General features: G+C 63.1%; 102 protein-coding genes (1 of these 102 running past the window's edge). 58 read left to right on the forward strand and 44 right to left on the reverse strand.

From position 1 onward, the window contains the following. Both AAG821_RS03840 and AAG821_RS03845 read left to right on the forward strand, forming a co-directional pair. Positions 1-1,492: acyl-CoA carboxylase subunit beta (locus AAG821_RS03840; RefSeq protein WP_341916213.1), on the forward strand; the 1,492-nt coding region annotated here is incomplete at its 5' end. 11 nt (positions 1,493-1,503) lie between these two features. Continuing rightward, entirely contained in the window at positions 1,504-3,504 is a 2,001-nt protein-coding gene (locus AAG821_RS03845; protein ID WP_341915268.1) for an acetyl/propionyl/methylcrotonyl-CoA carboxylase subunit alpha, read from the forward strand. A gap of 73 nt (positions 3,505-3,577) precedes the next feature. Here AAG821_RS03845 and AAG821_RS03850 read toward each other — a convergent pair whose 3' ends face one another. From AAG821_RS03850 to AAG821_RS03860, 3 genes are read right to left on the reverse strand one after another with little or no spacing between them, the layout of a single operon-like run. Then, positions 3,578-6,034, reverse strand: coding sequence for a hypothetical protein (locus tag AAG821_RS03850; RefSeq protein ID WP_341915270.1), 2,457 nt, complete (start codon positions 6,032-6,034; stop codon positions 3,578-3,580). 18 nt (positions 6,035-6,052) lie between these two features. Then, positions 6,053-7,207 (reverse strand): cyclophane-forming radical SAM/SPASM peptide maturase GrrM/OscB, encoded by a 1,155-nt coding sequence (gene grrM / locus AAG821_RS03855; protein WP_341915271.1) that lies wholly within the window; start codon positions 7,205-7,207, stop codon positions 6,053-6,055. Between the two features lie 10 nt (positions 7,208-7,217). Beyond that, positions 7,218-7,469 (reverse strand): hypothetical protein, encoded by a 252-nt coding sequence (locus tag AAG821_RS03860; protein ID WP_341915273.1) that lies wholly within the window; start codon positions 7,467-7,469, stop codon positions 7,218-7,220. Positions 7,470-7,886: 417 nt separating this feature from the next. On the opposite strand from AAG821_RS03860, the gene AAG821_RS03865 reads away from it, so the two are divergent. Further along, positions 7,887-10,124: a methyl-accepting chemotaxis protein gene (locus AAG821_RS03865; protein ID WP_341915274.1), complete on the forward strand. Its 2,238-nt coding sequence runs from the start codon at positions 7,887-7,889 to the stop codon at positions 10,122-10,124. 195 nt (positions 10,125-10,319) lie between these two features. Here the strand turns inward: AAG821_RS03865 and recG are convergent, their stop codons facing one another. Further along, the gene (gene recG / locus AAG821_RS03870) at positions 10,320-12,431 is read right to left on the reverse strand and encodes an ATP-dependent DNA helicase RecG (protein WP_341915276.1); all 2,112 of its coding nucleotides are present in this window, start codon (positions 12,429-12,431) and stop codon (positions 10,320-10,322) included. A 93-nt stretch (positions 12,432-12,524) separates the two neighbouring features. Here recG and AAG821_RS03875 point away from each other — a divergent pair, with 93 nt between their 5' ends. Further along, positions 12,525-12,791 (forward strand): succinate dehydrogenase assembly factor 2, encoded by a 267-nt coding sequence (locus AAG821_RS03875; RefSeq protein WP_341894628.1) that lies wholly within the window; start codon positions 12,525-12,527, stop codon positions 12,789-12,791. Positions 12,792-12,795: 4 nt separating this feature from the next. Next, positions 12,796-16,332: a transcription-repair coupling factor gene (gene mfd, locus AAG821_RS03880; protein ID WP_341915277.1), complete on the forward strand. Its 3,537-nt coding sequence runs from the start codon at positions 12,796-12,798 to the stop codon at positions 16,330-16,332. Here the strand turns inward: mfd and AAG821_RS03885 are convergent. Both AAG821_RS03885 and AAG821_RS03890 read right to left on the reverse strand, forming a co-directional pair. Further along, positions 16,329-16,850, reverse strand: coding sequence for a PAS domain-containing protein (locus AAG821_RS03885; protein ID WP_341915278.1), 522 nt, complete (start codon positions 16,848-16,850; stop codon positions 16,329-16,331). The two genes, mfd and AAG821_RS03885, sit on opposite strands and share 4 nt — an antisense overlap. A 2-nt stretch (positions 16,851-16,852) precedes the next feature. Continuing rightward, entirely contained in the window at positions 16,853-17,500 is a 648-nt protein-coding gene (locus tag AAG821_RS03890) for a DsbA family oxidoreductase (protein ID WP_341915280.1), read from the reverse strand. Positions 17,501-17,609: 109 nt separating this feature from the next. On the opposite strand from AAG821_RS03890, the gene AAG821_RS03895 reads away from it, so the two are divergent. The 3 genes from AAG821_RS03895 to kefC are packed head-to-tail and all read left to right on the forward strand — an operon-like array spanning position 17,610 to position 20,811. Next, positions 17,610-18,371 (forward strand): SDR family oxidoreductase, encoded by a 762-nt coding sequence (locus AAG821_RS03895; protein WP_341915281.1) that lies wholly within the window; start codon positions 17,610-17,612, stop codon positions 18,369-18,371. Between the two features lie 21 nt (positions 18,372-18,392). Then, positions 18,393-19,004 carry an NAD(P)H-dependent oxidoreductase gene (locus AAG821_RS03900; protein WP_341915283.1) on the forward strand — a complete coding sequence of 204 codons (612 nt, stop codon included), beginning with the start codon at positions 18,393-18,395 and terminating at the stop codon, positions 19,002-19,004. 1 nt (position 19,005) lies between these two features. Beyond that, the gene (gene kefC / locus AAG821_RS03905; protein WP_341915284.1) at positions 19,006-20,811 is read left to right on the forward strand and encodes a glutathione-regulated potassium-efflux system protein KefC; all 1,806 of its coding nucleotides are present in this window, start codon (positions 19,006-19,008) and stop codon (positions 20,809-20,811) included. Positions 20,812-20,815: 4 nt separating this feature from the next. Here the strand turns inward: kefC and AAG821_RS03910 are convergent, their stop codons facing one another. The 12 genes from AAG821_RS03910 to AAG821_RS03965 all read right to left on the reverse strand — a co-directional run bounded on the left by AAG821_RS03910 (position 20,816) and on the right by AAG821_RS03965 (position 32,161). After that, the gene (locus AAG821_RS03910; protein ID WP_341915286.1) at positions 20,816-21,493 is read right to left on the reverse strand and encodes a hypothetical protein; all 678 of its coding nucleotides are present in this window, start codon (positions 21,491-21,493) and stop codon (positions 20,816-20,818) included. A 61-nt stretch (positions 21,494-21,554) separates the two neighbouring features. Continuing rightward, complete coding sequence (locus AAG821_RS03915) at positions 21,555-23,072, reverse strand: AMP-binding protein (protein ID WP_341915287.1); 1,518 nt, start codon at positions 23,070-23,072, stop codon at positions 21,555-21,557. Further along, positions 23,069-23,602: an ureidoglycolate lyase gene (locus AAG821_RS03920; RefSeq protein ID WP_341915288.1), complete on the reverse strand. Its 534-nt coding sequence runs from the start codon at positions 23,600-23,602 to the stop codon at positions 23,069-23,071. Before AAG821_RS03920 ends, AAG821_RS03915 begins: the two co-directional genes overlap by 4 nt. A 20-nt stretch (positions 23,603-23,622) precedes the next feature. Next, positions 23,623-24,852, reverse strand: a complete 1,230-nt coding sequence (locus AAG821_RS03925) for an MFS transporter (RefSeq protein WP_341915290.1) — start codon at positions 24,850-24,852, stop codon at positions 23,623-23,625. Between the two features lie 59 nt (positions 24,853-24,911). After that, positions 24,912-26,633 carry a RimK-like ATPgrasp N-terminal domain-containing protein gene (locus tag AAG821_RS03930; RefSeq protein ID WP_341915291.1) on the reverse strand — a complete coding sequence of 574 codons (1,722 nt, stop codon included), beginning with the start codon at positions 26,631-26,633 and terminating at the stop codon, positions 24,912-24,914. Positions 26,634-26,656: 23 nt separating this feature from the next. Then, positions 26,657-27,109, reverse strand: a complete 453-nt coding sequence (locus tag AAG821_RS03935) for an N-acetyltransferase (protein ID WP_341915293.1) — start codon at positions 27,107-27,109, stop codon at positions 26,657-26,659. Then, positions 27,109-27,984, reverse strand: coding sequence for an MBL fold metallo-hydrolase (locus AAG821_RS03940; protein WP_341915294.1), 876 nt, complete (start codon positions 27,982-27,984; stop codon positions 27,109-27,111). Before AAG821_RS03940 ends, AAG821_RS03935 begins: the two co-directional genes overlap by 1 nt. 5 nt (positions 27,985-27,989) lie before the next feature. After that, on the reverse strand, positions 27,990-29,198 hold the full coding sequence (gene glp / locus AAG821_RS03945; protein ID WP_341915296.1) for a gephyrin-like molybdotransferase Glp: 1,209 nt from the start codon (positions 29,196-29,198) through the stop codon (positions 27,990-27,992). Next, positions 29,195-29,677 (reverse strand): cyclic pyranopterin monophosphate synthase MoaC, encoded by a 483-nt coding sequence (gene moaC / locus AAG821_RS03950; protein ID WP_341915297.1) that lies wholly within the window; start codon positions 29,675-29,677, stop codon positions 29,195-29,197. The genes glp and moaC overlap by 4 nt, the downstream gene beginning before the upstream one ends. Further along, the gene (trpC, locus tag AAG821_RS03955; RefSeq protein ID WP_341915299.1) at positions 29,674-30,480 is read right to left on the reverse strand and encodes an indole-3-glycerol phosphate synthase TrpC; all 807 of its coding nucleotides are present in this window, start codon (positions 30,478-30,480) and stop codon (positions 29,674-29,676) included. Before trpC ends, moaC begins: the two co-directional genes overlap by 4 nt. Beyond that, positions 30,477-31,553, reverse strand: coding sequence for an anthranilate phosphoribosyltransferase (trpD, locus tag AAG821_RS03960; RefSeq protein WP_341915300.1), 1,077 nt, complete (start codon positions 31,551-31,553; stop codon positions 30,477-30,479). The genes trpC and trpD overlap by 4 nt, the downstream gene beginning before the upstream one ends. Further along, the gene (locus tag AAG821_RS03965; protein ID WP_341915302.1) at positions 31,550-32,161 is read right to left on the reverse strand and encodes an aminodeoxychorismate/anthranilate synthase component II; all 612 of its coding nucleotides are present in this window, start codon (positions 32,159-32,161) and stop codon (positions 31,550-31,552) included. Before AAG821_RS03965 ends, trpD begins: the two co-directional genes overlap by 4 nt. Before the next feature lie 176 nt (positions 32,162-32,337). Here AAG821_RS03965 and AAG821_RS03970 point away from each other — a divergent pair, with 176 nt between their 5' ends. From AAG821_RS03970 to AAG821_RS03985, 4 genes are all read left to right on the forward strand, one after another. Then, positions 32,338-34,692 carry a methyl-accepting chemotaxis protein gene (locus tag AAG821_RS03970; RefSeq protein WP_341915303.1) on the forward strand — a complete coding sequence of 785 codons (2,355 nt, stop codon included), beginning with the start codon at positions 32,338-32,340 and terminating at the stop codon, positions 34,690-34,692. 84 nt (positions 34,693-34,776) lie between these two features. After that, positions 34,777-35,823 carry an N-acetyl-gamma-glutamyl-phosphate reductase gene (argC, locus tag AAG821_RS03975; protein ID WP_341915304.1) on the forward strand — a complete coding sequence of 349 codons (1,047 nt, stop codon included), beginning with the start codon at positions 34,777-34,779 and terminating at the stop codon, positions 35,821-35,823. Then, positions 35,820-36,350 carry a gamma carbonic anhydrase family protein gene (locus tag AAG821_RS03980; protein ID WP_341915306.1) on the forward strand — a complete coding sequence of 177 codons (531 nt, stop codon included), beginning with the start codon at positions 35,820-35,822 and terminating at the stop codon, positions 36,348-36,350. Before argC ends, AAG821_RS03980 begins: the two co-directional genes overlap by 4 nt. A 77-nt stretch (positions 36,351-36,427) precedes the next feature. Next, on the forward strand, positions 36,428-37,408 hold the full coding sequence (locus tag AAG821_RS03985; RefSeq protein WP_341915307.1) for a pentapeptide repeat-containing protein: 981 nt from the start codon (positions 36,428-36,430) through the stop codon (positions 37,406-37,408). Positions 37,409-37,431: 23 nt separating this feature from the next. Here AAG821_RS03985 and AAG821_RS03990 read toward each other — a convergent pair whose 3' ends face one another. The 3 genes from AAG821_RS03990 to AAG821_RS04000 form a co-directional block, all read right to left on the reverse strand. Continuing rightward, entirely contained in the window at positions 37,432-37,650 is a 219-nt protein-coding gene (locus AAG821_RS03990; protein ID WP_341915308.1) for a hypothetical protein, read from the reverse strand. A 62-nt stretch (positions 37,651-37,712) separates the two neighbouring features. Beyond that, on the reverse strand, positions 37,713-38,219 hold the full coding sequence (locus AAG821_RS03995; RefSeq protein WP_341915310.1) for a hypothetical protein: 507 nt from the start codon (positions 38,217-38,219) through the stop codon (positions 37,713-37,715). A 136-nt stretch (positions 38,220-38,355) separates the two neighbouring features. Further along, the gene (locus tag AAG821_RS04000) at positions 38,356-40,374 is read right to left on the reverse strand and encodes a PhoX family phosphatase (protein ID WP_341916215.1); all 2,019 of its coding nucleotides are present in this window, start codon (positions 40,372-40,374) and stop codon (positions 38,356-38,358) included. Between the two features lie 365 nt (positions 40,375-40,739). Here AAG821_RS04000 and AAG821_RS04005 point away from each other — a divergent pair, with 365 nt between their 5' ends. Then, complete coding sequence (locus AAG821_RS04005; RefSeq protein ID WP_341915911.1) at positions 40,740-42,587, forward strand: methyl-accepting chemotaxis protein; 1,848 nt, start codon at positions 40,740-40,742, stop codon at positions 42,585-42,587. Positions 42,588-42,643: 56 nt separating this feature from the next. Here the strand turns inward: AAG821_RS04005 and pcaF are convergent, their stop codons facing one another. The 5 genes from pcaF to AAG821_RS04030 form a co-directional block, all read right to left on the reverse strand. Further along, positions 42,644-43,846 (reverse strand): 3-oxoadipyl-CoA thiolase, encoded by a 1,203-nt coding sequence (gene pcaF / locus AAG821_RS04010; RefSeq protein WP_341915910.1) that lies wholly within the window; start codon positions 43,844-43,846, stop codon positions 42,644-42,646. Between the two features lie 50 nt (positions 43,847-43,896). Then, a complete protein-coding gene (locus tag AAG821_RS04015; RefSeq protein ID WP_341915909.1) occupies positions 43,897-44,904 on the reverse strand; it encodes a threonine/serine dehydratase in 1,008 nt (335 codons plus the stop codon). Positions 44,905-44,992: 88 nt separating this feature from the next. After that, positions 44,993-45,859, reverse strand: coding sequence for an alpha/beta hydrolase (locus AAG821_RS04020; protein WP_341915907.1), 867 nt, complete (start codon positions 45,857-45,859; stop codon positions 44,993-44,995). Beyond that, on the reverse strand, positions 45,856-46,542 hold the full coding sequence (locus AAG821_RS04025; RefSeq protein WP_341915906.1) for a haloacid dehalogenase type II: 687 nt from the start codon (positions 46,540-46,542) through the stop codon (positions 45,856-45,858). Before AAG821_RS04025 ends, AAG821_RS04020 begins: the two co-directional genes overlap by 4 nt. A 3-nt stretch (positions 46,543-46,545) precedes the next feature. After that, entirely contained in the window at positions 46,546-48,657 is a 2,112-nt protein-coding gene (locus tag AAG821_RS04030; RefSeq protein ID WP_341915904.1) for a lytic transglycosylase domain-containing protein, read from the reverse strand. Between the two features lie 195 nt (positions 48,658-48,852). Here AAG821_RS04030 and dapA point away from each other — a divergent pair, with 195 nt between their 5' ends. The 4 genes from dapA to AAG821_RS04050 are packed head-to-tail and all read left to right on the forward strand — an operon-like array spanning position 48,853 to position 52,016. Continuing rightward, entirely contained in the window at positions 48,853-49,788 is a 936-nt protein-coding gene (gene dapA, locus AAG821_RS04035) for a 4-hydroxy-tetrahydrodipicolinate synthase (RefSeq protein WP_341915903.1), read from the forward strand. 7 nt (positions 49,789-49,795) lie between these two features. Beyond that, positions 49,796-50,257, forward strand: coding sequence for an SsrA-binding protein SmpB (gene smpB / locus AAG821_RS04040; RefSeq protein ID WP_341915902.1), 462 nt, complete (start codon positions 49,796-49,798; stop codon positions 50,255-50,257). A gap of 31 nt (positions 50,258-50,288) precedes the next feature. After that, positions 50,289-50,960 carry a sulfite oxidase-like oxidoreductase gene (locus AAG821_RS04045; protein WP_341915901.1) on the forward strand — a complete coding sequence of 224 codons (672 nt, stop codon included), beginning with the start codon at positions 50,289-50,291 and terminating at the stop codon, positions 50,958-50,960. A gap of 51 nt (positions 50,961-51,011) precedes the next feature. Next, entirely contained in the window at positions 51,012-52,016 is a 1,005-nt protein-coding gene (locus tag AAG821_RS04050) for a zinc transporter ZntB (protein ID WP_341916216.1), read from the forward strand. Here the strand turns inward: AAG821_RS04050 and AAG821_RS04055 are convergent, their stop codons facing one another. Both AAG821_RS04055 and AAG821_RS04060 read right to left on the reverse strand, forming a co-directional pair. Beyond that, positions 52,017-52,916 carry a hypothetical protein gene (locus AAG821_RS04055; protein WP_341910606.1) on the reverse strand — a complete coding sequence of 300 codons (900 nt, stop codon included), beginning with the start codon at positions 52,914-52,916 and terminating at the stop codon, positions 52,017-52,019. A 100-nt stretch (positions 52,917-53,016) separates the two neighbouring features. After that, positions 53,017-54,531 (reverse strand): M81 family metallopeptidase, encoded by a 1,515-nt coding sequence (locus AAG821_RS04060; RefSeq protein WP_341910604.1) that lies wholly within the window; start codon positions 54,529-54,531, stop codon positions 53,017-53,019. 90 nt (positions 54,532-54,621) lie between these two features. On the opposite strand from AAG821_RS04060, the gene AAG821_RS04065 reads away from it, so the two are divergent. Further along, positions 54,622-56,211, forward strand: a complete 1,590-nt coding sequence (locus tag AAG821_RS04065; protein ID WP_341910602.1) for an ABC transporter substrate-binding protein — start codon at positions 54,622-54,624, stop codon at positions 56,209-56,211. Positions 56,212-56,231: 20 nt separating this feature from the next. Here the strand turns inward: AAG821_RS04065 and AAG821_RS04070 are convergent, their stop codons facing one another. Beyond that, on the reverse strand, positions 56,232-56,879 hold the full coding sequence (locus AAG821_RS04070; protein ID WP_341910600.1) for a uracil-DNA glycosylase: 648 nt from the start codon (positions 56,877-56,879) through the stop codon (positions 56,232-56,234). Between the two features lie 21 nt (positions 56,880-56,900). After that, positions 56,901-57,584, reverse strand: a complete 684-nt coding sequence (locus tag AAG821_RS04075) for an NYN domain-containing protein (RefSeq protein ID WP_341895267.1) — start codon at positions 57,582-57,584, stop codon at positions 56,901-56,903. Between the two features lie 91 nt (positions 57,585-57,675). Here AAG821_RS04075 and folK point away from each other — a divergent pair, with 91 nt between their 5' ends. The 9 genes from folK to era all read left to right on the forward strand — a co-directional run bounded on the left by folK (position 57,676) and on the right by era (position 65,365). After that, complete coding sequence (gene folK / locus AAG821_RS04080; protein ID WP_341910617.1) at positions 57,676-58,206, forward strand: 2-amino-4-hydroxy-6-hydroxymethyldihydropteridine diphosphokinase; 531 nt, start codon at positions 57,676-57,678, stop codon at positions 58,204-58,206. Between the two features lie 117 nt (positions 58,207-58,323). Continuing rightward, a complete protein-coding gene (gene rpoZ, locus AAG821_RS04085; RefSeq protein WP_341910598.1) occupies positions 58,324-58,716 on the forward strand; it encodes a DNA-directed RNA polymerase subunit omega in 393 nt (130 codons plus the stop codon). Positions 58,717-58,845: 129 nt separating this feature from the next. Beyond that, positions 58,846-61,011 carry a bifunctional (p)ppGpp synthetase/guanosine-3',5'-bis(diphosphate) 3'-pyrophosphohydrolase gene (locus tag AAG821_RS04090; protein ID WP_341910596.1) on the forward strand — a complete coding sequence of 722 codons (2,166 nt, stop codon included), beginning with the start codon at positions 58,846-58,848 and terminating at the stop codon, positions 61,009-61,011. 46 nt (positions 61,012-61,057) lie between these two features. Continuing rightward, entirely contained in the window at positions 61,058-61,645 is a 588-nt protein-coding gene (gene pyrE / locus AAG821_RS04095) for an orotate phosphoribosyltransferase (RefSeq protein WP_341910616.1), read from the forward strand. Positions 61,646-61,655: 10 nt separating this feature from the next. Then, on the forward strand, positions 61,656-62,408 hold the full coding sequence (locus tag AAG821_RS04100; RefSeq protein ID WP_341910594.1) for a pyridoxine 5'-phosphate synthase: 753 nt from the start codon (positions 61,656-61,658) through the stop codon (positions 62,406-62,408). After that, complete coding sequence (gene acpS, locus AAG821_RS04105; RefSeq protein WP_341895262.1) at positions 62,405-62,827, forward strand: holo-ACP synthase; 423 nt, start codon at positions 62,405-62,407, stop codon at positions 62,825-62,827. The genes AAG821_RS04100 and acpS overlap by 4 nt, the downstream gene beginning before the upstream one ends. 81 nt (positions 62,828-62,908) lie before the next feature. After that, the gene (gene lepB / locus AAG821_RS04110; protein ID WP_341910592.1) at positions 62,909-63,685 is read left to right on the forward strand and encodes a signal peptidase I; all 777 of its coding nucleotides are present in this window, start codon (positions 62,909-62,911) and stop codon (positions 63,683-63,685) included. Positions 63,686-63,692: 7 nt separating this feature from the next. Continuing rightward, on the forward strand, positions 63,693-64,442 hold the full coding sequence (gene rnc / locus AAG821_RS04115; RefSeq protein WP_341910590.1) for a ribonuclease III: 750 nt from the start codon (positions 63,693-63,695) through the stop codon (positions 64,440-64,442). Continuing rightward, on the forward strand, positions 64,439-65,365 hold the full coding sequence (gene era / locus AAG821_RS04120; protein ID WP_341910588.1) for a GTPase Era: 927 nt from the start codon (positions 64,439-64,441) through the stop codon (positions 65,363-65,365). Before rnc ends, era begins: the two co-directional genes overlap by 4 nt. A 3-nt stretch (positions 65,366-65,368) precedes the next feature. Here era and AAG821_RS04125 read toward each other — a convergent pair whose 3' ends face one another. Further along, positions 65,369-66,289 (reverse strand): AEC family transporter, encoded by a 921-nt coding sequence (locus AAG821_RS04125; RefSeq protein WP_341910587.1) that lies wholly within the window; start codon positions 66,287-66,289, stop codon positions 65,369-65,371. Positions 66,290-66,343: 54 nt separating this feature from the next. Beyond that, positions 66,344-66,712, reverse strand: a complete 369-nt coding sequence (locus AAG821_RS04130) for a hypothetical protein (RefSeq protein ID WP_341910585.1) — start codon at positions 66,710-66,712, stop codon at positions 66,344-66,346. Between the two features lie 127 nt (positions 66,713-66,839). Here AAG821_RS04130 and AAG821_RS04135 point away from each other — a divergent pair, with 127 nt between their 5' ends. The 7 genes from AAG821_RS04135 to AAG821_RS04165 all read left to right on the forward strand — a co-directional run bounded on the left by AAG821_RS04135 (position 66,840) and on the right by AAG821_RS04165 (position 78,108). Then, the gene (locus tag AAG821_RS04135) at positions 66,840-68,882 is read left to right on the forward strand and encodes an AsmA family protein (protein WP_341910582.1); all 2,043 of its coding nucleotides are present in this window, start codon (positions 66,840-66,842) and stop codon (positions 68,880-68,882) included. Beyond that, complete coding sequence (locus AAG821_RS04140; protein WP_341910580.1) at positions 68,879-69,754, forward strand: YihY/virulence factor BrkB family protein; 876 nt, start codon at positions 68,879-68,881, stop codon at positions 69,752-69,754. The genes AAG821_RS04135 and AAG821_RS04140 overlap by 4 nt, the downstream gene beginning before the upstream one ends. 57 nt (positions 69,755-69,811) lie before the next feature. Next, positions 69,812-71,578 carry a dihydroxy-acid dehydratase gene (gene ilvD, locus AAG821_RS04145; protein ID WP_341910578.1) on the forward strand — a complete coding sequence of 589 codons (1,767 nt, stop codon included), beginning with the start codon at positions 69,812-69,814 and terminating at the stop codon, positions 71,576-71,578. A 60-nt stretch (positions 71,579-71,638) separates the two neighbouring features. After that, positions 71,639-71,869 (forward strand): hypothetical protein, encoded by a 231-nt coding sequence (locus tag AAG821_RS04150; RefSeq protein ID WP_341910576.1) that lies wholly within the window; start codon positions 71,639-71,641, stop codon positions 71,867-71,869. 33 nt (positions 71,870-71,902) lie between these two features. Continuing rightward, positions 71,903-73,429: a M81 family metallopeptidase gene (locus AAG821_RS04155; protein ID WP_341910574.1), complete on the forward strand. Its 1,527-nt coding sequence runs from the start codon at positions 71,903-71,905 to the stop codon at positions 73,427-73,429. 553 nt (positions 73,430-73,982) lie between these two features. Then, positions 73,983-74,963: a fatty acid desaturase family protein gene (locus AAG821_RS04160; protein ID WP_341910572.1), complete on the forward strand. Its 981-nt coding sequence runs from the start codon at positions 73,983-73,985 to the stop codon at positions 74,961-74,963. A 52-nt stretch (positions 74,964-75,015) separates the two neighbouring features. Then, positions 75,016-78,108 carry a 3'-5' exonuclease gene (locus AAG821_RS04165; RefSeq protein WP_341910570.1) on the forward strand — a complete coding sequence of 1,031 codons (3,093 nt, stop codon included), beginning with the start codon at positions 75,016-75,018 and terminating at the stop codon, positions 78,106-78,108. 63 nt (positions 78,109-78,171) lie between these two features. Here the strand turns inward: AAG821_RS04165 and katG are convergent, their stop codons facing one another. Then, positions 78,172-80,319: a catalase/peroxidase HPI gene (gene katG, locus AAG821_RS04170; protein ID WP_341910568.1), complete on the reverse strand. Its 2,148-nt coding sequence runs from the start codon at positions 80,317-80,319 to the stop codon at positions 78,172-78,174. 152 nt (positions 80,320-80,471) lie between these two features. Continuing rightward, the gene (locus AAG821_RS04175; RefSeq protein WP_341910565.1) at positions 80,472-82,313 is read right to left on the reverse strand and encodes a cache domain-containing protein; all 1,842 of its coding nucleotides are present in this window, start codon (positions 82,311-82,313) and stop codon (positions 80,472-80,474) included. Positions 82,314-82,514: 201 nt separating this feature from the next. On the opposite strand from AAG821_RS04175, the gene AAG821_RS04180 reads away from it, so the two are divergent. From AAG821_RS04180 to AAG821_RS04195, 4 genes are all read left to right on the forward strand, one after another. Next, a complete protein-coding gene (locus tag AAG821_RS04180; protein WP_341910563.1) occupies positions 82,515-83,192 on the forward strand; it encodes a glutathione S-transferase in 678 nt (225 codons plus the stop codon). Between the two features lie 75 nt (positions 83,193-83,267). After that, positions 83,268-83,675, forward strand: coding sequence for a DUF427 domain-containing protein (locus tag AAG821_RS04185; RefSeq protein WP_341910561.1), 408 nt, complete (start codon positions 83,268-83,270; stop codon positions 83,673-83,675). Between the two features lie 95 nt (positions 83,676-83,770). Continuing rightward, on the forward strand, positions 83,771-85,264 hold the full coding sequence (locus AAG821_RS04190) for a mechanosensitive ion channel family protein (protein WP_341910559.1): 1,494 nt from the start codon (positions 83,771-83,773) through the stop codon (positions 85,262-85,264). Between the two features lie 88 nt (positions 85,265-85,352). Then, complete coding sequence (locus tag AAG821_RS04195) at positions 85,353-85,982, forward strand: DsbA family protein (protein WP_341910558.1); 630 nt, start codon at positions 85,353-85,355, stop codon at positions 85,980-85,982. Here the strand turns inward: AAG821_RS04195 and AAG821_RS04200 are convergent. The 3 genes from AAG821_RS04200 to erpA form a co-directional block, all read right to left on the reverse strand. Beyond that, positions 85,979-86,383 carry a response regulator gene (locus AAG821_RS04200; RefSeq protein WP_341910556.1) on the reverse strand — a complete coding sequence of 135 codons (405 nt, stop codon included), beginning with the start codon at positions 86,381-86,383 and terminating at the stop codon, positions 85,979-85,981. The two genes, AAG821_RS04195 and AAG821_RS04200, sit on opposite strands and share 4 nt — an antisense overlap. Continuing rightward, positions 86,376-87,149 (reverse strand): exodeoxyribonuclease III, encoded by a 774-nt coding sequence (gene xth, locus AAG821_RS04205; RefSeq protein WP_341910554.1) that lies wholly within the window; start codon positions 87,147-87,149, stop codon positions 86,376-86,378. Before xth ends, AAG821_RS04200 begins: the two co-directional genes overlap by 8 nt. Before the next feature lie 61 nt (positions 87,150-87,210). Further along, a complete protein-coding gene (erpA, locus tag AAG821_RS04210) occupies positions 87,211-87,594 on the reverse strand; it encodes an iron-sulfur cluster insertion protein ErpA (RefSeq protein ID WP_341910552.1) in 384 nt (127 codons plus the stop codon). Positions 87,595-87,780: 186 nt separating this feature from the next. On the opposite strand from erpA, the gene argS reads away from it, so the two are divergent. From argS to AAG821_RS04280, 14 genes are all read left to right on the forward strand, one after another. Next, complete coding sequence (gene argS, locus AAG821_RS04215; RefSeq protein ID WP_341910550.1) at positions 87,781-89,520, forward strand: arginine--tRNA ligase; 1,740 nt, start codon at positions 87,781-87,783, stop codon at positions 89,518-89,520. Between the two features lie 4 nt (positions 89,521-89,524). Beyond that, a complete protein-coding gene (locus tag AAG821_RS04220) occupies positions 89,525-90,403 on the forward strand; it encodes an SPOR domain-containing protein (RefSeq protein WP_341910548.1) in 879 nt (292 codons plus the stop codon). Positions 90,404-90,407: 4 nt separating this feature from the next. Continuing rightward, positions 90,408-91,433, forward strand: coding sequence for a beta-N-acetylhexosaminidase (gene nagZ, locus AAG821_RS04225; RefSeq protein ID WP_341910545.1), 1,026 nt, complete (start codon positions 90,408-90,410; stop codon positions 91,431-91,433). Positions 91,434-91,456: 23 nt separating this feature from the next. Further along, positions 91,457-92,140: a site-2 protease family protein gene (locus tag AAG821_RS04230; RefSeq protein ID WP_341910543.1), complete on the forward strand. Its 684-nt coding sequence runs from the start codon at positions 91,457-91,459 to the stop codon at positions 92,138-92,140. A 61-nt stretch (positions 92,141-92,201) separates the two neighbouring features. Continuing rightward, on the forward strand, positions 92,202-93,083 hold the full coding sequence (locus tag AAG821_RS04235; protein WP_341910541.1) for a ScpA family protein: 882 nt from the start codon (positions 92,202-92,204) through the stop codon (positions 93,081-93,083). Between the two features lie 6 nt (positions 93,084-93,089). Further along, positions 93,090-94,196, forward strand: a complete 1,107-nt coding sequence (gene scpB, locus AAG821_RS04240) for an SMC-Scp complex subunit ScpB (RefSeq protein WP_341910540.1) — start codon at positions 93,090-93,092, stop codon at positions 94,194-94,196. Beyond that, positions 94,189-95,256, forward strand: coding sequence for an ABC transporter ATP-binding protein (locus tag AAG821_RS04245; protein ID WP_341910539.1), 1,068 nt, complete (start codon positions 94,189-94,191; stop codon positions 95,254-95,256). The genes scpB and AAG821_RS04245 overlap by 8 nt, the downstream gene beginning before the upstream one ends. 120 nt (positions 95,257-95,376) lie before the next feature. After that, a complete protein-coding gene (locus AAG821_RS04250; protein WP_341897472.1) occupies positions 95,377-95,625 on the forward strand; it encodes a twin-arginine translocase TatA/TatE family subunit in 249 nt (82 codons plus the stop codon). Between the two features lie 61 nt (positions 95,626-95,686). Further along, the gene (gene tatB, locus AAG821_RS04255) at positions 95,687-96,112 is read left to right on the forward strand and encodes a Sec-independent protein translocase protein TatB (protein ID WP_341910537.1); all 426 of its coding nucleotides are present in this window, start codon (positions 95,687-95,689) and stop codon (positions 96,110-96,112) included. After that, complete coding sequence (gene tatC, locus AAG821_RS04260; protein ID WP_341910535.1) at positions 96,109-96,996, forward strand: twin-arginine translocase subunit TatC; 888 nt, start codon at positions 96,109-96,111, stop codon at positions 96,994-96,996. Before tatB ends, tatC begins: the two co-directional genes overlap by 4 nt. A gap of 25 nt (positions 96,997-97,021) precedes the next feature. After that, positions 97,022-98,308: a serine--tRNA ligase gene (gene serS / locus AAG821_RS04265; protein WP_341910533.1), complete on the forward strand. Its 1,287-nt coding sequence runs from the start codon at positions 97,022-97,024 to the stop codon at positions 98,306-98,308. Further along, a complete protein-coding gene (gene surE, locus AAG821_RS04270; RefSeq protein WP_341910531.1) occupies positions 98,308-99,063 on the forward strand; it encodes a 5'/3'-nucleotidase SurE in 756 nt (251 codons plus the stop codon). Before serS ends, surE begins: the two co-directional genes overlap by 1 nt. Positions 99,064-99,067: 4 nt before the next feature. Continuing rightward, a complete protein-coding gene (locus AAG821_RS04275; protein ID WP_341910529.1) occupies positions 99,068-99,712 on the forward strand; it encodes a protein-L-isoaspartate(D-aspartate) O-methyltransferase in 645 nt (214 codons plus the stop codon). Between the two features lie 98 nt (positions 99,713-99,810). Beyond that, positions 99,811-101,052, forward strand: a complete 1,242-nt coding sequence (locus tag AAG821_RS04280; RefSeq protein ID WP_341910527.1) for a LysM peptidoglycan-binding domain-containing M23 family metallopeptidase — start codon at positions 99,811-99,813, stop codon at positions 101,050-101,052. Here AAG821_RS04280 and AAG821_RS04285 read toward each other — a convergent pair. Then, a complete protein-coding gene (locus AAG821_RS04285; RefSeq protein ID WP_341910525.1) occupies positions 101,049-101,993 on the reverse strand; it encodes an ATP-binding protein in 945 nt (314 codons plus the stop codon). The two genes, AAG821_RS04280 and AAG821_RS04285, sit on opposite strands and share 4 nt — an antisense overlap. A 142-nt stretch (positions 101,994-102,135) precedes the next feature. Between AAG821_RS04285 and AAG821_RS04290 the strand changes: the two genes are divergently transcribed. After that, entirely contained in the window at positions 102,136-103,569 is a 1,434-nt protein-coding gene (locus tag AAG821_RS04290) for an NAD-dependent succinate-semialdehyde dehydrogenase (protein WP_341910524.1), read from the forward strand. Between the two features lie 71 nt (positions 103,570-103,640). Further along, positions 103,641-104,807, forward strand: a complete 1,167-nt coding sequence (locus AAG821_RS04295; RefSeq protein ID WP_341910522.1) for a hypothetical protein — start codon at positions 103,641-103,643, stop codon at positions 104,805-104,807. Positions 104,808-104,816: 9 nt separating this feature from the next. Here AAG821_RS04295 and chrA read toward each other — a convergent pair whose 3' ends face one another. From chrA to AAG821_RS04325, 6 genes are all read right to left on the reverse strand, one after another. Then, entirely contained in the window at positions 104,817-106,139 is a 1,323-nt protein-coding gene (gene chrA, locus AAG821_RS04300) for a chromate efflux transporter (protein WP_341910520.1), read from the reverse strand. 18 nt (positions 106,140-106,157) lie between these two features. Further along, on the reverse strand, positions 106,158-106,958 hold the full coding sequence (locus AAG821_RS04305) for a chromate resistance protein ChrB domain-containing protein (RefSeq protein WP_341910518.1): 801 nt from the start codon (positions 106,956-106,958) through the stop codon (positions 106,158-106,160). Between the two features lie 139 nt (positions 106,959-107,097). Further along, positions 107,098-108,210: a DNA-processing protein DprA gene (gene dprA / locus AAG821_RS04310; protein WP_341910516.1), complete on the reverse strand. Its 1,113-nt coding sequence runs from the start codon at positions 108,208-108,210 to the stop codon at positions 107,098-107,100. Then, entirely contained in the window at positions 108,185-108,829 is a 645-nt protein-coding gene (gene plsY, locus AAG821_RS04315; protein ID WP_341910615.1) for a glycerol-3-phosphate 1-O-acyltransferase PlsY, read from the reverse strand. Before plsY ends, dprA begins: the two co-directional genes overlap by 26 nt. Before the next feature lie 8 nt (positions 108,830-108,837). Then, positions 108,838-110,157 carry a dihydroorotase gene (gene pyrC, locus AAG821_RS04320; RefSeq protein WP_341910514.1) on the reverse strand — a complete coding sequence of 440 codons (1,320 nt, stop codon included), beginning with the start codon at positions 110,155-110,157 and terminating at the stop codon, positions 108,838-108,840. Then, positions 110,154-111,161, reverse strand: coding sequence for an aspartate carbamoyltransferase catalytic subunit (locus tag AAG821_RS04325; protein ID WP_341910513.1), 1,008 nt, complete (start codon positions 111,159-111,161; stop codon positions 110,154-110,156). Before AAG821_RS04325 ends, pyrC begins: the two co-directional genes overlap by 4 nt. Before the next feature lie 92 nt (positions 111,162-111,253). Between AAG821_RS04325 and AAG821_RS04330 the strand changes: the two genes are divergently transcribed. From AAG821_RS04330 to AAG821_RS04345, 4 genes are all read left to right on the forward strand, one after another. Continuing rightward, positions 111,254-111,802 carry a hypothetical protein gene (locus AAG821_RS04330; protein ID WP_341910511.1) on the forward strand — a complete coding sequence of 183 codons (549 nt, stop codon included), beginning with the start codon at positions 111,254-111,256 and terminating at the stop codon, positions 111,800-111,802. Continuing rightward, entirely contained in the window at positions 111,799-113,619 is a 1,821-nt protein-coding gene (locus tag AAG821_RS04335) for a tetratricopeptide repeat protein (RefSeq protein WP_341910510.1), read from the forward strand. The genes AAG821_RS04330 and AAG821_RS04335 overlap by 4 nt, the downstream gene beginning before the upstream one ends. A 65-nt stretch (positions 113,620-113,684) precedes the next feature. Continuing rightward, positions 113,685-115,238: a methionine--tRNA ligase gene (gene metG / locus AAG821_RS04340; RefSeq protein ID WP_341910508.1), complete on the forward strand. Its 1,554-nt coding sequence runs from the start codon at positions 113,685-113,687 to the stop codon at positions 115,236-115,238. A 7-nt stretch (positions 115,239-115,245) separates the two neighbouring features. Further along, positions 115,246-115,343, forward strand: the 5' end (the start) of a protein-coding gene (locus tag AAG821_RS04345; protein WP_341910614.1) for a TatD family hydrolase. The gene runs 706 nt beyond the window's last position; only the first 98 of its 804 coding nucleotides appear in the window; it begins with the start codon at positions 115,246-115,248; the stop codon falls past the right edge of the window.

Consider the following 115,343-nt stretch of genomic DNA (forward strand, 5'->3'; position numbering starts at 1 on the left):
GGCCCGCGAAGGCGGCGGCAAGAAGCGTATCGAGGCCCAGCACGCCAAGGGCAAACTGACCGCACGCGAACGGCTTGAGCTGCTGCTCGATCCCGGCTCCTTCGAGGAGTGGGACATGTTCGTCGAACATGACTGCACGGATTTCGGTATGGCCGACCAGAAGGTGGCCGGCGATGGCGTCGTCACCGGCTACGGCACCATCCATGGTCGTCCCACCTTCGTCTTCAGCCAGGACTTCACCGTGTTCGGCGGTTCGCTCTCGGCCAGCCATGCCGGCAAGATCTGTAAGATCATGGATACGGCGATGAAGGCCGGCGCACCGGTGATCGGCCTCAACGATTCCGGCGGCGCGCGCATCCAGGAAGGCGTCGACAGCCTCGCCGGCTATGCCGAAGTGTTCCAGCGCAACGTGCTGGCATCCGGCGTGGTGCCGCAGATTTCCGTCATCATGGGGCCCTGTGCCGGCGGCGCGGTCTATTCGCCGGCGATGACCGACTTCATCTTCATGGTGAAGGACTCAAGCTACATGTTCGTCACCGGCCCCGACGTGGTGAAGACGGTGACGCAGGAAGTGGTGACGCAGGAACAGCTCGGCGGCGCCATCACGCATACGACGAAGTCTTCCGTCGCCGACAACGCCTTTGAAAATGACGTCGAAGCACTGGCCCAGACCCGCCGCCTGTTCGATTTCCTGCCGCTGAACAACCGCGAGAAGGCACCGCATCGCGAGACCTGGGATCCGATCAATCGCCAGGAAGCCTCGCTCGACACCCTGGTGCCGCCCAATCCGAACAAGCCCTACGACATGAAGGAGCTGATCGAGAAGGTGGTCGACGAGGGCGACTTCTTCGAGATCCAGCCGAACTACGCCAAGAACATCCTCACCGGTTTCGCCCGCATCGGCGGCCAGACCGTGGGCATCGTCGCCAACCAGCCGATGGTGCTGGCCGGCTGCCTGGATATCGATTCAAGCCGCAAGGGCGCGCGTTTCGTGCGCTTCTGCGACTGCTACGACATTCCGATCGTCACCTTCGTCGATGTGCCCGGCTTCCTGCCCGGCACGGCGCAGGAATACGGCGGCATCATCAAGCATGGCGCCAAGCTTTTGTTCGCCTATGCCGAGGCGACCACGCCGAAGGTCACCGTCATCACCCGCAAGGCCTATGGCGGCGCCTATGACGTGATGGCGTCCAAGCATCTGCGCGGCGACGTCAATTACGCCTGGCCCTCGGCCGAGATCGCGGTGATGGGCCCCAAGGGCGCGGTGGAGATCATCTTCCGCGGCGAGATCGGCGATGCCAACAAAATCGCGGCGCGGACGGAAGAATATCGTCAGAAGTTTGCCAATCCCTTCGTCGCCGGCCATCGCGGCTTCATCGACGATGTGATCATGCCGCACAATACGCGCTTCCGGATTGCCCGCTCGCTCGCCATGCTGCGCGACAAGAAGCTGGAAAATCCCTGGAAGAAGCACGACAACATTCCGTTGTGAGATCAGAGATCATGGCCAATAAACTGTTCGACAAGATCCTGATCGCCAACCGTGGCGAGATTGCCTGCCGCGTCATCAAGACCTGCCGCAAGCTCGGCATCAAGACCGTGGCGGTCTATTCCGATGCCGATGACGGCGCCCTGCACATGCGCATGGCCGACGAGGCCGTGCATATCGGCCCGGCGGCAGCGGCCGAAAGCTATCTGGTGATCGAGAAGATCGTCGCCGCCTGTAAGCAAACCGGCGCCCAGGCGGTGCATCCGGGCTACGGCTTCCTGTCGGAGAACCGCAAGTTTGCCGCCGCGCTGAAAGAGGCCGGCATCGCCTTCATCGGCCCCAATCCCGATGCGATCTACGCCATGGGCGACAAGATCGAGTCCAAGAAGCTGGCGCAGAAGGCCGGCGTCTCCACGGTGCCGGGCTATCTGGGTGCCATCGCCTCGACCGAAGAGGCTGTGAAGATTGCCACCGATATCGGTTTCCCGGTGATGATCAAGGCCTCGGCCGGCGGCGGCGGCAAGGGCATGCGCATCGCGCGTTCGGCCGACGAAGTGGCGCAGGGCTTTTCCTCGGCCACCAACGAGGCGAAGAATTCCTTCGGCGATGACCGCGTCTTCATCGAGAAATACATCGAGCAGCCGCGCCATATCGAAATCCAGGTGCTGGGCGACAAGCACGGCAACGTGATTTACCTGCATGAGCGCGAATGCTCGATCCAGCGTCGCCACCAGAAAGTGGTGGAAGAAGCCCCGAGCCCGTTCCTCGACGAAAAGACCCGCAAGGCGATGGGCGAACAGGCCGTCGCCCTGTCGAAGACCGTGAATTACGACAGCGCCGGCACGGTGGAATTCATCGTCGGTCCGGACCGCAGCTTCTACTTCCTGGAAATGAACACCCGCCTGCAGGTGGAGCATCCGGTCACCGAACTGATCACCGGGATTGATCTGGTCGAACAGATGATCCGCGTTGCCGCCGGCGAAAAGCTGAGCATCGCGCAATCCGATGTGAAGCTGGATGGCTGGGCCGTTGAAGTCCGCATCTATGCCGAAGACCCGCTGCGCGGCTTCCTGCCCAGCACCGGCCGCCTGGCGCGCTGGCGCACCGCCGATGAATCCGCCGTCATCCGCAACGACACCGGCGTCGTGGAAGGCAGCGAGATCAGCATGTTCTACGATCCGATGATTTCCAAGCTGTGCTCTTACGGCAAGGATCGCGCCGAGGCGATCTCCACGCTGTCAGCCGCGCTGGATGAAACCTGGATCGCCGGTATCGGCCATAACGTCAACTTCCTCTCCGCCGTGCTGGATCACCCGCGTTTCCGCGCGGGCAATATCTCGACCAATTTCATCGCCGAGGAATGGCCGAACGGCTATGGCGGCACCGTGCTGCCGGAAGAGCGCCAGAATGCGGCGCTTGCCGTGGCGACGCTGATTCATATCCGCAATGAACTGCGCGCCCGTCATCTCGGCGGCAAGCTCGGTCTGCCCGAATGGGAGCCCGATGCCGACTGGATCGCCACGCTGAACAAGACCGAATACAAGCTCAGCGTCAGCGATGCCGAGGGCGGCTGCGATGTGAAGATCGGCAAGGGCAAGGCGCTGAAGGTGCGCAGTGCCTGGAAGCCGGGGCAGCCCTTCTTCCGCGGCACCGTGAATGGCGCCACCGTGGTGGCGCGCGTGACGCCGCGCCCTGATGGGGCTCGCATCGTGCATGGCGGCGCCGAGCTGGATATCGCCGTGCGCACGCCGGCGGCGGCGGCGTTGGCGCGGCTGATGCCGGAAAAGCTGCCGCCCGACATGTCGAAGTATCTGCTTTGCCCGATGCCGGGCCTGGTGGTGTCGATTGCCGTGGCCGAAGGCGAGCCGGTCAAGGCCGGTCAGGCACTGGCTGTGGTGGAAGCCATGAAGATGGAAAACGTGCTGCGTGCCGAACGCGACGGCACGGTGAAGAAGGTCAACGCCAAGAAAGGCGACAGCCTCGCCGTCGATCAGGTGATCCTGGAATTCGCGTGATAGGGCGCTGTCGCGCCATATAGGAAAAGCCCGCCTTCAACGGCGGGCTTTTTTATGATCGACGATTGGCAATCTACTCCGCGGGCTGAGCTTTTGGGTTTTGGTCTAGATCGTCTGTTGATGGGGAAGTGGTGCCACTGCGAAGACGCAGAATAATGAGCGTTGCGAGCAGAAAGTACATAGTCACATATAACAGGGCGAGGATGCCGCTTCGGTCGTGCATCGCAGACTCATACGCTGCAGTGATTTTGTTGTTTGGCGGAGAGTTGCTTTGCTGATTTTTTGCTTTTTCAAGCGCCGCTTTAATATTCGTATGAATATCCAGCGGGCTGCTGTTTTCTTTTCGCCATTTTTTAATGTAGGCCTCAAGGTCCGTATTCACAATACTTGCAATTGGACCGGCTTCTTGAATGTGGATCGCATAGTTTTTGTCCCGCAGTGCATATCCAAATGACGATTGAGACTTCGCCCCTCTATTTGTTGAGGCGATCTCCGTTCCTAGACTGTCGCGAGCAACAGCGGCGCAGTATGAAATCTTTTGGACTTCGTCTGGCGTCGGTGCGTCTTGGCTTGTTTTCCGTAAAACATCCTCGAGTGCGTTTGTGGTACGTGAATATAGAATTTCTGGTTTTTGCAATGCTTGTGGAATGCTGAACGCGAGTAATCTATCTACAGAAATGTTGATGATGATGGCGCACACCATGCATATAACGGCAGAGAAAAGGGTTTTTACAAACAGGGCTCTGTATTTAGAAAAGAAGGATTTGATTTTAGAATCCGCAGCTTTGTTTTGAGAGTTTGAGTCTTTAGTTTGTTCCTTGGGCTTCGTGATGTGATCTGCAAGAATAATACAGCAGAGTGAAGTCAGTGCGGGTAGAAGCGAAAACAGCACGACAACAACAAGCAGCGTAAAGAATACGATGGTGACGGAAGCCGAGATGCCGGACAGCTTCAGGTCGGTGAGCAGGTCTGCGCATGTATTCTGAAAATCAACGCCTTGACTGATCACATCGCCAACGGAATTCAATATGCCTAGGTAGCTAAATGTTACGGCACAGGCGATGATGAAGAATGCCGATTTATACCCCGTGGCAAAGATATCGATATAGGCGCCAAAAGCAGGGCTCTTTGACCCGGGGGTCTTCTTATTTCCAGCGCCGTCTTCCGGTAGATGATAGCTGTTGATCGTCTTCATCTGCAGCCGTCGGCGCCAGCTGGCAAAAAATGCCACAGATACCGCCGAGGTCGCCGTTAGCGAGCCCAGGGCGGCGTGCCAATTGGTCGGGAATGGACGCTTTGCAATTGCCTCCTTAATATCATTTAAGTCTTCTTCAAGTTTATTTTCTGCTTCTTTTTTTGGAGGTTTGGTTTCTAACATTTTGCTCTGTATGAGAGGGATGTTGCTCGTTAAATTTCTGATCTCAGCGTCGGCAGGAAAGTATAAAAACCAGGTGAAGGTAACGATAATGATGCTGGCAATGCTCACAGGCTTTGCAAAGGCGGATATGTCGGTTTCTGTCCGCTGCATATAACGCAGCATCTGCGGCTCCTTCGCCTCAGCATCTGCCAGCTTTATTTTCTTCAGCGCGGTCCAGATATCCCGGGTTCCTCCGGTGGCAAGCGCTGCGGCCACCAGAGTCGCAAGATCCTCATGAAGAATCAGCAGGCGCTGTTCCAGACCTTCGCTCTCCAGTGCTTCGATCGTACCGCTTTGTGTATTCTCAGCACTTTTCTTCAGGGATTCATTCAGTTTTTGCTCTTGCTGCAGCAGCAGGCTCAATTCGCGGATTCGGTCAGCCGCCTTGGGCCATATGTTGAGGAAGACCTGGTAATCGACATAGCGGCGATAATCGTCTTGAACGCTGGCTATCCCGCGCACGACTTGATAAATCCGCTCAAGCGTAGCGGCGAGCAGGACCGTGTTCAGCGTCGCCTGATACAGACGCGGCGTGTTGGTTTTCAGCTCCGAGATTGCTGCGATATTGACATTCAGATTCTTTTCTATGTGTGGATTTATTGCCTGAATTACAGCGGCATCCCTGGCAGGGACCGATGATGCGGAGAGCACGACCTGGGTGAGGAAGGCGAGATCGGTGGGGATGCCTGAAATCCGGTGACAGAAGCGCCGGATGAACAGCTCGGGTTGCGCGAAAGCTTTCAAAAATGAATTGCTGGTGATGAGCAGGGCAATTGCCATCGGAAAGGTGGGGTTGTCTGTATCCAGTAGCTTGGCGATGGATGCTGATATCTGGCCTCCACCGGCTCCTTCATTGGCGGCAAAAACATCGACAATCGAAGCCAGCGCGGCGGGCCATACCGTAACAACCAGGTAGAATACGATAATGATGCCGATATAGAGGCTCTGGCCATTCTGATGCTTGTCTTGCCGTGTCATCAGTTGCGGCGTCAATGCCAGGCGATTGTAGCCGAGCGGAATGGTTCCGCTCGGATCTTCGAACCGCTGTACGGCATAAAAGTAGAGTGTGATGACACCGAAGGCGACGGCAATGAAATATGAAACCCCAATCATAAATCCCCCCTTGCAGTCTTAAGTCACCATGGCGCTCTGATCCGCACGCTGTTCGCGAGAAATCCGTGGTGTCTGAGTCAGACACAGCCGTGTCGGTGCCTGGATGGCGAGGCGACAAAATAGGGTTTCGTCACCATCGGCATGGCCAAGCTCAAAAATCTTGTTCCCGGGAGCGCCACCGCCACAGGCTTCAAAATAGCTGCATCGGGTTTTGCAGCGCGTGACACCACGCTGGATATCCGCATGCAGGCGAAGCAGGGAGGGGGATTTTAGCAAATCTTCCAGAATGTCGATGGAGTCCACATGTCCGAAAATGAAGTTGTCGTATTCAGCTGATGGGCTGCCAATGAGTTCGGGTGAAAATGTAGACAGATTGCCGTCACAGTCGCAGGTCAGGATTTTGATGGGCTCGCGTTGATCGTCCATGATGGCGCCACCAATCGCGATACGCCTGAAGCCATCCTCGATCTCGCGCAGTGGCATGGGACGTGCCAACATCTCAGTGGTTCTGGGTAGAGCGGAATAGAAGGCATCGAAGGCTGCATCGACTCCGCTGAAGTTTAAGGAGCTTGCAGCATTGGCGTCCTCGATTTCCTCGATATTGAATCCCACGCTGCGTGCCCCGACATCGGCAAAGAATGGGATCAGGTCATTGGCGTAGGCCAGGCTGTCTCGGGTCAGTACTGCGATGACATCGAAGGGAATGCCAGCTTCCTGCAATAGGCAGACTCCACGCATGGTCTGCGCGAATGTGCCCTTGCCGTTGCGACTGACGCGATGACGATCATGCAGCGCCTGTGGCCCGTCCAAGCTGATGCCGATGGCGATGTCGTGCCGGCGGAACAGCGCGATCCAGTCGTCGTCGATCAGGGTTGCATTGGTCTGAATATGCAGTTCAACCGGGATACGGGCGTGATTTTCTTCCTGCAGCGCGGTCAGCATGCAATCGTAAAATCGGATGCCCGCCGCCAGCGGTTCGCCGCCATGCCAAACGAGGCGGAAACCTGATTGGCCAAGCGGGCTGTCGAAGGCCAGTCGTAGCAGGCGACGGAAGGTCGCCTCCGGCAATTTCCGCGTGACACTGCGGTTGGGCAGGTAGCAGTAGCGGCAATCGATGTTACAGAATGGGGTGGGTTGAACCACCAAAAGCCGAAGCGGGCCGAGCGCAGTCATGACGACAGTGTCAGCAGTTGCGCCAATACCCCCGGAAGCAGTTGAAGAAGTTCGGCCACTGCGCGTGTTCGGTGCCCTGTCGGGCTTCAGGTGGCAGACGGCTCAGGCCGCTCTGTAACTCATCCCGCAGACGCGCGATATCTTCGGCAATGGATGCGGTCGGGTCGGCGCCGGACAGGGGCTGGTCTCCAGCCAAGAGGGCCGGCTGGGCCGCCATAAGCAATGTCATGAACCCAGGCGCCAGATTATAGAGCAGACGCATGGCAACCCCCATTTATTGTATTGTTTTTTATAATACAATTATAAGGATACTAAATTCTACCAAAAGATTCATTTATAATCAGTATACACTTATAAGTACGCTATTATGCAGGCAGCAGGCCTTCCTATCCGCCGCCAGGGCCGATGGCAGATTCTTCATCGCGAAATTACGCCTGAGCAGATTGAGCGATGTTGGCCACGCTTGTGGCCGGACCATCGTCGAGGAGAAGATCATCGATTATGCGCCGGAGCGCGACCTGGCATCGAAATGAGTCGATCCTCGTTCAACTGATTACAAAAAAACGCGCCGTGTGGCGCGCTTTTTCAGTATGTGCCTCGACAGATCTTGCAGATGTCACCGCGCTGTCACCGGGATGAACTAAGGCAAAGCCCTATGTGAATTACCCCGGTCCGGATAATGCGTATTTCCATTGGTCATCGTATTGGCGCGATTATTCTGGGCGCAATTCTCGCCATCGCGGTTGCTGTTGCAGCGACCTTCTACGAACGCCGGGCCGTTGCCGAGGTTGAGCAGCGCGTGCAGGCTGCAGCAACACTCCAGCTGGTGGCCGAGCGCCTGGACAAACGGTTCCTCGGATTGCAGCAGGTGGCCGAACGTCTTGTCTCTGGCCAGGACGCGGCCTTGGCCGCGGTGCTGGTGAAAGATGGCGATGCCATTGCGGCGGCCCTTGCCGAGGCCCGGGATGGCAGCAGGGGCGAGATCGCCACGCGCTTTGCAGAGCTGGAAAGCCTGGTGGCGTCGCTGCAGGGCATTAATCGGCGCCTGATCGAAACCCGGAAAACGGTTGGCTTCGATAATGAAAGCGGTGCGCGCGGCACATTGCTGCAGACGGGCCGCGCCTTTCAGGACAAGCTGGAGGATATCCGTGGCAAGGCCATGGGCATGACCTTCGATATCGCCAATCAGCTCACCATCACCATGCTGCAGATGCGCGGCTTTGAGGTTGCCTATGCTCTGAGCGGTGACAGGCAGGTTTTTGAGGCCGATCTGGAGCGTGCATCGGGTGATTTTCTGACCACGCTGAAATCCGCACCGTTCTTCGATACGGTCAAGCAGGAGGTGCGTGACCTGCAGGGTGCGTATCTCGCCGCGGCCAGGGATTATGCGGTCGCGAATGAGGCTCTGGTCCGCAGTGAGAGCGATGCCCGGCAGATCCGCGACGCCATGGCACCGCTGCTGGCGGCGCTGGTGCAGCAGGCGGCAGCCACGGAAATGGCAGAGCGCAGGCAGGCAGAGATCACCCACAGCCGTATTGCGCTGGTTTCGAGCGGTATCACCCTGACGATGGTGTTGCTCATCGTGATCGCCAGCGTGGTGGTTGCGCGGGGCATCCTGCGGCCGATCGGACGCATGACCGATGCCATGCGGGGGCTTGCCGAGGGCCAGCTCGATATCGCCAGTCCCGATGCCGTGCGCCAGGACGAGATCGGCGCCATGGCGCGGGCCTATGAAGTGTTTCGCAGCCACGAAGCCGAGCGCCGCGACATGGCCGCCGATGAGCAGCGTCGCGAACGCGCACATATGGCCGAGCAGCAGGCACAGCGCGCGCGTGAAGGCGCCATGGCGGCCGAGATCGCCGCGCTGTCACGGGCGGTTTCAGCCGGTGATCTGCACCGCCGTCTGGATCTGGATGGCAAGGATGGCGATTTCCGCGAGGTCAGCCTGAGCATCAACCAGCTGACCGATACGCTGGAAGCCGTGATCGGAGAATTGTCGGCCGTTTTGCATGCCCTCGCCGAAGGTGATGTCAGCCGCAGCATGCATGGGGCCTATCGCGGCATTTTTGCCGAGCTGAAACAGTCGGTGAATGGCCTGGCCCATCGCATGCAGGACTTTGCCGGCCGGCTGGGCACGGCAACCCATGCCGTGCGTGATGCCTCGGGCGAGATTTCATCCGGCGCCGAGGACCTGGCCCATCGCACCGAAGGCCAGGCAGCCGCGCTGGAGGAAACCGCAGCCGCTATGCATCAGGTGACGGCAACGGTGAAGCAGAATGCGGAGAATGCCCAAGACGCCGACCGGCTGGCCAATGCGGCACGCGTGAACGCCGAGCGCGGCGGCGAGGTGGTGGCCCAGGTGGTCGAGGCGATGGACCGCATCGAGCAGGGTGCGCGCAAGATTTCGGAGATCATGGCGCTGATCGACGAGATCGCCTTCCAGACCAATCTGCTGGCGCTGAATGCTGCGGTTGAAGCAGCCCGGGCGGGCGATGCCGGCAAAGGCTTTGCCGTGGTGGCACAGGAGGTGCGGGCGCTGGCCCAGCGTTCGGCCAATGCCTCGCGCGAGACCAAGGCACTCATCTCGCGCTCCAATGCCGAAGTGAAGAGCGGTGCCGATCTGGCCCATGAAGCCGGCGCCAGTCTGGGCGATATCGTGCAGTCGATCCGGCAGGTCTCCGTCATCGTGGCCGAAATCGCTGGTGCGAGCCGCGAACAGGCCAAAGGCCTCGACCAGATCAACGACGCCATCGCCAGCATGGATGATACAACCCAGCGCAATGCCGCACTGGTCGAGGAGACCCATGCCTCGGCCCGGGCTCTCAGCAGCCAGGCCCAGGAACTGGCCGCACTGGTCGGCTTCTTCCGCCTGTCCGCAGCCAGCAATGTGGTCCCGCTGCCGGTGGCGGCAGAGTAGGGTGCCGGCGGGCCTTGGTTTTCGCGCTCTGCTGCCTATCTGAACTGGCGTGGAGGGTCTGTGCCGCCGCACGGCTTTCCCGGATGGGATCGGATCGGATCGAACGGGATTCCATCGGACCGCATGGCATCCAATGGGATCGCATTGGCTCCGATTGGCCGGCAACAGGCTTCGCTTGGCCGTGAATGGGCGCGATCAGCCGGACTGCAGATACTGGATCGCCGCATCCCGTTCGAACAGATAAAGCAGCGTCAGCAAGGCTTTACCGCGCTCGCTCGCCAGTTTCGGGTCGCGTTCCAGGATCAGGCGGGCATCGTCGCGCGCCGCCACCAGCAGCTCGGCATGGGCGGCAAGATCGGCGACGCGGAATTCCGGCAGGCCGCTCTGCCGCGTGCCCAGCACCTCGCCGGCGCCGCGGAGGCGCAAATCTTCCTCGGCGATGCGGAAACCGTCATCGGTCTCGCGGATGATCTTCAGCCGCGCCTTGGCCGTCTCGCCCAGCGGCCCGGTATAGACCAGCAGGCAGGCGCCGGGCTTGCCGCCGCGTCCGACCCGGCCACGCAGCTGGTGCAGCTGCGCCAGGCCGAAGCGCTCAGCATGCTCGATCACGATCAGTGTCGCATTGGGCACGTCGACGCCGACTTCGATCACCGTGGTGGCGACCAGCAGCTTGGCGCGGCCGGCGCTGAAGGCCTCCATCGCAGCGTCTTTTTCCGATGGCGTCATCTTGCCATGCACCAGGCCGATGCTGCCGTCGCCCAGCTCGGGTTCCAGCGCCAGCTTCAGCGCCGAATGGCGCTCGGCTGCGGCGGCAAGGTCGAGCTGCTCGTTTTCCTCGACCAGCGGGCAGACCCAGTAGACCTGCTCGCCGGCCTTGATCTTGCGCGTCACCGCCGAAACCACGTCGAGATACCGGTCGGACGCAATCGTGCGGGTGTCGACCGGGCTGCGGCCCGGGGGCTTCTCGGTCAGCTTGGAAACATCCATATCACCATAGGCGGTGAGCGACAGCGTGCGCGGAATCGGCGTTGCCGTCATCACCAGGATATCGACGCCGCCCTTGTCGCGTTGTCCCTTGGCGGCCAATCCAAGCCGCTGGCTGACGCCGAAGCGATGCTGCTCGTCGATCACCGCCAGTGCGAGATCCCTGAACACCACATCATCCTGGAACAACGCATGTGTCCCGATCAGGATATCGACTTCGCCAGCGGCCAGCCGCTGCAGCAGGGCCGCACGCGCCTTGCCCTTGTCGCGACCGGTCAGCAGGGCCAGGCGCACGCCGAGCTGACTGCAATAGGGTTCCAGCGTCTCGGCATGCTGGCGGGCGAGGATTTCGGTCGGTGCCATCAGCGCCGCCTGCGCACCGCCCTCGACGCAGAGCAGGAGCGCATTCAGAGCCACCATGGTCTTGCCGCTGCCCACATCGCCCTGCAGCAGCCGCAGCATGCGGCGCTCGCTCGCCATGTCGCCGGCGATCTCGGCATTGGCCTGCTTCTGCGCATTGGTCAGCGGCCAGGGCAGCAGCTTTTCCAGCGCATCGCGCAGGCGGCCATCGCCGGTGATGGTGCGGCCGGTCTGGCGCTTCAGCCGGCGCCGCACCAGCAGCAGGGCCAGCTGGTTCGACAGCAGTTCGTCGAATGCCAGCCGCTGCCGCGCCGGTGTATCCTTTTCGATGTCGGCCATGCTTTCTGGCCGGTGCGCGGTCAGCAGCGCTTCGCGCCAGGCTGGCCAGCCCTCGCGTTTCTGGTAAGCGGGATCGAGCCATTCCGGCAGCTCCATCGCCTTGGCCAGCGCACCATCGATGATCTTGCCCAGGGTCCGCGGTGCCACGCCTGCGGTAAGCGGATAGACCGGCTCGACCGCGGCCATCTGCTCGATTTCTTCCGCCGTGCCGAAGCGGTCCGGGTGCGTCATCTGCACCTGGCCATCGAACAGCTCGACCGTGCCGCTGACCACGCGGGTCTCGCCTTCGGGCAGGCTGCGCTTCAGGAAGTCTTCGCGGCCGTTGAAAAACACCAGCGTCAGCCGCCCGCTGCCGTCATGGCAAAGGATCTTGTAGGGCAGGCGCGGCGTGCGTGGCGGGATATGGCGCTCGATAGTCACCTGCAGGGTTGCGATGCGGCCCGGTTCGGCATCGGCCACCGCGGGGCGGTAGCGCCGGTCGATCAGGCCGCTGGGCAGGTGCCACCACAGGTCCAGGACTCTGCCGCCGCCGACCAGCTTTTCCACCAGCGGCGCCAGCTTGGGCCCGCAGCCTTTCAGGCTGGTGATCGGGGCGAAGGCGGGAAACAGCGATTCCGGGCGCATGGGGTCGGGAAATTTCCGGGTAAACCTTGAGAATCCGAGGGTTGGCGTACTATATCCTGCCCTAGTTCCGGAAACACCCCCAGGGTACCCACGATGGCTGAGGATATCGAGATCCGCCGCAAGCGGCTGCTGCACCGCAGCCTGTATACCGGCATGAAGGAGGTCGACATCCTGCTGGGCAGCTTTGCCCGCCGGCATCTGCAGACCTTCACCGATGTCGAGCTCGACCAGTATGAGGCCCTGCTGGAGAATTACGACGATCCGCAGATATACGCCTGGGCCATCGGCCGCGATCCGGTGCCGCCGCATCTGGATACCGGGGTGATGAAGCTGCTGAAGGCGTACAAGTTACAGTTCTGAGATCATGACATTCGTGCTGCCGGATATCCTGACCCGGCCGGGCCGCTGGGCATTGGCCGGCAGTCCGGAAGGGCAGGATGCGCGCCTGCTGGTGGCGCTCGCAGCCCGACAGAAGGGCCGCGGCGTGCTGCATGTCTGCCGCGACGATGCCCGTATGGCGACGCTGGAAGCGGCGCTGAAATTCTTCGCGCCCGATCTGCCGGTGCTGACCCTGCCGGCTTGGGACTGCCAGCCCTACGACCGCGTCTCGCCCAATGCCGAGATCGCCGCCCGGCGCATGGACACGCTCAATCGTCTGGCGGGAGAGCGGCCGGATGTGCCCTGGCTGCTGCTCACCACGGTGAATGCCGCCCTGCAACGCCTGCCGCAACCGGACTGGTTCGCCGGCACCGGCTTTCGTGCCGCCAAAGGCGGTCGCATCAAGCCGGAAACCCTGATCGGGTATCTGAGCCGCAATGGCTACAGCCGCGTTTCCACGGTGAACGAGCCGGGTGAATATGCCGTGCGTGGCGGCCTAGTCGATCTGTTTCCGCCGGGCACAGATGCGCCCTATCGCCTCGATTTCTTCGGCGACGAGGTGGAAAACATCCGCCGCTTCGATCCGGCCACCCAGCGCACCATTGATGCCGTAACCGAACTTTCGCTCACGGCCATGAGCGAGGTGCCAATGGATGAGGAGTCCATTGCACGCTTCCGTGGCGGCTATCGTGAGCTGTTCGGCACCGTCACCAAGGAAGACCCGCTTTACGAGGCGGTGTCGGCCGGCCGACGCCAGATCGGCATGGAACACTGGCTGCCGCTGTTTTTCGACAGGCTGGCCACCGTGCTGGATTATGTGCCTCAGGCCACCGTAACGCTGGATCACCTGAGCGGCGATGCGACCGACGAACGCTTCAAGGCGATTGCGGATCATTATGATGCCCGCAAATCGGCTATGAAGCGCGGGCTGGAAGAGGGTGGTTCGCCCTATAAACCGCTGCCGCCCGACCGCCTGTATCTGACGGCTGGTGAATGGCATTCACGACTGGAGAAATTCCCCGTCGGCCAGCTTTATCCGTTTGACGCTGTCGGCGGCCCGGATGTGAAGGTGGTCGATATCGGTGGCCGGCCGGGCCGCGACTTCGCACCCGAACGGACCCAGGCGGCACAGGCGGCGGAAAAGAAAACCGCCGTGGTCAGCGTCTATGATGCGCTGGGCGGTCATCTGGCCAAGCAGGTGAGTCAGGGCCGGCGGGTATTGTTCGCCACATTCTCGGCCGGTGCGCGCGACCGTCTCGCGCTGGTGCTGAAGGATCACGGCCTGCCGGCGCCACAGCCGATCGAAGCAGCACGCGATATCGAGACGGTAGCGAAAGCTACGCCGGCAATAGCCGTGCTGCCGATCGAACATGGCTTCGAGGCTGCCGACCTGTATGTGGTGGCCGAGCAGGACATCCTCGGCGACCGTCTGGTGCGGCCACGCCAGAAGAAGCGCCGGGCGGAGAATTTCATCGCCGAGGCCAGCGCCCTGCAGCCGGGCGATTATGTCGTGCATATCGATCACGGCATCGGCCAGTACAAGGATCTGGTGACGCTGGATGTGGCCGGCGCGCCGCATGATTGCCTGCTGCTGCATTACGATGGTGGCGACCGGCTGTATCTGCCGGTCGAGAATATCGAGATGCTGTCGCGTTACGGCTCGCCCGAAGCCGAGGTGACCCTCGACAAGCTGGGGGGCGTCGGCTGGCAGAACCGCAAGGCGCGCATGAAGCAGCGCCTCAAGGACATGGCCGGCGAACTGATGAAGATCGCAGCCGAGCGCGAGTTGCGGCAGGGCGAACGGGTGATCCCGCAGGAAGGCCTGTACGAGGAATTCTGCGCCCGTTTCCCCTATGACGAGACCGATGACCAGGCCCGCGCCATTGAGGAAACGCTCGACGATTTGTCCAGCGGCAAGCCGATGGATCGCCTGATCTGCGGCGATGTCGGTTTCGGCAAAACCGAGGTGGCGCTGCGTGCTGCCTTTGCCGCGGCCATGTCCGGCCAGCAGGTGGTTTTGGTCTGTCCGACCACGCTGTTGTGTCGCCAGCACTACCGCACATTCTTTGAGCGCTTCCGCGGCCTGCCGCTGCGGATCGAACAGCTGTCGCGCATGGTCACGGCGAAATCGGCCACCGAGACCAAGAAGGGCCTGGCCGACGGCACGGTGGATATCGTCATCGGGACGCATGCGGTGCTGTCGAAAAGCATCGACTTCAAGCGGCTCGGCCTGCTGATTATTGACGAGGAGCAGCATTTCGGCGTCAAGCACAAGGAACGCCTGAAGCAGCTCAAGGCCGAAGTGCATGTGCTGACCATGTCAGCCACGCCGATCCCGCGCACGTTGCAGCTGGCGCTCTCTGGCGTGCGTGAACTCAGCCTGATCGCCACACCGCCGGTCGACCGTCTGGCCGTGCGCACCTTTGTCACGCCGTTTGATACGGTGGTGATCCGCGAAGCCCTGCTGCGCGAACACTTCCGTGGAGGACAGAGTTTCTTCGTCTGCCCGCGCATCGAATATCTGGACACCGCGATGGCCTTCATACGCGACCATGTGCCGGAACTGAAGGCCGTGGTGGCGCATGGCCAGATGACGCCGACGGACCTGGACGATGTGATGAACGCCTTCTACGACCGGCGCTACGATGTGCTGGTAGCGACCAATATCGTGGAAAGCGGCCTCGATATTCCGTCTGCCAACACGCTGGTGGTCTATCGCGCGGACCTCTTCGGTCTCGCGCAGATGTACCAGCTGCGCGGCCGTGTGGGCCGTTCCAAGCTGCGCGCCTATTCCTATTTCACCTACCAGGGTGGTCGGCTGCTGAACACTGCGGCCGAACAGCGCCTGCGCGTCTTGCAGAGCCTCGACACGCTGGGTGCCGGCTTTACCCTGGCCTCGCATGACCTTGATCTGCGCGGCGCTGGCAATCTTCTGGGCGAGGAGCAGTCGGGCCATATCCGCGAAGTTGGCTTTGAGCTGTATCAGGAGATGCTGCAGGAAGCGATTGTAGCGGCCCGGGCGTCGGCACGCGGGGACACCAGCGCACTGAGTGAGAAGTGGTCGCCGCAGATCCAGATCGGTACGGCCGTGCTGATCCCCGATACCTATGTTGCCGACCTCAACCTGCGCATGCAGCTCTATCGCCGTGTTGCCGATCTGGATGGCCGTGCTGATATCGATGCCTTTGCCGCCGAGATGATCGACCGCTTCGGGCCGCTGCCCGAGGAGGTACATCATCTGCTGGATATCGTGGCGATCAAGAAATTCTGCCTGGAGGCCAATATCCTCAAAATCGAGGCGGGCCCGAAGGGCGCGACACTCACCTTCCGCGACAACAAGTTTGCCGACCCGGCCGGGCTGGTGCTGTTCATCCAGTCGGAAAGGGGCGCCAAGCTGCGGCCCGATCACAAGGTGGTGCTGATGCGTGACTGGCCGGAACCGCAGGATCGTCTTAAGGGCGTGTTGCATGCCGCCTTGCGGCTGGCAGAGATCGCAGGCAAGGCGAAGAAGAAAGTCGCCTAGGCCCGCCCGGTCGCTTCGGTCTTGTAGGGCGGGAAGCTCTGACCGGCACCGATGTAGGCCACTTCGCCATCAGGACCGAACAGCGGTACGGCCACCACTTCCAGCAGCCAATCCATGCCCAGCGTGCGCGCCTGCACATGGCCATACACCGGCATCGCAGCATGATGCACCATCGTGGCACCTTTCAGCAGAAAAGGTCGCCAGGTCGGATCGGGATGTTCATCCAGCCAGTGTCCGGTCAGTTCATGTCCCAGGCGCTGGACAATGTCAGTGCCGACCAGGCGGTAGCGGAAGCGCAGCGGGTCGGCTTGCACTTCCAGCAGGGATAATGAACCGAGCAGAAAGCGCAGGCGCAGAGGATCAAGGAAGTCCTTGCCCGGCATCTGACCATTTGAACGGGCATCGAACCATAACTGCAGAAACTGTCGGACATTGGAGTCCTGAATTTCGCCGGCCTGTTTGATGAAGCCGAGGCTGGGTGCGCTCTGCGGAGTTATGGCTGGGCTGATGGCCTGCACAATCAGGCCTCGATTGCCTGTGCGGGTTCGGCTGAAATCTTGTCAATCACATCCAGCAGCACATCCGGCGTCTGCGCGCCGGAAACACCATACTTGCGTTCGAAGATGAAGAAGGGCACGCCGGTGATCCCGAGTTCACGCGCCATCCTGTCTTCGTCCTGGATCACATCGGCATCGCGGCCTTCGTCCAGCAGGGTCTTGACCAGGGCACCATCCATGCCTTCGGCGGCGGCGGCATCGGCCAGCACCTGGTGGTCGCCGATGTCACGGCCTTCAATGAAATAGAGATTGAACAGGCGTTCTTTCAGCTCGGATTGCACGCCGGCCGTCAGCGCCCAGCGCAGCACGCTATGTGCGGCCAGGGTATTGGGCGTGCGTTTGATGCCATCGAAATTGAAGGCGATGCCTTCCTTGGCCCCCTCGGCGGAGACCCGGGCATAAATCTCTTTCGCCCGCGCGGGGCCGCCGAACTTGGCTTCCAGATAGCTTTTGCGGTCGGCACCCTCGCGTGGCATGTCCGGATTGAGCTGGAACGGCCGCCAGCCGATCTCGAACTCCATGTCCGGCCGCTGGGCCAGAGCCTGTTCGAGGCGGCGTTTGCCAATGAAGCACCAGGGGCAGATGACGTCGGAAACGATTTCTATGCGCATGACCTAACGGTAGCGCAGGCCCGGCGATCAGGCCAGCCTCAGATGGGGGCCTTGACCGGACTGCGCCGGGCGACCAGCATTCAAGTTGCGAAAAACAAGGGAGGATTCGATGAGTGTGGGGATCAGCCTCAAGGGCAAGGTGGCGGTGGTGACCGGGGCCAGCAGTGGCCTGGGCGAGCGTTTTGCCGAACTTCTGAGCAGCGCCGGGGCGGCAGTGGCGCTGGCCGCGCGGCGCACCGACCGGCTCAAGGCCCTGGCTGACCGGATCACGGCCAGCGGCGGCACCGCCATTACGGTGAAACTGGATGTGAATGATTATGACAACATCCAGGGCGCCTTTGCCGAGGTTGCCGGCAAGCTTGGTGGGGTCGATATCCTGATCAACAATTCCGGGGTGAGCAAACAGGCCCGCATCACCGATGTGACTCCGGATGACTATGACTTCACCATGAACACCAACACCAAGGGTGCCTTCTTTGTCGCACAGGCGGCGGCGAAGGATATGATCGCCCGCAAGGCGGAAGGCCGTATCATCAACATCGCCTCGGTGGCGGGCCTCAGGGTGCTGAGCCAGCTGTCGGTCTACTGCATGTCGAAGGCGGCGGTGGTGCAGATGACCAAGGCCATGGCACTGGAATGGGCCCGTTATGGCATCAACACCAACGCCATCTGTCCCGGGTATATCGAAACAGAGATCAACCGGGATTACTGGGCCACGCCGGGCGGGCAGAAGCTGATCGAAATGCTGCCCCGCCGCCGGGTGGGCGACGCCAAGGATCTGGATGGCCTGATCATGCTGCTAGCCTCCAGCGAAGCGCGGTTCATCAACGGGGCGATCATTGCGGCCGATGACGGTCTGACGGTAACCTGAGGCGCAGAGCAAGAGGATCGCGTGACCGAAGTGACGGAGACGGAAAAGCCGAAAATACTGGTGCTGTTTGCGCATCCGTATCCGCATCTGTCGCGGGTCAACCGTGCCATGGCCGACGCAGTGCGCGATCTGCCACATGTGACGTTCCACGATCTCTACGAGACCTATCCGGACTTCTTCATCCATGTGAAGCATGAGCAGGCATTGCTGCTCGAGCATGATGTGGTGGTGATGCAGCATCCCTTTTACTGGTATTCCTGCCCGTCGCTGCTGAAGGAATGGATGGATGCCGTGCTGGAATACGGCTGGGCCTATGGCACCGGCGGCGAGGCATTGCAGGGCAAGGAACTGGCTCAGGCGGTTTCGACCGGCGGGCCGGACGAAGCCTATCGCCCCGAAGGCTATAACGGCATTACCATGCCGGAGCTGCTGCGGCCGTTCGAACGCTCGGCCGCGCTTTGCGGCATGACCTATCGCACGCCATTCCTGCTCCAGGGTGCCCGGCTGAAAAAACCGGATGAAGTTTCCGCCCATGCTGCAGCCTACCGGCAGTGGCTGATCGATTACCCGCATCCGAAAAACTGTGTCGGCTGCGATGCGCCGACCGTGCCGGCCAGCGACCGGGTCGGCTGATATGGATGGCCTGCTTCTCAATGGCGTGATCTATCTGGCCGCCGCGGTGATCGCGGTGCCGATTGCCAAGCGGCTCGGGCTGGGCTCGGTGCTGGGCTACCTGATTGCCGGCATCGTGATCGGCCCCTGGGGCCTGAAGCTGATCACCGATGTCGAGGCGATCCTGCATTTCTCCGAATTCGGCGTGGTGATGCTGTTGTTCGTCATCGGGCTGGAACTCAATCCGCGCCGGCTGTGGCAGATGCGCTGGCCGATCCTCGGTCTTGGTGGCGGGCAGGTGATCGGCACCACGCTTGTCCTCAGTATTGTGGGCATTCTGCTGGGCTGGCCTTGGCAGCTGGCGCTGGCGGCAGCCCTCGGCCTGTCGCTGTCGTCGACTGCCATCGCACTGCAGCCGCTGACCGAGCGCAACCTGCTCACCACGCCAGGCGGACGCTCCGCATTTTCGATCCTGCTGTTCCAGGATATCGCTGTCATCCCGATGCTGGCCCTGTTGCCGCTGCTGGCGGTTGCACCCGCCGTTACGGGCCAGAGCGAAGGCTGGATCGGTGCCGCCAAGGCGGTGGCTGCCATCGGCATTATCGTATTCGGTGGCCGTTTCCTGACCCGGCCGCTATTCCGTATCGTCGCCGATACCGGGCTGCGCGAAGTCTTCACGGCGGTTGCGCTGCTGCTGGTGCTGGGTATCGCCCTGCTGATGCAGCTGGCCGGCCTGTCGATGGCACTGGGCGCCTTCCTCGCCGGCGTGCTGCTGGCGGAATCGGAATACCGCCATGAACTGGAAACCGATATCGAGCCCTTCAAGGGATTGCTGCTCGGCCTGTTTTTTACGGCCGTTGGCATGTCGGTGGATATGGGGCTGCTGGTCAGCCAGCCGGTGAAGGTGCTGGCCATGGTCGTTGGCCTGATCCTTGTGAAAGGGCTGGTGCTGCTCAGCATTGCACGCGCCAGCCGTCTGCAGTGGAGCCAGACCGCGCTGTTCGCCTTCCTACTGGCACAGGGTGGCGAATTCGCTTTCGTGTTGTTCAGCTCCGCTGCCGATTTCGGCATCATGGATACTGAAACCGTCGCACTGCTCACCGTGGTGGTGGCGCTTTCCATGGCTTCAGCACCGCTGCTGGTGGTGCTGAACGACAAGCTGATTGAGCCGCGCTTCGTTCAGGTTGATGACCGGCCGCATGATGTGCCGGAAGACGAGGGCAACCCGGTGATCGTCGCCGGCTTTGGCCGTTTCGGTCAGATCGTCGTGCGCCTGCTCTATGCCAACCGCATCGGCGTTACGGTTCTGGACCATGATTCCGAAATCATCGACACGCTGCGTCGTTTTGACTTCAAGGTCTTCTATGGAGATGCCACCCGGCTCGACCTGCTGGAAGCTGCTGGTGCCGCCAAGGCCAAGGTGCTGGTGGTGGCGGTCGACAGTCAGGAGGCCTCGCTGCAGCTGGTCGACCTGGCGCAGAAGCATTTCCCGCAACTCAAGATCGTCGCGCGGGCCCGTGACCTGCCGCATGCGATGGAACTGCTGAATCGCAAGGTGCCGGTGATCGAACGCGAGACCTTCCGCTCAGCGTTGTGGCTGGGCGAGGAGACCCTGAAGGCACTGGGCCAACCCGCCTATGCGGCGCGGCAGAAGACCCTGACCTTCAAGCAGCATAACGAGGCCCTGCTGCAGCAGCTGCATGCCCATTGGGGCGAGGACATCGACAAGCGCATCACCCTGCAGCGGCAGGCGCGGGCGCGGCTGCAGCAGAATCTGGAAGCCGACGAGAAGGCGCAGGAGTCCGCGCGCGGCCTCGGCTGGGACTAAAACTTTACGACAGCCCCATGCGGCGCAGCATCTGCTGGCTTTCCGCCACCACGGTGCTGGGGCCGAAGGTGATGCGGCCGCTGAACATGCTGGTCATCTTGTTCATCAGCGTGCTGTAGCGGTTCCACAGCGCCGTGCGTTCGCCATCAGTCTTGGCGGCATTCCAGTCCTTCACATAGGCGGCACCAGCCTGCATCAGGGTCAGCTGGTCATTCTGCGCGGCGATGTTGCGATAGGCCTGGGCCAGCACCGGATCATCGGCAAAGATCTTGGCAATTTCGGCGGCCTTGGGGTGGCTGTTGTCGACGATGATGCGACCGTCGACGCCGGTGCTCAGTTCGACCGGCATGTTCGCGGCGACGCCGAAGGCCGTGAGGCGCTGCTTGAACTGCCCGGCAAATTCTGCCGTGCCTTTCTGAACCTCGGCGGCAAGTTTCTCTAGGCGGACGGTCTTGGTATCGGGGTCGTAAGCGGTGCCGAACAGGACCTTGGCGAGCTGGTCGGGGGTCGGGGAACGGCCGGGCGCGACGCTCGGAAGCTTGCCGGCGGACTGCTTTTCTTCAAGGTAATCCGCGAATTTTGCCGCAGCGACGGTCGCCGGCGTATTGCTGGCGACGGTCTGGTGGGCGTTCATCAGATCGCCGAAGACAGACGTGGACGCGGCAGTGGACATGGCACTCATGACAAACCCCATCGGTTGCTCTGACGGGGAAATTGCAAAGGTGGTGCCACATTATTTCAGGCTAGTTTGCCGCCAGTTTTTTGCGCTGCACCTTGCCATTGGCAGTGCGCGGCAACGCCGGGACGAAGCGCCATTCGCGCGGACATTTATAGGCAGCCAGCCGGGCTTCGACGAAGGCAGACAGCGCAGCGGGATCGGCGCTCATGCCTTCGCGCAGCACGATGAAGGCGGCGACTACAGAGACATCGGCCCGGACTTTCAGTTCGGTGACCGCGACTTCGGCCACGGCCGAATGTTCGGCCACGGCCATCTCGACCTCGACGGGCGAGACGCGGTAGCCCATGGCATTCATCACATCGTCGTTGCGGCCGTGGTGCCAGACATAGCCATCGGCATCGAAACTGGCGAGATCGCCACCGCAGAACCACTCGCCACGATAGACCAGGGCTTCTTCTTCGGGGCGATGCCAGTAACCGAGCATCATCGACGGGTCGCTGCGATGCACGGCCAGCAGGCCGATTTCGCCCTGCGGCAGCGGCGTGGTGCTGTCGGTATCGGGCGAGAGGATGGCGATGCGGCGGCCGGGCTGCGGCTTGCCGGGGCAGCCGGGCTTGATGGTCATGCCGGGGCCGGTGGAGATATAGGTGGAAATCTCCGACATGCCGAGGGCTTCATAGAGTGGCTTGCCGGTGCGGGTCTGCCATTCCTCCAGCAGTGCCGGCGCCAGTGCTTCGCCGGCAGTGGCACCATGGCGCAGGGCAGAGAGGTCATGCGCGTCAAGGTCGCAGTATTTCAGGATCTGGCGATACAGCGTGGGAACAGCGGCGAAGATGGTGGCGCGGTGGCGCGCCATCAGCTGCGGCCAGACCTGGATGTCGCGGTGGCCGTTATACAGCACGGTGGTGGCACCGACCGCCCAGGGATCGACCAGGCCGACACCCAGCGTATAGGTCCAGTTGAAGGCACCGGCATGCAGCATCACATCGCTGTCCTGCAGGCCGAGCCAGCCCTTGTGCATCGGGCGGCGCCCCCAGGCGGCGCGATGCGCATGCAGCACGCCCTTCGGCCGGCCAGTGGTGCCCGAGGTATAGACCAGATAGGCCGGGTCATCCGCGGCGGTATCGGCGTAATCGGCCAGTGGCGCGGCCTGTTTCAGGGTTTGCAGCGTTGCCGGGTCGAGCAATAGCACGCCGGCGGGCAGCGAGAGATCGGCGGCCAGCTCGGCGCTGGCGGCGACGGCTGAAGCACCGGAATTTTCCAGCAGATAGGCTGCCTCGGTTGTGGTGAGCTGCGCACTGGACGGCAGTGCCACATAACCGGCGGCCATGGTGGCGAAATAGGTCAGCGCGTAATCGGCATCGTTGGCCATGCGGATCATGATGCGGCTGCCGGGCGCCAGGCCCAGGCCACGCAGGCCGGCCGCGAGCCGCCGCACGGCAAGATCGGCCTCGGCGAAGGTCATGCGGAATTCGCCGGCTTCGCCGACCAGGATCATCGCAGTCTTGTCGGGCCGCAGGCGGGCATTCTCAGCCAGACAATAGCGCGCGATGTTGAAACGGGCAGGGAGGGTATCGGTCATCGGCTGAGGCGGATTTTGTCTATATCGAGCAGTCGGGTTTCGACGGCGGGGGCGCCACGGGCTAGGTGATCCACAAGGTCGACCGTCGTGGAACGGCGGGTGAGCATCAGGCAGGTCGCGTCTGCACCCGTAGTTCGCGTTGCGTGCCAGGTATTGGGCTGCATGCAAATCCCTATCCCGGGAGAAAGTGTGAAGGCTTTCACCGTTGCAAGGTCCGGATTGCCGGCCGCATCGCTGAGTGCGACAACCTGGATGATGCTGCCGATCAGGGGAACCACCGCCTGCTGGGTAAGGCGGTGCAGCTCAAGCCGATCCACCGTGGTATCGGAAACGTTATACGTCACCCACAGCACTTCGTGTTCGCCACCGATGCCGGGGTCGAAGATATGTTCATGCCAGAAGCCATTGTCGGCAGTGCCATAGGCAACGGCATGTTCTGCGACAGGAAACGGCTTGCCCAGCATCCAGCCGAAAGGCGCAAAAGCCTCTGGCGTGATGGCTTCGACACTGATCTGTTTCCCCAGCGACACGATAGTGGCTTCTCCTGGCATCAGGCGGTCTGGTGCGGTTTTGCATCCGGCGTGCGCAGATAATATATCAGCGCAGACAGCAGGATCACGAACTGCACCCCGAAGATGATGCGATAATCCAACTCGGTCGGCACGGTGCCTTTTGGTGCCATGTAGGTCATCAGCGAACCCGTGAGGAATTGCTGGAACGCACCGCCACCCATGGTGCCGATATTCAGTGTGGTGATGCCGCGACCGATCAGCTCCGCCGGGAACACCGAGCGGGCATGGGCGAAGATCATCACGATGCAGCCGTTCATCACGCCCATGAAGCAGAACAGCGCGGTGATGATGATGACACTGAGGCCGGGGACCAGCACGATCACCAGAAGGCAGACCAGTTGGCTGCCAAGCCCGACTGCCAGCAGCCATTTGCGGGTGTTGAACACGCGGTCCAGTGGGCCCCAGATGAAATACCCCGCCGCGGCACCCACGGCCATGAATATCAGGACATTGCCGCGCGCCGTCGCATCCAGGCCATGCACATCGTGCAGATAGGGTCCGCCCCAGAGGCCCAGAATGGTGATGAAGGTGGCATAGGCGGAGAAGATGATGGCGAAGAGATTGGGGAAGGCTGGATGACGGATCACGGCGCCCACGCCCCGCAGGGTTTCAGCCAGGGTTTCGTTGGCGCCGCTGCGTGCCTTGGCGGGGTCCGGGTGATCCTCGATCGCCCAGTAAGAAAGCGCAATCAGGCAGACGGTGATCACGGCCGTGACATAGAAGGCGCCGCGCCAGCCATAGGCTTCGGCAAACCAGGCCAGCGGTGCGGTCGATGCGATCACGCCGAGGTTGCCGACGGCGATCAGGATGCTGGACATGGTGGCAAAGCGATCCGGCGGGAACCAGCGCGAGAACAGCACCATCGGGCCGGTCAGCAGCGCCGCACAGCCGAAACCGAGCACGATCCGGGCCAGGCTGAGTTCAAACAGGTTGCGGCCAAGCGCAAAGGCCAGCGTGCCGATAAAGGCGATCACCAGGGTAACCAGGATGGTGCGCCGTGGTCCCCAGCGGTCGAGCGCGATACCCACCGGGAACTGGCTGACCGAGAAGGTCAGGAAGAATGCGCCCGTGAGGATGCCAAGGTCAGCCGGGGTCAGCGCCAGCTCCGTCATCAGGTCGGGCCCGATGACGGCATTGGCCGAACGGTAGAACTGGCTGATTGTGTAACTCAGGCAGGCGCAAAGCAGAATGCGCCAGGCGACGGGCATCTTGGCCTCTTTATCGGGATCTCGGGCGGGACGGTAAACGCAACAGAGACAGGATTACATCATTTCTGGGTGAAGGTCAGCGGCAGCGGCGGGGCATCTGCCGGATCTTCGGCGGGAACGGCATGGGGACGGGCATTGCCCAGCACGGCGGCAATCACCTGGCTGGACACTTCGGCAGCGATCTTGGCGGAAATCTCGCTGGCGACCTTTGCCGCCACCTGGGCCGCAATCTGGGCCGGCGAGGGTGGGCTGCCCCCGCCATTCATGGGCAGGCTGAACCCAGCCGCAACGGACGGAAGGCTAGCGGAGGTTTGGTCGCTGCTGCCGGGTCGCTCTTCCAGCCGGCGGATGAATTCCTGGATGATACGACGGTATAGCTCATCCTTGAGGACGGCATCTTCTTCGCCCTGGTTGATCGAAGGATTGTCGTTCACTTCGATCACCACAACGCCTTTCGGCGTCTGCTTGAGATCGACACCATAGAAGCCGTTGCCGATCAGGCCGGCCGCCTTGAGTGCGATATCGACCACCTCTGGCGGCGCGGCTTCGACCGGCAGGGTGCGGAAACCGCCTTCAGTGAAGCGCCCGCCATCGCCGTGCTTGACCACCTGCCAGTGACCGCGCGACATGAAATACTGGCAGGCGAAGATCGGTTGCCCACGCAGAATGCCGATACGCCAGTCGAAATCGGTGTAGAGATATTCCTGCGCCAGGATCACGTCGGACTCGCGCAGCAGCCGCGTGGCGGCCTCTTCCAGCTGCTCGCGGTTTTCAGCCTTGACGATCCCGCGCGAGAACGACCCATCCGGAATTTTCAGGATGATCGGGTAGGGGATCTCCTGGTCGATGGCTTCGATGCCGCGATTGTCGAGCACCACGGTCTTCGGCGTCGGGATCTTGTTCGCTTTCAGCAGTTCGGCCAGATACACCTTGTTGGTGCAGCGCAGGATCGAGGTGGGATCGTCGATCACCGCCATGCCCTCGTTTTCAGCCTTCTTGGCAAAGCGGTAGGTATGATGGTCCAGCGCTGTGGTCTCGCGGATGAACAGGGCGTCGTATTCCGCCAGTTCGGCATAATCCTTCTTTTCCACCAGCTCGACCTCGACGCCCATCTGTTCACCGATGCGGACGAACTTCTGCAATGTGCGGCGGTCGGACGGCGGCAGGGCTTCGGATGGATTGTGCAGGATTGCGAGGCTGTATTTAGCAGCGGGTTTGGCCTTGGGCGTACGCCAGCTGGACCGGGTGTAGGATTCCAGCGTGTGTTCGAAGAAGGATTCCTGCTCTGGCTTGAGATCGCTCAAGGCCATCGGCCGGATCGAGGCAATATGCCAGCCATCTTCCGGTGAGACACTGAGCTTGAGCATCGGGCAGCGGAATTCGTCGAACACCCGCCGGGCCAGATCAGGGAAGCGCAGGTCGTCGGTGCGGCCGAAAAAGACATGCATCGTGAAAGGCGCAGTCGGCAGCATCACCAGCTTCTTCACCTGTTGCCGCAGCAATTCATCGAGTTCGGGCAGGGCGTGGCTGTATATGCTGCGCTGGCGCAGATCCAGGATGGTCTTGACCGAAGGGATCACCTTCTGACTGCGCGCTTCGGCCAGCAGCGAGCAGTAATAGCCATAGCCGAGATAGGAATAGTCGTTGCTGAGGTTGATGACCTTGGCGCGCTTGTCCAGCACCAGTTCCGGCCGCGTGATGAATTCGCGGTTGTTCAGAACCTGGCAGCCCGGATTGCGGTAGCGGAAGTGGGTTTTGCGCTCAACGACGATGATATGCATGGCAGCGGGAAGCGGCTCCCGGCTCAGGACAGCGGCTTCTCCAGCCGCAAAGCATCCGAGCCATCTTCGTAATACCGGTTGATCCGTTCCCTGATTCCATAGCCGCTTTTGTGGTAGAGCGCGAGCGCAGATTTGTTGCGGACGTTCACTTCGAGGCGTAGTGCCGTCGCGCTGCGCTTTCGGGCCGCTTTTTCACAGGCTCGCAGCAGTGCGGCGCCGAGGCCGCGCCCGCGTGCCTCCGGGGCCACGGCAATCGTATACAAGCGGGCGGCATTGCTATTGCTGCGAAAAAACAGGGCCGCGGCAGCCAGCAGTGAATCACCTCTGCCGTTGACCAACAGGATTGCCCGCGGATTGTGCAACGCTGCGGCATAGCTTCGCCGCGACATCCGGTCGCCATGAAAGCAACGGTTTTCCAGATCGACCAGCGCATCGAGGTCAGCCGGCCGGGCGACTCGGATGGCGGGGGCTGGCATCAGCCAAGTGGCAGGGCGATGACGCCACCGGCATGGCTGACCGTGCGGGTGGCTGCGTTAAACGTCATCAGATCCTCGCCGACCAGCACCGGGCCCGCATAATCGGCCCGTACCTCGGCCAGCAGGGCGGCATGGTCGAAAACCACAGGTACGAAATGATTGAGGATCAGGCAGCGGGCATGGGCCTGGGTGGCAACCTTACCAACCTCGGTGGACAGGGTGTGGTAGCTGGCGACATTGGTCAGCGTTTCCGGCGACCGGCCGGGCAGGGCCAGCATTTCGCGATGGATGAAGCATTCATGCACGATCGCGTCGGCGTCCTTGGCCACCTGGATCAGTTCCGGGCAGAAGGCGGTGTCGCCGCTGAAAGCGACCTTGTGCCGGTCATCGGTGAAGACATAGCCAAAGGCGGCCTTGACCGGCTGGTGTCGCACGGCCACGGCAATCACGCTCAGGTCGCCATCCCGGATGATGGTGCCCGGCTCGACCTCGGTGATATCCAGCTCCAGCGCCGTGGTGGACGGCCGCTTCTCATGGGCAATGCGCTGATCCAGTTCCGGCTTCCACAGGGCCATCAGGCCCTTCAGATACTGCCTGGTGCCGGGCGGGCCGTAGATGCGTTGCGGCCGGTCCCGGCTCTGATGCCAGCTGGAGATGATCAGCTGGAACAGGTCGATAATATGGTCGGAATGCAGGTGGGTCAGCAGCACGGCGTCGATCTGTTTGCCGGCGGTACCGGCGCCCAGCAGCCGCTGGGTCACGCCCGAACCGCAGTCGATCAGGAACTGCCGCTCACCCCAGCGCAGCAGGCTGGCCGGGCCGTAACGGTCGGTCGAGACCTGGGGGCAGCCGGTGCCGAGCAGAGTGATGCGCATGGTGCTCAGCGCAGCCGCAGGATCGGCACGGGTGCGCCGGCCGGCTGGGCCTGGGCGTGCGGCGGGCGCACGATCAGGCAGTCGGCATCGCTCAGGCGGCGCAGCATCGAACTGTCCTGGCGCCCGAAAGCGGTGGCGACCAGGCGCCCATCATCCTCCCGGACCAGCGTGGCGCGCAGATAGTCCTCACGCTTGTCATTCTCGCTCAGCGCTGCGCCGCTCACCGCCATCTCGAAGCGGATCTCCCAGTCGAGACCCAGCATGCCATTCAGTGCGGGCACGACGAAGTTGTGGCCGCAGACCAGGGCGGAAACCGGGTTGCCGGGCAGGCCCAGCAGCGGAATAGAGACGCCGTTGCCGAGATCGGCCCTGCCGAACATCAACGGCTTGCCCGGGCGCATGGCGATATTCCAGAAGTCGATGCCGGCGCCGCCGCCACCGAGGATTTTGTGGATCAGGTCATGCTCGCCGACGCTGGCGCCGCCCAGGGTGAGCAGCAGGTCGCAGCCGGCGGCGGCGGCGGCCTTGGCGCGCAGGTCGGCCTCAGTGTCGCGAGCGATCCCGAGGTCGATCGCAGTGCCGCCATTGGCTTCGATCAGAGCGGCCAAACCGATATTGTTGGAGCTGACAATCTGGTTCGGGCCAATCGGCTCGCCCGGGCGGGCCAGTTCGTCGCCGGTGGCAAGCACGGCGATGCGCGGTTTGCGCCGCACCTGCAGCCAGGGAATGTTCATGGCTGCCGCCAGCGCCACATCAGCCGGGCTGAGCCGGCGGCCGGCCGACAGCAGCACCTGGCCTTCGGTGAAATCAAGGCCGGCCTTGCGGATCCACTGGCCCGGCTTCGGTGCCTCGCGCACGGTCAGCACATCGCCGGCCAGATCGGCATCTTCCTGGATCACGATGGCATCCGCGCCATCGGGCAGGGGCGCGCCGGTGAAAATACGCACGCACTGGCCAGGGCCGACGGTGCCGTCGTGGCGACCACCGGCGGCGGCATGGCCGACCGGCTTGAGCCTGGCCGGGATGCTGCCGAGATCGGCCTGGCGACAGGCCCAGCCATCCATGGCGCTGACATCAAATGGCGGCTGGGTACGGCGGGCAGCGGTGTCTTCAGCCAGCACGCGGCCCGCAGCGGCGCTCACTGCCACGGTCTCCGCCGGCATCAGCGGCAGGGCGGTGACAATGCGGCGGCGGGCCTCGATGACAGGGATCATGATGCGTTGAAGTCGCCTGACTTGCCGCCCGATTTGTGCAGCAGCCGGATATCGGTGATCTGCATGCCGCGGTCCACCGCCTTGGTCATGTCGTAAATGGTGAGCGCCGCAACGCTGGCAGCCGTCAACGCTTCCATCTCGACACCGGTGCGGCCCTTCAGCTTGCAGGTCGCGACGATATCGATGGCATTGGCCGCTGTATCGGGGGTCAGGTCCACCGTCACCTGGCTGAGCGCCAGCGGGTGGCAGAGCGGAATGAGGTCGGAGGTCTTTTTTGCCGCCATGATGCCGGCGATGCGGGCGGTCGCCAGCACATCGCCCTTGGCGGCCTGACCCGACAGGATCAGATCAAGCGTCGCCTTCTGCATCAGCACCCGGGCGCCGGCCCGGGCGACACGCTCGGTCTCGGCCTTGTCCGAGACATCGACCATATGGGCTTCGCCGGCCGCATTGATGTGCGTGAGTTTGCTGCTGCTCATGCCGCCAGTTCCTTGCCGGTCAACAGCAGCCGCGTGGCCGACTCCACATCGGCCTGACGCATCAGGCTCTCGCCGACGAGGAAGCAGCGCGCACCGCACGTCGCCATACGATCGAGGTCAGCCTTGGTATAGAGTCCGGATTCCGATACCAGCATCTTGCCCGGCGGTACGCGCGCGGCCAGCATTTCTGTGGTCGCGATATCTACAGAGAGAGTTTTCAGATTGCGGTTGTTGATTCCCAGCAGCGGCGTTTTCAGCTTCACGGCGCGATCAAGTTCAGCGCCGTCATGCACTTCCACCAGCACATCAAGGCCATAGTCGATGGCGGCAGCTTCCAGTTCGGCAGCCTGGGCGTCGCTCAGGGAGGCCATGATCAGCAGGATGCAGTCGGCACCCAGCGCGCGTGCCTCGATCACCTGATAGGGATCGAGCATGAAATCCTTGCGGATGATCGGCAGGGCGGTGACGGCGCGTACCTGGCGCAGATAGTCGTCATGGCCCTGGAAATAGGGCTCGTCGGTCAGTACCGACAGGCAGCTGGCGCCACCGGCGGCATAGGCGCGGGCCAGGGCCGGCGGATCGAAATCGGCGCGGATCAGGCCCTTCGAGGGCGAAGCCTTCTTGATTTCGGCGATCAGGCCGTAGCGGCCATTTGCCACCGTGGCCTGCAGGGTACGGATGAAGCCGCGCGGTGCCGGTGTGCTGCGTGCCTGCTGCTCCAGCGTGGCGGTGGGCACGGCCGCCTTGCAGCGCGCGATATGCGCGCGCTTATCGGCATTGATCTTGGTGAGAACGTCGCTCATGACGCCTTCTTCTTGACGGGCTTTTCCTCAACCGGCACCGGGGGCGGCGGTTCGTGGGTGATTTCGATCAGGCGGGAAAGCGCGGCGCTGGCCTTGCCATTGTCGATTGCCTGTGCGGCCATACTCGCGCCATCGCGCAGGTCTTTCACCTTGCCCGCGATCAGCAGCGCGGCGGCGGTGTTGAACAGCACGATGTCGCGGAAGGCGCCCGGAGCACCGTTCAGCACGCCACGCAAGGCCACCGCATTGGCGGTCGGTTCGTCGCCCTTCAGATCCTCCAGCCGTGCTTTCGGCAGGCCGGCCTGTTCGGGCGTAATCTCGAAATGGCGCAACTTGCCGCCATCCATCTCGGAAACATAGGTCGGGCCCGTGGTGGTGATCTCGTCGAGACCATCGGAGCCATGCACGACCCAGACCTTCTCGGCGCCCAGCTTGCCCATCACTTCGGCCAGCGGCTGTACCCACTGACGGTCGAACACGCCGATCAGCTGGCGCTTCACCAGTGCCGGGTTGCTGAGGGGGCCTAGCAGGTTGAAGATCGTGCGGGTGCCGAGTTCGACACGGGTGGGGCCGACATGGCGCATGGCGCCATGATGCCGTGGCGCCATCAGGAAACCGACACCGGCTTCGACAATCGCTTTTTCAATCAGGCGGAAATCGCAATCGATATTGACGCCGAGCGCGGTCAGCACATCGGCAGCGCCGGTCTTGGACGAGACGGCGCGGTTGCCATGCTTGGCGACCGGCACGCCGCAGCCGGCCAGCACGAAGGCCGAGCAGGTCGAGACATTCCAGGTGCCCTTCACGTCGCCGCCGGTGCCGACGATGTCGATGGCGTCCGCCGGCGCCTTCACGCCGTTGACCTTGGCGCGCATGGTCATGGCTCCGCCGGTAATCTCGTCGACGGTTTCGCCGCGCACCCGCAGCGCCATCAGGAAGGCGCCCATCTGCGACGGGGTGGCATTGCCCGACATCATGACGTCGAAAGCGGTACAGGCATCATCGATGCCCAGCCGTGCACCGCTGGCGACCAGCCCCAGCAGTCGCTTGAATTCCGTTACATCCGCACTCATGCCGCCTGTCCGCGCCCCGAAATATCACCCACCGGAAGGCCGCAATAGCGCACAAAATTCGCCAGCATCGCAAGCCCGTGTTCTGAGGCGATGCTTTCGGGGTGGAACTGCACGCCATGGATCGGCAGGTCGCGGTGGGCCAGGCCCATGATGACGCCATCCTCGGAGCGGGCGGTGACGGTCAGGCTGTTGGGCAGGGTGGCCGGATCGACCGCCAACGAATGATAGCGGGTGGCCAGGAAGTCCTGCGGCAGGCCGGCAAAGATGCTCTCGCCGGTATGATGCATGCGGCTGAGTTTGCCATGCAGGGGCTGGGGCGCGCGCACCACCTTGCCGCCAAAGGCCTGGCCGATGGCCTGATGGCCCAGGCAGACACCGAACAGCGGCAGCCGGGTTTCGGCGGCCTTGTCGATCATGGCGAGGCAGATGCCGGCCCGGTCTGGGTCGCAGGGGCCGGGCGACAGCACCACCCCGGCGGGCTTCAGGGCCAGGATGGCCTCTGGTGTGGTCTCGTCATTGCGAAACACCCGCACCGGAGCGCCGACCTGGCCGAAATAGTGAACCAGGTTCCAGGTGAAACTGTCGTAATTGTCGATCAGGACCAGCATGGGCGCGTTTTCCTCGAGTGGCGCAGCCTAGCATACCCGGCGGCGCCAATGCCACGGCCCGACACCCGTGTTACTAGTATCCCAAGTTCCAGTTTCTTTTGTAGAATCAATGGTATTGCGGGTAACGGAAAAACCCAGAACAATCGCCTCTGAGCAGAATCGAGAGGGGAAGTGCAATGTCCGGTACGCCGGTGACGACCAAGCGGCAGGGGGGAATTCGGCAACGACTTTACCTTGCAGTAGGAGCAATTGCCTCATTTGCCCTGATCTCGGCTGCCACAGGCTGGTTTTCGCTGTCCCGTCTGGACAATGCGATCACCACGGTCACCGACGAGGGGGTGTCCTCGGTTGTTGCGGCACTCGCCCTGGCCGAACGGGTCGCCGACCTGGCTGGCGCGGCCCCCGACCTGGTCTCTGCCACCAACGAGGCGGAGGTCAAGGTCACCGCCGCCGGCATCAAGGAACGCGAAGCCGATATCCGCAATGTGCTGGATCTGGTCGCCGCCCGGGTGACCGGTGAGAAGCTGGATGCCATCAAGAAGGAAACCGACGGCCTGCTGGCGAATATCAATCGGTTGCAGCAGCTGGTATCGGCCCGCATCCAGACCAGCGAGCAGCGCTTCCAGGAAACCCAGGCCCTCTCCAAGGCGCATGAAACCTTCCTGCAGTTCGCCAACCCGCTGATCGACGATGCCGTGGTCGATCTCAATGGCAGCATGACCAGTGTGACGCGCAGCGGGGACCTTGCCCGCATCGAGCGCTCGCTGACCCGCATGGCCAACAACGATCTTGCCCTGGTGCAGTCGACAGCGACGCTGATTGGCGAGGTCAACAATGCGGTGGGGCAGCTTGCCGTGGGCGCGCAGGCGGCCAGCCGCGCCGAGCTGGCAGCCATCACCAAGCGGTTTGAAACCACATCCGAGCGTGTGACCAAGGCGCTTGTCATTGTTGAAAAGATCAACCCGCATCCTGAATTGATCAAAGCCACCAAGGCTGTGTTGGCTTATGGCGACACTGGCACCGGCGTGTTGAGTTTCCGCGAACAGGAAATTGATTCGCTGGAATATTCGCTCTCCACGCTGAAGACCAGCCGTGATGCGGCCAAGCGTCTGGGCGCGTTGTCGCAGGGCGTTGTCGAGGATGCCAATATCGGCGTTGCCGATGCCACCAAGCAGGCCAAGAATGTCAGCATGGTCGGTATGTCGACTCTGGCCATTGTCGCCATTGCCAGCCTTGCCGCAGCTTTCCTGGTCGGCTGGCTGTATATCGGCCGACGCATCGCCGACCCGCTGGCCACGATGACAACTGCCATGCAGCGTCTTGCCAATCGCGAATGGGCGACGGAAGTGCCTGAGCGTGAGCGCGGCGACGAAATCGGCGCCATGGCGCGCGCCGTGCAGGTGTTCAAGGAAAACGGCCTGGAAAACGAACAGCTGCAGATCGAAGTGGAGCGCAACCGCCAGAGTGCTGAAGAGCAGCGCAAGGCGCAGGAACAACTGCTTGATCGTGCCGTGGGCGAGGCCGTCAGCGCTGCAGCCGGCGGTGACCTCTCTGTCCGGATCGATACCAGCCGGCTGGATGGCATGACCGCGCGCCTTGGCGAGCGCATGAACAGCCTGATCGGTACGGTGGATGCGGTCTTCGTCAGTCTGGGCGATGCCCTGGGCGCGATGGCGCGCGGTGATTTCACGCATCGCATTGACGCCAGCTACGAGGGTGTGTTCGACCGCTTGAAGCAGGATGCCAACCGTAGCGCGCAGCAGCTGTCGGAGACCGTGGGCAAGGTCACGGCTGCGGCATCGACGGTCCGCGATGCGGCTGCGGAGATTTCGACCGGCAGCAACGATCTTGCCGGTCGGACCGAGCAGCAGGCTGCGAGCCTGGAGCAGACGGCGGCTTCGATGCACCAGATCACCGCGACGGTGAAGCAGAATGCCGACAATGCCGAAGCCGCCAATAAGCTGGCGGTGACGGCACGCGATACGGCACAGAAGGGCGGCCAGGTGGTGGCCGATGCGGTCACTGCCGTGACCCAGATCGAGGGCAGCGCGCAGAAGATCTCCGACATCGTCGGGCTGATCGACGAGATCGCCTTCCAGACCAACCTGCTGGCGCTGAATGCGAGCGTGGAAGCGGCGCGTGCGGGTGAAGCCGGCAAGGGCTTCGCCGTGGTGGCCCAGGAAGTGCGTGCGCTGGCACAGCGTTCGGCCGATGCGTCGAAGGAAATCAAGACGCTGATCCAGGCCTCCAACAGCCAGGTGAAAACCGGTGCGGCGCTGGTCAACCAGGCCGGCAGTTCACTGAACGAGATCGTTTCGGCGGTGAAAAAGGTGGCCGATATCATCGGCGAGATTTCCTCCGCCAGCCGCGAGCAGGCGGTCGGTCTGGAAGAGGTCAATACCGCGGTCGCCAATATGGACGAGATGACCCAGCGCAACGGCGCCCTGGTCGAACAGACCACGGCTTCGGCCCAGGCGATGGCCCGTCAAGCCCAGGATTTGGCCGATTTGGTGGGACAATTCCGGGTTTAAGGGTGTCAATTTAGCAGTTGAACCCGGCGGCTGGCGCGTTATACCCATCTCCGTCTTTAGGCTCATCTTTTCCAGGAGGTCGACATGGCCACGGATGCCATTCGGGTCGCGATTTTGGGTGCCAGCGGGTATACCGGTGCGGAACTGCTCCGCCTGGTCCTGCGCCATCCGCGCGTCCGGGTGGTCGCCCTGACCGCCGATCGGAAGGCCGGCGAGGGGATCGAGACGGTTTTCCCGCAGTTTCTCGGCCTTGGCCTGCCCAAGCTGGTGACCATCAAGGAAGTGGACTGGAGCGGTGTGGACGCCGTCTTCTGCGCCCTGCCGCATGGCACGACCCAGGAGGTGATTGCCGGCCTGCCGGACCACCTCAAGATCGTTGACCTGTCGGCGGATTTCCGGCTGCGCAACCTGGACGAATACGCCAAGTGGTACGGCCATGAGCACCGGGCCCCGAAACTGCAGGACGAGGCGGTTTACGGCCTGACCGAGATGTATCGTGGTCAGGTGGCCAAGGCGCGGCTGGTGGCCAATCCGGGCTGCTATCCCACCTCGGCGCAGCTGCCGCTGATGCCGTTGCTGGAAGCCGGCCAGATCGATGCCGATGATATCGTGATCGATGCCAAATCCGGCGTATCCGGCGCCGGCCGGGCGCTCAAGGAAGGCTCGCTGTATTGCGAGGCGGCCGAGGGCACGCATGCCTACGGGATCGGTTCGCACCGGCATGGCCCGGAGATCGAGCAGATCCTGTCGGATTCGGCCGGCCGGCCCATCGTGGTCAACTTCACCCCGCATCTGATGCCGATGAACCGGGGCATGCTGTCCAGCATCTACGTGAAGATGAAGCCGGGCGTCAGCGCCGATGACCTGCGGGCTACTCTGGTGCAGCGCTATGCCGAAGAGCCCTTCGTGCAGGTGGTGCCGCAGGGGGTGTCGCCGCAGACCCGCCATGTGCGTGGCACCAATGCCTGCCATATCGGCGTGTTTGCCGACCGGGTGAAGGGCCGCGCCATGCTGTTCTCGGTGATCGACAATCTGATGAAGGGCGCGAGCGGCCAGGCCGTGCAGAACTTCAATGTGATGTACGGTCTGCCGGAGACAATGGGTCTGGAACAGATCGCCCTGTTCCCGTGAGTTTGATCCTGCCGTTCAGTGACAAGCATCCGGCCATCGCGCCGGATGCCTTTGTCGCCCCGAACGCGACGGTGATCGGCGATACCGAGATCGGCGCCCGCAGTTCGATCTGGTTCGGCGTCACCATCCGTGGTGACGTCAACAGCATTCGCATTGGCAGCGATACCAATATCCAGGATGGCAGCGTGGTACATGTCACGCGGGCCAAATTCGCCACGCTGATCGGCTCTGGCGTTACCATCGGCCATCTGGCCCTGGTGCATGGTTGCACGCTGCAGGACAACTGCTTTGTCGGCATGCAGGCCACGGTAATGGACGGCTGCGTGATCGAGAGCCAGGGCATGCTTGCTGCCGGCGCATTGCTGACGCCAGGCAAGACCATTGCCAGTGGTGAACTCTGGGCCGGCCGGCCAGCCAGGCTGATGCGCCGGCTGGATGAGGCTGAATTGCGGAATATCACAGAAACTGCAGCGCATTATGCCCGTCTGGGCGGTACTTACCGGGCGCAGCTCGCAACCATCCGTTAACACTTTCTTGAATTCCGCCCGTTAACAATCCATCCTTATCAAAAATCCGGCCCGCCGGCCGGCCCGCGGATGGAAACATGACGACCGGCGATACCCATACCTCCTGGCCAGATGATCTGTACGATCAGATCAAAGCGCATGGCGAATTCCTGTCCGGGCGCCTGGGTAAACTGACCCGTGGCAAGCAGCTCACGCTGGTGGGCGCCGATCTCACCGGTATCAAACTGGTTGGCATGAACCTGCAGCGCACGGTGTTCCGTGGCTGCCGCTTCTATTGCGCCGATCTGCGCAATTCCGATTTCAGTCAGGCGGTACTCACCGGCTGCGATTTTTCCGGCGCCGATCTCACCAATGCACGTTTTGTCTGGGCCAACCTGCGTGGCGCCGATCTGTCGCGTGCGATCCTCAAGGGCACTCGCTTCGAAAATGCCGACATGCGGCCAATGACTGATCCGCCCGTGCCGCCGCATGGCAAGGGCGGTGTGGTCTCGCTGAGTGACACCACGTTGCACAACACCAATCTGACTCAGGCCAAGCTGCTGGGTGCTTCATTTGTCGGGGCGATCCTGGACGGCTGCATCCTCGAGGGTGCGGATTTGGAAGGTGCGGATTTTTCCTATTCGACCCTCAGCAACGTGCAGTTCAAGAATACCAAGCTGCACAATGCGAATTTCAATCTGGCCGATTTTCCGCCTGAACTGCTGCCGCAACTGCAGGGCAGCGGCGCGCGGATACCCAAGGAAGTGCCGCCGGAAGTGCTGGAGCAGGTGGTGCAGGACCACCAGACCTGGATCGATACCGACGGCCACAAGGGTCGTCGCGCCATCATGTCAGGCTGGTATCTGTCGCGCGCCCATCTGGTGCAGGCCAACCTGAACGGTGCTGATCTTCGTCAGGCCAATCTGTCGAATGCCAATCTGCATGGTGCCAAGCTGATCTGCTCTGACATGCGCGATTGCAATCTGATGTACGCGAATCTCACCGATGCCGATTTGCGTGGTGCGTTGATCGAAGGGTCACGCGGGTTGCCCGTCGTTCTCAACGACAAGAAAAACTAGACAGCACTATATCCGGGAAATTCTCAGCGCCGGCGTGATGTGGCCGAACTGCCGCCGGCGCTTGCCGGCTTGCTCAGGCTTTTCAGGGCGCGAATGATGCGCCGCCAGACCAGCATGCCGACGAAGTTGTTGCCCACCGTCATTTCGGCCAGCTGGCGGTTGGCATGGGCTTCGGCACCCCGGGCGCCGTAATCGGCGATCAGGTCGCGGGCCGTGCGCCAGATTTCTGCATCAGAACTCATGCCAGGCAGGGTGCGGGTAAAAGGTTATCGAAGTGTAGGCGAAATTGGTTAATTTCGCAGGATTATACGGGATCGCGCACCTTGCTGATGGCAATGCCGAGGTTGTCCAGTAGGTCTTTCTGCAGCTTTTCGCTATTGCCATGAATACCCTGGGCCAGAACCACATACATGGCATCGACATGGATGCTGATGACCTCGAGCTGCGCTTCGTTGGGTAGCGCCAGATCGGTGATGAAGTCCTTCAGCGACTTGGCTAGGTGGCTGAGCAGGGGATAGCCGAACGTGCCACCCATGCCTTTGATGTCGAATGCCAGTTCGGCGATCGTGGTCAGGATGAAAATGCGCGACAAAGAATCGTCTTCTGCCGCCTTCACCTGCATCCGCATTTCGCGCAGTTTTTCGAGCACGTCCTTCGAGAAGGCATCGGCGGATTCGCCGATCACCTGCTCGATGCGGCCACGCACCTCGTCGGTCAGGGTCAATTCAAGACCGGTGTGATGGTTCACCGCGCGCTGTCGCAATGCCTGCGATGCTTTGATGAACTTCGGCTTGTCGTCGGCCTTTGCCATCCCGTGCCATTCCCCCGATCCGCAGGCCGTATAGCCTTGGTCTGAATGCCCGTGATGCGGGCAATCGCGGTTATATCGGGCAGGCCGCGACCTGTACACCGTCAGGGTGGTGACGGTGTACAGGCTGACATGCCGGTCAGGCGCCGATCAGGCCGCCGTCGCGCTTGGTGATGACGACCACGGAAGGCCGGGGTGGCATGCCGGGTTGGAAATCGGGCCAGCGGGTGGCGGGATCCTCGAATGTCGAGCCCTTGCCGCTGCTGGTGAATTTCTCGCCGCCATCCGTCGCCGGATGCTGCACGGCCACGAACAGAGTTCTGCCATCCGGGGTGAAGCAGGGGCCACACATTTCGGCGCCAACCGGAACACGGAAGAACATCTTGCCCAGGCCGCGATTGGGCCCTTCGGTTTCCAGCGCCCAGACGCCATCGGCGGTGCCACTGGCCTTCTCCCAGGCCTCACCCTGGTCCGTGGTGATCCAAAGCCGCCCTTGCGGATCGACCGCGGCATTGTCCGGGCAGGAGAACCAGCCGTTCTTGCTGGTCTGCGGATGGAATTTTGCGCCGGTCTTGGGATCGGCCGGGTTGCCGCCCTGCACCAGCAGCGACCAGCCGGCCTTCGGCGCGGCATGATCGCCGCCCGGCGGTGTCATCTCCAGTACCTGGCCCCATTCATTGGCGGCACGGGTATTGGTGGCATCGAGCTGGTCGGCCTTGCGCCGGCTGTTGTTGGTCAGCATGACATAGACCTTGCCGGTGAGCGGATTGATCTCGATGTCTTCCGGACGATCCATCTTGGTGGCACCGAGCAGGTCAGCCGCGCGGCGGGTTTCGATCAGCACATCGGCCTGGCTGCCAAAGCCGTTGGCAGCAGTCAGCGGACCCTGTCCGAACACCAGTGGCAGCCAGTCCACCGAACCATCGGCATTGTACTTCGCCACCGACAGGATGCCCTCGTCGAGCAGGCCCAGATTGGCGCGGCGATCATTGGCGTTGTAGCGCCGTGCCGAGACGAACCGGTAGACATATTCAAAGCGTTCGTCGTCGCCGGAATACAGCACCACCCGGCCATCGCTGTTGACGATCACGGCAGCGCCTTCGTGTTTGCAGCGGCCCAGCGCGGTGCGCTTCTTCGGCACGAATTGCGGATCGTAGGGATCGACTTCCACCATCCAGCCGAAGCGGTTCGGCTCGTTCGGTTCCTTGGTCACATCGAACCGCTCGAAATACTGGCCCCAATTGTACCAGTTGCCGGGCACCTCGTAGCGTTTGTGATTGCGCTCCTCGGGATGGCCGGCCTCGATCTTGCCCCAGAAGTAGCCGTGGAAATTTTCCTCAGCCGTAAGCACCGTACCCCAGGGCGTTACGCCACCGGCGCAATTGTTCAGCATGCCAGCCACGCGCACACCGCTCGGATCGGCCTTTGTCTTCATCCGGGCGTGGCCGGCGGCGGGGCCGGTCAGCTCCATCATGGTGGTGCCGCCATCGATGCGACGCGCATAGCGGCTGCCGGCGACAACCGCCCATTTTCCGGCTTCGCTGCGTTCGATCTCGACGATGCTGGCGCCGTGCGCGGCCATCTCGATCTCGACCAGATTGCGGGTCATGTCCTTGAACAGCTTGTCCTTGGCTTCCTGCCGGCCGATGCCGGGGAACATGACCTCCTCGTTGGTGTATTCATGGTTGATGAACAGCAGGCCGCGGGTGGAGCTGGTACTGCCCAGCGGCAGCGGCAGGTAACCGATGAAGTCGTTGTTATAGCCGAACTGCTTTAACTGGGCCGCGGCGGTCTGGCGTTGCGGATCGAAAGCCGGGGCATCGGGCGCGACCGCATCGCCCCAGCGGATCAGAACGTCTGCATCATAGCCGGGCGCGACATGATGGGTGCGGTCGACACCGTGGCTGATCTCGGTGAAGGTGAAGCGGGACGCGGTTGTCTGGGCCTGCGCCGGCTCACCCACCATGGTGCCAAGGCCGGCAGTGCCAAATCCCGCGATGGCGGTACCGGCGAGCAGCCCCTTCAGCACATCGCGGCGGTGATATCTATGGTTAATGACGTCGGCGATTGTATCATTCCCGCTGGGGTTGATCCCGATATCCTGCGATTGTTCATAGGCTTCGCTGCGGCTGAGGCCGGTGGGGGCGTGCTGGGGCATGGTGTAACTCCTGAGAATCGGACCTGAGCAAATCCGTCAGATGGTTAGCCTGCCCGTGTGACGGGACGATGAATGCGGATCATGTCCAACCTGACGTTTCGGCAGGGCATGAATTTTCGACTAAAGTAGAGGTGGATAAAGGGCCTAGAATACAGCGACATCCTGCACAACCGGGTAGGCATTACGCTACACTTACCCGAACAGGGAAAAAGCGAACGGCCCGGATAACAGGGCGCGTCGCGGGTTCGGGATGAAAATTCCGGAGGCGGGGAGGAGTGATGCGAGTGTTTTCCAATCTGCCAGCGGGTCTGCGAGTTGGCCTGGCAATCATGTGTTTGGCTATTGCGGCATCTGGTTGGATCTGGATGGCCAGCCGTGCCGGTGGCGATCCAACCGTGGCGATTGTCGCGGGCCTTGCTGTCCTGCTTCTGGGCGGCGTGATGATCGGGTCGCTGGCCGGGGGGAGTGGCTCAGTGATTGAACTGCTGCGCGGTTGGCCGGGATCCGCCGTGCGGATTGGTGATGCGCCGGGCAATCTGCGCGAACCGCTGCAGGACCTGTCGCGCCGCTGGAACGATGAAACATCGCGCCGGGAGGCACTGGAACGGCGGCTGGCCGATTGCGAAACCGAGCTTGCGGATTTGCGGCGGGCCGATAGTGCCGTGATCGGAGAGATCGCAGCGCTTTGCGGCGATATCGACAAGGGTATTCTCAATCGCCGGGTTTCAGCGCATGAGGGTGAAGCGGAGTCGCATCATCTGGCCGAGCGCTTCAATCATATGGCCGAAACCCTGGATGGCGTTGTCAGCGATCTGAAGCAGCTGTTCAGCCGCATGGCCGAAGGTGATCTTTCGACCGGCATGGACAACAGCTATGGCGGCGATTTCGCGGTGATCCGCGAGGGTACCGTGCAGGCTGCCGAACGCCTTGGCGGCGTTATCGGCACCATTGTGCAGGCGGCGAATTCGATTTCCAGCGCGTCGGTGCAGCTCAACCGGGAGGCCAAGGGGCTGGCAGAGAGCGCCGAAGCGCAGTCTGACAGCCTGGACCGCACGGCCGGCGACGCTGCGGCCCTCAGCGAAGCGGCGCGTGCCAACGAGGCCGCGGCCAAACGCGCCAGCCAGCGTGCCGAGCAGGCCCGCGCTGCCGCGCAGAATGGCGTGCAGGTGGTGCGTCGTTCGGTAGAGGCCATGAACGAGATGGCGGAAATGTCGCATCGCATTTCCGAGATCACATCGCTGATCAACGAGATCGCGTTCCAGACCAATCTGCTGGCACTGAATGCTTCGGTCGAAGCGGCGCGTGCGGGTGAGGCCGGCAAGGGCTTTGCCGTGGTGGCGCAGGAAGTGCGTGCACTGGCGCAGCGCTCCGCCAATGCCTCGAAGGATATCGGCGCCATCATCAAGCAGTCCGATGACAAGGTGAAAACCGGCGTTGCACTCGTGAGCGATACCGGGAAAGTGCTGAACGGAATCGTCGAGGCGATTGATTCGATGGGCCAGCAACTCGACGAGATCGAGCAGGCCAGTACCGATCAGTCCGGCCGGGTCAATGCCGTTACGGGCTCTATCACCGAAATCAACGCGGCGACGCGCGGCTATCTGGCCGTGGTGCAGCGTACCGGCAAGGCCATTCAGGATATCGACCAGCAGGTCGCCAATCTGGCCACCCAGATCGCCTTTGTCACCACCACCGTGGACCGTCCGCTGTTGCTGACGGCACAGGCTGGCGCGGCACGGATCAGCGAGGCCTTCGAGGACGCGGTGCGGCGTGGTGAGATCGGCATGGACGATCTGTTCGATGAGAACTATGCGCCGATCAAGGGCACCAATCCGCAGCAATACATGACCCGCTTTGTGAAGTTCACCGATGCGGTGCTGCCATCGATCCAAGAGTCGCTGTTAAACTCCAATGCCGATATCACCTTCTGTGTCGCCATTGACCGCAATGGCTTTATCCCGACGCATAACCAGAAATACTGCCAGCCGCAGGGCAATGACCCGGTGTGGAATACGGCCAATTCGCGCAACCGCCGCCTGTTCAACGATCCGGTCGGCCTCGCCTGCGGCCGTAACGTCAAATCCTATTTGCTGCAGTGCTATCGTCGCGATATGGGCGGCGGTGTCTTTGTGCTGATGAAGGATATGTCGGCGCCAATCGTGGTGCAGGGACGCCACTGGGGCGGCTTCCGTATCGGCTACAAGACCAACTGAACAAAAAGAAAGGGCCGCCATCAGGCGGCCCTTTTGATTCACGCAGCAGGTCTGGATCAGACGCGCTCGATCACCATGGCAATGCCCTGGCCGACGCCGATGCACATGGTGCATAGGCCATAGCGACCACCGGTGCGCTCCAGATGATTCAGCGCCGTGGTGATCAGGCGTGCACCGCTCATGCCCAGAGGATGGCCGATGGCGATGGCGCCGCCATTCGGGTTCACGTAGGTGGCATCGTCGGGCACGTTGAGCTGGCGCAGGACCGCCAGCGCCTGGGCGGCAAAGGCTTCGTTCAGCTCGATCACATCCATGTCGCGGATGCTGAGGCCGGCTTTGGCCAGCACTTTTTCAGTCGCCGGCACCGGGCCGATGCCCATGATGCGCGGTGGCACACCGGCGCTGGCGGTGGCAATGATGCGGCCACGCGGAGTCAGGCCATGCTTCTTGGCGGCAGCTTCGGACGCCAGGATCAGGGCCGCGGCGCCGTCATTGACGCCCGAGGCATTGCCCGCCGTGACCGTGCCGCCCTGGCGGAACGGCGTCGGCAGTTTGGCCAGGGCTTCCAGTGTCGTATCGCGCGGATGCTCGTCGCGGTCGACCACCACCGGATCGCCCTTGCGGCTCGGGATGGTGACCGAGGTGATCTCGGCCTCGAACAGGCCGAGCTTGATGGCGTTCAGCGCCTTCTGCTGGCTGCGCAGGGCAAAGGCATCCTGGTCGGCGCGGCTGATCTGGTACTGCTCGGCCACATTCTCTGCCGTTTCTGGCATGGAATCGACGCCATGCTTCTGCTTCATCAGCTTGTTGACGAAACGCCAGCCGATGGTGGTGTCATGGATTTCAGCCGTGCGCGAAAAGGCGCTTTCCGCCTTGGCCATCACGAAGGGGGCGCGGCTCATGCTTTCCACGCCACCGGTGATCACCAGATCCATCTCGCCGGTCTTGATGCCGCGCGCACCGGCGCCAGCAGCTTCCAGGCCCGAACCGCACAGGCGGTTGACAGTGGCGCCGGGAACCTTTTCCGGCAGGCCGGCCAGCAGCAGGGCCATGCGGGCGACGTTGCGGTTGTCTTCGCCGGCCTGGTTGGCGCAGCCGTAGATCACATCGTCGATCGCCTGCCAGTCGACCGTCGGATTGCGTTGCATCAGCGCCTTGATCGGTACGGCGCCGAGATCGTCGGCGCGCACACTGGACAGTGAACCGCCATAGCGGCCAACAGGCGTGCGGATGGCGTCACAGATGAATGCCTCGGTCATATGTCTCTCCCTAGGGTCTCGCGGCCGAGTGGAACAAACGCCGCCAGGGTTCAGACCGGCGGCGTGCGGGCGATGATGGCGGAGTAGAGTGCGGAGTCAACATTTCCGCCGGAACAGACAACTACCACCGTGCGGTTAGCGCACGGAACCTTGCCGTTCAGCACCGATGCCAGGGCTGCCGCGCCGCCGGGCTCGACCACCAGTTTGAAATAGTTGAACGCGGTTGCCATGGCCGTTTCGACTTCGGCATCGGTGGCGGAAACCGCGCCCTTCAGATTGGCGCTCATCACGCCAAAGGTGATGTCGCCCGGATGCGGCGCCATCAGGGCATCGCAGAAGGTGTTGCCCTTGCCGGCATGGCTGGTGATCTTGCCCGCCTTGAACGAAAGGTCGATATCGTCGAACTGGTCCGGTTCGGCGCAATACACATCCGTTGCCGGCAGACGATCCTTGATCGCCAGCGCGACACCCGAGATCAGGCCGCCGCCGGAGGCCGGTGCCAGCACCGCATCGGGCTTGATATCGCGCTCGGCACATTGTGCGGCGATCTCCAGGCCGATGGTGCCCTGGCCGCAGATGATATGCGGGTCGTTGAACGGCGGCACCAGGATCATGCCGCGCTCGTCGGAATACCGCCGGCCGATGGCTTCACGATCTTCCTTATGACGATCGTAGAGCACCACTTCGGCGCCATAGGCGCGGGTATTGCTGATCTTGATTTTGGGGGCGTCGCTCGGCATCACGATCACAGCCGGCGTACCACAGAGCTTGGCGGCCCAGGCACAGGCCTGCGCATGATTGCCGGATGAGAAGGCGACGATGCCGCGCTTGCGTTCCTCGGCGTTCAGACGGCTGATCCGGTTATAGGCGCCGCGGAACTTGAACGATCCGCTCACCTGCAGAGGCTCGGCCTTGATCAGCAGCCGGCCGCCCAGGCGCTCATTCAGAAATTGGCTTTCCAGCAAAGGGGTGCGGACGGCGATACCGCGCAACTGGCGTGCGGCATCTTCTACGTCACTGACGGTGGGCAGGACTGGCAGTTTGGCAGGCGCGTTCATCGGTGGCTCTCTGTTGCTGTAGAGGGAGGCCGCCGGACCCCGATAACCCGGCAGCAGACCGCTGGATTATAGCATGCAGGCTGCAGGGTTACAGGTCTGCAAGGAAGGCGTCGATGGCGGTTTCGGCGACCGGTTCATCCAGCATGGGCACATGGCCGACATCGGGCACAGTCACGGCAATCATGCCGGCATGTTCGCGTTTCATGCGCACGAAAGTATCGGCGGTCAGGATATCGGATAGTGCACCGCGCAAAGCCAGGAGAGGCAGTGGCCGCAAGCTGCGGAATAGGGGCCAGAGATCGGGCAGCGGCTGCCTCGCCTGCGCCTTGAGCGCGGCGGCGATGTGCGGGTCGTAATCCAGCTTCAGCCCGCCACTGGCCTTGTCCTCGGTGAAGGTGCCGCGCGCGATCCGCTGCCATCCGGCGGTATCGAGTTTGGGGTAGGCGCCGATATAGTTCTGCTGCAGATGCGCGATGGCATCATTCCAGGACGGTGGGCGCAGTTCATGGCCGACATAGCCGGCAATGCGCTGGCGACCGTCTTCTTTCACATCGGGGCCGATGTCATTGACAATCGCCGCTGCCATCAATGTCGGCACGGCAGCGGCCAGCGCCATGGTCAGGATGCCACCCAGCGACGTGCCCATGACAATAACACGCGCCACATGCGTCACGGCCAGCAGATGCTGAATGTCATTGAGATAGACAGTGGGCTCGTAATGCATCGGATCGGGATCGTAGGCCGAGCGACCGCGACCGCGGTAATCCAGACAGATCACACGCCGTATGGCTGCGTGGCGTGTCGCGAATTCGTGGAAGTCGTTGGAATTCCGCGTCAGCCCGGTCAGACACAGCAATGGGGTGCGACTTGCCAGGCGGTCCCCATAGTCGCGGTAATAGAGCCGCAGGCCATCATGGCTGTGGAATGTGTGTTCACTGAAACCCGGATCGCTCATACCGCCACCCCCAGAACGGCCGGTACATCGCTCAGATTGTGCAGAACCACATCAGGCGGATTGGGCAGGCGTTCGGCGGGCTGGTCGCTGCGGTTGATCCAGATGGCGAAGAACCCGGCGCGTTTGCCGGCGTGAATATCCCAGCCATTGCTGCTGTGAAAGGCTATGGCCGGGGCGGGCAGGACCAGCCGTTCCATCGCCAGCCGGTAGATCCGCGGATCGGGCTTGTAGATTCCGACCTCCTCTACCGAAATCAGATGGTCGATCAGATCGGCAATTCCGGCCGAACGGCAGGCAGCTTCCAGCATGGCCGGGGCCCCGTTCGACAGGATACCGGTCACCAGCCCGGCTGTTTTGAGCTGGCGCAGCATCGCGGGCACTTCAGGGTAACAGGCCAGGTTGAAATACAGGTCGAGCAGGCGTTGCCGCATGTCAGGGCGGCTTAAGCCATGCGCGTCGAGCGCATAATCCAGCGCATCGGCCGTCACTTGCCAGAAATCGACATGCGCCCCCATCAGGCTGCGCAGCCACGAATAGTTCAGTTGCTTGGCCCGCCACGTGTCGGCCAGGGGTTGCCACTGCGGCCCGATGTCGGTGGCCAGTGCACGCGCTGCTGCGCTGACATCAAACAGCGTGCCGTAGGCATCAAACAGGCAGGCTTTGATCCCCAGCGGTGCTGTCATGGATCAGCAGGGCGCCGTGCTGCAGGCCTGCCGCGGCAGGCCGCGCATATCGGTATACATCCGGTCGATGCTGCCGGGCTGGCTATGCAGCAGGGTGCGGTAAATCTGCACGCCTTCCAGCACGCGCTGCACGTAGTTGCGGGTTTCCGTGAAGGGGATCAATTCGATCCAGTCGATCACATCGACATTGGGTTGGCGCGGATCGCCCCAGTCCTTGATCCAGCGGCGCACGCGGCCTTCGCCAGCGTTATAGCCAGCCAGCGCCAGAACATAATTGTTGTCCCAGTTCTGCAGCAGGCCCTTCAGGTAAAACGAGCCGAGGCGGACATTGTAGGAGGCGTTCTGCGTCAGCTGGCCCTGGTCGAAGTTGAGTTTCAGATCCTTGGCAACGCCTTTGGCCGTCGCCGGCATCAGCTGCATCAGGCCGCGGGCGCCGACTGGCGAAACGGCGGTCTGATTGAATTCGCTTTCCTGCCGCGCGAGGGCGAGGACCAGCGCCGTTTCCGGCTCGTCCACCCGCAGCATCGGTTCGACCAGCGGATAAGCCTCCTGCACCAGGATCACGCCCTGCCGAGCCGAGCGTTTGCTGGAGGCGACGGCAAGATCGACACGGCGCAGGTTGCGCGCCAGCTGCGCCACCAGCTTATGCTCTTCCGGCGTATTGGCTGTATTCACCAGCCGCATGATGAAGGGCCGCAGCCGCTCTTCCATGTCCAGTTCGACCAGGATCTGCGCGGCCCGCACCACTTCACGGCGCTGGAAATGCTTCACGGCATCCGGTGACGGCTGGATCGCATCGGGCAGGTCGAGTGGGCTTTTTGAGTCCAGCTCATGGGCGGCGAGCTGGCCGTAGAAGGTGGTGCCATGCCGGGCGGCCTGGCTGTACCAGTGCCGTGCCTGCTCGGCGTCACCCAATGCCTTATGGGTGCGGCCGAGCCAGTAGGCGGCCCGCGACAGGCTGACCGGGAAGCGCACGGCATCCTGCAGCGCGGTGAAATGCTTGAGGGCTGCCTTCGGCTCCTGCAGCAGGCGCAACGCGATCCAGCCGGCCAGCCATTCGGCATCGGCCATTGCCGCGCCGCCCTTCACACCATGGCCGGCGGCCAGGCGATAGGCTTCCGAAATGCGGCCTTCGGCCATTGCCTTGCGGGCGCGGAAATGTCGCTCGACCCACCATTTCTCCGCGCGGCCCAGGTCATCGGGTGCGTTGTAGAGCAGGGCTTCGACCACATCATCCATACCGCGTTTGCGCTGCCAGCGCAGGCGGTCGTAATTCAGACCACCATCGTCGCGCAGATGCGTTGGCAGGCCCGCAACTAGTTTCTCGGCGCCGGCGACATTGTTGGCCAGCGCAATCCGGGTTTCGGCCAGTTGACGGGCATCGGCATCCAGACGCGGCAGCATGCGGCGGGCAGCTTCGATATTGCCATCCCACAGCAGGCGATCGGTGCGCGCGGCGTGGTCGGCTGCGGTGAAGCGATGACCGAATTCCGCCCAGAGGACTTTTTCATCGCGCAGGGCCAGATTGCCGTCTACCCAGGCGCGGCGCATGACCGGAAAGGCGTCTTTTTCGCGACCGAGCCTTAGCAGTGTTTCGCCCAGACGCAGCAGGCCGAGGCCAGTCTCCGGCGGATGGGCATCGAACCAGGCGATGATGCGGCCGTCGCCGGTCGAGCCGTCGATGGCTTCCTCGGCGCGGCGCAACAGGGCCTCGCGGGCCGGCCAGTCGGGCTTGGTCTCGATGAAGGTGGTGATCTCGTCAAAACTGGCGCCGCTGTTGGCCGACTGCAGCCACAGCCATCGGGTCAACTGGGCGATCATCGGCTCTCGTGCCGTGGCGGCGATGCGCCGGGCAGCGTCGAACCGGTAGGCGGCGGCCTCCTGCAGGGCCTTGCGGCCGATCTCGCGGTCGCTGGCACTAAGGATTTCATGCTGGGCCGGCAGCTTGGTCTGCTCCGGCTTGGCGGGCGGGGTGCCGCGCCGGGGCTTGGCGGAGGGCACAGGGACGTCCGCCGAGGTCGAGGCCAGTTCGGCCACGGGCTTTGTCTCGGGCAGCGGCTGGCGCGCCAGGGCCGGAACACTCCAGGCGAGCACAAGCCCGGCCGTCAGGGCCATGGTCAGGCCCCGTTTCCAGGCGGCAGAGTGACAATTGATACAATCCAGCAGCACGGCGAATCTTTCGCAATTCCAGATAGATGATAGCAGTCTGCAGGCCCGTGCAAAAGCACGGCTTGCCCTTGATGGGGGCAGCCGGCGCGGGTAAGGTCGCGGCACATCTATCTGGTAACGCGCAAAGGTAAAGGAACTACCATGTTCAAGGGCTCGTTCGTCGCACTCATCACCCCGTTCAAGAAGGGGCAAGTGGACGAGAAAGCATTCGGCGACTTCGTCGAATGGCAGATTGCCCAGGGCACGCACGGCCTGGTGCCGGTTGGCACCACCGGCGAATCCCCGACGCTCAGTCATGACGAACACAAGCGCGTGGTCGAAATCTGCATCGAGGCGGCGCACGGCCGCGTTCCGGTGATGGCCGGCACCGGCTCGAACTCGACCGATGAAGCGATCGAGCTGACCTTGCATGCCCAGGAAGCCGGCGCCGATGCCGCCCTGATCGTGACGCCCTATTACAACAAGCCGACCCAGGCCGGCCTGTTCGCCCATTACAAGGCGATCCACGACGCCACCAAGATTCCGATTTTCATCTACAACATTCCGCCGCGCTGCGTGATCGACATGTCGGTCGAGACCATGGCGGCGCTGTCCAAGCTGCCGCGCATCCGCGGTGTGAAGGATGCCACCGGCAATATCGAGCGTCCGCTGAAGCAGCGCATCGCCTCGGGCGCAAAATTCTGCCAGCTGGATGGTGACGACACCACCGCACTGGCCTTCAACGCCCATGGCGGCACCGGCTGCATTTCGGTGACCGGCAACATCGCGCCGAAGCTGGTGTCGCAGATGCAGGAAGCCAGCCTCGCCGGCGATCATGCCAAGGCGCTGGCGATCCAGGAAAAGCTGATGCCGCTGCACAGCGCGCTGTTCGCCGAGACCAGCCCCGGTCCGGTGAAGTATGCCGCCGCCATGCTGGGCATCTGCTCTGATGAGGTGCGTCTGCCGCTGGTGAAGCCGGGCAAGGCGACCACGGATCGCGTCAAGGTGCTGGTCAAGCAGCTTGGCCTGACCGGACCGAAGGCCAAGGGCGGCAAGTCGGCGTCCAAGGCCAAGGCCGGCAAGAAAAAGAAGAAGTAAGGCCCACATGGCTCAGCAACCGCGCACGGTGGCCGAAAACCGCCGGGCGCGTTACGACTATCATCTGGACGAGACCTTTGATGCCGGTGTGGCATTGGTCGGTTCGGAGGTGAAGAGCCTGCGCGACGGTCGCGCCAGCATCCAGGACGCCTATGCGGCGGAGCAGGGCGGCGAGATCTGGCTGATCAACTCGCATATCCCGGAATACCACGGCGCCAACCGCTTCAATCATGAGCCGCGCCGGCAGCGCAAGTTGCTGCTCAAGCATCGCGAGATCGACAAGATGATCGGCGCGCTGAAGCGTGGCGGCGTGACTTTGGTGCCGCTGACCATATATTTCAATGAGCGTGGCCGGGCCAAGGTGAAGCTGGCGCTGGCGCGCGGCAAGAAGCTGCATGACAAGCGCGCGACTGAAAAGGAACGCGACTGGAAGCGCGAGCAGCACCGGCTGCTGAAGACCAAGGACTAGGTTTGCGGCCAGACCAGACGGAGGCGAGGCGATGAGCGACGAGTACAAACCCGGGCTGCTCGGCCAGATCAAGGACAAGCTGATCGCCTCCAAGCAGCAATGGGCCAAAGACGGCCGGCTGCTGACCGGTGAAACCTCATCCCCCGACAAGCGCCGCCTGCCGCCCGGCCAGCGCCTGACCCGCGACTGGCCGGTGCTCGACCTTGGCGTGCAGCCCAATATTCTGCTCGACCGCTGGCAGCTGACCGCCGGCGGCCTGGTGGAGAAGCCGGTCAAGCTCGACTGGAACGACTTCCTCGACCTGCCGCAGAGCGACAGTGTTTCCGATATCCATTGCGTCACTGCCTGGTCGCGTTACGACAACCGCTGGTCCGGCGTGCTGGCGCGCGATTTCCTCAAGCTGGTGAAGCCGCGGCCCGAGGTGAAACATGTCGTGTTTCAGTCCTATGACGGCTACGCCACCAACGTGACGCTGGAGATGTTTGCGGCCTCCGACGTGCTGCTGGCCCATTCCTGGGAGGGATCGCCGCTGACCCGCGAGCATGGCGGGCCGGTGCGGATCGTCATGCCGCAATTCTATTTCTGGAAATCGGCGAAGTGGGTTAAGCATATCGCGTTTTTGGATCGCGATGCGCCGGGCTACTGGGAAGTGCGCGGCTATCACAATACCGGCGATCCGTGGAAGGAAGACCGTTACGGCTGAGCCTGCTCGGACTGAGTCAGTTCAGGAGGCGGGCGTGGAGTCGGGGGACGCATGGACCAGCAGCGTGGATTGATTTACGGCCAGCATCCTGGCCTGCGCTTCGCCCTTATCATGGACGGCTCTGGCGGTGCGCGTGAGGTCGGCTGGGATGAGGTGCGCCACTGGCGGCCGGCCCAGGGCGTGATCTGGGTGCATCTGGAACGCGACGACCCGACGGCTGCCAAATGGCTGCGCGAGGAAAGCGGTCTCGACATGGTGGTCTGCGATGCGCTGCTGGCCGAAGAGTCGCGCCCGCGCATCCAGGAAATGGCCTCTGGCCTGATCGCGGTGCTACGCGGGGTCAATCGCGATCCGCATGAAAACACGCTCGACCTGGTGCCGATCCATCTCTGGGCCGACGAAACGCGCATGATCTCGCTGCGCGACAAGGATCACTACCTGCATGCCCTGCGCGACATTCGCGAAGAACTGGGCGAGGGGCAGGGGCCGCTGCATGTCGGCCACCTGTTGACCAAGATCGCCCGGCGGGTCTTCAAGTATATCGAGCCGATCCTTGAGCAGCTGGAAGACGAGGTCGACACCTTCGATCACCAGATCGAGGAATGCGATGTGCGCGAGGCGCGGGGCGAATTAAGCGACATGCGCCGGCGGGTGATCGCGCTGCGCCGCTATATGGCGCCGCAGCGCGAAGCCATGTTCCGCCTGCAGGGCGCCGGGGCGAGCTGGATCATGCCGCGTGATCGCCAGCGCCTGCGCGAACTGACCGACAAGGTGTTGCGCAGCGTGGAAACGCTGGATTCCCTGCGCGACCGCCTGACCATCCTGCACGAAGACCTGACCACATTGATGAGCGAGCAGATCGCGCAGACCACCAACCGCCTGACAGCGCTGACCGCGGTTCTGCTGCCGCCCAGCCTGATTGCCGGCCTGCTTGGCGTGAATGTCGCCGGCATTCCGTTTGCCGATCAACCCTGGGCATTCGGCGCTGTCTGTGCCACCACGATTGGCTTGCTGATCGCCGAGGTGTGGCTGCTGCGCAAGATGAAGTGGTTCTGATCATCGCCTGACCCCGGCACGGATCAGTGGATGCGCCAGGCCCTCGGCAATCAGGTCATGCGGGTGCACGCGGCCGAAATGCGCGTTGGGTGACCAGGTGTCCAGCGTCGGATCATAGTCGAACCACGGCGCCAGCCCGACCACCAGATGACAACGCGACTGTGCTGTCATCGCCGTAGAGAAAACCCGGTGCGGCATGTTGGTGTCCCACGACCAGGCAAAGCCATGGCGCAGGTGATGGCGCTGCGCCGTCGCCGAGCCGGGTTCAGGTGTGCTTAGGACTGTTTCGATCTCAAGCAGATATTCCGGCGCGGTCCAGACCGGAATGTTGATGCGCAGATTGTGGAAGATGCTTTCGTCGCGATGCCAGCCGTAGCTGGCTTTCATGGCTTCCGGATTGTTGCCGGGAATCACGCTGAGGCGTGATCGGATCACCGGCAGGGTGAAGCCGCGCATCAGGTCGCCTAGCGCGCCATGTTGTGCCGCCGGCGTCAGGGCGCGGAAACCGTAGCTGTCATAGTAGTCGCCCTTCAGCTTTGGCATCTGCGCCTGGGTCCTGGCAGTGGCATAGAAGTATTCGCCATTGCGCAGATGCGCCGAGCCCAGCGTGGCGGCATGCGGATCGCCGGGGATATCCGGGTTAAAGGTCAACGACAGTGAGCCATAAGCGGGCCCCACCACATCGTCTGCCGTATTGCGGAAGCCACGCAGGCGGTGGGTGCCGACCACCGCGCGGCAGGCCTGTTCCAGCGCGGCCAGGTCGATGGCCAGATCGTAGCGCTGCAGCACCGAGCGATGCTCCAGGAACGGCTGCATGGCGGCGTCCAGGCCAAAGGCGCGGTTGAGATGGCTGAATACGGTTTCAGTGTCTGGAATGGAGGAATTCTTGATTTGTTCCATAACGGAATACCTGAATAAGTGATTGAAATATATGAATATGAATGAGCATTTTACCACTCCGCCTCAGTGTTGCCAATATGTTCTTAAAAAGATGGGCGCCTTATGGCGCCCAGGTCATCTCCGGATCGAGCGGATAGATCGGCCGCGGCACCTGTCGCCAGGGCACGTTCTGCAGCACCGGCGTGGTCAGGCCGGGCACATCGACCTCGATGATGCGGTCATCGGGGAAGAAGATGTCGAAGCCGGCGCGGAAATGCCCACGCGACTTCACCACCAGGCAGCGCAGCTTGGCAATGTCGACTCCAAAGGTCTCGAAGAACATCGGATCGAGCGCCTGATGGCGATGGGTCATCACCACCACCTGGATGCCACCAACCTGCACCAGAGCCGCCGGCCCCATATCCAGCGTGCGGCCGGCCGCCATGCCGCGTCGGCCGACAAACAGACCGTCACTCAGTGCCACCACTTTGCCCTCTGCCGTGAAAGGATCGGAGAAGGTGGTGGTTTCATCGCGATTGAAGCGGGCCACGAATGTGGCACCTACGCCCAACCTATGTGCTTCCGCTGCCAGCGGCGGATCGAATACCGGCCCGATGGCGCAGCCGGTGACGCCGGCCTTGTGGAAGGCGGCCAGGATAAAGCTGGTATTGCCGCGTCCACCACCGCCCGGGTTATCGGCGACATCGGCAAACAGCAGGGATGGCTTGCCGGGATCGCGGCTGCAGGCCAGTGCCATCTCGGTGCAGCGCTCCAGGCTCGTAAGGTGTGTGATAAAGCGCTGGCGCTGGCTCCAGGCGTAAGCGGCGACATCGCGGGCCACGGTATCGGCCTGCTTTTTGTCGGTTGCAGTCACGATCACTGACATGCCGTTCTTCGGTGTATCGCCCAGTGAAAAGCCCGATGACACCGAGACATCGATCACGCCATTCCCAACCTGCTTCTGGCCATAGGCGATCACATCCGCATAGGGCCCGGATTTGGTATTCTGGCTGGTCGAGGGCGGAATGAAGGGCAGCTTTACGAAGGCGGCATGCGGCTTCATGCCGCCCAGCATGGCCTTCAGATGGCGGGCGCAATCGGCGCCGCGCTCAGGCATGTCCGTATGCGGGTTCTCGCGATAGGCCACCAGGATATCGGCGAGGTCCACCATCGCCGGGCTGACATTGGCATGCAGGTCCAGCGTCGCAACCACCGGAACATCCGGCCCGACAATCTCGCGCACGGCGCGGAACACCGTGCCATCGGGATCGATATCCACAGTCGCTGTAGCAGCGCCGTGCTGCGACAGGAAAACGGCGTCGACCGGACCGGCGGCACGCAGCAACTGGCGCATGCGTTCGACCACTTCATCGAAGAAGGGCTGGTCCACCGGACCTGACGCGCCCACGGCGGCCATCACCAGCGGCACCGGCTGCCACTCAGCAATCCGGTCCATTTCAGCGGTAAAGCCGGTTAATGTCGTCGGGCTGCGTGGATTGGCGCTGGCGAGGTCGGCCAGCAGGGCATCACCTTCCAGATGGACGCTTGCGGCGAACTCCTCGCGCGTCGAAACCGGGGCATGACCGTTGCTCTCCAGCATGAAGCCACCAATGGCGATGCGATACCTGCGCGGCATGGTTCTATGTCACCCTATCTGATTGACACTGAAAGCGAAGGCGATTGTTATAGGTCCGACGCGAGACCAAAAACCAGAAGGAAAAACGGAATGCTTCCAGTTTCCCGCCGCCTGTTCATGGGTGGAACGCTTGCGACTCTGGCGGCAGCCGGCATTGGATCGAATGCCTTCGCCCAGGGTGGCCCCACGCTGGTGATCGGCACCAAGCTCGAACTCAACACGCTCGATCCGCATTTCTTCAACGGTTTCCCGCAGGGCTCGTCGCACAGCGTGATCTTCGATGCGCTGCTGGCACTGGACAGCGAATTGCGGTTGATACCCGGCCTCGCCACCGCCTGGCGCAATATCGACCCGCTGACCTGGGAATTCGACCTGCGGCAGAACGTGAAATTCCACGATGGCTCGGCTTTCACTGCCGATGACGTGATCGCCACGCTGGAACGCGTGCCGAAGGTGCCGAACAGCCCGAATCCGTTCACGCAGTTCAGCCGTTCGATCATTGGCAGCGAGAAGCTGGGCGACCACAAGATCCGCTTCAAGACGGCAACGCCGACGCCGACCCTGGCATCCGATCTGGCGCGCGTCTTCATCATTTCCAAGAAGCATGTCGCCGCCAGCACGGCCGATTTCAACAACGGTGCTGCGGGCGCAGCTATCGGCACCGGCCCCTACAAGGTGGCGGAATGGGTGAACGGTCAGCAACTGGTGCTGACTCGCAATGATGCATACTGGGGCGCAAAGCAGCCTTGGGCGAAGGTGACTGAACGCGTCATCAAGGGCGATGCCGGGCGTATCGCCGCCCTGCTGTCGGGTGACGTGGATGCCATCGACGAGGTGCCGACCCTCGATATTCCGCGCATCAAGCAGGACAAGCGGTTCACCGTCACCAGCGGCACGTCGGCCACAGTCCAGTATATCGCCATGGATGCCGCGCGCGATGTCAGCCCCTTCATTTCGGCCAAGGATGGCCAGCCGGCCCTACTGGGCAATCCGCTGAAGGACAAGCGGGTGCGCAAGGCACTGTCGCTCGCCATCAATCGCAAACTGATCGTGGACCGTATCCTGGACGGTTCGGCCGTGCCGGCCTCGCAATTCCTGCCATCACGCTTTGATGGCACCAGCGCGAAGCTGAAGGTCGATCCCTTCGATCTCGACAAGGCCAAGGCCCTGATGAAGGAAGCCGGCTATGCCAATGGCTTCAAGATCACCCTGCATGCCACCAATGACCGTTACCCCAAGGACAAGGATATCGCCCAGGCGGTCGGTCAGGCCTGGACACGACTGGGCCTGCAGGTGAGCGTCGAGGCACTGCCCGGTACGGTGTTCTTCAGCCAGGCGACCAAGCAGGAATATTCAACCTTCATGGCGCAATACGGCACTGAGGATGCGTCGATCGGCCCGCGCGCCCTGGTGCATACGCCCGGCGGCATCTATGGCACGGCCAACCGCACGCGCTTCTCCCATACCGATATCGATGCGGCGATCGAGAAGGCACAGGCGGAAATGGACCCGGTGAAACGCAAACCACTGGTGCAGGCTGCCATCGAGATTTCGATGGAAGAACAGGCGATCATTCCGATCTTCCATCCGAATGCCGAGATGGCCAGCAAGGCCAATGTCGTCATCACACCGCGGCCGGAGCGGCGCTTCAATGCGCTGATGATGAAGCCCAAGGCCTGATCCGGGTCCGATCTGGCCCCTCAGCCGGTCGCCTTCACGATCTTGTCGAACACCGCGTGAAACATCGGGGTGGTGAGGCGGCCGGTATTGGTGTTGTAGCGTGAGCAGTGATAGCTGGAGAACAGCGTCGCGCCGCTGGCCAGTCTGTGTTCGGCGCCATGGCCAAAGGGCGCCGTGGCGCGCTTGATCTTCAGCACATCCAGCACCGCGATATGGGCGATCTGGCCCAGTACCAGGATCGCCTTCAGCTCTGTCATGGCGGCGATTTCGCCGGCCAGAAAGTTTTTCATGCAGGTCTTGGTTTCGGCCGGTGTCGGCTTGTTTTCCGGCGGCACGCATTTCACCGCATTGGTGATGCGGCAGCGCACCAGTTGCAGGCCGTCATTCGGGTCGGCTTTGAACTCGCCCTTGGCGAAGCCGTATTTTATCAGCGTGCTGTAGAGCAGGTCGCCGGCATAGTCACCGGTGAACGGCCGCCCGGTGCGGTTGGCGCCCTTCACGCCGGGCGCGAGGCCGACGATCAGCAGATGCGGCTGTACATCGCCCCAGGGCGGCACCGGGCCGTTGAAGAAGTCCGGGAAAGTCGCACGGTTGGCTGTGCGGTACTCGACCAGACGCGGGCAGAGCGGGCAATCGTGGCCCGGCAGAGCGGGGGCGGGGGCAGACATCGGGGCGGACGGCTGGCCGGTTCAGCGCAGATGCTTGCGCGGGTCGGCAGTGTCGATCTCGTCGAAATCGTCCATCGCATGCGCCGGGCTGGACGGCGCCACATTGCCCGGATTCTGGTTTTGCCCGCTGCGCAGCGTGGCATGCACGCCGGCAGTGCGCGACTGGTCGCGCGAGGCCTGATCGCGCATGATCTTGGGCATCAGATCCTGCAGCTCGATGAAGGTATCGGCCTGGCGGCGCAGTTCATCGGCCACCATCGGCGGCTGAGTGCGGGTGGAACTGACCACGCTGACGCGCACGCCCTTGCGCTGCACGGCCTCGACCAGACGGCGGAAATCGCCGTCGCCGGAGAACAGCACGACATGATCGATATGCGGAGCCATTTCCATCACATCGATGGCCAGCTCGATATCCATGTTGCCTTTCACCTTCCGGCGCCCCATAGCATCGGTGTATTCCTTGGCCGGCTTGGTCACCATGGTGAAGCCGTTGTAATCCAGCCAGTCGATCAGCGGGCGCAGCGGCGAATATTCCTGATCCTCGACCAGCGCGGTGTAGTAGAAGGCGCGCACCAGATGCGACTCCTTGCGGAAGCTGTCGAGCAGGCGGCGATAGTCGATTTCAAACCCAAGGCTGCGGGCGGCGGAATACAGATTGGCGCCATCGATGAACAGCGCGACGCGCTCTTGCTGATAAAACTTCATTGCCTATTCCTTTGTTCTATGACTTTGCTGAAAACACGCTGACGCGGTATGTGAAACGTTATGCTGAAAGTGTTTAGACTCTGCGGTGCAGATGGCAAGTAGAAACCGTGTAACAAACCCTGGCGGAATTTTTATCGCGCTCGGCGCCAATCTGCCAAGCGCCGCTTATGGTAAACCGCGCGCCACACTGGAGGCGGCACTGAATCTGCTCGCGCCTGACGGTATCTCGGTCTTGCGGCGCTCTTCATGGTGGCAATCCGGTCCGCAGCCGGCGTCGACCCAGCCTGATTTCATCAACGGTGTGATCGAGGTGGAAACGGACCTGTCGCCGACCGAACTGCTGGCGCGGTTGCATGCCATCGAATCCGCCTGCGGTCGGGTTCGGCAGGACCGCTGGGAAGCACGGGTGCTGGATCTCGATCTGATCGATTATCGCGGCCAGCAGCAGGCAGGCGGGATCGTGGCGGGTGAGCCGAGTCTGCCACATCCCCGGCTGGCAGAACGGCTGTTCGTGCTGCTGCCGCTGCAGGAAATCGCGCCAGACTGGCGCCATCCGGTGACCGGAGCGGGACTGCCAGCCCTCATATCGGCAGCAGAGCCTTTAAGAATCAATAGGTTATAATGATTTTCTTGGGTCAGGAGCACGTTTTCTGCTTCAATGAGGCCCTTGCAACCGCGTCGAAACGCCCTTAAGAACGCGCTTCGCCGTTTTTTCACCTGTTTTGCCCGAGGGTAACCTATGGCCCGCGTCACCGTCGAAGATTGCGTCACCAAGATCCCGAACCGCTTCGAGCTGGTTCTGATCGCTGCCCAGCGCGCCCGCGCGATCGGCACCGGTGCGGCCCTGACGGTGGACCGTGACAATGACAAGAACCCGGTCGTGGCGCTGCGTGAAATCGCCGATGAAACGGTGGATATCGAGGGTCTGCGCCAGCGCATGATCGGCGATATGCAGGACAGCCCGGAAGTCGACGAGCCGGAAGAGGACAACATGGCCGCCCTGATGCAGTCGGGCGAGTGGGCCGGTGTCCCGCAGGACAATGAAGATCTCGCCGAAGGCATGTCGATTGACGAGGTCGATGGCGATGATGATGTCGCCGATGAGGCCGAACCGGCCCCGACCGAAGAGTAATCGGCACCTATTTAGCCTTTTTCCGCCCCCTGGGCTTGTCCCGGGCGCAAATTAGCTCAAAATAAGTCTTTAGGAACAACCGTTTGCCGGAGGGCGGAGAACGGACCAAAGACAATGCGCCCGCGTGTCATGCGTCAAGTTGAACTGCTGGAAAAGGTTCTCGCCTACGATCCCGCTGCGGACGAGGACCTGCTGAATCGCGCCTATGTGTTCTCGATGAAGGCACACGGGTCGCAGAAGCGTGCCTCGGGCGATCCGTATTTCTCACATCCCGTCGAGGTGGCCGGCATTCTTGCCGGCATGAAACTCGATGCCACCGCCATCGCCACCGGCCTGTTGCATGACACGCTGGAAGACACGGTGGCGACGCCGGAAGAGATCCAGAAGAATTTCGGTGCCGATGTGCTGCGGCTCGTCGATGGCGTCACCAAGCTGTCGCGCATCGAACTGCAATCGGATCGCACGCGGCAGGCGGAGAATTTCCGCAAGCTGCTGCTGGCGATGTCGACCGACATCCGGGTGCTGCTGGTCAAGCTGGCCGACCGGCTGCACAACATGCGTACGCTGCATTTCATCAAGGACCCTGACAAGCGCCGCCGCATCGCCAAGGAGACGATGGAAATCTATGTCCCGCTGGCCGATCGCATCGGCATGCAGGATCTGCGCGAGGAACTGGAAGATCTCGCTTTTGCCGAACTGAATGGCGATGCCCGCGCCTCGATCATCGCTCGCCTCGACCAGTTGCGCACGGAAGGCGGCAGCCTGGTCGATCGTATTGTCGACAAACTGAAGCGCACGCTGGCCGAACAGGATGTCGATGCCTGGGTCTCGGGACGCGAGAAGCGACCCTATTCGATCTGGGAGAAGATGCAGCGCAAGAACATCGCGTTCGAGCAGCTCTCCGATATCATGGCCTTCCGCGTGGTCGTGCCCGATGTGGCGGCCTGCTATCACGCGCTGGGCGTCGTACATCAGACTTGGCCCTCGGTACCTGGCCGGTTCAAGGACTATCTGTCGACACCGAAGCAGAATGGCTATCGCAGCCTGCACACCACGGTGATCGGCCCGGAGAACAAACGCGTCGAAATCCAGATCCGCACCAAGGAAATGCATACCATCGCCGATCTCGGCGTGGCCGCGCATTGGCAGTACAAGCAGAATGGCGGCAGTCATGCGCCGGCGCCGGAAGCCGAGGCGCGGCAATATCGCTGGCTGCGCGAATTGCTGGAAATCCTCGACCAGACTTCCGATCCGGAAGAATTCCTTGAGCATACCAAGCTCAACATGTTCCAGGATCAGGTCTTCTGCTTCACGCCGAAGGGCGACCTGATTGCATTGCCGCGTGATGCCACCGTGGTCGACTTTGCCTATGCGGTGCATTCCGATGTGGGCGACACCGCCGTAGGCGCGAAGGTCAATGGTCGTGTCGTGCCGCTGCGGGCGGTTCTGCGCAATGGTGATCAGGTGGAAATCCTGCGCTCCAAAGTGCCGGCGCCCAATCCGACCTGGTTGAATTTTGTCAAATCCGGTCGTGCCAAGTCCTGCATCAACCGCTTTATCCGCCAGCAGCAGCGTGGGCAGTACCAGGAACTGGGCAAGGCGATCCTGGTCAAGGCCTTCAAGGAGCATGATGCCGCCGTCACCGACAAGGTGCTGGAGCCGGTGGTCAAGGTGCTGAAGCTGAACAAGGCCGATGATGTCTATGTCGGCGTGGGCGAGGGGAACCTGACCTCGCGACAGGTGCTGAACATCGTCTTCCCCGGCCAGAAGGACGACGAGGCCGACAAGGCGCCACCACTGCCGCGTCCGCATCGCCAGTCCGACCAGGGCAAGGTCGGCGGCATTCCGATCCGCGGCCTGATTCCGGGCATGGCAATGCATTTCGCCGGCTGCTGTCACCCGCTGCCGGGCGACCGCATTGTCGGCATCGTCACCACCGGCAAGGGAGTGACCATCCATACGATCGACTGCGAGACACTGGAGCAGTTTGCCGAACAGCCCGAACGCTGGATCGATCTGGCCTGGGATCCGCCATCCGATGGCGAGAAGGCCCATGGCCATGTCGGCCGCGTCAACCTGCTGATCAACAACGAGCCCGGTGCGCTGAGTGCGGTGACCACCATCATCGCCAAGCACAAGGGCAATATCACCAACCTGAAGATCACCAATCGCACCACCGATTTCTTCGAGATGTTCGTCGATATCGAGGTGCGTGACGTGAAGCACCTGACCAACATCATCGCGGCCCTGCGCGCCACCGCTGTCATCAGCTCGGTGGAGCGCGCCCGCAGCTGAACCTTGTTTGCGTATCTGAAACACCGGGGAAGACAACGACGTGACGATGAATCGTGAAGACGTGCTGCGGCATTACCGGGAGTCCGGCGCCCTGCTGGAAGGCCATTTCCTGCTCACCTCGGGCCTGCACAGCCCGGTCTACATGCAGTCGGCCCGGGTGCTGATGTACCCCGAGCGCGCCGAGGCGCTCTGCAAGGCGCTTGCCGATATGCTGCGCGCCAAATATGGCCCCAAGCCGGTCGACCTAGTCTGCTCGCCGGCCATGGGGGGCGTGGTGGTGGGCTATGAACTGGCGCGCCAGTTGGGCGTACCCGCGATCTTCACCGAACGCGTGGATGGCAAGTTTGCCCTGCGCCGCGGTTTCGATATTCCCGCCGGCGCCCGCGTGCTGATGGCGGAAGACGTGGTCACCACCGGCAAGTCGAGCCGTGAATGTATCGAGTGCATTAAGGAGCATGGTGGCGTGACCGTTGCCGCCTCCTGTATCGTCGACCGTTCCGATGGCGAGGTCGATCTGGGCGTGCCGCTGTTCGCGCTCTGCGGCTACAAGGTGCCGTCCTACGCGGCCGATGCCCTGCCGCCGGAGCTGCAGAAGATTCCGGCCATCAAACCCGGCTCGCGTGGCCTGAAATAGGAGACCGTCCATGACTGCGCGCATGCTTCGTTTGGGCGTCAACATCGATCACGTTGCCACCATCCGCAACGCGCGTGGCGGCCGGCATCCCGATCCGGTGCGCGCCGCCAAGATGGCAGCCGCGGCCGGTGCCGATGGCATCACGGCCCATCTGCGCGAGGATCGCCGGCATATCTCCGATGGCGATATCGACCGCCTGATGGCCGAGATCAGCCTGCCGCTGAATCTGGAAATGGCTGCCACCGAAGAGATGCTGGCCATCGCGCTGCGCCACAAACCGCATGCAGCCTGCATCGTGCCGGAGCGGCGCGAGGAGCGCACCACCGAAGGCGGCCTGGATGCCGCCGGTCAGTTCGACCACCTGAAGCCGATGGTTGCCAAACTCTCGGCCGCCGGCATCCGCGTGTCGCTGTTCATCGAGGCCTCGCTCAAGCAGCTCGATGCGGCGAAGGCGCTCGGTGCCCCGGTGATCGAGCTGCATACCGGCCGCTATTGCGAAACCGAGGGCGCCGAGCAGATCGTCGAGCTGGAGCGCATCCGCAATGCCGCTGCCCATGCCGAAACGCTGGGGCTGGAATGCCATGCCGGCCATGGCCTGAATTTCGAGACCGTGGCGCCGATTGCCGCGATCCCCACCGTGGTCGAACTCAACATCGGCCATTTCCTGATCGGCGAGGCGATCTTCGGCGGACTTGATGGCGCCATCCGCCGCATGCGCGCCCTGATGAACGACGCACGCGGCCTCACTGCGAAGTCGGCATGATCATCGGCCTGGGTTCCGACCTGATCGATATCCGGCGGATCGAGAAAACCATCGCCCGCTTCGGCGACCGGTTTCTCGACCGGATATTCACGCCGCTGGAGAAAGCGCGGTCCGACCGTCGGCCGCTGACCCGCATCGAGTCCTATGCCAAACGCTATGCCGCCAAGGAGGCCTGCTCCAAGGCGCTCGGCACCGGCTTTCGCAAGGGGGTGTTCTGGCGCGACATGGGCGTGGTCAACCTGTCGGGCGGCAAGCCCTCCATGGCGCTGACCGGCGGCGCCCTGGCCCGGCTGGAGAGCCTGTTACCCGCCGGTTACGAGGCCCAGATCGAGGTGTCGCTGACCGACGAACCGCCGCTCGCCCAGGCCATTGTCATCATCTCCGCCCGCCCCAAATCACCAGTCAGTTCAACGCCCTAGCCAGCGCTTGACTTTGCCGGTCGGAAGACGGCTTGATGCCGGTCCGGCGGACCGGAAAATGCGCGTAAGGGATTGATTTATATGGATCAGGAGCAGGTGGTGGCGAAGTCGAAGGCGCGGGGAAGCGACATCTGGGACAGCCTGCGCACGCTCGTCTACGCCGTCCTGATCGCGGTCGGTATCCGCACCGTGGCCTACGAGCCGTTCCACATTCCGTCTGAGTCGATGCTGCCGACGCTGCTGGTCGGCGATTATGTCTTCGTCTCCAAGTTCGCCTATGGCTACAGCAAGTATTCGGTCATCTTCAGCCCGCCGATCTTCGAGGGCCGCATCCTCGGTTCGGCACCCAAGCGTGGCGATGTGGCTGTGTTCCGCTGGCCGCAGGACCCCTCGATTGACTATATCAAGCGCGTGATCGGCCTGCCGGGCGACCGCATCCAGATGCGCGACGGTGCGCTCTACATCAACGGCGAGCCGGTGAAGCGTCGCCGGATCGAGGATTTCGAGCGCCGCGACCGCTTCGGCAACGTACAGGAGCGCATCGAGCAGTGGGAAGAGACCCTGCCCAATGGTGCGCAGTACGTCACGCTGAACCTGTCGAAATACAATTCCGGCGACAACACTGGCGTCTACACGGTGCCGGCCGGCCATTATTTCATGATGGGCGACAACCGCGACAATTCGCAGGACAGTCGCGTGCCGGTTGAAGTGGGTGGTGTGGGCTATGTGCCCGCCGATCACCTGATCGGCCGTGCCGAGATCCGCTGGATTTCCATCGACCAGAGCGCCTCGCTGCTCAAGCCGTGGACATGGTTTGGCGCCCTGCGCTGGAATCGCATGTTCACCGGTATCAACTGAGGCTGGCGTGACCGCGGATTCACGCAAACCGGCGCTCGATCAACTGCAGCAGGCGCTGGGCCATAAATTCGCCGATACAAAGGTGCTGGAAGAGGCCCTGGTGCATCCGTCGGCCAATCCACGCCGTAGCCGTGCCAAGTCGGCACGTGCAAAGAATCCGGAAACGCCACCCACTGTGCGCGACTACAATCGCCTGGAATTCATCGGCGACCGCGTGCTGGGGCTGGTTGTCGCCACACTGCTGGCCGAGCGGTTTCCGCAGGCCGAGGCTGGCGAGCTGGCACTGCGTTACAACGCGCTGGTGAAACAGGAAAGCCTGGCGCGGTTTGCGCAGTCGTTGGGGCTGGGTGACTTTATCCAGCTGTCGCGCTCCGAGCGCGACTCCGGTGGCGCTGGCAAGCCGGCCATCCTGGCTGATGCCTGCGAGGCCGTGGTGGCCGCGCTCTATCTCGATGGCGGCCTGAAGGTGGCCGAGCGTTTCGTGCGCCGCTATATGGAGCCGATGCTGGGCGAGGTTTCCAATGGCGCCGCCAAGGATCCCAAAACCGCCCTGCAGGAATGGGCCGCGGCCCGCGGCATGGCCGCGCCGCGCTACGATATTGTCAGCACCGAAGGCCCGCCGCATGAACCACGCTTCACTGTTGCGGTGAAGCTGGGCAGTGGCGAGCCGGCCAAGGGGCAGGGCGGCTCGAAACGGGCCGCTGAACAGGAAGCGGCCGGTCGTTTGCTCGACCGGCTAGTCACCGAGAAAGTATGACCGAGAACATCAAAACGGATCCGGCGGCACAGCATTGTGGCTATGTCGCTATCGTCGGCGCACCGAATGCGGGCAAATCGACGCTGCTGAACAAGATCGTCGGCGCGAAGATATCGATTGTCTCGAAAAAGGTGCAGACCACGCGCGCGCGTATCACCGCCATCGGCATGGAAGGCAATGCGCAGATCATTTTTCTGGATACGCCGGGCATCTTCACGCCCAAGCGCCGCCTGGATCGTGCCATGGTCAATGCCGCCTGGAGCGGCGTTGAAGAAGCCGATGTGGTGCTGCTCCTGATCGATGCCGAACGTGGCTACGATGACGAAAGTCGCGCCATCGTTGAATCGCTGAAGGACCGCAAGCGCCGCAACGTGCTGCTGGCGCTGAACAAGGTGGATGCCGTGCAGCGCGAAAAGCTGCTCGGCCTGGCCAAGCAGCTGAGCGAAGCCTACGAGTTTGAGCGCATTTTCATGATCTCGGCCGAAAAGGGCACCGGCGTCGATGACGTGCGGGCCGATCTGGCCGGGCGTATGCCGGCCGGGCCCTGGCTCTATCCGGAAGACCAGCTGGCCGATGTGCCGATGCGCTTCCTCGCGGCGGAGATCACCCGCGAGCAGGTTTATCGCAGCCTGCATGACGAACTGCCCTATGCAATCACGGTCGAGACCGAGAACTGGAAAGACCAGAAGGATGGTTCGGCCCGCATCGACCAGGTGATCTATGTCGAGCGCGAAAGCCAGAAGAAGATCGTGCTCGGCGAGAAGGGGCAGATGATCAAGCGCGTCGGCGCCTTCGCCCGCAAGATCATGGAAGAGCAGTTCGACCGTCGCGTGCACCTGTTTCTGTTCGTCAAGGTGCGTGAGGACTGGGGCGACGATCCCGAGCGCTACGAAGCCATGGGGCTCGATTTCCCCAAGCTGTGAGCGCTAGACGCCCACCAGCAGCATGAACAGCGGCACGGTGATGAAGGCGAGGATCGTGCTGACCGTCACGATGGCTGCTGCCAGCGGCGCATCGCCGCCCATCTGTCGTGCCAGGATGTAACTTGCACTGGCAGTCGGCATGGTGCCCCACAGTACCATCACCTTGGTTTCCAGCGGCCCCAGACCCCAGAGCTTTGCCGCGCCATAGAGCATCAGCGGATAGACCATCAGCTTCAGGGCGCAGGACAGCAGCACGGCGCGGCCGCCATTGCGCGCGGCTTCCCATTGCAGCCCGGCTCCCACGGTAAGCAGGCCCATGGGGGCTGCCATGCTGCCCAGCATCTTGAACACCGGTGCGATGCCGGCGGGCAAAGTGATATCGGCAAGGTTCATGGCAATGCCGATCAGGCAGGCGATGATCAGCGGATTCTTGGCCAGGAACAGCACCTGGCCCTTGAAGCTGGTGCTCTGCCCATGGGCGCCGTAGCGCGCCAGGGTCAGCACGCACAGCACGTTGAGCACCGGGATGGCCAGCGCGATGGCCACCGCGAACAGCGTGATGCCGGCGCCGCCCTCTAGCGCTGCCACGGCACCCAGGCCGACAAAAGTGTTGAAGCGTACGGCGCCCTGGAACACCGAGGTGAAGCCCGGGCCGTCGACCCGTGCGAGCGGCCGCAGCAGGTAGACCAGCGCGGCCTGCAACAGGATCACCGCCAGCAGGGCGCCGAGCATGCCGGTGGGATCGAGGCTGCCGAGCCGCGCACTGCTCAGGTTGTCGACCAGCAGGGCCGGAAAGAAGATGAAGTAGGTCATCTTGTCGGCCAGCGGCCAGAAGGCGTCGCCCGGGAAATTATAGCGCTTGAGCGCGCCGCCGAGCGCGATCAGCAGGAAGATCGGAATGATGGCGAAGATGACGGTAAGCATGCGGGACTCGGGCGAGAGGTGCTGCGCGAGTCTAGCCTAAGGATTGCGGCGAAACTAATGCTGGGCCAGCAGGATCAGCAGGTCCATGGCGCGGGTGGCGAAGCCGAAGCCGAGATAGAGCGCCAGTGCCCGCAGGCCGGCATTGCGCCAGGCTTCGTATTTATCCGCCACCAGTGGCCTGGCGGTGGCAGCGCGCACCGGCAGAACCGGCACGGTCACGATGGCGGGCAGTGACGATGAACGGGTTTCCGGCAGCAGGAACTCGGCAACACGGGTGTGGTCGGGGCCGTAGATACGGCGCCAGCGGAACGCCTCCGCCTCGGCGCGTTCGGCATCACCCAGGGAGGCGCGCGGAATCCAGCTGCCCGCCAGCTTGGTCAGCACGACGTAACGCGGGATCACGATCTCACTTTGGACGCCCATGTAACTGAGTGTGTCAGATCAGAATTAACGATTCTTAAACCCGGGTTAATTTTTCCGTGAACACCCGGCATTTTCCACGGAACCATAAGGACATAGCGGAGGTTTCGTTATTCCACTGGAGATGGCCATGATCACCCCCGATAACCCCGGAAAAGCAGCAGAAACGCAAAGTTCCGGCCGTCGGCTGCGGCCCTGGCACTGGGTACTGGGCGCTATCGGCCTGCTGGTGACTGTCCTGGTCGTGGGGGCAGCCCTGTTTGACTGGAACTGGCTGCGCAATCCGGCGCAGAACTTCATCACCGCCGCCACCGGCCGGCAGACCGTGATCAACGGCCGTGTGGGCGGAGAATGGTCGCTGACGCCGCGCTTCGTGATCGAAGACTTCCATATGGCCAATGCCGACTGGGCGAGGGAGAAGGAGCTGCTCAGTTTCGAGCGCGCCGAGATCGTGGTCGATCTGCGCCAGCTGCTGCGGGGCCGTACCGTGCTGCCGGAAATCAGGCTGGTGAAGCCGCAGATCGCGCTGGAACGCCGTGCAGATGGCGAGGCCAATTGGACACTTGGTATGACGGTCGCCAAGGACGTGGCCGCGCCGGAAGACCGCACGGATATGCCGCTGATCGGGCGCCTGCGCATCGAAGACGGCCGTTTCCTCTATCGCGACGAAAAGGCCGGCGTCGATATTGATGCCGAGCTGGCCACCGTGTTCGGTGCCAACAACGAGGGCAGGGATCGCGTTCGCCTGGGTGGACGCGGCACCATGCATGGCGAGGCGTTCCGGCTGCGCCTCACCGGCGGTTCGCTGCTGTCGCTGCGCGAAGGCGACGAACCCTATCCGCTGACCATCGAGTTGACGATCGGACAGACAATCGCACGGATCTCCGGCACGCTGGCTGATCCGATCCGGTTCGAGGGCCTCGATCTCGAGGTGGCGCTGAGCGGTCCCGATCTGGGCAGGTTGCAGGTGATGACCGGCGTGCCGTTGCCGATGACGCCCCCTTACGATCTGAAGGGCCGCTTGTATCGGGATGGTGCAATCTGGCGGATCGAAAACATGGCCGGCCGTGTCGGCAACAGCGATCTCGGCGGTGTCATCAGGATCGATACCGGCCGCGAACGGCTTTATCTCGAAGCCGATCTGCATTCGAAGAGTCTGGACTACCGTGATATCGGGCCGCTGATCGGCCTGAAACCGGAAGCGGAGCGGGCACCCAATATCGCGGCGTCATCGGCGAGTGAAAAACAGGCTGCGGCATCCAAGGCAACCAATCCCGCCGTTCATGCGCCGTCGCGCGTCTTGCCTGATGCACCATTGGCGGTCGAACAGCTGCGCCAGGTCGATGCCAGGGTGAAATTCCGCGGCGACAAGATCGAAGCGCCGAATACGCCACTCAGCGGCGTTGATCTCGAGCTGGTGCTGGAGAACAGCGTGCTGCATCTGCGGCCGCTGAAGCTCGGCGTTGCCGGCGGCCTGGTCGATGCGGATATCCGTATTGATGCGCGCAGTAATGTCGTGCTGACACAGTATGATGTGAAGCTGAATCGGTTTCGGCTCGAGCGCTTTCTGGACTCGGCCGGCCTCAAGGATACCGGCAGCGGCCGGATTGATGGCCGTATTCGGCTGACCGGTTATGGCGATACCGTGCAGAAATCACTGGGCAGTGCCAATGGCGATATTCGGCTGCATATGAATGGCGGTACGCTGTCCAATCTGGCGATGGAACTGGTCGGCCTTGATGTGGCGGAAGCGGCCCGCTTCTGGGCCGGCGGCGACCGCACTATTCCGTTGCGTTGCTTCGCTGCCGATTTTAACGTCGAAAGCGGCATGATGACGCCACGGCTGTTCGTACTCGATACCTCCGATACCACGGTGACGGCCGAAGGCCGGATCAGCCTGGCGGAGGAATTGCTGGGGCTGAAGATCAAGGCGCATCCCAAGGATCCCAGTCTGCTGTCAGCCCGCACGCCCATCAATATCACCGGCGCCTTCAGCCGCCCCAGCATCAGCCTCGATGCCAGCGCGCTGGCTGCCCGGACGGCGGGCGCCGTGGCACTCGGCCTGCTGCTCACGCCCTTGGCGTCCATCCTGGCCTTCATCGAACCTGGCCTGGAAAGCGACAGCGACTGCATCGCGCTGCTGAAGCAGGTTCAGCCGGGCCAGCCAGGATGAACCTGCGGCTGCCCAGTCTGGGCCGGCTGATGGTCAGTGCCGGCCGCGCCATGATCAACAGCCTGTCTTTCGAGCTGGCCGGCCATATCGCCTATACCGCTTTGCTGTCGATATTCCCGTTCCTGATCTTCCTCGCCGCCCTGGCGGGTTTTCTGGGCGATTACGGCGGCAGCCTGGCCTCGGTGCATGCCGTGCTGGATATCCTGCCGGAGGATGTCGGCGCCACGCTGCGCCCGGTGATTGACGAAGTGCTCAACCGGCGCGATGGCGGCCTGCTGACGCTGGGTCTGCTCGGGGCGCTGTGGATCGCCTCCAATGGCATCGATGCGTTGCGGATTGCGCTCAATACCAGCTATGGCTTCGATGAGCCGCGGCCCTGGTGGATGATCAAGCTGGGCAGCCTGGGGGCCATCCTGTTCGGCGGTTTCATCTTCCTGCTGCTGTCGCTGCTGATCGTGCTCGGGCCGCTGATCTGGCAGGCGCTGCTGTGGCTGTTCCCGCTTGGCAACGCGGAACGCTGGGCCTTTGGTTTCACCCGCTACGGCCTGGCCGCGGCGGTGCTGACGGCGGGCCTGCTGGCGATGCATCGCTGGCTGCCCGGGCGGCATCTGCGCTGGCGCGACCTGCTGCCCGGCGTGCTGGTCACCGTGGTGCTGTGGCTGATCGTGGCCGGGCTGTTTTCGCTCTATGTGGCCCGGCTGGGCAATTACAGCGCCACCTATGGCAGCCTGGGCGGGGTGATCGTCACCCTGGTGTTCTTCTACGTTTCGGCCGTGCTTTTCATCTTCGGCGCCGAGGTCAATGCCGCCCTGCTGCGGCGCAGGATGAAAAAACCGCCACCGCCGCCGTCCGAGGCTCTGGCCGACCGCTGACCTGCTGGCTATGCTCCGTCCCCTGTGTTTTTGCCTCGAGGGAACGGACCAGCAATCATGGCGACCAAGAAAAAGAAGACCGCGTCGCGCCCAAGCGTGATGAAGGGCGGGAAGATCGACAAGTCCAAGCTGCCGAGCCGGCATGTGACCGAAGGCCCCGAGCGGGCCCCGCACCGCAGCTACTATTACGCCATGGGGCTGACCGAGAAGGAAATCCACCAGCCCTTCGTCGGCGTCGTCACCACCTGGAACGAGGCCGCGCCCTGCAACATCACACTGGGTCGTCAGGCGCAGGCGGTGAAGAAGGGCGTCAAGGCTGTGGGCGGCACGCCGCGCGAATTCACCACCATCACGGTGACCGACGGCATCGCCATGGGCCACCAGGGCATGAAGTCGTCGCTGATCAGCCGCGAGGTGATCGCCGACAGTACCGAGCTGACCGTGCGCGGCCATTGCTATGACGCGCTGGTGGGTCTTGCCGGCTGTGACAAGTCGCTGCCCGGCCTGATGATGGCGATGGTGCGGCTCAACATTCCCTCCATCTTCATGTATGGCGGCTCCATCCTGCCCGGCAAGTTCCGCGGCCGTGACGTCACCGTGGTCGACGTGTTCGAAGGCGTCGGCCAGCATGCCGCCGGCAAGATGAGCGACAAGGACCTGCATGAGCTGGAATGCGTGGCCTGCCCCTCGGCCGGCAGCTGCGGCGGCCAGTTCACCGCCAACACCATGGCCTGCGTCTCGGAAGCCATCGGCTTGGCGCTGCCCGGTTCGGCCGGCGCCCCGGCGCCCTATGAGACCCGCGACCAGTATGCGGAAGCCTCGGGCAAGCAGGTGATGGAGCTGATCAAGCTGGGCATCCGCCCGCGCGACATCGTCACCAAGAAGGCGCTGGAGAATGCCGCCCGCGTGGTAGCGGCCACCGGCGGCTCGACCAACGGCGCGCTGCATCTGCCCGCCATCGCCCATGAAGCCGGCATCAAGTTCGATCTGGATGATGTGGCCAAGATCTTCAAGTCGACGCCCTATATCGCCGACCTCAAGCCGGGCGGCCGCTATGTCGCCAAGGACATGTACGAGATCGGCGGCGTGCAGGTGGTGCTGAACGAGCTGATGAAGGGCGGCTATATCCATGGCGACTGCCTCACCGTCACCGGCAAGACCATCGAGCAGAACCTGAAGGGCGTCACTTTCCCGAAGAACCAGGATGTGGTGCGGCCGATCAGCAATCCGATCACGCCGACCGGCGGCGTGGTGGGCCTGAAGGGCAATCTCGCGCCGCGCGGCGCCATCGTGAAGGTGGCGGGCATGGCGCGGCTGAAGCATGTCGGCCCGGCGCGGGTGTTCGACTCTGAGGAAGCCGCCTTCGAGGCGGTGCAGAAGAAGAAGTACAAGGACGGCGACGTGATCGTCATCCGCTATGAAGGCCCCAAGGGCGGCCCCGGCATGCGCGAGATGCTGTCGACCACCTCGGCGATCTACGGCCAGGGCATGGGCGAGAAGGTGGCGCTGATCACCGACGGGCGTTTCTCCGGCGGCACGCGCGGCTTCTGCGTCGGCCATGTCGGGCCGGAGGCGGCGGTCGGCGGTCCCATCGGCCTGATCAAGAATGGCGACATCATCACCATCGATGCGGTGAAGGGCATTCTCAGCGTCGATGTTTCGGCCAAGGAAATGGCGGCGCGCCGCAAGAAGTGGAAGCCGCGCAAGACCGAGTACCAGTCGGGTACGCTGTGGAAATACGCCCAGACCGTGGGCGATGCCCATGACGGCGCGGTGACCCATCCGGGCGGCGCCAAGGAAGTGAAGGAATACGCCGACATCTAGTCGACTCCCAGACGGGCGCCCCAGCGGCGCCCGTCTTCGTTTCATAGCACCCCAGACGCCATGCAGCTTTTCGACCTTCTTCTTGTTACGCTCGGCGCCGTGACCGCTTTTACGATTGCCGCCGCTCTCCAGTTTCGGCATGGCAACCGACGCCTGGCCGGTGGTTTCCTCTGCGTCGCGGGTTTTTGCTTGGCTCTTGGTTTCTTTTCGGCCTACCGCTTGGGTCTGAGCAACGATCCGCAGGATTGGTTTTCCCGCACGCGCCCCTGCAGCGCGACGGGCCGCTGTTAAATCAAAGCCCCCAACCATAAACGAGCCCCAGACATGACCTATCGCATTGCCATTGCCGGCTTCCAGCATGAGACCAACACCTTTGCGCCGACGCGCGCCACGCTCGACCTGTTCATCCAGGGCGAGGGCTGGCCGCCGCTGACCGAGGGCAAGGCGATCTTCGATGTGTTCGGCCCGATGAATATTCCGATCGGCGGCTTCATCCATGCGGCGAAGCCGAAGCAGTGGGAGCTGCATCCGATTGTCTGGGCCGCCGCCGCGCCGTCGTCCTACGTTTCCACCGAGGCGTTTGAATATGTGGCGAAGAAGATCCTGGACGGCATCGCCGCCCTGAAGGGCCGCATCGACGGCGTCTATCTCGACCTGCATGGCGCCATGGTGACGGAAGCCCATGAAGACGGCGAGGGCGAACTGCTGCGCCGCGTCCGCGCACTCGTCGGCCCCGACATGCCGATCGGCGTCAGCCTCGACCTGCATGCCAATGTGACGCCGGAGATGGTGCAATACAGCGACGTGCTGATCGCCTATCGCACCTATCCGCATCTCGACATGGCGGTGACCGGTGCGCGCGTGCTGCACCATATGGAAAAGCTGCTGACCGGCGAGCGCAAACGCCAGGCCAAGGCGCTGCGGCAACTGCCGTTCCTGATCCCGCTGACGGCGCAATGCACCTTCATCGAGCCGTGCAAGAGCCTGTACGACCAGATGGGCGACATGGAGCACAGCGCCGCCTATCCGGGCTTGAGCAGCATGAGCTTCAGCCCCGGCTTCCACCCGGCCGATATCCATCATTGCGGCCCGACCGTGGTGGCCTATGCCGATACGCAAGCCACCGCCGACAAGGCCGCCGATGATTTCACCCGCGCCATCACCGAGCGCGAGGCGGAGTTCAAGCTCAATCTTCTGTCGCCCGTCGATGCCATCGAGCAGGCGCGCAAACTGATCCGCGCCGGCGCCAGCAAGTCCATCGTGCTGGCCGATGTGCAGGACAATCCCGGCACCGGCGCCACCAGCGACACCACCGGACTCTTAGCAGCCCTGATCGCCGAGCATGTGCCCGATGCCACGCTGGGCCTGCTGTATGACCCGGAAGTCGCCAAGCTGGCGCACCAGGCCGGCGAGGGCGCCGAGATCGAGGTGGCGGTGGGCGGCAAGCTGCTCAATGTCGAGGGCGCGCGGCCCTATCGCAATCGCTTCAAGGTGGCGAAACTCGGCAGCGGCAAATTCCTCTGCACCGGGCCGTTCTACAAGGGCACCAGCATGGCGCTCGGCCCGATGGCGCGCCTGCAGTGCAATGGTGTCGACCTGGTGCTCGCCTCGGCGCGGGTGCAGGCCGCCGACAAGGAGATGTACCGGCATTTAGGGATCGAGCCGGGCCAGCGCCAGATCGTCGGCGTGAAAAGCACGGTGCATTTCCGCGGCGACTTCACCGACATCGCCCATGACATCCTGAACGTGGAAAGCCCGGGCGCCTTCATCGAGCGGGCCGAAACGCTGCCCTATAAAAAGCTGCGCAAGGGCATGAAGCTCAGTCCCAAGGGGCGCCAGCATCCGGGCTGAGGAGTCTTCCCGGCACTTCGCTGGCGTTCGCTGGGCTTCGCTGGTGTTCGTGGCGCTTCGCTGGCGTTCGCTGGATGCTCGTTCGGGTTCGTTGCGGTTCGCTCAGGTTCGTTCGGGTTCGCGATAACCGGCATACAAGTGTAACTCACGGCATCGCGGCCCAACCGGATCAGATAGGGAACGATCTGCGGGGTTCAAGAGGGCCTTCCGCATTATCCTCCACCGTCATGCCCGGGCTTGACCCGGGCATCCATCCCCACCATCGGCGCCGCAGGCCTCTCGGTCATGGCCCTGACCCATCGGCAAATGGATGCCCGGGTCAAGCCCGGGCATGACGGAGTGGGGGTGGTGGCAGGGAGACTCATCCGGGCATGACGGGGTTGGGGTGGTGGGAGAGAAACGCATCCGGCCATGACGGCGTGGGGAAGGCGCGAAGGAGCAAGAGGCGGGCCTGCCTATTCCGGTATGACGCCGCCTGCCGTAACGTCGCTGCGGACGGCGCCGCGCCGCCGCGCTATGCTGCCGGCAACGATAAAAGCCCGGAGGCGCCGCCGTGCAGGCGAGGGAGCTGTTCACCCCTGACGAGATCAAACGGCTGAGCACGCGCTCCGATGTGATGGGCGCGCTGCTGGTGCTGCATGCCTGGGCGCTGATCGGCGGCAGCATGGCGGTGTTCGCCGCCTGGCCCAATCCGCTCAGCTTCATCCTCGCCGTGATGGTGATCGGCGGGCGCCAGCTCGGCCTCGCCATCCTGATGCATGATGCCGCCCATGGCCTGCTGTTCCGCACCCGGCGCTGGAACGAACTGGCCGGGCAATATCTCTGCGCCCTGCCGGTGGGCACCGACCTCAATCTCTATCGCCCCTATCACCTGAAGCATCACCGCTACACCCAGCAGGCCGAGGACCCCGACCTGGTGCTGTCGGCGCCATTCCCGATCACGACGCAGAGCCTGAAACGCAAGGTGTGGCGCGACATCAGCGGGCGCACCGGATACACCCGGCGCAAGGAACAGATTGTGATGGCATGGGGGCCTATGGGGGGCGAGGCGGGCTTAAGCTGGCGCGAACGCTGGGCGCGGCTGCGGCAGGCCGGCCTGGTGGGCGGCGTGGCGGCCAATCTCGCGCTGTTCGCGCTGCTCGCCGCCATCGGATACTGGTGGCTGTATCCGGCGCTGTGGCTGCTGCCGCTGCTCACCTGGTATCAGCTGATCAGCCGCATCCGCAACATCGCCGAACATGCCGTGGTGCCCGACAACGACGATGCCTTGCGCAACACGCGCACGACGCTGGCCGGCATCTGGACGCGCCTGCTGCTGGCGCCCTACTGGGTGAACTACCATCTGGAGCATCACCTGCTGCTCAGCCTGCCGTGCTGGAAACTGCCGGTGGCGCATCGCCTGCTGATTGCCAAGGGCCTGCGCGACCGGATGGAAGTGCGCGACAGCTATGCCGAGGTACTGCGTATGGCGACGAGCGCGGTGAGCGAGGGGCCACATAATAGTGTAGGCAACAGTAAAGCTGTACACATCTGACGCGCGTGCATTAAAACAACTTAAGGTGAAGCGCGCGCGGTTGAGAGCGATAATGAAGAAGAAATACTTCCAACATAAAAATCTCGTCAGCAATATTCAGACGATGAAAAGATCTGGTGGTAAGCAAGCCGCTGCGGCGGGAGAAGTCTTAGCCATAATTGGCGCAATCAATACGCAGACTGCCGACCCATTCCACGGGGTTCGTCAGACAAAGCACGGAGAGTCGCGTATACCGAACTGCATAAAGTATGACCTGACAGGATTTTGCCGATTGGTGACCGTCCTGTATGGCCATGTTCACATTCTTGTATATGCCGGATCTCATGAAGACGAAGAGCGATGGTTGAATAATAATCGCGGGCTTACCTTCGGAGTCGACAACGACAATCGCATTATCGAGATTACGGTGTCAGGCAACAGCAATCAAATAACTGCTGCTCCTGATACGTGGCACGGCAAGCTTCTTGATCGTCTGGACCCGAACTCAAGAGCGGATCTATTTGGCGATTTACCCGCTCGTGATGTCGAGCCGTTCCGCGATATAGAAGCAGGAGTTAGCTCTGAGAAAATTGGCTACTACGTGCAGTCCGTTGGAGACGAGAATCTTCGTCTAGCGATCTATGATGTTCTAATCAAACTAAACGCCGGAAATGTCGATGGGGCACGCGACAGAATTGCTCTTTTACGCGGAGACATAAAGCCAATATCGAGCTTTGAAGCGGAAGATTATTTAAAGATTCAAGATGGAGAAAGCGTAAAGCAAATCAAGATTGGATCACCTGAATATGAGGTGTGGATCAAGTCATACATTGATGCGAATACTTACTACGACTGGTTCCTGTTTATGCATCCGGAGCAGGAAAAGTATATTGATGAAGATTATGAAGGCCCCGCCCGTCTATCAGGTGTTTCCGGGTCTGGTAAAACATGCATTGCAATCCGCAGGGCGATTAGACTTGCGCAGGCAGGAAGTGGGAAAAAGATCGGTCTTATTACATTAAATAGAAGCCTTGCGGCGTTAATCTCTAAATTAGCAGATAGTGCGTGCCCAAATCCGGAAGTTAGATCTCGAATTGAGGTCTATTCATTTTTTAGATTGTGCCAGGTACTTCTGTCATCTCTTGATGCGCAAAATAGCCGTCGCTACAGCGATGTGACTTGGAAACTCGAAGAACATATTGACGAGATTTTTCGCGAATACTATCGCGGTGTGAATAACTATACAAAATCAGATGTTATGATACCGACTCATTACACTCTGGTGGCGCAGGGAGTTGATGCTGAAAGCTACATTAAGGAAGAGTTTGACTGGATACGTAGTGCACTCCCGTTTGAAAAGCGGGATGAGTACTTAGCTGTTGAAAGAAAAGGCCGCGGCTTACCATTAGACAAAGACCGCAGATCTCAAATCTTATCAGGCCTCTCGTATTGGGAGGAAAAGATGGAGCATGTAGGGATCATTGACTACATGGGACTTTCAACAGCCGTCACCAAGTTTAGAGATTTAGGCCTTCATTTCGATCATCTAATTATCGATGAAGCTCAGGATTTTGGTACAACCGAGCTATCCATATTGCGCAAATTAGTTCCGGAAGGGAAGAATGACATTTTCTTATGCGGTGATTTAGCGCAACACATTCTTCCGAAGCATCAGCGCTTTTCTGATGCAGGAATCGAAACTGCCAATCGCTCTTATAAAATCCGTCGCAACTACCGAAATAGTCGTGAGATTCTGAAAGCGGCGTATGGTGTTTTATATAACAACTTGAATGAAGCAATATTCGACAAGGGAGATTTAGAAATACTAGATCCCCAGTATGCAAACCGCTCATCTGCGGAACCAATAGTTTTGTCTGCGCCCAGTCTGGAAGGTGAAATTCGTAGTGCGATTGCGCTGATGCGTGAAAATGAGAATATGTACAAACAAAAGGGTGCCAAGCGATCACATAGCGGGTGCATTGCTTTTGCAGGCTTTACTCAATTCGAGATCAGCCTTTTTGCCCAGCAACATGGTCTTCCGGTGCTTGATGGAGCAAAAGAGCCAGCAGATGGCGAGTTGTTCTTATCCGATTTAGAGCAAACTAAGGGATATGAATTCGATACAGTCGTAATCTTAAATTGCCGGAAAGGAGCGCTTCCGCCAGCAGGAACTCCTGTCGAAGATGCATTTAGATTTGGCGCCCAACTATATGTTGCAATGACTCGTGCCAAGGAGCAGCTGGTTCTCTCATTTTCAGGAACGCCCAGTGATTGGCTAACAAATCGCGACGTAGGCCTTAGCTTTGATACATGGGACAATTATGTGGATGTATCACTCGTCGACCCATTGGGTGAGCCTGGATATTTACCTGAGCAAGTAGATATTGATGATGAAGCAAACCAAGTTATGCTTCTGAATGGCAGGCAATTTCTCTACACCCCTTATGCTTGGGGCATGCCTCCTGATCTACAGATTAAACTCGAAGAGGTTGTTCCCGGTGAGGCTCGACAGCGCGCTGGTCGTAGAGTTGCATGGAAGAACGTTGGCCAGTTACTAGAAGATATAGAGCTCGGCCCAGCTCGTGGTGGTACGCCACAAGTTTTCGGCCCAAAAGCCGACCAGCTAATTCGTGAAATGCTTGAGAAAGCTCGTTCTGGCGTCCGGCCTATCGCAAGACGGCCCGTGAGAAAAATTGAATATACAGACGCTAAGCCCGTAATAAATGCTCCTGAAGAGCATAGGGCCGAACTCGTGAATCCAGTCATTGATCCAAGAGATATCCCACTTGGAGAATTAAATTTAAGTGCAAGACTTTTTGTGTCTTTACATGAAGCAAAGGTGCGAACATTAGGTGACTTGATTAAAAGTCCGCTGAATGAAATCGCACGGCGCGCAAATCTGAGAAAACAAGATGAAGATGCGATTCAACTCGTAATCAATCAGCGTATACGGCAGTGGGAGATTACACTGCTCATGAAGCGTGCCGATACTCTTGACGTTACAAGCAGAACGAAGCGTGTTCTAAAAGCAAATGGACTGACTCTGCTAGCAGATGTCGCCAACATACGAATTTCTGAACTCCTCAAAAACCCAGAATGTGGACGCCGAGAAATACTTGAACTCCAACGCGCCCTGTCTAAGTACAACATCGTTCTGCGTCCCTAACTAACAACCTTCCTTTTCTCCCCGGCAGCCTCTCAGCTGCCGGGGAGCGCACACTAACCTAGCTCACGCCAGATCAAACCGATCCGCGTTCATCACCTTGGTCCAGGCGGCGACGAAGTCGCGCACGAACCGCTCCTTCGCATCGTCCTGGGCATAGACCTCGGCATAGGCGCGCAGCACCGAATTGGAGCCGAACACCAGGTCCACCCGCGTGGCGGTCCATTTCACCTGGCCGGTCTTGCGGTCGCGGATCTCGTAGAGATTTTTGCCCGCAGGTTTCCAGGTGTTGGCCATGTCGGTCAGCGCGACGAAGAAATCGTTCGTCAGCGCGCCGACGCGGTCGGTGAACACGCCATGCTTGGCGCCGCCATGGTTGGTGCCCAGCACGCGCATTCCGCCCACCAGCACGGTCATTTCCGGCGCCGTGAGCCCCATCAGCTGGGTGCGGTCGAGCATCAGCTCTTCCGCGCTCACGGCATAGTCCTCCTTCTGCCAGTTGCGGTAGCCGTCATGGATCGGCTCCAGCACCGCGAACGAGTCCGCGTCGGTCTGCGCGTCGCTCGCGTCGCCGCGGCCGGGCGCAAACGGCACGGTGATGCCGTCGAAGCCGGCGGCCTTCGCCGCCTGTTCGATCCCGACATTGCCGGCCAGCACGATGGTGTCGGCGAGGCTGGCGCCGCTGTCACGCGCAATGGCCTCCAGCACGCCGAGCACTTTGGCCAGCCGCGTGGGCTCATTGCCCGCCCAGTCCTTCTGCGGGGCCAGCCGGATACGCGCGCCGTTGGCGCCGCCGCGCATATCCGAACCACGATATGTGCGGGCACTGTCCCAGGCGGTGCTGACCAGCTCGGCGATGCTCAGGCCACTCGCGGCGATGCGCGCCTTCACATGGCCGATGTCGTACTGCGTCGGGCCGGCCGGGATCGGGTCCTGCCAGATCAGGTCTTCCTTCGGCACGTCGGGGCCCTGATAGCGCACCTTCGGGCCCATGTCGCGATGGGTCAGCTTGAACCAGGCGCGGGCGAAGACATCCGAGAAATAGGCCTGATCCCTGGCGAAGCGCTCGGAGATCTTGCGATAGACCGGATCGACCTTCATCGCCATATCGGCATCGGTCATGATCGGCATGCGGCGGATGCTGGGGTCTTCCACATCCACCGGCATGTCTTCCTCGCGGATGCCGATCGGCTGCCACTGATGCGCACCGGCCGGGCTCTTTTTCAGCTCCCACTCATAGCCGAGCAGCAGCTTGAAATAGCCGTTGTCCCACTTGGTGGGATTCGTGGTCCAGGCGCCCTCGAGGCCGCTGGTGACGGTGTCGCGGCCAACGCCACGGCTGGTCTTGTTGAGCCAGCCGAAGCCCTGGTCTTCCACCGGGCCGTCTTCCGGGCTGGGGCCCAGCTTGGCCGCATCGCCGTTGCCATGCGCCTTGCCGACCGTGTGGCCGCCGGCGGTGAGCGCCACGGTTTCCTCGTCATCCATCGCCATGCGGGCGAAGGTGAGGCGCACGTCGTGTGCGGTGCGCTGCGGGTCGGGCTTGCCGCCCACACCTTCGGGGTTGACGTAGATCAGGCCCATCTGCACGGCAGCCAGCGGATTGGCCAGCGACTGGCGGTCGTCGCCGTCATAGCGCTCGGAGCCGAGCCAGTCCTTTTCGGCGCCCCAGTAGATGTCTTTCTCGGGGTGCCAGATATCCTCGCGGCCGAAACCGAAGCCGAAGGTTTTCAGGCCCATCGATTCATAGGCGATGGTGCCGGCCAGGATGATCAGGTCGGCCCAGCTGATGCGGTTGCCGTATTTCTTCTTGATCGGCCAGAGCAGTCGGCGCGCCTTGTCGAGATTGGCATTGTCGGGCCAGGAATTCAGCGGCGCGAAGCGCTGGTTGCCGGTGCCGCCGCCGCCACGGCCATCGGCCATGCGGTAGGAGCCCGCGGCATGCCAGGCCATGCGGATCATCAAGCCGCCGTAATGGCCCCAGTCGGCCGGCCACCAGTCCTGGCTGGTGGTCATCAGCGCGGTGAGATCGGCCTTCAGCGCGGCGACATCCAGCTCGCGCAGCGCGGCGCGATAGCTGAAGCCCTGGCCGAGCGGATCGGTCTTGCTGTCGTGCTGGTGCAGGATGTCGAGGTTCAGTGCATTGGGCCACCAGTTGGTGACGGATGTGCCCGCCGCGGTGATCCCGCCATGCATTACGGGGCATTTGCCAGTCATGGGCGTGTCTCCAGTCTTTGCTATCCCGTCAGCCGGCCGCCGGCGGCGAACCAGGCTTGACGGTGCCGAGGATAGCGACAGACCGGATTTAGAAGAAATTGATAATACTGGTAATTATGATCGGAAATTCCGATCATAGGCCGGCCGCGCCGTCAGGCCACCGAGGCGGTGGCCTGCTGCAGCAGGGCCTGCGCCTCGGTGCTGCGGGCCGGGCAGACCAGCGTCACCGTCAGGCCGCCTTCGGGCCGGTTGGCGAGGTCGAGCCGGCCGCCGAGCAGCAGCGCCAGGCGATGCGCGATGGTGAGGCCGAGGCCGACGCCGCCGCTGCTGCTGCTGCGTGCCTGCGCGTCGGCGGCCTGGTAGAAGGCTTCGGTGACATGCTGCAGATGGTGCGCCGGGATGCCGGGGCCGCTGTCGCTGACGCGGATCCAGAAGGCGTCGCCGTCGAGGCCGACGCCGACCGCGATGCGGCCGCCGCGCGGCGTGAATTTGAGGGCGTTCGAGACCACGTTGAGGCAGATCTGGTGCAGGGCGCGCGGATCGGCCATCACCGGCGGCAGCCCGTCGGCCAGGTCGATCTCCAGGGTCTGCTCGGCATGGCGCGCGCGCGGTTCGAGCAGGCGCAGGATATTGGCGACCTCGATTGTCAGGTTGGTCGGCTCGAGCTTGACGGTCAGGCCGCCGGTGTCGATGGCCGCGTTGGTCAGCACATCCTCGACCAGCGCCATCAGATGCATGGCGCTGTGAAGGATGTCGTTGAGGTATTCCGTCTCGCGCTCGCCGAAGGGGCGGTTCTGCGCGCGGCGCAGCAGCATCAGCTCGGTGAAGCCGATGATGGCGTTGAGCGGCGTGCGCAATTCGTGGCTCATCACCGCGAGGAAGTTCGACTTGGCGATGCTGGCGGTCTGGGCGCGGTCGCGCGCCAGGCCCAGCTCGACCTGGCTGAGACGGAATTTCTCCAGCGCGCGGGCGAAGCGGCCGAATTCATCCGTCTGCTCCAGCATCGGCACCGTCACCGGCTGTTCCGCGGCGATGGCATTGGTGACGGCGATCAGGCGGTCGATGCGGGCCAGGATCGGCCGCATGCCGAACACCACGGCGCAGGCCGCGAGCAGCACCACCAGCAGCACACCGGCCAGCTGCAGCTGGATTTCGCGGTCGAAGACCGATTCCAGCTTGCTGGTGTCGATGTCGATCTGCACCGCGCCGACGATGCGGCCGTCGTAGTTGGGCAGCGGCGCCAGCGTGGAGACCAGGAACTGCTCGCCGGCCTGGCCGCGCCGGGTCGGCAGCTTTTGCGCCAGTCCGGCCTGCGCGGCCTGGGCGATCTGGGCGGCCGGGAAGGGCTGGGCGGTCGCGGTGTCCGACTGCGCGATCAGGGTCGGGCGGCCGTCCCGCAACAGATAGATGCTGTAGGCGGTGCCGGGCTTTTGGAAGATGTGCAGGAAATCCGAGGTCAGGAACGAGCCGACCTCCAGCGCGCCGAGATGGCGGCCGTCCGGCGCGAACACCGGCACGGCGCCGCGGATCGGCAGGCCATGCAGGCCGGGTTCGATGCCCTGGCGCGGCGTGCGCGTCTCGTTGACCTCGCGGATCATCGGGCGGAGAGTGCTCAGGTCGTCGTCGAACTGCTGCGGCCGGTGCAGGCGGAGCAGCGAGGTGGTGTTGGCGCGATGCAGGTGCAGATTGGTGATGCCCATTGCGCTCAGGCTGACGAAGGCGCCGTCCAGCTCGCGCTGCAGCGCGGCGCGGTCGTCGGCAAGGAAGTCACGCTGCACGGCGGGCAGCGCCGCCAGCGCGGCGGCCATCGCGCGGTTGGCGGCAGCCTGGACCTCGATGGCGTTTTCCAGATGCAGGCGGGCGCGCTCGGCGAGATCCTGTTCCTGGGCATCGATCAGATAGCGCATGGTGCCGAGGCCGATGCCGCCGATCAGCATCACCGCCACGACCGCGACGCACAGCACGATGAGTTTAAGGCGACCCCCGATGCTCATTTTCTGTCTCAGACCGCACGGGCAAGGCGCCCGACGCTGAGGCATTACATACCGTCCGCAGTTGGGGCAGCAAGGCCGTTTTTCGCCCAGTAACGCAAAATAAGCGGCGGTTCGCGCTGCGGCCACCCCGATCAAAAGCTATCGTGGTCCCATTGTTTGTGCTCATATTGGCCGCCCCGTATTTCACGAATGGTTTTCCCCATGCTCAAGGTTCATCATCTCAATAACTCGCGCTCGCAGCGCGTGCTGTGGCTGCTTGAAGAGCTGGGCGTGCCCTACGATGTGGTGCGCTACGAGCGCGACAAGGTGACCATGCGGGCGCCGGCGGCGCTGCAGAAGATCCATCCGCTCGGCAAGTCGCCGGTGATCGAGAGCGAAGAAGGCCAGATCATCGCCGAGACCGGCGCGATCATCGAATTCCTGATCGAGCGTTATGACAGCGGCCGCAGCCTGGTGCCGCCGCCCGACACGCAGGAGCGCCGCGACTGGACCTACTGGCTGCATTATGCCGAAGGCTCGGCGATGCCGTTGCTGCTGCTCAAGCTGATCTTCATGCGCATGCCGCATGGGGTGCCGTTCTTCATCCGCCCGCTGGTGAAGAAGATCGCCAAGACGGCGCAGGCCAAGGTGACCGATCCGCAGCTCACCACGCATATGCTCTACTGGGCCGATGCGCTGCGCCAGGGCAACGGCTGGTTCGCCGGCAAGGCGTTTTCGGCCGCCGATATCATGATGAGCTTCCCGCTGGAGGCCGCCGCCAGCCGCGTCGGGCTCGGCGAGGGCCACGGTCCGATCAAGGATTTCCTCGAGCGCATCCATGCCCGCCCGGCCTATCAGCGCGCCCTGGTCACCGGCGGGCCGTATGAGCTGCTGAAATAGGCCAAGCCGGAAACCATTGACCCCGGCCCGCGTTGTCCTAGCTGGAACAGCCAAACCAGCGCGGAGGGACATGCCATGGCCACGAGCAAAGCGACGGTCGATGCCAGGATCGACGGGCGCAAACGCCTCGAACCCGGAGCGGACCATCCGATCACGATCAGCGCATTTCCCGGCCGCGTGCGGGTCGCCTTCAACGACCGCCTGGTCGCCAACAGCACCAATGCCGTGCGCCTGCAGGAAGCCGGTTACCCGCCGGTCTATTACATTCCGCGCCATGACTGCGACTGGACGCTGTTCACGCCGAGCGACCACAGCACCCATTGCCCCTACAAGGGCGATGCATCGTATTTCCATCTCGACGTGGATGGGCGGCGTGCGGAGAATGCGGTCTGGAGCTACGAAGAGCCCTATCCGGCCGTGTCGCGGATCGGCGACTTCGTCGCCTTCTATCCCGAGCGGGTCGACAGCATCGACGCCGAGTAGTCCCAGGGAACCGGGCCGGGGCGGGTGACGGCGCGGTGAGGCTGCGCTAAACAGGGACAACGCTGTCCAGTCGCCTTACCTGTCCGGGGCCTGCCTTGCCCACCATTCTCGCCTTACCCGAGCGTATCGAAGCCATCGCGCTGATCCTGATCTGGATCGGCCTGCTGCTGTGGCGGCGCCGGCTCAGCGATCCCGGCCAGCGCCGCATTGCCCTGGTCGGCCTGATCCTTGCCGCGGTCAGCTTCCTCTGGGTGGTGCTGCCGCAGGCTGCCAGCTTCAGCGGCATGCCCGCCGTCATCATGGTGGCCAAGCCCGCCGTGCGGCTGGTCGGCGCGGTGTGGTGGATTCTGTTCGCCACGCTGGTCATCGTTATCCTCGAACGTTTCGTCTGGGCCGCGCTGATCAACCGCGGCGTGGTGGTGCCCAAGCTGATGATCGATCTGGCGCGCGCGCTGGTCATCGTCTTCACCGGGCTCGGCATCGTCTCGGCGATCTTCGAGGAGTCGATCGCCGGCCTTCTCGCCGCCTCGGGCGTGTTCGCCGTGGTGATGGGCTTCGCCCTGCAGAGTACGCTGGCCGATGTGTTCTCCGGCATCGCCATCAACATGCAGCGGCCCTATCGCGTCGGCGACTGGGTGCAGGTCGATAACGGCGTGCTCGGCGAAGTCACCGAGATGAACTGGCGCGCCACGCATCTGCTGTCGCCGCGCGGCAACATCATCGTGCTGCCGAACAGCAAGATGGCCGCCGCCCAGTTGGTCAATTTCAACCACCCGAACCGGCATCAGCGCCAGTCGCTCACCCTGGCGGTGGACGCGCGCATTCCGCCCGCCGATGTGAAGGCGATGCTGGAGGCCGGCGCGCTGACTTGCAGCCGCGTGCTTTCCTCGCCGCCGCCGGAAGCCGCGATCCGCGAATTCCGCGACGGCCAGCTGGCCTATGACCTATCCTACTGGATCGAAGATTTTCCGCTCGCCGACCAGGTACGGCACGAAGTGGCCAACGGTATCTGGCGCGCGCTTGATACACTCGGCCTGGCGCCCTGGCACAGTGTGGCGCCGGCCGGCGCGGACAGCGCGGCGCAGGCCGAACGGCTGCTCGGCCTGGTGCATCTGTTCGCCGACCTGACGCCGCCGCTGCGCGCGCGGCTGGCGCCGCTGATGCGCTCGGAAAAGCACCCGGCCGGGCGCGTCGTGGTCGAGCAGGATGATACCGATTCCAAGCTCTATATCGTCGAGCGCGGCGCGCTGGAGGTCAGCATGCAGCGCGAGGATGGCGTGCGGCATGTGCTGGCGCGGCTGGGTGGCGGCGACTGTTTCGGCGAGATGGCGCTGTTGACCGGCGAGAAGCGCGGCGCCCGCGTCACCGCGCTCTATCCCTGCACTGTGTGGGTGATCGAGCCCGAGGATATCGCGCCGCTGCTGCGCGAGCAGCCGCTGCTGGCCGAGAACCTGGGCCGTATCATGACCGAGCGCCGGATTGCCAATGAAACCGCGCTGGCATCGCTCAGCCCGGCCGATCATGCCGCGGCGATCCGCAGCGGCACAGCGGAAGTCTTCCTGCGCATGCGCGCCTTCTTCGGGCTTTAGGCCACCGCACGCGCGGTATCATCCGCGATACCAGGTCACATCCGCCTCCGCTTGCGCAAAACCGGCGGTATCGCATACTGGCGACATCATGACAGATGCAGCCATCCGATCCTTCGTCTACCTGCTCGATCCGCTCTGCGGCTGGTGCTACGGCGCCGCGCCGGCCGTCCGCTGGCTGCGCGAACAGCCCGGCGTCACCCTTCAGGCCCGCCCGGTCGGTCTATTCGCCTGGGACCAGGCACGTGCGCTGGACGGCATGCGCGATCATATCCATGCGGCCGATGCGCGGATCGCTGCATTGACCGGCCAGGTGTTCAGCGCCGCCTATGCCGACCGGGTGATTGGCGATGCCGCCGCCCGGCTCGACAGCGGCCCGGCCACATCGGCATTGTTTGCGGCCGAACGACAGCGCGCCGGCGGCGCGCTCGATCTGCTCGCCGCGATTCAGGCCGCGCGCTGGGTGGAGGGCAGGGATGTCGCCGACCGGGCCGTGCTAAGCGCGCTGGCTGCCGATCTCGGCCTCGTGCTGCCCGATGACGAGGTCGTGGACGATGCGGCACTGCGGCAGTGGGTTGATGAGGCAGCGATGCTGCTAACCCGTAGCGGCGCCGGCGGCGTGCCGACCCTGCTGCGCCAGCAGGACGGTCGCCTGCAGGTGGTGCCATCGGCGTATCTCTACCAGTCGCGCGCCCGGCTGGCCAATCTGCTGGCTGCCTAGCTCTTGATGCCCAGCGTGACGGCGATCTTGCTGCGCAGCTGCTCGGCCGAGAAGGGTTTGACGATATAGCCGTTGACCCGCGCCGCGCGGGCCGCCAGCACCAGATCCTGGTCGGCATGGCCGGTCAGCATCAGGAACGGCGTATGCGGGTGGTGTTCGCGCACCAGCTGCAGCAGCTGCAGCCCGTTCATGTTCGGCATGTTCCAGTCCGAGATGATCAGATGGAAGGGCTCGCGCGCCTGGGCGATGGCCTCCAGCGCTTGGGCACCGTCGGTCACCGCCGTCACCTTGCGGATGCCGATGCGCTGCAGGGTGGCGAGCGTCAGCTTGCGCGCGAAGGGCTCATCCTCGGCGACCAGCAGCGAGAGATCGGCGAAGCTGGTGGCCGGCGTGTCAGGCATCGGCGATCTCGCAGAGCACCGGCGTGTGATCGGAGGCCTTTTCCAGGCCGCGCGGGGCACGGTCGATCTCGCAAGCAACCAGCCGGTCGGCGAGCGGCGGCGAGAGCAGGAAATGGTCGATGCGCAGGCCGTTGTTGCGCGGCCAGGCGCCGGCCTGGTAGTCCCAGAAGCTGTATTCCACCGTGGCCGGATGCAGGGCGCGCCAAGCCTCGGTGAGGCCGAGATTGACCAGCGCGCGCCAGGCGCGGCGGCTGTCGGGCGCACACAGCGCATCCTCGGCCCAGCCGGCGGGATCATACACATCGGCATCGGCCGGGCAGATGTTGAAGTCGCCGGTCAGCAGGAAGGGCTTGCCCGCAGCCAGCAGTGCGGCGGCGCGCTGGCGCAGGCGCTCCATCCAGCGCAGCTTGTAGTCATATTTCTCGCCCGGGCGCGGGTTGCCGTTGGGCAGGTAGAGGCCGCACACGGTGATGCCGGCGATATCGCCCTCGATGTAGCGCGCCTGTTCATCGCTGTCGTCACCGGGCAGGCGGGTGCGCACAGCGTCAGGCTTCACTAGGCTGAGCAGGGCGACGCCGTTGTAGCTTTTCTGCCCGTGGGTGAAGAGGTGATAGCCCAGGCCCTCGAATTCCAGTCGCGGGAAATCCGCGTCCTGGCATTTGATTTCCTGCAGCACGACGACATCAGGTTTGCTGTCGCGCAGCCAGCCCAGCACATTGGGCAGCCGGGCCTTCACCGAATTGACGTTCCAGGTGGCGAGTCTCATGGCCGGCAGTATCGGCCAAGGTGGCGGGTCCGGCTAGGGCTGCAACCCTGCCGCGCGCTCACTAAACCGAGAAGGAATTGCCGCAGCCGCAGCTGCTGGAGGCCAGCGGGTTGTTGATGCGGAAACCGGCGCCGGAGAGATCCTCGACGAAATCCAGTTCCGAGCCCCGCAGGTAGTCCAGCGACACGCTGTCGACCAGCAGGCGGGCGCCGTCGCGGGTGATCACCACGTCATCGGCGGTTTCGTCGGCGTCCAGCGTGAAGCTGTACTGGAAGCCGGAGCAGCCGCCGCCCGACACGCTGATGCGCAGGCCGAGCGCCGGGTTGCCCTCCGACTCGGCCACTTTCAGGATGCGGCGCGCGGCCGACGCGGTCAGGCCGAGCGCGGCACCGGCAGGCGGAGCCGGGGCGGCGATGGGGGCGGTCTGGGCTGCGGTTTCGGTCATTTGGCGTTTACGCTTGGTTTACCAATAATTTGCCACATTCGATCAGCAATTTAGGGGCTTACGCGCGGAAGTCAATTTCGGAAGACGGCAGACCACCCGCGCCACGTTGCGGCAGGGCTGTCATATGGCTACTTTCCGCCCCCAAACCAGACCTACCGCCCGTGTTTTTAGAAAAGCCTTGCCCGAATGAACGTTTTTACCGAATTCCGCCGCGATGTGATGCGGGCCGTCGAAGCCTTGGCCTTGCCGGGCGACCTGCCGCTCAAGGCCGTGACGGTCGAGCCGCCGCGCGATGCGGCCCATGGCGACCTCGCCACCAATGTGGCCATGGTGATCGCCAAGCCGGCCGGCATGGCGCCGCGCGCCCTGGCGGAGAAGCTGAAGCCTTTGCTGGAAGCAAACCCGCATGTCACGGCGGTGGAGATCGCCGGTCCGGGCTTCATCAACCTGCGCCTCAAGCCTGACTACTGGCAGCGCCAGGTCGGCACCATTGTCAATGCCGGCAAGGCCTATGGCGACAGCGCGCTGGGGCAGGGCATCAAGGTCAACGTGGAATACGTCTCGGCCAACCCGACCGGCCCGATGCATGTCGGCCATTGCCGTGGCGCGGTGTTCGGCGATGCGCTGGCCGCCCTGCTGCACAAGGCCGGCTTCGATGTCACCCGCGAATACTACATCAACGATGCCGGCGCCCAGGTCGATGTGCTGGCGCGCTCGGCGCATCTGCGCTATCGCGAGGCGCTGGGCGAGAGCATCACGATCCCGGAAGGCCTGTATCCCGGCGACTACCTGAAGCCGCTGGGCCAGCATCTGGCGCAGAAATACGATGCCAAATACCAGACCGCCCCGGAAGCCGACTGGCTGGTGCTGTTCCGCAAGGAAGCCATTGAGGCGATGATGGATATGATCCGCGACGATCTCGCCGCGCTGAACATCCATCATGCCGTGTTCACGTCGGAAAAGGCCCTGCATGACAGCGGCGCGGTGCAGACCGCGTTTGATCGCCTGCAGCAGCGCGACCTGATCTATACCGGTGTGCTGGAACCGCCCAAGGGCAAGCTGCCGGAGGATTACGAGACCCGGCCGCAGGCGCTGTTCAAGGCCAGCGCGTTCGGCGACGACACCGACCGGCCGTTGAAGAAGTCCGATGGCAGCTGGACCTATTTCGGCGCCGACATTGCCTATCACGACGACAAGTATCGCCGCGGCTTCAGCCAGATGATCGATGTCTGGGGCGCCGACCATGGCGGCTATGTCAAGCGCATGAAGGCTGCCGTGAAGGCGCTGTCGAACGGCGAGGCCGATCTGGACGTCAAGCTGGTGCAGATGGTCAATCTGATGGACGGTGGCGAGCCGGTGAAGATGTCCAAGCGCGCCGGCACGTTTGTCACGCTGCGCGACGTGGTCGATGAAGTGGGCAAGGATGTCGTGCGCTTCATCATGCTGACGCGCAAGAACGACGCGCAGCTGGATTTCGATTTCAAGAAGGTGACGGAACAGTCGAAGGACAATCCGGTTTTCTATGTGCAGTATGCCCATGCGCGCATCTGCTCGGTGCTGCGCAATGCGAAGACCGAAGTGCCGGCGGTGGACACGGCGGATGCGGCGCTGGCCAAGGCGGATATGACGAAGTTGTCACACCCGGCCGAGCTGGCACTGGTCAAGCTGCTGGCCTCCTGGCCGCGCATGGTCGATTCCGCGGCTGAGGCGCATGAGCCGCATCGCGTGGCGTTTTTCCTGCAGGATGTGGCCGCCGCCTTCCACGGTCTGTGGAATGTCGGCCGCGACGATACCGGCATGCGGTTCCTGTTGCCCGAAGATATCGACCTCACGCGCGCGCGGCTGGCGATGCTGCGCGCCGTGGCAGTGGTGATTGCTTCGGGCCTTGCGGTGATGGGCGTGACGCCTGTCGAAGAGATGAGGTGAGACGATGAGCGACCTGCGTGGCGACCGCAACATGCGCCCGGTTCCTGGTGAGACGGCCAGTGCACCCGGCATTCGCAGCCCGAAACGCCTGATCACCGCCGGCATCGCGCTGGGCGCGGTGGCGGCCTTTGGTGTCGGTATCTGGTTTGCCTATGATCAGGGTGTGAAGCGTGGTGCGTCAGGCGCGCCGCCGCTGATCCGCGCCGATCAGGGTCCGACCAAGGTGGCGCCGGAAAATCCCGGCGGCATGCAGGTGCCGAACCAGGACAAGCAGATTTATGAGCGCCTGCCGGGCAACACCACGGCGAATACGGCGGGACAGACTGAAAGGTTGCTGCCGCCGCAGGAGCGACCGAGCGCGACACCGACGCAACCGAATGTGGCGACCTCGCCGGCCGTGAGCGTGCCGACACGGCCGGCGCAGAGCGTACCCAATCAGAGCGCCGCCGTGCCGAACCGCACGGACGCGCCGAGCCCGGCGCCGATCCCGCCGGCGCCTGCCGCACCGGGCCAGCCGCAACCGGTGGCGCCGCGCACGGCCGCTGCACCAGCAACGCCGGCACCGACACAAACTCCTCCGGCCGCGACCGCGCGGGCAGCCGCGCCGGCACCGACGGTGACTGCCACACCGGGCGGCAGTGCCAGAATCCAGCTCGCTTCGCTGAAGGACCAGGCGGCGGCCACCGCCACCTGGAACCAGTTGCAGAAGAAATTTCCCGAGGTGCTGGGTGGACTTCAGCCGACCTATGAGCGCGTCGAGATTGCCGACAAGGGCACCTTCATCCGCCTGCAGGCCGGTCCGCTGAAGGATCGCGCCGAGGCCCAGTCGGCCTGCAACGCGCTGGCGGCCAAGAACCAGGGCTGCATCGTTGTTGGACGTTAAATCCGTGGATTGGGGCGCCTATGCGCCCGTCGTGGTGGGATGTGCCGGCCCGCAGTTGTCGGCGGAGGAGCGCGTGCTGTTCGGCGTGCGCAAGCCCCTGGGCCTGATCCTGTTTGCCCGCAACATCGTTGACCCGGCGCAGGTGAAGGCGCTGGTCGCCGATTTCCGTGGCGTTGTGGGCAACCGTTTCGCCCCCGTGCTGATCGATCAGGAAGGCGGCCGTGTCGCCCGCCTGAAGCCGCCGCACTGGCCGGTGTTTCCCCGCGGCGCCGCCTTTGGCGAAATCTACGCCCGCGATCCGGCGGCGGCGGAAGAGGCGGCCTATCTGAACTATCGCTGGATCGGTGCCGTACTGACCGATCTGGGCATCGACGTGGATTGCGCGCCAGTGGCCGATGTGCCGGTGGAAGGTGCCCATGATGTGATCGGCGACCGCGCCTATGGCCGCGATGCCGATATTGTCGGCCTGGTGGCCGAGGCGGTGATGCGCGGCCTGTCTGATGCCGGCGTGATGCCGGTGATCAAGCATATTCCCGGCCATGGCCGCTCGCGTACCGACAGCCATCTCGATCTGCCGGTGGTGGATACCAGCGCCGAGATCCTGGAGCGCAGCGATTTTCTGCCTTTCGTGACCCTGCGCCACGCGCCCTGGGCGATGACGGCGCATATCGTCTACAGCGCCTATGACCACGTGCTGCCGGCAACCCTGTCGCCCAATGTGATCAACCGGGTCATTCGCAGCCGGATCGGCTTCGACGGTGTGCTGATCTCCGACGACCTGACCATGAAGGCGCTGAAGGGCGCGCCGGCGGTGACAGGCCCGGCCTCGCTGCGCGCCGGCTGTGACCTGGTGCTGCACTGCTCGGGTGACCTGCCGGAGATGCAGGCGCTGTTCGCTGCCCTGCCGGCCATGTCGCGCGAGGCGGTGCGCCGGGTGGGCAAGGCCCGCAACGCCCTGCCACAGCCCCGGCCATTCACCGAAGCCGAACGGGCGCGATATCAGACCCTGATGGAGCAGGTCTCCGTCTGAGGCGGCGATTGTAGAGTCCGGCCATGATGGAAACCCTGTACACCGTTTCGACCTGGATCCTGCCGGCCTTGCTGGCCATCACGCTGCATGAGGCGGCGCATGGTTTCGCGGCCTGGCGGCTGGGCGACGACACCGCCCGGCTGGCCGGTCGGCTGTCGCTGAACCCGCTGCGGCATATCGATCCGATGGGCACCGTGGTGCTGCCGGCCATGCTGCTGCTGGTGAAGGCGCCCTTCCTGTTCGGCTGGGCCAAACCGGTGCCGGTCGACATGCGGAACCTGCCATCGCCGCGCCGCGACATGGCGCTGGTGGCGGCGGCCGGACCGGGCATCAACCTGGCCCAGGCCTTCATCGCGATGCTGCTGTTCCACCTGTTGCCGCTGTTTGGCGACACAGTTGATCTCTGGGTTGCCAGAAATCTGAATAATGCCATAAATATCAATATTATACTTTGTATTTTTAACCTGATACCTGTGCCGCCGCTGGATGGTGGCCGGGTGGCGGTCGGATTGCTGCCGCTGGCCCTGGCGCGTCCCTTGGCCCGGCTGGAGCGCTATGGCATGGTGCTTCTGCTGATTCTGCTGCTCGCCGTGCCCTTGGTGGCCAGTCAATTCGGCATCGACTGGAACCCGCTGTTCGAGCTGATCACGCCCATTATCGTCGGGCTGCGGGATATCCTGCTTGTATTGTCCGGGCACGACGGCTAACACCGCGTCCCGGATTTAAAAAGTTTGGTATTCAAAGGTTTATGGCAAGGATTTTAAGGCATTGACCGAAGCCGCCGAAACCCCCGCATCCGCGCCGGAACCCGTCGTTCCGGGTGGCGAGCCGTTTGAGGCCGCCCATCGCGACGGCCTGGACGAGGCCGGTGTCCGCATCGGCGAACAGTTCGTTCTCAGCCTCGATGCCTTCGAGGGCCCGCTCGACGTCCTGCTGCTGCTGGCCCGCGAGCAGAAGGTCGACCTGCGCAAGATCTCAATCCTCGCCCTGGCCGAACAGTATCTCGTTTTCATCGCCGAGTTGCGCAAGGTTCGCATCGAGGTCGCCGCCGACTACCTGGTGATGGCGGCCTGGCTGGCCTACCTGAAGTCGCGCCTGCTGATCCCCGAGCCCGAGAAGGAAGGCGAGCCGTCGGGCGCCGACATGGCGGCCCGTCTGGCCCTGCAGCTGCAGAAGCTGGAAGCCATGCGCCGGGTCGGCGAGCAGCTGATGAACCGCGACCAGGTGGGCCTGGCCATGTTCCTGCGCGGCCAGCCCGAGGGCGTCCGCGTCATCCGCAAGTCGGTCTACAACAGCACGCTATACGAGCTGCTGAAGGCCTATGCCGAATTCCGCGCCTCCAAGGGCTCGTCGGAAGTGCTGACCATGAAGATGGCCCGCCGCCGCATCGTGTCGGTGGAAGAGGCGCTGACCCGCCTGCGCAACATGATTGGCCAGATCCCCGACTGGGCGACCCTGCAGTCCTTCCTGCCGGTCGATTCCGAAGATCCGTTCACGGTGAAATCGGCGCTGGCTTCCACCTTCAATGCCAGTCTCGAAATGGCCAAGCAGGGCCTGATCGAGCTGAAGCAGATGCAGACCTTCGGTCCCATTTATATCCGCCGCGGCCAGGGCAATATGCCTGCGGCGGCTGTCAATCCGGAAGAGTAAGACGTGATGCAGTCCAACGACGCGCTGCCAGCCAACGAAGACGGGCTGGACGAAGAAATCAAGATCGCCGCCGCCGCCGAAGACGAGGCGGACGAGGATACGCTTGCCGCTGGCGCTGCGCCGAAGCGTCGCGACGAGGATGACGACGATGATGACTCGGATGACGATGATGATTCCGATGACGACGATGATGACGATGATGACGATGACTCGGACGACGATGACTCCGATGAGGATGATGACGAGTCCGATGACGACGATGACGACGACGATGAGGACGAGGACGAGGACGAGGAGGAAGCGCTAGAGACCGCTCCGGCCCCCGCCAAAAAGTCCCGCGCCAAGGCGCCCAAGTCGGAAGAAGAACAGGCCGAGGACGAGGCCGCCGCTGCCGATGCCGGCCTCAGCGATGCCGAGAAGGAAGCCGCCTTCCATGCCGCCATCCGCATGGCCGAGGCGCTGCTGTTTGCCGCGGCCGAGCCGCTGGACGAGGCGACCCTGCGCAAGCGTCTGCCGCGCGGCACCCGCGTGCCGGCGGTGCTGGCCGCGCTGGAAGACATCTACCGCAGCCGCGGCGTGACCCTGAAGAAGGTTGCCGGCCGCTGGTCGTTCATGACCGCGCCCGACCTGCAGCATATGCTGGAAGAGCATCGCCAGGTGCAGCGCAAGCTGTCGCGCGCCGCGATCGAAACGCTGTCGATCATCGCCTATCACCAGCCCTGCACCCGCGCCGAGATCGAAGACATCCGCGGCGTGTCTCTAAGCAAGGGTACGCTCGACCTGCTGATGGAAATCGACTGGGTGAAGGTGCGTGGCCGCCGTCGCGTGCCGGGTCGCCCGGTCACCTATGGCACCACCGACGAATTCCTGGTGCATTTCGGCCTCGAAAGCGTGGATGCCCTGCCGGGCATCGAGGAACTGCGCGCCTCGGGCCTGCTGGAAGCCCTGCCGGCTTCCGGTGGCATCCCGATGCCGGGTGAGTCGCTGGACGAGGCGGGCGAAGACCCGCTGGACGATGACGATGATGGCCGCGAGTATCTCGAGCCGCTGGTCGACGAAGAGGCCGACGACAAGAAGGCTGCCCAGGAAAAGTCGCCGTCTGACGATGCGTGACCGCCCTGCAGGCATGCAGAAGCAGGGCGCCGGCCTCGACCTGATTGCGGTGAGCCATGATTATGGCCGCCGTCGCGCCGTCGACAATATTTCATTCCAGGTTGCGCCGGGCGAAATCCTCGGCCTGCTCGGACCATCGGGCTGCGGCAAGTCGACCACGCTGCGGCTGGCGGCGGGTCTGGAAGACCTGCAGAGCGGCGAGGTGAAGATCGGCGGCGCAGTGGTCGCCGGCGGTCGCGTCAACATCCCCACGGAGCGCCGCCATGTCGGCATGGTGTTCCAGGATCATGCGCTGTTTCCGCATATCAGCGTGTCGCAGAATATCGCCTTCGGCCTGGGCGCCGTTTCGGCGGCCGAGCGCGAGGCCCGTATCACTCTCTGGGCCGGGCGGCTTGGCCTGCCCCGCCTGCTGCAGGCCTATCCGCACCAGCTGTCGGGCGGCGAGCAGCAGCGCGTCGCATTGGCGCGTGCCATGGCGCCCGAACCGCGCGTCATGCTGCTGGACGAGCCATTCTCCAGTCTCGACAGCCGGCTGCGCGACCAGATCCGCGACGAGACCGTGGATGTGCTGAAGCTGGCCGGCACCGCCACCCTGCTTGTGACGCATGATCCGGAAGAGGCCATGCGGATGAGCGACCGTATCGCCATCATGCAGGCCGGCCGGATCGAGCAGATCGACACCCCGGCACAGGTCTATGTCGCACCCGCAACGCCGTTTGTGGCCCGCTTTCTGAGCGAGACCAATGAACTGCCGGTGAAAGTGGCCGGTGGCAGCGTCGACACGCCGTTCGGCCGGCTGCCGGCACCGGCGCGGCTTTCAGACGGCGCGGCGCTGCTGATGTTCCGGCCCGAGGCCCTGCAGGAACGCGCGCCGGGGCAGGGCGCCACCGCCTTCACGGTGGAGCGCGCCATGGCACTGGGCGCCTATCGCCGGCTCGAGGTCAGCGCCGCCGGGCAGCGCTTTGCCGCCCGCCTGCCGGCCGGGCCGCTGCCGCCCAGCGGTGCGGTGCTGCATTTCGGCCTGAATCCGGATTTCTGCTTCGTTTTTCCAGCCGCTTAGCGGCGGTTGCTCGCAGAGAAGTTGGTGGGCGGAAGATTGCCTCGGGCGCACGAACTCTGCCATAGTGCGGCGCTACGGTAGCCGGGGCCCCTTGGGCCCTGACTTGAAGGAGATAAGGGTATGGGTAGCTTCAGTTTCTGGCATTGGCTGATCGTCCTGCTGGTGATCCTGATCATCTTTGGCGCCGGCAAGCTGCCGAAGGTTGCCGGTGATCTTGCCTCGGGGATCAAGAATTTCCGCAAGGGCATGTCGGAAGAAGACAAGGACAAGGATAAGTCCGCCGAACCGCCGCCGGTGATCAACCAGCAGAGCCAGCCGACCGGTGGTGCCGCCACGGGCGCCCCGGCCGACAAGACTGCTCAGCATTGATCCTGGAGCGCCGGCCGTAATGCACGGCCGGTCCACAGCAGCACGGATGGCATAGGCGGCGATGTTCGACATTGCCTGGTCGGAACTCGGAGTAATCGCGGTGGTGGCGCTGGTCGTCATCGGGCCGAAGGACCTGCCCAAGGTGCTGCGCACCGTCGGGCAATGGACCTCGAAGGCGCGTGCCATGGCGCGCGAGTTCCAGAGCGGCATCGACGACATGGTGCGCGAGACCGAGCTGGACGAGCTGCGCAAGGCCGCCAAGCAGGTGAGCGATTTCTCGATCGAGAGCGAAGTGAAAAAGACCTTCGATCCGGACGGCTCGCTGGAAAAGCAGTTTGCCGAGCATAACCAGGCGATCATGGATGCCACCTCTGATCTGAAGGGTGAGGGCACCACCAAGATCGCCGATCCGGGCCCCGCCGAGGCCGAACCGGCACCGGTTGTGGCCGACGCGCCGGCCGCCGAGAAGACCGAGACCAAGACGTGAGCGAAGCCCAGGCGGACCCCAAGAAGCCGGAAGACGAAGTCGAGGCCTCCCGCATGCCGCTGCTCGATCACCTGATCGAGCTGCGCAACCGCCTGATGTGGGCTGTCGGCGCCGTCTTCATCGCTTTTGCCGTCTGCTATTTCTTCGCGCCGCAGATCTATTCGCTGCTGATGCATCCGCTGATCGAGGCGGCCGGCACCGAAGGCCGCCGCATGATCTTCACGGCGCCGCAGGAAGCCTTCTTCACCTATATCCGGCTCGCCTTCTGGGCGGCCATGCTGGTCAGCTTCCCGGTGATCGCCGCGCAGGTGTGGATTTTCGTGGCGCCCGGCCTCTACAAGCACGAGAAAAGCGCGTTCATGCCGTTTCTCGTCGCCACCCCGGTGCTGTTCGCGATCGGCGGCAGCTTCGTCTATTACTTCATCATGCCGGTGGCGCTGAAATTCTTCATCGGCTTTGAAAGCCCCGGCGGCGACGGCAGTATCCCGATCCAGCTGGAAACCAAGGTCAGCGAATATCTCTCGCTGGTGATGACGCTGATCTTCGCCTTCGGCATTGCCTTTGAGCTGCCGGTGCTGCTCACCCTGCTGGGCAAGGTCGGCATCGCCACCTCGGCCGGGCTGGCCTCCAAGCGCCGCTATGCCATCGTCGGCATGTTCGTCTTCTCGGCCATCGTGACGCCGCCCGATGTGATCAGCCAGGTCGGCCTCGCCGTGCCGCTGATCCTGCTCTACGAAATCTCGATCTGGATGGTGAAGTGGATCGAGAAGGACCGCGCGAAACGCGAGGCCGCCGAAAAGGCCGCCGAAGAGGCCAAGGACAAGGCAGAGTCGGCAGAGCAAGAATCGGCAAAGCCAGAGCCGGTCACACCCCCCGCGCCGTGAAGGCGGCCCCTGAAGGTAGTGCGTCATGCATGACATCAAACTGATCCGGGACAATCCGGAGGCTTTCGACCGCGCGGTGGCGCGCCGTGGCGTGGCACCGCTGTCAGCCACGCTGATCGAACTCGACCGCAAGCGCCGCTCGGCCCAGACCGAATTCGACGAGCTGCAGGGCAAGCGCAACACGCTGTCGAAGGAAATCGGCGGCGCCAAGGCCAGGAAGGACGAGGCGCGCGCCAATGAGCTGATGGCCGAGGTTGCCGCGCTGAAGGAGCGCCTGAGCCTGCTCGATGTCGAGCAGAAGGCCCATGAAGAGGCGCTGACCGACGCGCTGTCGCGCATTCCGAACCTGCCGGCCGACGACGTGCCGGACGGCGCCGACGAGAAAAGCAATGTCGAGCTGCGCCGGACTGGCGCGCCGAAGAATTACGCTTTCAAGCCGAAGGAGCATTTCGACCTCGGCGAGGCGCTCGGCTACATGGATTTCGCCAATGGCGTGAAGCTGGCCGGCGCGCGCTTCACCGTGGTGAAAAGCCAGCTTGCAAGGCTGGAGCGCGCACTCGGGCAGTTCATGCTGGATCTGCACACCACCCAATTCGGCTATACCGAGATGCAGCCGCCGATGCTGGTGAACGATGCCACCGCCTTCGGCACCGGCCAGCTGCCGAAATTCGGCGATGACCTGTTCCGCACCACCACCGGCTACTGGCTGATCCCGACGGCGGAAGTGCCGCTGACCAATCTGGCGCGCGACCTGATCATCGACGAGAGCGAGCTGCCCTGGCGCTTTACAGCGCTGACCGCCTGCTTCCGCTCCGAGGCCGGCGCCGCCGGCCGCGACACCCGCGGCATGATCCGCCAGCACCAGTTCAACAAGGTGGAGCTGGTCAGCATCGTGGTGCCGGAGAAGTCGGTGGAGGAACACGAACGCATGACCGAGGCGGCAGAAACCGTGCTGAAAAAGCTCGACCTGCCGTTCCGCACCATGCTGCTCTGTGCCGGCGACATGGGCGGCGCAGCGCGCAAGACCTATGATCTGGAAGTCTGGCTGCCGGGCCAGGACCAGTATCGCGAGATTTCCTCCTGCTCGAACTGCGGTGACTGGCAGGCGCGGCGCATGAATGCGCGCTGCCGCGCGCCCGGCGAGAAGCAGACCCGCTTCGTGCACACGCTGAACGGCTCTGGCCTCGCGGTCGGCCGCGCGCTGATCGCGGTGATGGAGAACTATCAGAACGAAGACGGCAGCATCAGCGTGCCGGATGTGCTCAAGCCCTATACCGGCGGGCTGACCCGGATCGAAAAGGCGGCCAAGTGATGCGTATCCTGGTGTCCAATGACGACGGCATCCATGCCCCGGGCCTCAAGATCCTGGAAAAGATCGCCAAGTCGCTGTCGAAGGATGTGTGGGTGGTGGCGCCCGAATACGAGCAGTCCGGCGCCTCGCATTCGCTGACCCTGACCCAGCCGCTGCGGCTGCGCAAGATCAACGCGCGCAAATATGCCGTGCGCGGCACGCCGACCGACTGCGTGATGATGGCGATGCATGAGATCTTCAAGGACAAGCGGCCCGACTTGCTGCTGTCCGGCATCAACCGAGGCGCCAACCTGGGCGAGGACGTGACTTATTCCGGCACGGTTGCGGTGGCCATGGAAGGCTCGCTGCTGGGCGTGCCCTCGATCGCGCTCAGCCAGTGCTTCCAGCACGGCCATCCGGTCAAGTGGAAAACCGCCGAGGATCACGCGGCAAAAGTGATCAAGAAGCTGCTTAAGGTCGGCTGGTCGAAAGACACCCTGATCAATGTGAACTTCCCCGATGTGGTGTCGGAATCCGTCACCGGCATCGAGGTCGTGACCCAGGGCAAGCGCGAGCTGACCGACCTGCTGCTGGATGCCCGCGTCGATGCCCGCAACGTGCCGTATTACTGGATCGGTTTCCGCCGCCAGAAGAACAAGTCGAAGCGCCACACCGATCTGGGAGCCACCGAGAATGGCGCCATTTCGGTGACACCGTTGCAACTCGACCTCACACACCGGGCAGGCCTGAAGGCGCTGAAGGCCGCGCTTGCTTGAGGCCATGGACACCCGCGTCATCCAGCTGCTGATGGAGCTGCGCAAGCAGGGCATCAGCGATACGCGTGTGCTGGCCGCCCTGGAACGGGTGCCGCGCGAGCAGTTCGTCGCCGAGCAGTTCCTCAAGCATGCCTATGACAATATTGCCCTGCCGATCACCCAGGGGCAGACCATTAGCCAGCCTTACGTGGTCGCCTATATGACCGAAGCGTTGCAGCTGGGCGACCGCATGAAGGTGCTGGAGATCGGCACCGGCTCGGGCTACCAGACCGCCGTGCTGGCCAGGCTGTGCCGCCGGGTCTACACCATCGAACGCTACCGCTCGCTGCTGACCACGGCGGAAAAGCGGCTGCATGACCTGAAGATCACCAATGTCGTCACCAAGCTGGGCGATGGCAACAAGGGCTGGCCTGAGCAGGCGCCGTTCGACCGCATCCTGGTGACGGCGGCGGCCGATACCCGGCCAGATGCCCTGATCGCCCAGCTGTCGCCCAATGGCGGCATCATGGTGGCGCCGGTGGCGGTGAATGCCACCGAACAGGATGTGATCCGCTATACCCGCGATGGCGAGGCCGTGCGCGAGGAACGCCTGCTGCCGGTGCGTTTCGTGCCGCTGCTGCCCGGAATCGCCCGGGAAGCCACCGCCTGAGCCTATTTGGGGCCTACCGGGGGCCTCGCGGCCTCCGTTGTCGGGAACCGGGAAGGGCCTTAGACTCCGCCACCATGCTTCGGATTCGTGTATCGGCCATGCTGCTCCTGACCGGACTGGTCGCCGCCTGTGGCGAACAGGCGCCGGCGCCGGTGACCTTTGGCCATCGCGGCGACATTCCGCAGGTTACACCCGGCACACCGCCAGCCCGGACAACGCGCGCGCCATCCCATGTGAGCGCCGCGCCACTGGCCGCACCGCAGGGCGGCGTGCAGATGGCGCCGCTGTCTCCACCGCCGGGACAGGCGGCGCAGCCTGTCATGCAGGCCGCACCGGTTCAGGCGCAAAGCCAGGTGCCGGCCGGCAGCGAGATCATCACGGTGCAGGCGGGCGACACGATCTATGCGCTGTCGCGGCGCCACAATCGTCCGGTGCGTTCGATCATCGAAGACAACAACCTGCAGCCACCCTATACGCTGCAGGCGGGCCAGCGCCTGCGCCTGCCGCAGGGCCGCTTCCATACGGTGCAACGCAGCGAAACCCTGTACAGCATTTCGCGCAGCACCGGCGTGGATGTGTACAGCCTGGCGCAGGCCAACGACCTGCAGCCGCCTTACAGCATCAGCATCGGCCAGCAGCTGAAGATTCCGTCGCCGACCGGTTATGCGGTTGCCTCGGCGCCGGTGCCGGACAACCCGAGTGCGCCGCAGCCGCCGGCACCGCGCGGCTATCAGGTCGATACCCTGCCGGTGTCGCCGGGCGTACAGCCCCAACCGGCGCAAGACGACACCAACAGCGCCGGCCTGCCGGCGATCCCGCAACAGCCTGCACCGGTGCCCGAAACCACTGTACCCGCGCGCGGCACCGCGACGCCGCAGGCCGAGAGCGAGCAGGCCGTGGCCTCTGCGCCGGCACCGACCGCCGATCCGAAACAGGATACCGTGCTGCCGCCGCGCGCGGGCCGCACCTTCTCATGGCCGGTGCGTGGCCGCGTGCTGGCCGGTTTCGGCCCGACGCCGGATGGCCTGCATAATGACGGCATCAACATCGCCGCGCGGGCCGGCGCGCCGGTGATCGCCGCCGAGAATGGCGTGGTGGTGTATGCCGGCAGCGAGCTGAAGGGCTTTGGCAACCTGCTGCTGGTGCGCCATGCCGATGGCTGGATGACGGCCTATGCGCATCTCGACAAGGCGCTGGTGAAAAAAGGCCAGAAGGTGACCAAGGGCCAGGCCATCGGCACCGTGGGAAGCACCGGCGGTGTCAACCAGCCGCAACTGCACTTCGAAATCCGCCGCGGCACCCAGGCGGTCGATCCGGCCAAGTTCCTGTCGGTTGCTTAAGGTTTCAGCGTCCTGATCGGCTGGCCGAGACGGCCGGCGAGATCCTGGATGAACTGCCAGGCAACGCGGCCCGAGCGCGCACCGCGCGTCATCGACCATTCCACCGCTTCGGCGCGCAGCTGTTTCTGGTCGATCTTCAGGCCATAGGCGGCGCAGTAACCATCCAGCATCGCGAAAAAGTCTTCCTGACTGCAGGAATGGAAACCGAGCCAGAGGCCGAAGCGGTCTGACAGCGACACTTTCTCTTCCACCGCTTCATGCGGGTTGATCGCGGTCGACTTCTCATTCTCCATCATGTCGCGCGGCAGCAGGTGGCGGCGATTTGAGGTCGCGTAAAGAATCACATTGTCCGGCCGGCCTTCGATGCCGCCATCGAGCACCGCCTTCAGCGACTTGTAATGCTGGTCTTCGGCATCGAAGGAGAGGTCATCGCAGAACAGCACATAGCGGCGCTTTGACTCGCGCAGGATGCCCAGCAGCGCCGGCAGGCTGGGGATGTCCTCGCGGTGGATTTCGACCAGTGCCAGGGCATGCGGCTTCTTGGCATTGATGGCGCCATGCACGGCCTTGACCAGCGAGGACTTGCCCATGCCGCGCGCGCCCCAGAGCAGCGCGTTGTTGGCCGGCAGGCCCTTGGCGAAACGCTGGGTGTTATCCAGCAGGATGTCGCGCACGCGCTCCACGCCCTGCAGCAGGCGGATCGGCACGGCGTTGATGCTGGGCACCGGCGCCAGCCAGCCCGGTGCGGGCTCGGCATGCCAGATGAACGCGTCGGCGGCCGCGTCGTCGAAAGTGGGCGCCTGCGGCGGGGCGAGCCGCTCCAGTGCCGCCGCGATACGCAGCAGGGTGGTTTCGTCAAGGTTAGCTGCAGCCTTTGCAGCAGGCTTTGCAGCGGGTTTTGCCTTGGGGCGGGCGGCAGGTTTCACAGGCTTCTTCGGCATGCTTGTCACGGTACGATACGAGTGGAACAGGCACCCATTCTGGGGATGCCAAAGGCAGGGCGCAACCGGTAGCGGGGCCTGTGCGTTTGCGCCATAATCCGGCCCCGAAAAACGACCGCTCGCCCCGACTGAGGAGGACTGCATGTATCCCGAAGTACAGCTCTTTATCGACAATGCCTGGACCAAGGGCGCTGGTGGCAAGTCCATCCCCGTGCTGAACCCGGCCACCGGCGAGGAAATCGGCAAGGTCGCCCATGCCGAGAAGGCCGATCTGGATCGCGCGCTGGCCGCTGCCGACAAGGGCTTCAAGGCCTGGAAGAAGGTTTCGCCCTTCGATCGCTACAAGGTGCTGCGCAAGGCCGCCGATATCATCCGCAGCCGCTCGGACGAGATCGGCAAGATCATGTCGATGGAGCAGGGCAAGCCCTTCATTGAAGCCAAGGGCGAAACCATGCTCGCCGGCGACATCATGGACTGGTTCGCCGAAGAAGCCCGCCGCACCTATGGCCGCATCGTGCCGGCCCGCGCCGAGGGCGTGTACCAGCTGGTGGTCAAGGAGCCGGTCGGCCCGGTTGCCGCCTTCACGCCGTGGAATTTCCCGATCAACCAGGCTGTGCGCAAATGCTCCGCGGCGATTGCCGCCGGCTGCTCGATCATCCTGAAGGGCCCGGAAGAGACTCCGGCCGCCTGCGCCGCTCTGGTTCAGGCCTATGTCGATGCCGGCGTGCCGGCCGGCGTGATCCAGCTGGTCTACGGCATTCCGTCTGAAATCTCGGAATACCTGATCCCGCATCCGGTGATCCGCAAGATCACCTTCACCGGCTCGACCCCGGTGGGCAAGCATCTCGCTATGCTGGCCGGCCAGCATATGAAGCGCATCACCATGGAACTCGGTGGCCATGCGCCGGCAATCGTATTCGAGGACGCCGATGTCGACACCGCGATCAAGGTGCTGTCGGCCAACAAGTTCCGCAATGCCGGCCAGGTCTGCGTGTCGCCGACCCGCTTCCTGGTGCATGAGAAGGTCTATGGCCAGTTCGTGCAGGGCTTCACCGACTTCGCCAAGTCGCTGAAGGTCGGCGACGGTCTCGACAAGGACACCCGCATGGGCCCGCTGGCGAATGACCGCCGCGTGCAGGCGATGGAAATGTTCGTCGCCGATGCCGTGTCGAAGGGCGCCAAGGTCGAGACCGGCGGCAAGCGGATCGGCAACAAGGGCAACTTCTTCGAGCCCACCGTGCTGACCGGCATCAACAATGACATGCGCATCATGAACGAGGAGCCGTTCGGCCCGCTGGCGCCGATCATCCCGTTCTCGAATTTCGATGCGGTGGTGGAAGAGGCCAACCGTCTGCCGTTTGGCCTGGCGGCCTATGCCTATACCAAGTCGGCCAAGACCGCTGCTGCCATCGGTGCGGCCTTCGAGAGCGGCATGGTGTCGATCAACCACCATGGCCTGGCGCTGCCGGAAGTGCCGTTCGGCGGCATCAAGGATTCGGGTTACGGTTCGGAAGGCGGTTCGGAAGCCATCGAATCCTACCTGAACACCAAGTTCATTACCCAGGTCGGCCTGTAAGACCTGCGCGATACCGAGATGGAAAAGGGGGCTTCGGCCCCCTTTTTTATGCTGCTATGGTGCATAGCTGAATGAAGCGCATTCCCTCCATTGCCCTGATCATGGCGCTGTCGCTGGCATGCCCGGGCATTGCACACGGCGATGAAATCGATGTCGGATTCGGTCCGTTTCGGCTCGAGGCAAAGCTGAGCCATCAATACTCCAGCAAGATGGCCTGGAGTCCGGACAGCCGCCTGCTCGCGACTGCCAATCCCGAAAATGTGCGCATTTGGGAAAACGGGAAATGGGCTTCGCCCCGGGAAGTCCCGATTGTTAATCTTATCGTCGCGCCCGACATCGTCTTTTCTGGTGATGGGAAGTCTTTAGCCACGGTTCATGCGTTCGTGCCCGCACATCACAACGACAGCGCCTTTGGTATTATCGACCTGCAGTCGCACAAAACGCTGACTTTCGTGCCAAGCCCAACGACGAAGCTGAATCCTTATCTGTTCGGACGAGCTTCAAGTCTGTCTTCGTATCCAGCTTGCGATCTGGTGGCGGCAACGTATGAGGATAGTCGTTTCTATGATGTCCCAATTTCCCTCTTTAATAAGACGGATTGGAGCAAAGCTGCAATCGAACTGCCGACCTGGCCACGGCCACATTTGATTGCATTCAGTGCGGACTGCAGCGCCATGGCAACATTCCATTACCCATGGCGGAAAGAACGGAGCGGCCCTCTCAATCCGCAGGAAAGCAAGATTTATCGCCTATCTGATGGTGACGTTGTCCAGCGCATCAAACCCGACATACCAAGATACGTGAATGCCGCCGCTCTAAGTCACGACGGACGCCTGTTGGCCGTAAGCAGCGGTGGCTTCCCCATGGTGAGCGGCAACGCCCCGCTTACGCCCACAGGAGAATCCGTCCACCTCTACGACGCACAGAGCGGTCAGCGCACCAGGGTCTTAGACGGTATATTCAGCGGCGCGAGGCCTCTCAGCTTCAGCCCTGATGGCAACTGGCTGGCAGCGGTCCTGCCAGAAATCAGAAGCGTGAAAGTGGCGATCTGGGATGCTTCAACTTGGCAACGCATCCAGACCATCACATGGTCTTGCGACGGCATCACTGGTTCTCTTGAATTCAGCCCAGATGCACGCCTGCTCGCAGCACAGTGTTACCCTAAAAACAAAGGCCTTCTGGATCTCGTCACCAACCATGGGGCGACGACAACCATAGTCCTTCGGGCATCCCGGTAACGCACCGTTTCAGGACAGCAACCGCAGCCCCACGCCGGCAATCGCCGCGCCGCCCAGCAGCCAGCCGAGACCGAGATGAAAGCGGAACACCGCGATCAGGGCTGCGGCCGATAGCGCCGCCATCCAGGGATCGAGGCTGGCGAGCACCGGCAGATCCCAGCTGAGGCCGGCGAAGGAGATTTGCTGCATGTCGCGGAACAGCGTGTGCAGGCTGAACCAGACCGCGAGGTTGAGAATCACGCCGACCACGGCCGCGGTGATCGCCGCCAGCGCGTGGCTGAAGGCCTGCACATGGCGGATGCGTTCCACATAGGGCGCGCAGAGGAAGATCCACAGGAAACAGGGCACGAAGGTGACCCAGGTGGCGAGCAGGCCGCCGAGCATCCCGCCGAGCAGCGGGTCGAGGCCGCCGAAGCGGAAGCCGGCGATATAGCCGACGAAGGTGAGCACCAGGATCAGCGGGCCGGGCGTGGTTTCGGCGAGGCCGAGGCCATGCAGCATCTCGTCGGGTCCGAGCCAGCCATAGATCTCTACCGCCTGCTGGCCGACATAGGCGAGCACCGCATAGGCGCCACCGAAGGTGACCACCGCCATCTTGCTGAAGAAGATGCCGATCTGGCTGAAGACATGATCGGGACCGAAGGCGGTGAAGCTGTACAGCACCGGTCCGGCCCAGAGCAGCGCGAAGAGGGCGAGAATGCCGATGTTGCGCTGCCAGCTGGGCGCCACGCTGGGCAGCACATCGGCATCGTGCTTGACCTGTGCCGCAATCCAGTCGGGTCGTGCCTGGCCAATGCGCCAGCCGATCAGGCCGGCGCCCAGCACGACCAGCGGGAAGGGAATCTGCAGGATGAACAGCCCGATGAAGGCAGCCGCACTCAGGCCCAGCAGGAAGCGGGTCTTGATCGCGCGCCTGGCAATGCGCTGCATCGCCTCGAACACAATCGCCAGCACGGCGGCCTGCAGGCCGAAGAACACGCCGCTGATCACCGGCACCTCGCGCCACAGCACATAGATGGTGCTGAGCGCCAGAATGACGGCGAGGCCGGGCAGGATGAACAGCAGGCCGGCGGCGAGGCCGCCTTTCCAGCGATGCAGCAGCCAGCCGATATACACCGCGGTTTGCTGCGCTTCCGGTCCGGGCAGCAGCATGCAGAAATTCAGCGCATGCAGGAACTGCGGCTCGCTGACCCATTTTTTCTCATCCACCACGATGCGGTGCATCATGGCGATCTGCCCGGCCGGGCCGCCGAAACTGAGCAGGCCGATCTTCGCCCAGGTGCGGAAGGCCTCGCCGAACGAGGGCGGCGGAGTCTGTAGTGTCGTATCCATGAGTCTTATTTACCCGATTCAGGCGGCCGGCGGCCAGCCATGCCGTTCGGCGGTGGCACTGGCACACCAGGCATAGAGCGCGTCATAGATCAGCATGCCATGCTCCAGCATCACGTCATCGTCCTGTAACATCACCGACAGGCCGAGCGAGATGGCGAGCAGGCCGGGTGCCTGCGGTGCCAGCTCAGGCTTGCCGGTATCGGCGGCACGTACGATCAGCGCCAGTTGTGCCAGCGCCGGGTCGCCGCCGAGCTCATGCCTGGCGATAAAGGTATCGAAGCTGCACAGATCGCCGTCATGACTGTAGGCCGCGCCGGGGATATCGTAGGGCGTCGCCTGCCAGTCTTCGGCGCGGGCAAAGACCTGATCCGACGGCACATAGAGAAAGCGCGCATCGGCATCGATGAAGCGGCGCACCAGCCAGGGACAGGCGATACGGTCGATCTTCGGCCGTTCGCGGGTGATCCAGCGGCCGGGCTCCGCCGGTGGTTTGGCCTGCATCGGTCCGCCGGCGCTCTGCCAGCCTTCGATGCCATCGACGAGGTAGCGCGCGCGGAAGCCGCGGCGTTGCAACTCCGCTGCCGCACCCTGACTCACCTCATGGCCATGCACGCAGGCAACGACGATCTGGGCATCGCGCGGCAGGGCGGCGGCCCATTGCGCCAGTTGATCCGGTCGCCGGCGCCGCGCGCCGCGGATGGTGGTGGTGGCTTCGGCATAGCGTTCCTCGCGCCGCAGATCGAGCAGCATGGGAAAACGGCCGGCCGCGATGTCGCGAGCCAGGTCAGGAATAGTGATGCCGGGAAGGGTGGTATCCATTTTGCTACCTCATCACGCGGAGTCAGGGCGTGAAAATCAGTAGCGGCGCTTGGATACGGGCGTATCTGAACCGGGGAGACCGCGTTGCCCCCGTGACCGGAGACTTATCGCCGGCCGGGCCTGATGGCAAGGGGAATTTTCAGGCCGCCGAAACCTTGCCGCCGGGATGGCGCTGTACGCGGCCAGCCAGTTCCTTCTCGGTCAGCACCATGTTCACCATCGCCGAAGGCAGACCACTGCTGCGCACCAGCTCGTCCACCAGCACCGGTGTCGGCGACAGCAGGCGCCCGATCTCGGCATGGGCGCGGGTCAGGTCGCCATCGCCTGCCGGTTCCGGTTTCGGAACCACGGCCGGTGCCGCCTGGCGCGGCTGCTGCGGTGCCAGGATGGCGAGGATGTCGTCGACGGTTTCGATCAGGGCGGCGCCGTCGCGTATCAGGCCATTGCTGCCGCGGCAGCGCGGATCGAGCGGCGAGCCGGGGACGGCCATCACCTCGCGGCCCTGTTCGGCGGCCATGCGCGCGGTGATCAGCGAGCCGGATTTCAGCGCCGCCTCAACCACCAGCACACCCAGCGATGCACCGGAGATCAGGCGGTTGCGGCGTGGAAAATTCTGCGCCAGCGGCGGCGTGCCGGCCGGCATCTCGGCAAACACCGCGCCGCGTTCGGCGACCGCGTCCTGCAGTTTGGCATTCTCGGGCGGGAAGCTGATATCGATGCCGGTGCCGATGAAGGCGGCCGTCTGGCCGTCTGCCGCGAGCGCACCTTCATGGGCGGCCTTGTCGATGCCGCGTGCAAGACCGGAGAGGATGGCGAAGCCGCGTTGCGTCAGCGCAGCGGCAATGTCGCGGGTGAAGCGCTGACCAATGGCAGAGGCATTGCGGGCGCCGACAATGGCGATACCGGGCAGGGCGGTGACGGCTGCCGGATCGCCCTTCACCGCCAGCAGCGGCGGCGCGTCGTCCAGCTGCATCAGGCCGAGCGGATAGCCCGGTTCGCCCCAGGCCAGCAGCGATGCACCACAGGCCTTCAGTGCCTTGAGTTCGGCGGCGATGGTTTTCTCATCGGCCAGCTCGATCTTGCGTTTGGCGCCGCCGCGTTTGGCCATCTCCGGCAGCTGCGCGATGGCCGCAGCGGCGCTGCCGTAATACCGGAGTATGTGATGGAAGGTGATCGGTCCGAGATGGGTACTGCGGATCAGCCGCAGCCAGTCACGCTTGTCCTGTTCAGGCAGGCGGGGGTTGTGCGCCATCCTCGGGTTTCTTCTTGCCGATCTTGGGTTCGGTGCCCTTGAGCAGGCGGGCGATATTCTCGTGATGCCGAATGTAGACCAGCACGGCCATCAGCGCCGCGAGGCCGGCCACGTCAGGACCGATCATGAACCAGGCGACAACCGGCGAGAGTGCCGCCGCAACCAGTGCCGAGAGCGAGGAGTAGCGCAGCGTGAAAGCGACTGTCAGCCAGCACAGGATGGCGAATACGCCGACCGGCCAGGCAACGCCCAGCAGCACTCCGAGGAATGTGGCGACGCCCTTGCCACCCTTGAATTTAAGCCAGACCGGAAACAGGTGGCCGATGAAGGCGGCAAAGGCCGCCACCAGCATCACGTCGGGGCCATAGTAGGCACCGAGCAGGGCCGCTGCCGTGCCCTTGCCGCCATCCAGCAACAGCGTAGCAGCGGCCAGATCCTTGCGGCCGGTGCGCAGCACATTGGTGGCGCCGATATTGCCCGAGCCGATGCTGCGGATATCGCCAAGGCCGCTGAGACGGGTCAGCACCAGGCCAAACGGAATCGCGCCCAGCCCATAGCCGAGCACGATGGCGGCAACGTAATGCGGCACGGGCGCAGTCCAGGAGACGGCTTCCATCATCATGATACTCAGCTTTCGCGCTTGCGCTGGAAGACGGTCTCGCCGCCGACCACGGTGCGCAGGGCATGGCCCTGCACGCGACGGCCGTCATAGGGCGAGTTCTTGGCCTTGGAGCGGAATTTCTTTTCATCGACGCGCCAGGGCGTGTCGACATCGAAGATCAGCAGATCGGCCGGCGCGCCGGGCGCCAGGCGGCCGCTGTCGAGCTTGAGCAGCCTGGCCGGGTTGCAGGTCAGGCAGGCGAGCAGGCGCAGCAGCGGCACCGAGCCGTTGTGATACAGCTCCAGCGTCAGCGGCAGCAGGGTTTCCAGGCCGATGATGCCGAATTCGGCCTGCGCGAAGGGCAGCCGCTTGCTTTCCGGGTCCTGCGGCGCATGGGCCGAGGAGATCACGTCGATGGTGCCATCGGCGATGGCATCGACCACGGCTTTGCGGTCGGTCTCGACGCGCAGCGGCGGCTTCACCTTGGCGAAGGTGCGATAGTCACCGACATCGAATTCATTGAGCGAGAAGTTATGCGGCGCGGCACCGGCGGTCAGGCGCAGGCCGCGCTGCTTGGCGCGACGCACCACATCCAATGAATCCTCGGTCGAGAGATGCGAGGCGTGCAGGCGACCATTGGTGGCTTCCAGCAGGCGCACATCGCGCTCCAGCAGGATCACCTCGGCCATGGCCGGAATGCCGGCAAGGCCAAGGCGGGCGGCAACCTCGCCCTCGTTCATCACGCCGCCCTTGGCCAGCGACGGTTCCTCGCAATGCTGCATCAGCAGCAGGTCGAAGGTGGTCGCATAAGACAGCGCACGGCGCATCAGGCGCGGCGAGTAAATCGGCTTGTCACCCTCGGTGAAGGCGACGGCGCCGGCCTGAGCCAGCAGGCCGAGCTCGGTCAGTTCTTCGCCCTTGGTGCCCTTGGTGACAGCGGCAGCCGGCAGGATGCGCACCACGGCAGTATCGGAGGCGCGGCGGGCAACGAATTCGACCAATGCCACTTCGTCGATGGTCGGTTCGGTGTTGGGCATCGCCACCATGGTGGTGATGCCGCCGGCTGCCGCGGCGCGAGCACCGGTGGCGATGGTTTCCTGATGTTCGGCACCCGGCTCGCGCAGCCACACATGCATGTCGATCAGGCCGGGCGACAGGCAGTGGCCCTGGCAGTCGATCTGTTCGGTGTCGCCGGCGAAATTGCCGCTGGCGAGTTTGGGTCCGAGATCGACGATCTTGTCGCCTTCGGTCAGCAGGGCGCCTTTGACATCCAGCCCGGAGGCGGGGTCGAGCAGGCGGGCATTGGTGTAGAGCTTGCGGCGACGGGCCATGGTGCTGGTACTCATACTCCGGCCGGTGTGCTGTGGCGCCAGTTCGGCAGATGCTGGGCCAGCAGTTCGAGGCAGGCCATGCGCACGGCAACGCCCATCTCGACCTGTTCGTGAATGACGCTGCGGTGAATGTCGTCGGCCACTTCGGTGTCGATCTCGATGCCGCGGTTCATCGGACCGGGATGCATGATCAGCGCATCGGGCTTGGCGAAGGCGAGTTTTTCGTAATCCAGGCCATAGAAGTGGAAATACTCGCGCGTGGAGGGCACGAAGGAACCGTGGAAACGCTCCATCTGCAGACGCAGCATCATCACGATGTCGACGTCGGTCAGCCCCTTGCGCATGTCATGGAAGACCTCGACACCCAGCCGCTCGGCATAGGCCGGCATCAGGGTGGGCGGCGCGATCAGGCGCACGCGGGCCCCCATGGTGTTGAGCAGGTGGATATTCGAACGCGCCACGCGGCTGTGCAGGATGTCGCCGCAGATTGCCACTGACAGGCCTTCCAGCCGGCCCTTGCGGCGGCGGATGGTGAGCGCATCGAGCAGCGCCTGGGTCGGGTGCTCGTGGCTGCCGTCGCCGCCATTGATGACGCCGCAGCCGACTTTCTGGGCCAGCAGGGCGACCGCGCCGGAATCCTGGTGGCGCACGACGAGCAGATCGGGGTGCATGGCATTCAGGGTGATGGCGGTGTCGATCAGGGTCTCGCCCTTCTTCACCGAGGAGGTGGCGACCGACATGTTGATGACATCGCCGCCGAGTCGCTTGCCGGCCAACTCGAAACTGGTGCGGGTGCGGGTCGAATTCTCGAAAAACAGGTTGATGATGGTGCGGCCGCGCAGGCTGCTCTGCTTCTTCTCCACCGCCCGGTTCAGATCGACATAGCGGTCGGAATGATCCAGCAGAATCTGGATATCCTGGGCGGAAAGCCCTTCAATTCCAAGAAGATGGCGATGAGGAAAGGGGGGCAGCGGCCGGAGGCCGGCTGTTTCGGCGGGAGTGGCGCGACTGACAGACATTAAAGAATCACCATACATAAAAGCTTGGCGCTGGGCAACGAACGGGACGGCTGCAACGAAATCATTAACCAATCCCTGCTTAGCTGGATTCGATGATGCAGGACTATAGCCAGAATCAGGTCGATATCGCCGGTGCTGACAGTGCCGCGAGCCAGGCCGTTCGTCTGCTGCAGGTTCTGAACGGTCGCGCGGCGGAAGTACAGGGGGTCACCGCCCGCATGTACACCCTGGCCACCATCCTGCCATTTTCGGACTATGCCGACGGCTTCCGCCGGGTGCAGGAGTTTCTGTCATTCTGCGATGTAATCGAAAGCAAGCTGGACAACCTGCCACCGGTGACGCGCGAGCCCATCCTGCATGAAGTGACGGCCGTGAAGGTGCGCGCTTTTCATGCGTTGCTCAAGGCGATGGGCGCCTATCTGATCGGGCTGGAAAAGCGCGACATGATAAATTTCTTCGCGCAGGCCGTATTCCTGATGCAACAGGATGTGCTGGTTCAGTTTTCCAGCGAGACCCTGCCTGAAGTGCCTGCACAACTGGTGCCCGAGGCCATGGGATCGCTGTGCGAAGAAGTGATGCAGCGGATCAAGCGACTGCTCGAACGCTGTATCGACGTTCCCGATTTCCGTTTCGAGACATGAATGCGCCGCCATCATCGGATGTGACACCCGAGGTTCCGACCCAGGCTGTACTGCAGCAGCTGCAGGCCGGGCTGGAAGCGCACCGCCGCGGCGATCTGGCCCGGGCAGAGTTTAAATACCGCTCCGTACTCCAGGCGGCTCCCGATACCCTCGATGCCTATAACCTGCTGGGCCGCCTGCTGGTGCACAGCGGCCGTGCAGGCGAGGCCGTGCCGTTGCTGCGCCATGCGCTGGACCGCGCGATGACGCAGTCAGCCTTGTGGCTGAGTTACACCGAGGCACTGCTGGCGCTGGGGGCCAATGGGACGGCGCGCGAGGCGGCGGAAAGGGCCCGCCAGCTGGCACCGAAGGATGCCGATGTGCTGTTCATCTGGGCTGAAACCCAGCGTCTGGCCGGTGCCTGGGTGGCGGCGGCCGATGGTTACCGTACCTTGCTGGCGGGGACTCCGGGGCATGCCAGTGCCTGGCTGCAGCTTGCCACCTGTCTGCAGGCCCTGGGGGATCTGGCCGGGGCGCAACAGGCTGCGCGGCGTGCGGTTGAAATCGCCCCGCAGGCGCCCGAATGCCACAACAATCTGGGCAGCCTGCTGGCGGCCGGCGACGACCATGCCGCCGCCCTGCCGCATTTCGAGCAGGCATTGAAACTGCGCCCGAAATATGCCGCCGCCCTGATCAACATGGCTGCATCGCTGCGCGAGAGCGGACGCGCATCTGAAGCGCTGCCGTTGCTGGAACAGGCGCTGGACCTGACACGCGGTCATGCCCAGGCCTATGCCGGACTGGCCATGGCACAGCACAGCCTGGGCCAGATCGACACAGCATTGTCGACCTATCGCGAAGCCCTGAAGCGCTTTTCCAACGATCCTGAAACGCAGTGGAATTATGCGCTCGCCGCGCTGGCTGCCGGTGATTTTGCCAATGGCTGGGCGGCCTATGCCTGGCGCTGGCGCAAGGCGGTGACGCCGCTGCCACAGCGCGCCTGGCCCTGGCCGGCCTGGACCGAGAATGAGGTGGCCGGCAAACGCCTGCTGATCTGGGGCGAACAGGGCCTGGGCGACCGGCTGCTGCTGCTGCAATTCCTGCCGGCGCTGGTGGCTGCCGGTGCAAGGGTAACGCTGGAAACCGATCCGCGCCTGATCCCGCTGCTGAAGCGCAGCTTCACCGGCATCGACTTCGCCGCCGAAGGCACCCATGCCGATCCCGCGCTGCTGCAGCAGTCATTCGACGGGCATCGTCCGCTGGGCGATCTGGCCGTCAGCGCACCGCCCGGCAGGCCGGTCCTGCTGGCTGATGCCGAACGGGCCGCTGCCTTGGCTGCGCAGTACCGACAGGGTACGGCAGACCGCCTGATCGGGTTGTCCTGGCGCAGCGCCAACCCGATGCTCGGTGCCGCGAAATCGCTGCGGCCGGCCGACCTTGCAGCACTGGCGGCAATCCCGGGCCTGCGCTTCGTCTGCCTGCAATATGGTGCAACCGAACAGGAGCATGACGAACTGCGGGCGCTGTTCGGCGAGCGCTATATCCATGATCCGGCCATCGACACGCAGAATGATCTGGCCGCACTGGCCGACCAGATCGCCGCCCTCGACCTCACGCTGACGGTGTCCAATGTCACGGCCCATCTGGCCGGCGCACTCGGCAGGCCCGTCTGGGTGCTGGCGCCGCCGACCGGCCGCAGCCTGTTTTTCTATCTGATGGCCGATGGCGAGGGCACGCCCTGGTATCCCGGCATGCGGATTTTCCGCCGCGGTCAGGGGCAGGGGGCGGAAACCCAGCTGCAGGCGGTCGCCAAAGGGCTCGAATTGCTGGCAAAATAGCCCTGCTGGTGTTAGCAAAAGGCCCGCCGCTGGCACTGCCGGCGCCTTGACCCTAGTTTAAGCCGATGACCCGCAAAAGCTATTACGTCACCACGCCGATCTATTACGTCAACGACAAGCCGCATATCGGGCATGCCTACACTTCGCTCGCCTGCGATGTGCTGGCACGCTTCAAGCGGCTGGATGGCTTTGACGTCATGTTCCTGACCGGCACCGATGAGCACGGCCAGAAGGTGGAGAAATCCGCCGAGGTGGCCGGCACCGATCCGCAGGCTTTCTGCGACACGGTCAGCCAGACCTTCCGCGATCTCGCCAAGGCGATGAATTTCTCGAACGACGATTTCATCCGCACCACCGAACCGCGCCATGTGACCGCCGTGCAGGCGCTGTGGCGGAAGCTGGTCGCCACCGGGAATATCTATCTCGGCAAGTATGCCGGCTGGTATGCGGTGCGCGACGAAGCCTTCTACCAGGAAGACGAATTGCAGGACGGGCCGAACGGCCAGAAGCTGGCACCGTCGGGCGCGCCGGTCGAGTGGGTCGAGGAGCCATCATACTTCTTCAAGCTGTCGGCCTGGACCGACCGGCTGCTGAAATTCTACGAGGACAATCCAGGCTTCATCCTGCCGACCAGCCGCCGCAACGAGGTGATCAGCTTCGTGAAGGGCGGGCTGAAAGACCTGTCGGTGTCGCGCACCACCTTCAAATGGGGCATCCAGGTGCCCGGCGATGAAGCGCATATCATGTATGTGTGGCTCGATGCGCTGACCAACTACATCACCGCCGCCGGCTATCCGAATGTCGAAGGCGAGAAATACACCCGCTACTGGCCGGCCGATCTGCATATGGTCGGCAAGGACATCCTGCGTTTCCATGCTGTCTACTGGCCGGCCTTCCTGATGGCCGCCGATGTGGCTGTACCGAAACGCGTCTTCGCCCATGGCTGGTGGACCAACGAAGGCCAGAAGATTTCCAAGTCGCTGGGCAATGTGATCGACCCGCTGGCGCTGATCACCGAATACGGTCTCGATCAGACGCGCTATTTCCTGATGCGCGAAGTGCCGTTCGGCAATGACGGCGATTTCCGCCGCGCCGCGATCATGAACCGGATCAATTCCGAGCTGGCGAATGGCTTTGGCAACCTGGCGCAGCGCACGCTCAGCTTCTGCGCCAAGAACACCAATGCCTCGGTGCCGACGCCAGGCCCGCTGAACGAAGCCGATGAGGCGCTGCTGGCCCAGGCTGACAGCCTGGTGGAGCAGCTGCGCGCCACGCTGGATGAGCAGGCGATCCATACGGCCCTGCAGCAGTGGTTCGACCTAGTCGATGCCGCCAACAAGTATATCGACGTCGAGGCGCCCTGGACGCTGCGCAAGACCGATCCGGCCCGCATGCAGACCGTGCTGTGGTGCCTGCTGGAGGCGATCCGACAGCTTGCCATCCTGGCGCAGCCGATCATGCCGCTGTCGGCCGCAAAGATGCTGGACCAGCTTGGTGTTTCGGAAGCCGCGCGCAGCTTCGCGCATCTGGGCGAGGCCGGCCGTCTGCGCGCCGGCACGCCGCTGCCGACACCGCAGGGCGTGTTCCCGCGCCATGTGGAAGCGAAGGAAGGTGCCTGAAATGGCGCTGCTGATCGACAGTCACTGCCATCTGGATTTCCCTGACTTTGCCGAGGAGCGCGATGCGATCATCGCGCGCGCACGCCAGGCCGGTGTCGGACTGAT

Origin of the sequence: Ferrovibrio terrae (assembly GCF_943372915.1) — a bacterium.
Lineage (GTDB): Bacteria > Pseudomonadota > Alphaproteobacteria > Ferrovibrionales > Ferrovibrionaceae > Ferrovibrio > Ferrovibrio terrae_A.

What these genes read in the sequence shown, in the direction of transcription:
- AAG821_RS03845 (WP_341915268.1), top strand. Translation starts at nt 1,504, where the DNA reads ATGGCCAATAAACTGTTCGACAAGATCCTGATCGCCAACCGTGGCGAG.
- AAG821_RS03850 (WP_341915270.1), bottom strand. Translation starts at nt 6,034, where the DNA reads ATGATTGGGGTTTCATATTTCATTGCCGTCGCCTTCGGTGTCATCACA.
- grrM (WP_341915271.1), bottom strand. Translation starts at nt 7,207, where the DNA reads ATGACTGCGCTCGGCCCGCTTCGGCTTTTGGTGGTTCAACCCACCCCA.
- AAG821_RS03860 (WP_341915273.1), bottom strand. Translation starts at nt 7,469, where the DNA reads ATGCGTCTGCTCTATAATCTGGCGCCTGGGTTCATGACATTGCTTATG.
- AAG821_RS03865 (WP_341915274.1), top strand. Translation starts at nt 7,887, where the DNA reads ATGCGTATTTCCATTGGTCATCGTATTGGCGCGATTATTCTGGGCGCA.
- recG (WP_341915276.1), bottom strand. Translation starts at nt 12,431, where the DNA reads ATGCGCCCGGAATCGCTGTTTCCCGCCTTCGCCCCGATCACCAGCCTG.
- AAG821_RS03875 (WP_341894628.1), top strand. Translation starts at nt 12,525, where the DNA reads ATGGCTGAGGATATCGAGATCCGCCGCAAGCGGCTGCTGCACCGCAGC.
- mfd (WP_341915277.1), top strand. Translation starts at nt 12,796, where the DNA reads ATGACATTCGTGCTGCCGGATATCCTGACCCGGCCGGGCCGCTGGGCA.
- AAG821_RS03890 (WP_341915280.1), bottom strand. Translation starts at nt 17,500, where the DNA reads ATGCGCATAGAAATCGTTTCCGACGTCATCTGCCCCTGGTGCTTCATT.
- AAG821_RS03895 (WP_341915281.1), top strand. Translation starts at nt 17,610, where the DNA reads ATGAGTGTGGGGATCAGCCTCAAGGGCAAGGTGGCGGTGGTGACCGGG.
- kefC (WP_341915284.1), top strand. Translation starts at nt 19,006, where the DNA reads ATGGATGGCCTGCTTCTCAATGGCGTGATCTATCTGGCCGCCGCGGTG.
- AAG821_RS03910 (WP_341915286.1), bottom strand. Translation starts at nt 21,493, where the DNA reads ATGAGTGCCATGTCCACTGCCGCGTCCACGTCTGTCTTCGGCGATCTG.
- AAG821_RS03915 (WP_341915287.1), bottom strand. Translation starts at nt 23,072, where the DNA reads ATGACCGATACCCTCCCTGCCCGTTTCAACATCGCGCGCTATTGTCTG.
- AAG821_RS03925 (WP_341915290.1), bottom strand. Translation starts at nt 24,852, where the DNA reads ATGCCCGTCGCCTGGCGCATTCTGCTTTGCGCCTGCCTGAGTTACACA.
- AAG821_RS03930 (WP_341915291.1), bottom strand. Translation starts at nt 26,633, where the DNA reads ATGCATATCATCGTCGTTGAGCGCAAAACCCACTTCCGCTACCGCAAT.
- AAG821_RS03935 (WP_341915293.1), bottom strand. Translation starts at nt 27,109, where the DNA reads ATGCCAGCCCCCGCCATCCGAGTCGCCCGGCCGGCTGACCTCGATGCG.
- AAG821_RS03940 (WP_341915294.1), bottom strand. Translation starts at nt 27,984, where the DNA reads ATGCGCATCACTCTGCTCGGCACCGGCTGCCCCCAGGTCTCGACCGAC.
- glp (WP_341915296.1), bottom strand. Translation starts at nt 29,198, where the DNA reads ATGATCCCTGTCATCGAGGCCCGCCGCCGCATTGTCACCGCCCTGCCG.
- moaC (WP_341915297.1), bottom strand. Translation starts at nt 29,677, where the DNA reads ATGAGCAGCAGCAAACTCACGCACATCAATGCGGCCGGCGAAGCCCAT.
- trpC (WP_341915299.1), bottom strand. Translation starts at nt 30,480, where the DNA reads ATGAGCGACGTTCTCACCAAGATCAATGCCGATAAGCGCGCGCATATC.
- trpD (WP_341915300.1), bottom strand. Translation starts at nt 31,553, where the DNA reads ATGAGTGCGGATGTAACGGAATTCAAGCGACTGCTGGGGCTGGTCGCC.
- AAG821_RS03965 (WP_341915302.1), bottom strand. Translation starts at nt 32,161, where the DNA reads ATGCTGGTCCTGATCGACAATTACGACAGTTTCACCTGGAACCTGGTT.
- AAG821_RS03970 (WP_341915303.1), top strand. Translation starts at nt 32,338, where the DNA reads ATGTCCGGTACGCCGGTGACGACCAAGCGGCAGGGGGGAATTCGGCAA.
- argC (WP_341915304.1), top strand. Translation starts at nt 34,777, where the DNA reads ATGGCCACGGATGCCATTCGGGTCGCGATTTTGGGTGCCAGCGGGTAT.
- AAG821_RS03985 (WP_341915307.1), top strand. Translation starts at nt 36,428, where the DNA reads ATGACGACCGGCGATACCCATACCTCCTGGCCAGATGATCTGTACGAT.
- AAG821_RS03990 (WP_341915308.1), bottom strand. Translation starts at nt 37,650, where the DNA reads ATGAGTTCTGATGCAGAAATCTGGCGCACGGCCCGCGACCTGATCGCC.
- AAG821_RS03995 (WP_341915310.1), bottom strand. Translation starts at nt 38,219, where the DNA reads ATGGCAAAGGCCGACGACAAGCCGAAGTTCATCAAAGCATCGCAGGCA.
- AAG821_RS04000 (WP_341916215.1), bottom strand. Translation starts at nt 40,374, where the DNA reads ATGCCCCAGCACGCCCCCACCGGCCTCAGCCGCAGCGAAGCCTATGAA.
- AAG821_RS04005 (WP_341915911.1), top strand. Translation starts at nt 40,740, where the DNA reads ATGGCCAGCCGTGCCGGTGGCGATCCAACCGTGGCGATTGTCGCGGGC.
- pcaF (WP_341915910.1), bottom strand. Translation starts at nt 43,846, where the DNA reads ATGACCGAGGCATTCATCTGTGACGCCATCCGCACGCCTGTTGGCCGC.
- AAG821_RS04015 (WP_341915909.1), bottom strand. Translation starts at nt 44,904, where the DNA reads ATGAACGCGCCTGCCAAACTGCCAGTCCTGCCCACCGTCAGTGACGTA.
- AAG821_RS04020 (WP_341915907.1), bottom strand. Translation starts at nt 45,859, where the DNA reads ATGAGCGATCCGGGTTTCAGTGAACACACATTCCACAGCCATGATGGC.
- AAG821_RS04025 (WP_341915906.1), bottom strand. Translation starts at nt 46,542, where the DNA reads ATGACAGCACCGCTGGGGATCAAAGCCTGCCTGTTTGATGCCTACGGC.
- AAG821_RS04030 (WP_341915904.1), bottom strand. Translation starts at nt 48,657, where the DNA reads ATGGCCCTGACGGCCGGGCTTGTGCTCGCCTGGAGTGTTCCGGCCCTG.
- dapA (WP_341915903.1), top strand. Translation starts at nt 48,853, where the DNA reads ATGTTCAAGGGCTCGTTCGTCGCACTCATCACCCCGTTCAAGAAGGGG.
- smpB (WP_341915902.1), top strand. Translation starts at nt 49,796, where the DNA reads ATGGCTCAGCAACCGCGCACGGTGGCCGAAAACCGCCGGGCGCGTTAC.
- AAG821_RS04045 (WP_341915901.1), top strand. Translation starts at nt 50,289, where the DNA reads ATGAGCGACGAGTACAAACCCGGGCTGCTCGGCCAGATCAAGGACAAG.
- AAG821_RS04050 (WP_341916216.1), top strand. Translation starts at nt 51,012, where the DNA reads ATGGACCAGCAGCGTGGATTGATTTACGGCCAGCATCCTGGCCTGCGC.
- AAG821_RS04055 (WP_341910606.1), bottom strand. Translation starts at nt 52,916, where the DNA reads ATGGAACAAATCAAGAATTCCTCCATTCCAGACACTGAAACCGTATTC.
- AAG821_RS04060 (WP_341910604.1), bottom strand. Translation starts at nt 54,531, where the DNA reads ATGCCGCGCAGGTATCGCATCGCCATTGGTGGCTTCATGCTGGAGAGC.
- AAG821_RS04065 (WP_341910602.1), top strand. Translation starts at nt 54,622, where the DNA reads ATGCTTCCAGTTTCCCGCCGCCTGTTCATGGGTGGAACGCTTGCGACT.
- AAG821_RS04070 (WP_341910600.1), bottom strand. Translation starts at nt 56,879, where the DNA reads ATGTCTGCCCCCGCCCCCGCTCTGCCGGGCCACGATTGCCCGCTCTGC.
- AAG821_RS04075 (WP_341895267.1), bottom strand. Translation starts at nt 57,584, where the DNA reads ATGAAGTTTTATCAGCAAGAGCGCGTCGCGCTGTTCATCGATGGCGCC.
- folK (WP_341910617.1), top strand. Translation starts at nt 57,676, where the DNA reads ATGGCAAGTAGAAACCGTGTAACAAACCCTGGCGGAATTTTTATCGCG.
- rpoZ (WP_341910598.1), top strand. Translation starts at nt 58,324, where the DNA reads ATGGCCCGCGTCACCGTCGAAGATTGCGTCACCAAGATCCCGAACCGC.
- AAG821_RS04090 (WP_341910596.1), top strand. Translation starts at nt 58,846, where the DNA reads ATGCGTCAAGTTGAACTGCTGGAAAAGGTTCTCGCCTACGATCCCGCT.
- pyrE (WP_341910616.1), top strand. Translation starts at nt 61,058, where the DNA reads ATGAATCGTGAAGACGTGCTGCGGCATTACCGGGAGTCCGGCGCCCTG.
- AAG821_RS04100 (WP_341910594.1), top strand. Translation starts at nt 61,656, where the DNA reads ATGACTGCGCGCATGCTTCGTTTGGGCGTCAACATCGATCACGTTGCC.
- acpS (WP_341895262.1), top strand. Translation starts at nt 62,405, where the DNA reads ATGATCATCGGCCTGGGTTCCGACCTGATCGATATCCGGCGGATCGAG.
- lepB (WP_341910592.1), top strand. Translation starts at nt 62,909, where the DNA reads ATGGATCAGGAGCAGGTGGTGGCGAAGTCGAAGGCGCGGGGAAGCGAC.
- era (WP_341910588.1), top strand. Translation starts at nt 64,439, where the DNA reads ATGACCGAGAACATCAAAACGGATCCGGCGGCACAGCATTGTGGCTAT.
- AAG821_RS04125 (WP_341910587.1), bottom strand. Translation starts at nt 66,289, where the DNA reads ATGCTTACCGTCATCTTCGCCATCATTCCGATCTTCCTGCTGATCGCG.
- AAG821_RS04130 (WP_341910585.1), bottom strand. Translation starts at nt 66,712, where the DNA reads ATGGGCGTCCAAAGTGAGATCGTGATCCCGCGTTACGTCGTGCTGACC.
- AAG821_RS04135 (WP_341910582.1), top strand. Translation starts at nt 66,840, where the DNA reads ATGATCACCCCCGATAACCCCGGAAAAGCAGCAGAAACGCAAAGTTCC.
- AAG821_RS04140 (WP_341910580.1), top strand. Translation starts at nt 68,879, where the DNA reads ATGAACCTGCGGCTGCCCAGTCTGGGCCGGCTGATGGTCAGTGCCGGC.
- ilvD (WP_341910578.1), top strand. Translation starts at nt 69,812, where the DNA reads ATGGCGACCAAGAAAAAGAAGACCGCGTCGCGCCCAAGCGTGATGAAG.
- AAG821_RS04150 (WP_341910576.1), top strand. Translation starts at nt 71,639, where the DNA reads ATGCAGCTTTTCGACCTTCTTCTTGTTACGCTCGGCGCCGTGACCGCT.
- AAG821_RS04155 (WP_341910574.1), top strand. Translation starts at nt 71,903, where the DNA reads ATGACCTATCGCATTGCCATTGCCGGCTTCCAGCATGAGACCAACACC.
- AAG821_RS04165 (WP_341910570.1), top strand. Translation starts at nt 75,016, where the DNA reads ATGAAGAAGAAATACTTCCAACATAAAAATCTCGTCAGCAATATTCAG.
- katG (WP_341910568.1), bottom strand. Translation starts at nt 80,319, where the DNA reads ATGACTGGCAAATGCCCCGTAATGCATGGCGGGATCACCGCGGCGGGC.
- AAG821_RS04175 (WP_341910565.1), bottom strand. Translation starts at nt 82,313, where the DNA reads ATGAGCATCGGGGGTCGCCTTAAACTCATCGTGCTGTGCGTCGCGGTC.
- AAG821_RS04180 (WP_341910563.1), top strand. Translation starts at nt 82,515, where the DNA reads ATGCTCAAGGTTCATCATCTCAATAACTCGCGCTCGCAGCGCGTGCTG.
- AAG821_RS04185 (WP_341910561.1), top strand. Translation starts at nt 83,268, where the DNA reads ATGGCCACGAGCAAAGCGACGGTCGATGCCAGGATCGACGGGCGCAAA.
- AAG821_RS04195 (WP_341910558.1), top strand. Translation starts at nt 85,353, where the DNA reads ATGACAGATGCAGCCATCCGATCCTTCGTCTACCTGCTCGATCCGCTC.
- AAG821_RS04200 (WP_341910556.1), bottom strand. Translation starts at nt 86,383, where the DNA reads ATGCCTGACACGCCGGCCACCAGCTTCGCCGATCTCTCGCTGCTGGTC.
- xth (WP_341910554.1), bottom strand. Translation starts at nt 87,149, where the DNA reads ATGAGACTCGCCACCTGGAACGTCAATTCGGTGAAGGCCCGGCTGCCC.
- erpA (WP_341910552.1), bottom strand. Translation starts at nt 87,594, where the DNA reads ATGACCGAAACCGCAGCCCAGACCGCCCCCATCGCCGCCCCGGCTCCG.
- argS (WP_341910550.1), top strand. Translation starts at nt 87,781, where the DNA reads ATGAACGTTTTTACCGAATTCCGCCGCGATGTGATGCGGGCCGTCGAA.
- AAG821_RS04220 (WP_341910548.1), top strand. Translation starts at nt 89,525, where the DNA reads ATGAGCGACCTGCGTGGCGACCGCAACATGCGCCCGGTTCCTGGTGAG.
- AAG821_RS04230 (WP_341910543.1), top strand. Translation starts at nt 91,457, where the DNA reads ATGATGGAAACCCTGTACACCGTTTCGACCTGGATCCTGCCGGCCTTG.
- scpB (WP_341910540.1), top strand. Translation starts at nt 93,090, where the DNA reads ATGCAGTCCAACGACGCGCTGCCAGCCAACGAAGACGGGCTGGACGAA.
- AAG821_RS04245 (WP_341910539.1), top strand. Translation starts at nt 94,189, where the DNA reads ATGCGTGACCGCCCTGCAGGCATGCAGAAGCAGGGCGCCGGCCTCGAC.
- AAG821_RS04250 (WP_341897472.1), top strand. Translation starts at nt 95,377, where the DNA reads ATGGGTAGCTTCAGTTTCTGGCATTGGCTGATCGTCCTGCTGGTGATC.
- tatB (WP_341910537.1), top strand. Translation starts at nt 95,687, where the DNA reads ATGTTCGACATTGCCTGGTCGGAACTCGGAGTAATCGCGGTGGTGGCG.
- serS (WP_341910533.1), top strand. Translation starts at nt 97,022, where the DNA reads ATGCATGACATCAAACTGATCCGGGACAATCCGGAGGCTTTCGACCGC.
- surE (WP_341910531.1), top strand. Translation starts at nt 98,308, where the DNA reads ATGCGTATCCTGGTGTCCAATGACGACGGCATCCATGCCCCGGGCCTC.
- AAG821_RS04275 (WP_341910529.1), top strand. Translation starts at nt 99,068, where the DNA reads ATGGACACCCGCGTCATCCAGCTGCTGATGGAGCTGCGCAAGCAGGGC.
- AAG821_RS04280 (WP_341910527.1), top strand. Translation starts at nt 99,811, where the DNA reads ATGCTGCTCCTGACCGGACTGGTCGCCGCCTGTGGCGAACAGGCGCCG.
- AAG821_RS04285 (WP_341910525.1), bottom strand. Translation starts at nt 101,993, where the DNA reads ATGCCGAAGAAGCCTGTGAAACCTGCCGCCCGCCCCAAGGCAAAACCC.
- AAG821_RS04290 (WP_341910524.1), top strand. Translation starts at nt 102,136, where the DNA reads ATGTATCCCGAAGTACAGCTCTTTATCGACAATGCCTGGACCAAGGGC.
- AAG821_RS04295 (WP_341910522.1), top strand. Translation starts at nt 103,641, where the DNA reads ATGAAGCGCATTCCCTCCATTGCCCTGATCATGGCGCTGTCGCTGGCA.
- chrA (WP_341910520.1), bottom strand. Translation starts at nt 106,139, where the DNA reads ATGGATACGACACTACAGACTCCGCCGCCCTCGTTCGGCGAGGCCTTC.
- AAG821_RS04305 (WP_341910518.1), bottom strand. Translation starts at nt 106,958, where the DNA reads ATGGATACCACCCTTCCCGGCATCACTATTCCTGACCTGGCTCGCGAC.
- dprA (WP_341910516.1), bottom strand. Translation starts at nt 108,210, where the DNA reads ATGGCGCACAACCCCCGCCTGCCTGAACAGGACAAGCGTGACTGGCTG.
- plsY (WP_341910615.1), bottom strand. Translation starts at nt 108,829, where the DNA reads ATGATGGAAGCCGTCTCCTGGACTGCGCCCGTGCCGCATTACGTTGCC.
- pyrC (WP_341910514.1), bottom strand. Translation starts at nt 110,157, where the DNA reads ATGAGTACCAGCACCATGGCCCGTCGCCGCAAGCTCTACACCAATGCC.
- AAG821_RS04325 (WP_341910513.1), bottom strand. Translation starts at nt 111,161, where the DNA reads ATGTCTGTCAGTCGCGCCACTCCCGCCGAAACAGCCGGCCTCCGGCCG.
- AAG821_RS04330 (WP_341910511.1), top strand. Translation starts at nt 111,254, where the DNA reads ATGATGCAGGACTATAGCCAGAATCAGGTCGATATCGCCGGTGCTGAC.
- AAG821_RS04335 (WP_341910510.1), top strand. Translation starts at nt 111,799, where the DNA reads ATGAATGCGCCGCCATCATCGGATGTGACACCCGAGGTTCCGACCCAG.
- metG (WP_341910508.1), top strand. Translation starts at nt 113,685, where the DNA reads ATGACCCGCAAAAGCTATTACGTCACCACGCCGATCTATTACGTCAAC.